This window comes from Paeniglutamicibacter sp. NPDC012692 (assembly GCF_042901625.1).
Taxonomy (GTDB): Bacteria; Actinomycetota; Actinomycetes; order Actinomycetales; family Micrococcaceae; genus Paeniglutamicibacter.
In genome coordinates this window covers 208,358-323,700 of record NZ_JBIBDE010000004.1, presented here as the reverse complement: position 1 = coordinate 323,700, position 115,343 = coordinate 208,358, and the positions used below count along the sequence as shown (strand labels likewise).

Here is a 115,343-nt window from a genome sequence, read left to right as displayed (position 1 = left end):
AGTCACGTTTCAATCTTAGTTCAGGCACCGGGCCGGGCGGACCGGTGGTCGGTGGAAAGCTCCGGGAGAGCGGCATTGGGCAGGAAAGCCCGATGGGCCCCGCAGCTATGCGGGGCCCATCGGTCATTATGGCTTGTGCCGTTGCCGGCAATTGCCCGAGGGCGTGCCATGCGTCGGTTCCTAGCGCAGGCCCAGCTTGCTCGAGCAGGCGGGCCAGTGGCCCCAGCCGCCGTTGGCGCGAAGTTTCTCGGCCGTTGCAACCTGTTCGGCCGGCGTGGCCTGGTGCGGCAGCGGGGCGTATTTGGTGCCACCCGCGCCGGCCCAGCTGCTGGCGGAGAACTGCAGGCCACCGTAGTAGCCGTTGCCGGAGTTGATCGACCAGTTGCCGCCGGATTCGCACTTGGCCAGGGCCTTCCAGGTGGCCGAAACGCTGCCCGGGGTCGAGGTGGTCGCCTTCGGCTTGGGCTTGGCCTTGGTTCCGACGGAGACTTCTTCTTCCACGGGCTTGGTGGTGACCTTGTCGCTGACCAGTTCCTTGTCGGCTTCCTTGCCGTTGCGCAGGGTGACCGCGTAGGTGAGGGTTCGTTCGCCGTCGACGCCCTTGGTCAAGGTCTTCTTGGTGCCTTCAAGCGCCGTGGCATCCTTGACGGTCTTGGTGCCGTGGGCGATCGATTCGGTTTCCTTGACCTTCTTGGTCTCCACGCGAGTGACCTTGATCTTCAGGTTCTCTGTGACCTCGGCGGAAGGCTTGACGTTGAGCTCGTCGTCCTTCCCGAGCTTCACCTTGGCGTCGGCCAGCACATCGGCCACGGTGGTGGCCGTGGTGTCCAGGTTCTTGGTGTCGCCGTCGACCTTGATCGTCACTGCCTTGGGAGTGGAAATGTCGATCGAGGTACGCAGATCAACAAGCTCGAGTGCCGGACGCTGTGCGATCTCCGAGTCGGAATCCACGTCTAGCTGCTCGAGTACATCTGCAACGGTCAGGCCGGTGGTGTGAACCACGCGCTCAACGCCGTCGATGCTGACCTCAACGGTCTTGTTGCGCTTGATGTCGATGGACGCTCCATCGGAAACGGCCGTATCAAGGGCCGGCGAAATCGCATCGAGGCTGGAAACCTCAATCTGCGAGTCCTTCAGGACATCGGCCACTGTTGCGGCACGGGTGGATACGTTTTGGCTCTGACCGTCGATGGCCACGGCGATGGTCTTGTTGCCACCGACAAACGTGACGAGACCGAGGATCAAAGCGGTTAGGACGGCTGCTTGCGCGCCGATTTTCACCCAGCGATTCTTGAAGGCATTCTGCACAGGATTCCAAACTTAGTTCTGGTCCAGGCACGGGGATCCCAACCCTGCGCGGCTTCAGCCAAAAGTTCGATCACGAACCGTGGGTGGAGCCGTTGTTGCGCAGTGTCGGTGTTTTGAGGCACCATCCGATGCCGCAGAAATGGCCGGTACCGAAACGGATCCCGACCAACATCTGCAGCGTCAAACGCACCCGGGAACCTTCCCCGATCCCGGCTACTTTTTATTAACCGTAATCGAATCGTAATAAGGCTGCAAGTGACGCGTGCTTGAGTTGTGGGAAAAATGCGTTAAAAGGACCCGTAGGCGCGCCGGGTGTTGTCGGCGAGCGTCCGGCAGTATTCCTCCAGCTCAACATCCAGGTGGTCGGCCATGAAACGCACGGTTTGCGGGATCAGGTAGCTGGCGTTGGGACGGCCCCGGTACGGATGCGGCGTAAGGAACGGGGCGTCGGTTTCCACCAGCACCAATTCCGGCTTGGCCACCGACAATGCCTCGCGGAGGTCAAGGGAGTTCTTGAACGTCACGGTTCCCGAGAACGATAGGTACCAGCCGTTGGCATTGCAGATTTCAGCCAACGCAGCGTCACCCGAGAAGCAGTGGAAGACCACGTGCTCCGGAAGCTCTTCGCTTTCAAGGACACGGACCACGTCGAGGTGTGCATCACGATCGTGGATCTGGAGCGCTTTCCCGTTTTCCCTGGCAATGCGGATGTGCTCGCGGAAGGACGCCTCCTGGGCGGGACGCCCTTCGGGACCCGTGCGGAAGTAGTCCAGGCCAGTTTCCCCGATGGCACGGACCCGTTCGTGTCCGGCGAGCGCCTCGATCCTGGCGATCGCGGCGTCGAGCTCTCCGCTTGCCCCAAGATCTGCCGCGTCATTGGGGTGGATTGCCACGGCGGCCAAGACCCTGCGATCCTCACTGGCGGCACGAACCGCAAATTCCGAGGACTCGACATCGCAACCGACCTGGATCACACCGGGAACCCCCACGGCATTTGCCGCGTCCAGGGCCTGCGCAATGCTGACGTTGACCAAGCCGTCACGGAAATCCAGGTGGGTGTGGTTGTCCGGAACACCAAACGGCAGGGGTTCCGGTGCGGGCGGGTAATGGAGATTCCGCTTCTTGCCCTGCTCGTTTTCGCCACTTCGGGCCAGGTCCCCGTTCGGGCCATCCTGATTCACCGCTGGCAGGTACGCCTCGGGAACCCCGATGGTGCTTCCGCCCTTAGCGCCGCCACTGCCCTTGGCCATCAATCCAGCTCCCTCAATCCACGGTTGTCGTCCCGGAGCATTTGCCCGCAACGTACCAAGGGTACGCGGCTCACCCGACCAGGCCTCGCCAAATGTGATGCGCAGCACGGCAATGCCGGTATCGTTGAAGTAAGGACTTCACATTTACTTACTGCCGCACATCAGGAGGACATTGCATGTCGCTATCCACCGAGCCCCAGATCCTGTCGGCCGATGAATTTGGCCGCGTCTGTGAAGAGGTTTTGTCCAGCATCGCCACGGTGATCGACGGCAAGGCCGAGGTGGCACGCACTGCACTGATCGTCCTGCTCGCCCAAGGGCACCTGCTTCTGGAGGATGTCCCTGGCGTCGGAAAAACCATGCTCGCCAAGACCCTGGCCAAGACCGTCGACTGCACGGTCCACCGCATCCAGTTCACCCCGGACCTGCTGCCCTCTGATGTCACGGGCGTTTCGATTTTCAACCAGGACACCCACGAGTTCCAGTTCCGTCCCGGGCCGGTTTTCGCCCACATCGTCATCGGCGACGAGATCAACCGGGCCAATGCCAAGACCCAATCCGCGCTTCTCGAGTGCATGGAAGAAGGCCAGGTCACCGTCGATGGAACCACTCATCCATTGGGAAATCCCTTCATGGTGATCGCGACGCAAAACCCCATCGAGTTGGAGGGGACGTTCCCGCTGCCGGAGGCACAGCGCGACCGGTTCATGGCCAAGATCTCCATGGGTTACCCCGATGCCGCGGCGGAAATGTCGATGCTCGAATCGCACCAGTCCACTTCGCCCCTGGATAAGGTCCGTCCCGTGCTGGACCTGGCGACCCTGCACACGCTGATCAACACCGTTGCTGCGGTGTTCGTTTCGGAGCCGGTCAAGGAGTACATCGTTGCCCTGGGCCGGGCCACCCGCGAACACGGGGAAATCCGGTTGGGGGCCTCCCCTCGTTCCCTGTTGCAGCTGCTGCGGGCCGCAAAGGCCGAGGCCGCGCTGAATGCCCGGGACTACGTCCTGCCCGAGGACGTACGGAAGATCGCCACGGACGTCCTGGGGCACCGCCTGATTTTGCACCGCCGTGCCGAGGCCGCCGGCACCAACGCCGAATCGCTGCTGGCATCCATCCTCAACTCCATCCCGGTTCGTGCCGGTGCCCGCGGATAACCCGCGAAAGCCGTCCGGGAACATGAGCCTTTCGGACCCGGGGCCCGCCGAATTCCGCGAGTCCCCGCACAACCTCCGGTGGACGCGCGACGAACCACCGGCGACCCTGCGGGCGCGCGTCCACCTGGGATTCCTCACGGCACGCGGCTGGGGCCTGTTTGCCACGGGCGTCGTGGTGCTGGCGGGTGCCTGGCTGCTGGGCCGCCGCGAGATGATGGCCGTTGCCCTTTTCCTGATCCTCACGCCCCTACTGGCGGCCTTCCTGCTGCGCTACGGGCGGTCGCCGATCACGGTGGCCCGGACGTTCAACCCGAGCGTCGCCGTGACGGACTCCGGCCTCCGGGTCCGGCTCCACATCAGCCACCGGGGCCGCTCCCCCGGCATCCTGCCCCTGAGCGACACCCTGCCGCAGGACTTCGGGCACGGGCCCGAGTTCACGTACCCGTCACGGACCGCGGTGGTCCAGGGCGGGGTTTCCAGCAGCCACTACGAATACCGTCTCCGTCTGGCTTCCCGCGGCATCTACCCCATCGGCCCCATCAAGGCCCAGGTCACCGATCCGTTCGGGCTGGCCACACGCCCCGCGGCGCTGGACAAGCCGAGCGCCCTGGTGGCAATGCCGCAGATCGAGTCCCTGGAACCGGGCGGGCTGCCCGGTGATCGCGGGGCCCACGGCCAGGCAAGCTCCAACCGCCGGCTGACCCCCGATTCCTTCGACGTCATGACGCGGGACTACCGGGACGGGGATTCGGTGCGCCGCATCCACTGGCCGGCCACGGCCAGGCGCGGTTCGGTCATGGTGCGCCAGGAGGACTACCGCGCAACCCCGCGCGCCGTCATCGTGCTTGACCGTTCGCGCGCGGCATTCCTGCCCCACGGCGCCGGCTCCGAAACGGGCCTGGAAATCCCGCAATACACCTCGGCGCCCAAGCAATCCACCCAACGATTCGAGTGGGCCTTGCACGGAGCACTGGGCATCGGCGCGTATCTGTCGCAGTCCGGATTCGGCATCGAAATGATCGACCACGAGGCCCGGCCCATCAACCAGGTCTCGGCTTCGGGATCCGACGACGGCTCCGAGGTCTTCGGCGGTTCCCATGCCGTCGAGGACATGCAGGGCGCACTGGCGGCGCTGGGGCTCGAGGATCCGCCCTCGCGGCACGTCTCCGAGTCAGCGCCGGCGCTGACCACCGCGTTGAAAACCCGGTTGCGGACCCACGGCGACCGGCTCGTGCTGCTGCTCGGCGATGTGTCCCCCGCGACCGCAAACGCCTGGATCGATTCGGTCGGCGGGCGCCGCAAGGTCGTGGTCATGTGCGTTGTGCATCGGCCGGAGCAGGCCCAACCCGTCATCACGCGATTCAGGCAGGCCGGATGGTCCGCCGTGGCGGTCTCCCCCAAGACCTCGCTTGCCGAGGCCTGGAACGAACTAAGCAGGCAGTCATGAGCACCCCAACCCTGGACCAACCGCGATCCACCGAGCATTTCCAGGCCCCGCCCCCGGCCCGCAAGGACCTGCGGGCGGCGGCTCCGCTGCTTTTTGCGGCGTTTGCCACGGTGCTGGCAACGCTTGGCGCTGCGGCCAGTCTCCACGGGGTCGTCAGCGGCTGGGCTTGGCTGACCCAGGTGACGGTGGTGGTGCTGGCGATCGTGCTGGCCACCAACCTGGCCCGCCATCTAGCAGCCCCGCGGGCGCTCGTTCCCGGGATCGGGCTGCTGGCCGCGGTCTTCAGCCTGACCTTCCTGTTCTTCTCGAACACCGCGTTGCTGGGCTTCATCCCCACATCCGCAACTTACCGGGCGCTTCTGCATGTCTGGGCCATGGCCAATGAGCAAATGGGGTCCCAGGTGCCCCCGGTGCAAACCACTGGCGTCATCGTCTTTTCCTTGACGCTGTGGACCGCTGTGGTCGCGCTGGCCGTGGACACGCTTGCCTTTACGATTCGGGCCGCGGCCACGGCCGGAATCCCCCTGTCGTTGCTCCTGCTCATTGCCTCGCTGTTCGAACCCAGCGGTGCCGGCATCGGTTCCGTCGCGGTGACGGCCATCGGATACCTCTTGGTCCTGGCTGCCGCCCGGTGGCTGGAGTCCGGGACGTCGAGTGGCAAGGGCCGGCGCCTGGCGGTCGAGCTGGTCGGGGAACGCGGGAGCGGCCAGACAACGGCCGCCCGCAAGCCGGGAAATTCGTGGATCCAGGGATCGGTGATCATCGCCGGTGCGGTGGCGAGCCTGATGGTGCTGCCCATGGCCGTCCCCGGGTTCACCAAGGGCATGATGGTGGAGGGCACCAGGCCTTCCTGGGGCGGAGTTGCAACCAACATCGATCCGATGATCGCCCTGGGCAACGACCTGCGCAACAACTCCCCCGGAACGGTCCTGCGGTACTACACCAATGACACGGAGCCCCTGTACCTGCGCACCTCGGTGATCGGGAACCTTGAAGGCAGCAAGTGGCAGCCTGACGACGCCCTGCTCCGCGTGCCCGTCAGCGAGCCGCTGGAAATGTCCCCGATTCCGACCATGTACGGCGTCGCGAGGGACTCCGTGACCCGCGTCGTGACCGACAGGTATCGCGGGGTGTGGCTGCCGATGCCGGGAAATCCGGTGGTCGTCAGCGGCCTGCCCGGCAACTGGCGTTGGAGCCCGGACACCGGGACCATGCTCGCCGGGTCGAACGAGCCGATGGCTGCCCAGGACTACACGACGTTGCACCAGATCCCGGAGATCACGGCCAAGGACCTCGTCGGCTGGACCAACGGAAGCCAAGACGAATTCTTCGGCGCGGTGGACCCCGAGTACTCGCGCATGCCGGATGACACTCCCGAATCCCTCTTTACGGCGACGTCGAAGGCCATTGCGGGCCTCGAGGACAAGTCGCCCTTTGAGCAGGCTGCCGCCATTCAGGAACACCTGCGTTCGGCGGCCTTCACCTACTCCGAAAAGACCCCCGTCGAGGACGGCTACGACGGCAGCGGCATGCAGGTCATCGAGGCCTTCCTTGAGCAAAAGGCCGGCTATTGCGTGCATTTTGCCTCGACCATGGCCATGATGGCACGCACGCTGGGCATTCCCAGCCGCATTGTCACCGGGTACTCCCCGGGAAGCGCCACCGGCAACAGCGTTCCGGGCAGCAACGGGACCACGCTGAACGAATTCACCGTCAGTTCCCGCAATGCGCACGCGTGGCCGGAACTGTACTTCCCAGGCGCGGGCTGGGTCGCCTTCGAGCCCACCCCGGGCCGCGGCGTACCGCCGGCCTACGCCCCGGCCGCAACGGCGCCGACCCAGAACCTCGGCCAGGATCCGCGACCGTCGAATCCCACGACCCGGAACTCGGCAAGTGCCAAGCCGAGTTCCAGTTCCAGCGCGCCTGCCGTCGCGGCAAGCAACCAACCGGAAAAGAAGGACCCGCCGCTCTGGCCGTTGGCAGTGCTTGCCGGCATCCTTTTGCTGGCCTCGGTCCCGATGTCGATCAGGCGATTCCAACGTGCGGGGCGTCTGCGCAGAATCTCCGGGACCGGAATCGACGACGCCGGATCCGGCGTGGCCACCGCATGGGCGGAACTGGTCGCGATGGGCTTGGACTACTCAAAACCCATGCGGCAGGATGAATCGGCAGGGGACTATGCCCGGCGTCTGGCGGGGTTCCTGCCCGATGCCAAGACGGAACTGCAAACACTTGCCGGTGCCTATGAAAGGCGGCTCTACGCTCCGGCAATGCCGGCCAAGGCCGGCGGCCAGTCGCTTGCAGGGGCCTTGTCCGCCGTCGAGCAGGCCTTCAAGTCGCGGCTGTCCGCGGGGACTCGGGTCGCCGTTGGCTTGTGGCCGCGGTCCGTCTTCGCCCCGCGACCGCTGGAACCCTTGGGCTACATGTTTTCCAAGTAGCCGGCCAGACGCTCGTGCTGATCCATCGGCCTGAAGCCGGTTTCCTGGATCTTGTCCAAACGCAGGTTGCTGCTGGCCGGCCGCGGGGCGGTATGGGGGCGCCCCTCAAAGTAGTCGGCGGTGCTGATCTCGTTCACACGGTCGGGGTCATGGCCGCAGAGCATGAAAACCCGCTTGGCGATGTCCGCCCATGAGGTTGGTTCACCGTCGTTGGTCAGGTTGTACACGCCGTATGGCGCACCGGAATCGAGCAGGTGCACGATGCCGGCTGAAATGTCCGTGGTGAAGCTCAACCGCCCGTATTGGTCGTTGACCACGGATGGATTCACACCGGTCTGGGCCAGCCGCGACATGGTTGCGACAAAGTTCTTTCCCTCGCCAACCACCCAGCTCGTACGGATGACGTAGTGCCGCGGAACCATCCGCACCAGGGCGTCGCCGGCCGCCTTCGTCTGCCCGTAGACGCCCAAGGGACAAGGTGCGTCCTCCTCGCCGTAGGCGCGTTTGCGTCCGTCGAAGACATAGTCGCTGGAGACATGGACGAGGGTGATTCGGTGCTCGATGCAAATTTGGGCAAGCCGTTCCACCGCCGTGACATTTGTGGCCCAGGCATCGTGTCTTCCGATTTCGCTTTCCGCCAGATCGACCTGGGTATACGCTGCGGCGTTGATCACCGTCCCGTAGTCCGACCAGTTGACCCGGGCCACGTGGGCCGGATTGCAGAGGTCGAATTCCGAGCGCCGCGGAAACTCATGGCGGTCGTCGCCGGATAGGAGCGCCGACAACGCGCGCCCCAGTTGCCCGCTCCCGCCGATGACCAGGGTCTTCAACGGCTGCACCGGAACGACATCGACCAAGGCCGGGTGGGACTTGTCCGCATCCGAGATGGTCGCCTTGTCCAAGGGGATCGGCCACGGGATATTGGCGGTTTCGTCGGCCAGGTTCACGAACGTGTAGTTCTCCTGGGCATGCGGCGACCAGTGTTCCGTCACCAAATAGCTGTATCCGGTGTTCGGTTCCAGCGTCTGGAAACCGTTCCCGACTCCGCGCGGCACAAAGACCGCCTGGCCAGCGGTGAGAATCGTGGTGAAGCTGGTGCCGAAGCCTTCCCCGGCGCGCAAATCCACCCAGGCGCCAAAGACCGACCCGCCGACCACGGCGACGTACTTGTCCCAAGGCTCGGCGTGGATCCCCCGGGTTGTCCCCGGTTCCCGGTTGAAGGATACGTTGTTCTGCACCGGGCGGAAGTCAGGCAGCCCCGCGGCCGTCATCTTCTCGCGCTGCCAATTCTCCTTGAACCAGCCCCGCGCGTCCTCGTGCACGGGCAACTGGACCACCAACAGCCCGGGGATGTCGGTGGTCAGGATTTCGGGCGCCTTCACCGGCCGGGACCTTCCGCTGCGGCCGCGAGTTGGTGGGCCTGTTCCTGAAGCACGTAGCGGTCTTCGGTCTGCCGCTTGCTCGGCTCCCACCACCAGCGGTTCTCCCGGTACCAGGCGATGGTTTGGGCCAGGCCCGCGGCAAGGTCCTGGTGCTGCGGGCGCCAGCCCAGCTCCTTGCGCAGGGTGCCCGCGTCGATCGCGTAGCGCAGGTCGTGGCCGGGCCGATCGGCAACGGAGTCGAAGGCGTCCCTGTCCTCGCCCAGCAGGTCAAGAATCGTTTCCAGGACCTCGCGGTTGTTCTTCTCGCCGTCGGCCCCGATCAGGTAGGTTCGGCCCACCTCGCCCCGCTGCAGGATTTCCCAGACGGCCGACGAATGGTCATCGACGTGGATCCAGTCTCGGACGTTGGCTCCGCTGCCGTACAGCTTGGGCCGCTCTCCGTTGAGGATGTTGGTGATCTGCCGAGGGATGAACTTTTCCACGTGCTGGTACGGCCCGTAGTTGTTCGAGCAATTGCTCAGCGTCGCCCGCACCCCGAATGACCGCACCCACGCCCTGACCAAGAGGTCCGAGGCGGCCTTTGTCGACGAGTAGGGACTCGAGGGGTTGTACGGGGTGGTTTCGGTGAAGCGCGCCGGATCGTCCAGCTCCAGGTCGCCGTAGACCTCGTCCGTCGAGATGTGGTGGAAACGCACGTCGTGGCGCCTGACCGCCTCGAGCAAGGTGTAGGTTCCCACGATGTTGGTGTTCAGGAATGGTGCGGGGTCGTGGAGTGAATTGTCGTTGTGGGATTCCGCGGCAAAATGGACCACGGCGTCGACCTCCCCCACAAGTTCGTCGACCAGCGTGGCATCGGTGATATCCCCGATTCTTAGCTGGACCCGATCGGCGGGAAGGCCCCTGAGCGACTCGGGATTTCCCGCGTAGGTCAGTGCGTCCACAACAACGATGCTTGCTTGGGAGTGCGCAATCACGTAACGAACAAAATTTGCCCCAATGAATCCGGCACCCCCAGTTACCAGGATTCTTTCCATGGTTGCTAGGCTAGCGCCCCTCCCCTTTCGTGGCTAGGTGTGCTTAGTATGTGCCCATGAGGGGGATAATTCTTGCCGGGGGCACGGGTTCACGCTTGCATCCGATCACGCACGGGGTTTCAAAACAGCTGGTACCCGTGTACGACAAGCCGATGATCTACTACCCGTTGAGCACCTTGATGCTCGCGGGAATCAGGGACATCCTGGTGATTACGACCCCGGCGGATGCCCGCCAATTCCGCGAGTTGCTGGGCGATGGTTCGCAATTCGGGATCCGGCTGGACTACGCCGTCCAGGAATCCCCGGACGGCCTGGCCCAGGCGTTCATCATCGGGGAGGAGCACATCGGGGACGGGCCCGTCGCGTTGGTGCTGGGCGACAATATTTTCTACGGCCCGGGCTTCGGCACCCAGCTTGCCGATTTCCATGGCAGCTCGGGTGCCTCCATCTTCGGGTACTGGGTCAAGGATCCCGGCGCCTATGGCGTGGTTGAATTCGACCAGACGGGCAAGGCCATTTCACTCGAGGAAAAACCGGAGAAGCCGAAGAGCAACTACGCGGTGCCCGGCCTGTACTTCTACGACAACACGGTGATCGAGCGAGCCCGACACCTTTCGCCCTCGCCGCGTGGCGAACTTGAGATCACCGACATCAACCGCCAGTACCTGGACGAAGGATCGCTGCGGGTCAACGTGCTGGCACGCGGCACCGCGTGGTTGGACACGGGGACCTTCGATTCGCTCAATGACGCGTCGAACTTCATCCGCACCATCGAGGCCCGCCAGGGACTGAAGATCGGGGTGCCTGAAGAGGTCGCCTGGCGCAGCGGATACATCGACGACGCCTCGCTGGAGTCGTGCGCGCGAAAGCTCGGCAAGAGCGGCTACGGCGCCTACCTGCGCATGCTGCTGTCAAACAAATTCGAGGACCCGTACCACTAACGGCACCGGTGCCCCGTGTCGGCCGTTTCCGGTCCGACCCTGCAAAGACAAAAGCGGTGTTCCGCCTTCCTCCCGGTATGCCGGAAGGAAGGCGGAACACCGCTCTAGACGCCGCGGCGCCATGGCCGCAGGCGGTTTTGGTTAGACGGCGTACGGGTCGGCAATGCCGATGTACTGGGTGGTGGTGTACTCGGCGAGGCCCTCGGCTCCGCCTTCGCGGCCCAGACCGGACTGCTTCACGCCACCGAACGGTGCCGCGGCGTTGGAGATGACGCCGGCGTTGAAGCCAACCAGGCCGAACTCGATCTTCTCGGCCACGCGGAACAGGCGGTTGTGGTCCTTGGTGAAGACGTAGGAAGCCAAACCGTACTCGCTGGCGTTGGCCAGTTCGATGGCGTGTGCCTCGTCGCGGAAGGTGGTGATCGGGGCAACCGGGCCGAAGATTTCCTGGCGGAGGATCTCGGCGTCGTTGGCGACGTTGGTCAGCACGGTCGGCTGGTAGAAGTAGCCCGGGCCGTCGACCGGCGCGCCGCCGGTGATTGCCACGGCGCCTGCCTCGATGGCCTTGACGACCAGTGCGTGCACGTCGTCGCGTGCGTTGCCGTCGATCAGCGGGCCGACGTTGGTGGTCGGCTCGGTGCCGCGGCCGGTCTTCAGGGCGCCCATGGCCGCCGCGAACTTGGCCGTGAATTCCTCGGCCACGGACTCGTGGACCAGGAAGCGGTTGGCTGCGGTGCAGGCCTCGCCCATGTTACGCATCTTGGCTGCCATGGCGCCCTCGACTGCGGCGTCGATGTCTGCGTCCTCGAAGACCAGGAACGGTGCGTTGCCGCCCAGTTCCATGGAGGTGCGCAGCACGTTCTCGGTGGCGTCCTTCATGAGCATCTTGCCCACGGCGGTGGAACCGGTGAAGGACACCTTGCGCAGGCGGGAGTCGGCCATCAACGGGCCGGAGATCTTGGAGGCGCTGGCCGAGGAAACGACGTTCAACACGCCTGCCGGCAGGCCGGCTTCCATCATGACCTGGGCGAAGAGCTGCGAGGTCAGCGGGGTGAGCTTGGCGGGCTTGAGCACCATGGTGCAACCTGCGGCGATGGCCGGGGCGACCTTGCGGGTGGCCATGGCCAGCGGGAAGTTCCACGGGGTGATCAGGAGGCACGGGCCGACGGGCTTGGTCTGCACGATCATCTTGTTCTTGCCCTCGGGGGTGGTGAGGTAGCGGCCGTAGTCGCGTACCGTCTCCTCCGAGAACCAGCGCAGGAACTCGGCGCCGTAGGTGACCTCGCCGCGGGCTTCCGCCACCGGCTTGCCCATTTCCAGGCTCATCAGCAGGGCGAAGTCGTCGGCACGCGCGGTGACCAGGTCGAAGGCGCGGCGCAGGATCTCGGCGCGTTCGCGCGGTGCGGTCAGGGCCCACGAGGCCTGGACGGCGTCGGCTGCGTCGAGTGCTGCCATGGCGTCTTCGCTGGTGGCGCTGGCCAGGGTGGCAAGCTTTTCGCCGGTGGCCGGATCGAACACGTCGAAGGTGCCGCCGTCGGAGGCATCGCGCCATTCGCCGTTGATCAGCAGGCCGGTGGGAACGGAGGCGATCAGCGCGGCTTCACGCTCTGGGGTAATGGTCATCGGGGCGTTCTCCCTTGAACGAAAGGTATCGGGCGGTGGAACATTTCCCTGCCCACGCTAGTGGGGCAGAGTGTGGCTGTAAATTTCTATCTGCACTATGACGCACCCCAAGCGTTGTGCAGGTATCCCAAAGGATCGGGTGCCGGCCCCGGACCGGGCTCCGGACTAGGCGCGTGCTTCGAGCACCGCGGCGTACAACTCGCGCTTGGAGACGCGTTCCGTTTCGGCGACTGCAGCCACCGCTTCCTTCAGGCGCAGGCCCTCCGTGACGAGTTGCTGCACCTGTGCCACGTGGTCGACGGCGCGGGCGGGTTCCCCGGCCGGGGCGCCGCCGATGACCACGGCGATTTCGCCGCGGACCTCGCCCTCGGCCCAGAGCAGCAGCTCGCCGAGGTTGCCGCGGATGACCTCCTCGTACATCTTGGTCAGTTCGCGGGCGATCGCACCGGGGCGGTCTGCCCCGAAGGCGTCGCGCAGCGCACGGATCATCGCATCTAGGCGGTGCGGGGCCTCGAAGAACACCATGGTGCGCTGCTCGGTGGCCAGGTCCTCCAGGCGCTTGGCGCGCTCCCCCGCCTTGCGCGGCAGGAAACCCTCGAAGGTGAAGCGGTCGGTGGGCAGGCCCGAAAGCGCCAGTGCCGTCAGCACGGCCGAGGGACCCGGAACCGCGGTGACGGTGATTCCCGCCGCCACGGCGGCCTCCACCAGCTTGAATCCGGGGTCCGAGACCGCCGGCATGCCCGCATCCGAGACCACCAGGATCGTGGCGCCGCCGGCGACAAGCTCCAGCAGTTCGGCCAGGCGGTGGGTCTCGTTGTGTTCGTGGTAGCTGATCAGGCGTCCCGGGACCCGAACGCCCAGGCCCTGGGCCAGGTGCAGGAAGCGCCGGGTGTCCTCGGCCGCGACGACGTCTGCGCTCTTCATGAGTTCGATCAGCCGCGGGGAGGCGTCGGACAGGTTGCCAATGGGGGTTGCCGCGAGGACAATCTGGCCCGGCTTTTCTTGAGTTTCCACACGCCAAGCCTACTCGCAGCGCCGCCCTCCCCGCGCACGCGGGGGCCCGCCGGTAGAGTAATGACGGTGAACACAGCATCCCCGCAGACCACGCGCCGCTGGGCCATCGACCCCGACCAGGCCTTCAGCGTCCAAGCGCTGCGCGAGAGGCTCATCGGGAGGGTCTTCGTCCCCGGGCTGTGGGGCTGGATCGTTCCGCTGGCCGTGACGGTTCTGGCGGGCATGCTGCGCTTCACCAACCTCAACCACCCCCACCTGCTGATCTTTGACGAGACCTACTACGTCAAGGACGCGTACACCATGATGCACGCGGGCTACGAGCTGGAGTGGGGCGAGAACCCCAACGACGCGTTCATCAACGGGCACCCCGAGCCGAAGAACACGGCGTCCTTCGTGGTGCACCCGCCGCTGGGCAAGTGGCTGATCGCGGGGGGCATGTGGCTCTTCGGCACGGACAACGGCCTGGGCTGGCGCTTCAGTGCCGCGCTCTTCGGCACGTTGTCGGTGCTGCTTATCGCGTTGGTCGCGCAGAAACTGTTGTCCTCGGTGGTCCTGGGCGGTCTGGCCGGCGGGCTGGCAGCCATCGACGGACACCAGATCGTCATGTCCCGCACCGGGCTGCTGGACATCTTCCTGATGTTCTTCATCCTCGCCGGTTTCTGGGCACTGCTCAACGACCGCTTCCACGGCCGCGAGAAACTCGCCAGGGCGCTGGCCACCGTCGACGGGAAACTGCCCGACCCCCGGCTGCTGGCCTACGGCCCCTGGATCCTGTGGCGGCCCTGGCGGCTGCTGGCCGGCGTGATGCTCGGCTGCGCGGCCGGCGTGAAATGGTCGGCGCTGTCCTTCATCGCGATCTTCGGCCTGATGACGGTGCTGTGGGACCTATCGGCACGGCGCCGCGCAGGCATCAGGCACTGGATCGTCGGCGGGGTGCTGCGCGACGGAATCCCAGCGTTCATCACCATCATCCCCACGGCATGCGCCGTGTACCTGGCGACCTGGACCGGCTGGCTTGCCACGTCGGGCGGCCGCTACAGGCAGTGGGCCGCGGAGAACACGTCGGACACCTGGGGCTGGGTCCCGGCCTCGCTGCGCTCGCTGGCCGAGTACCACCGCGCCGCCTATGCCTTCCACCAGGGCCTGAGTTCCCCGCACGGCTGGGAGTCATCCCCGTGGAGCTGGCTTTTCGCGGGCCGACCCGTGCTCTTCTTCTACGAGTCGCGCAGCAACGGCGAGTACGGCTGCCTGGACGCCAATTGCGTCCAGGGCATCACCGACCTGCCCAACCCGATCATGTGGTGGGCGGCAACGCTGAGCCTGCTGTTGCTGATCTTCTACTGGATCGGCGCCCGCGACTGGCGCGCCGGGGCGATCCTCGGGGTGATCGCCGCCGGCTTCCTGCCGTGGTTCGCCTACCCCGAACGAACCATGTTCTTCTTCTACACGCTGCCCTTTGCACCGTTCATGGTGCTGGCGCTGACCTACGTGCTGGGCAGGTTCCTGCCCCCGGACGCGCATTCCCCGTGGCACAGGCGCCGCCTGCTCATGCTGGGCATGTTCGTGGCGCTGGTCGTCGCCGTGTCCGCCTTCTTCTGGCCGATCTGGTCCGGGCAGATGGTCACCTACGACGACTGGCGCATCCACATTTGGATGCCGAGCTGGTCCTAGGCCCGCCCGACCCGAACCGCCGGATCCGGCCGGCGGATCCGAAGCACCGGCGCCGGCCCGCACCCCGACACCTTGACCACCCCGACAAGCAGGAACATTCATGCGCGAAGCAAGCACCGAAAAACTCATCGACCTTCCCCCGGGGTTCAACACCACCCAGCTGCTGGTGGACAGGCTCGCAGCCGGCGGCGGCGCCCCGTTGTTCAGCGTCAAGCGCGACACCGCATGGCACGACGTGTCAACGGCCGACTTCGTCGCCGACGTGCGCTCGCTGGCCAAGGCGCTCATTGCCGACGGCGTGCGGCCCGGGGACCGCGTGGCCATCATGTCCCGCACCCGCTACGAGTGGGCTCTGGCCGAGCAGGCAATCTGGTTTGCCGGCGCCATCTCCGTGCCGATCTACGAGACCAGCTCCCCCTTCCAAGTCGAATGGATCCTGCGTGATTCGGGGGCCAGGCACGTGTTCGCCGAGGACTCCCAGCGCGTCGGGGTGGTCCGCGCGGCGGTGGCCTCGCTGGGCGAAACCGTCACGATCTGGCCCTTCGAATCCGGTGCCGACGACGCCGCCGACTCCCCCATCCCCGCCGGCGGGCTGCGGCGGCTGCTGGAGCGGGGCGCCGCGTCGGTGGTCTCGGAGGCCGATGTGGAGGCCGTCCGCACCATCGCCGGGCTCGCGGACACCGCAACGCTGGTGTACACCTCGGGCACCACGGGCCGCCCCAAGGGCTGCATGATGACCCACGCGAACTTCTCCGAGGTCGCCGTGAACCTCGCCCCGCACATGGCCAAGGTGCTGGGCGACGGTGAACGCACCCTGATGTTCCTGCCGCTGGCCCACGTCTTCGCCCGCGCAGTGCAGCAGGTCTGCCTGCACGCGGGATCCACGATCGCCCACACCCCGTCCGCCGCGACGCTGGTCGAGGACATGGCAGCGGTGAAGCCCGGCTTCCTGCTGGCTGTCCCGCGCATCTTCGAGAAGATCCGCGCCACCGCGTTCGCGACCGCGGAGGCCGCCGGCAAGGGCGCGCTCTTTGCCCAGGCCGAGGCCGTCGCCATCCAGTACTCGAAGGCCGCGGATGCGCGCGGGCGCGGCGAACGCGTCTTCCGCTCCCCCGTGCTGCTGGCCAAGCACGCGCTGTTCAACAAGGTGCTCTACCCGAGGCTGCGCGCGGTGCTCGGCGGGCACGCCCGCTACACGATCTCCGGGGCCAGCGAGCTGAACGCCGACCTGGCGCACTTCTTCCGCGGCGCCGGGCTGGGACTGCTGGAGGGCTACGGGCTGACCGAGACCACGGCCCCGGCCACCGTGAACATGGCCGACGACGTGCGGGTCGGCACCGTGGGCATCCCGATCCCGGGAACCACTATCCGCATCGCCCCGGACGGGGAGGTGCTGGTCAAGGGCATCGGGGTCTTCGCCGGCTACCACAACAACCCCGAGGCCTCGGCGGGCGCCTTCGACGCCGACGGCTTCTTCAAGACCGGCGACACCGGCACCCTGGACGAGGCCGGTTTCCTGAGCATCACGGGGCGCAAGAAGGACATCATCGTCACCGCCGGCGGCAAGAACGTCGCGCCCGGCCCGCTCGAGGAATACGTCCGATCCGACCGGCTGGTCTCCCAGGTGGTCGTCGTCGGCGAGAACCGCCCGTTCGTCGCGGCCCTTGTCACGCTCGACGCCGACGAGCTGGGCCCGTGGTGCAAGGCCAACGGGTTGCCCCCGCTGTCGCCGGCCCTGGCCGCGGTGCACCCGCTGGTGCTGGCCACGGTGCAGCATGCGGTGGATGCGGCGAACACCACGGTGTCGCAGGCGGAAACCATCAGGAAGTTCGTGGTGCTCGAGAACGATTTCACCGAGGAATCGGGGCATTTGACCCCCTCGATGAAGCTCAAGCGCAGCAGCGTGATCGACTCGTTCGCCGCGGAAATCGACAAGCTCTACCAGCGCTAGAACCGGCACCCAGGCCGGCACAAGTCCGGTCGCCGACGCACAGACACAGGCGCACAAGAGGGGCCCTGCCGGGTTCGGGGATTTGGATCCCGAACCCGGCAGGGCCCTCGCTGTTTACCAGGTCGTTGCTACTTCAGCCCGAAGACCCGCGCATCCTGGCGCAGCCGCGAGGCCTCGCGGCGCTTGGCCGTCGGCCAGGTGGCGATGAGCGTGATGACCGAGGTGAGCACGACCAGCAGCGCGATGGCGATCGCCGCGTCGACCCAGAACTGCGGCGGGTAGAGCCGGATCAGCGTGTCGGAGTAGTTGAACGTCCAGGTGCCATTGGCGAAGAAGATCTTGTGGAAGCCGGTGAAGAAGGCCTCCCAGCCCAGCACCGCCAGCGTGCCCAGCACGGCGAACAGCCCCAGCGTGGCGACGGCGCCGGCAAAGAGCCCGCGGCGGATGCCGCCGGCATAGCGCTTGCCCAGGTAGACGAGTGCCACCACCACGAGCGCCGCAAGCAGCAGGCCCGCCAAGTAGGTGGTGGAGATGACGTTCTTGACGTCCAGCATGTGCTGGACCTCGGTGTTCAGGAACAGCGGGTTGCCCAGCGTGTCGCGCAATTCGCCCAGGTAGCGGGAGTCCGCGAAGTTGTTCAGGTAGTCGACGCCGTAGGAACCGTAGAGCATCCGGTCCGAGGTGCTGAAGCCGAAGCCGTCCGCCGGGAAACCGGGGCGCTGGTAGGCGATCCAGAGGAAGACCGGGCTGGCGGTCAGGCGGATGGCCAGGATCAGCAGCACGAACGGGTAGGCGACGGCCAGCAGGACCTGCAGGGTGCGGGCCAGCGGCGGCTTGGCACCGAGGGCGGCCTCGCGGGCGGCACGGCGCTCGCGGGCGGCGCGGGTCGGTTCCGGAACCGGCGTGTACGCGCCGAAGACCCGGTTGCGTGCCTCGGCAACGGCGGAGGCAGTCAGCGCCGCGCTTGCCGCGGCGGGGTCGTCGATGGCGGAGTCGTCCGCGGCGGATCCGGCAGCAGCGGGGGTCGGCAGCGCCCGTGTTTCCGGGGCCTTCGCGGACGGGTCCGCAGGTGTCGCGGCGGTCGGGGTCGGGGCCTGCTTCGGGGCCGGCGCCCTGAGCGGTTCGACGGGGATCCGGGCGATGACGTCGTCGATCTCCTGCGGGTCGCGCGCCGGGGCCGCCTTCGGCGCGGGGCCGGCGGTGGCCGCGATGCTGGACGCCGCGGCGGCCGCGGCGCTGATGGCCGGGTTTGGCGCAGCCGGGGCGGTTGCCGGGAGTTGGTGCTCGACCGGCTCGTCCACTGGTTCCACCAGTGACTCGGCTTCCGGGAGGACCATCGGGGAGGGCGCGGATCCCTTGGCTGCGGCTGCGGCACGGGAGGCGGCGATCGTCGCCTCGATCTTCGCTGCGGCGGCCGCTGCGGCGGCGCTCAGCGGCATTGCCTCGGCCTTGGCCGGGACCTTGACGGGTTCGGCGGCCAGGACCGCGGCGCCGGCACCCGGCTCCGCCGTTTGCGCCGTCCGGGGCTCCGGTTTGCCAGCCTGGGGTTCGTCCTGCTCTGCCATGTTCTCCCTCACAACTAATGACAATTGGCGACGTGCCTGTGCGGGGACTGAGGCATACTTGCCGGGCCCGGAACACACCACTGTGCAAGCCTATCGAGACATGTGCCCAACCGGCTGCTCACCGCGGTGTTCGCGACCCAGCGTGTCGGATGCCGGGCCCCGGTTCCGCCGTCCCCGGCGGCCGCGATCGGGAAGGCAAAACGGCACTCAGTAGCGGTAGGTTTCCGGCTTGTACGGACCCGCGGCATCGAGCCCCAGGTACGCGGCCTGGGCCGGGTCCAGTACCGTCAGTTCAACGCCCAGGGCGTCCAGGTGCAGCCGGGCGACCTTCTCGTCGAGGATCTTGGGCAGCACGTGGACCCCGTTGGCGTAGGCGTCCGTTCCGGCCTTGGTGAACAACTCGATCTGGGCGATCACCTGGTTGGTGAAGGAGCTGGACATCACAAAGGACGGGTGGCCCGTGGCGTTGCCGAGGTTCAGCAGGCGCCCCTCGGAAAGCACGATGATGGAGCGCTCCGCCTCGGTGCCGGTCCCGAAGACCCATTCGTGGACCTGCGGCTTGATCTCGACCTTGCGGACGCCCGGGATGTCGGCGAGCCCCGCCATGTCGATCTCGTCGTCGAAGTGGCCAACGTTGCCCACGATCGCCTTGTTCTTCATGCCCTGCAGGTGGGCGGCGGTGATGATGTCCCGCCCGCCGGTGGTGGTCACGAAGATGTCGCCCCGGGCGAGCACCGTTTCAAGCCTCGCGACCTGGTAGCCGTCCATCGCGGCCTGCAGCGCGCAGATCGGGTCGATCTCGGTGACGACGACCCGGGCGCCCTGCCCGCGCATGGCCTCCGCGGCGCCCTTGCCCACGTCTCCGTAGCCGCAGATGACCACGACCTTTCCGCCGATCAGCACGTCGGTGGCGCGCATGATCCCGTCGGGCAGCGAGTGGCGGATGCCGTACTTGTTGTCGAACTTGGACTTGGTGACCGAGTCGTTGACGTTGATCGCCGGGAAGCGCAGCGTGCCGGCGGCGGACATCTGCTTCAGCCGCAGGACCCCGGTGGTGGTTTCCTCGCTGACACCCAGGATGCGCCCGGCGATGCGGGTGAACTTGGCGGGGTCCTTGGCCAGGGCGGCGCGCAGGGTCGCCAGCACGATGCCGTGCTCGTGGCTTTCTGCGGCCTCGGGGCCCGGCACCGCGCCGGCGGCCTCGTACTGCGCGCCCAGGTGCACCAGCATGGTTGCGTCCCCGCCGTCGTCCAGGATCAGGTTCGGGCCCAGCTCCGGGTCTTCGGCGGCCCCCGGCCAGGTGAGGATCTGCTCGGCCGTCCACCAGTAGTCCTCGAGGGATTCGCCCTTCCAGGCGAACACCGGGACCCCGGCGGGGTTTTCGGGGGTTCCGGTGCCCACCACCACGGCCGCGGCGGCCTCGTCCTGGGTGGAGAAGATGTTGCAGGAGGCCCAGCGCACCTGCGCGCCGAGGGCCACCAGTGTTTCGATGAGCACCGCTGTCTGCACCGTCATGTGCAGGGACCCGGCAATGCGGGCCCCGGCCAGCGGCCGGGAATCGGCGTATTCGGTGCGCAGGGACATGAGCCCCGGCATCTCGTGCTCGGCCAGGCGGATCTGGTGGCGTCCGGCCGCGTGCAGCGAAAGGTCTGCGACCCTGAAATCGATGCCCATCGCCGGTTCACTCCCCCGTGGGTGCGGGGCCCGCCCCGGAATCGGCGGGGATCACCGTGGCTTCCTGGGCCAGCAGCATCGGGATGCCTTCGACGATCGGGTAGCTGTAGCGTTCGCCGTTCTCGCCGGTTCCGGTGGAAACCAGCGCGGCGCCGGACTGCACAAGTTCCGAGCCCGTCAGGGGGCAGCGGAGCAGGGATGAAAGTTCAGTGGAAAGATTCGACATGCAACCCAGTTTAGGGCTCCATGTTCCCCTCGCGCAGTACGCGCAGGTGCCTGCGCGTCAGGTGGGAGCCGGAGCCGGGTTCGATCGCCGGGGGCGAGGTGCGCGGGGCCGGGACTTCGCCCGCAGGTTCGACGGCGACCTGGGCTTCCTGTTCCCGCACGGCCCGCGCCAGCGCATACAGGTCGTCGCTGCTCAACGGCGCTTCGCTGGGCAAGGCCAGGCGCAACACTTCCCACCCCAGCGGCACGGTCAGGCGGGCCGCATGGGTGGCGCACAGGTCATAGCAATGCGGCTCCGCGTACGTGGCCAGCGGGCCCAACACGGCGGTTGAGTCGGCATACACATACGTCAAAGTCGCAATGGCCGATTGACGGCACGCCGAACGTGAACAAAGTCTGGAAGATCCCACGGTTAGACAGACTACCCGGTTCCGCGCCGTTTGCCGCGACGCACCGCCGCGGGCCGGCACAATGCCGCGCCGATGCGGTGCCGGGGCGCGCTGCCTGGCCTAGTCTTGGGTCATGGACAAACACCTGTCGATCGACCTGGATTCCATCGATCCGGAGGAACCCGGGCAGGGCGCCGAACAGGGCGAGTGGCGCGGCTTCAGCAGGCGCAAGCGCAACCGCCACGGGCGCGGGCGGCGCGGGCCGATGCTCGATGCCCGGCTGCCCGGAGCGCGCACCCGCGAGGAGCACTTCGAGGACCTGCTGGTCGAATCCGCCGAACGCCTGGCCGACCGGTGGGGCGACCGGGTGACGGCCATCGACTTCCGCCTGATGCTGGTGCCCAACGCGAAGGTCCTGGCCAAGGTGCAGGCCACCGGCTCGCGCGTGCCGTGGGCCACCAGCCGCCCGGGGCGACCGGGACGTCCCGAGCGCATCACCGTGTACCGGCGCCCCATCGAGCAGGCCTGCCCGGTCCCGGCCGAGCTGGCCGAATTCGTGCACATGGCGGTCGTCGAACAACTGGCTGAGCTGTGGGCCATGGACCCGCAGGACATCGACCCCGGCTACCGCGGATGGGGCAACGGGTTCGGGGACTAGGTCCGCGAACCGCGGCTCCGCGGACCTAGTGGCGCAGCTGCACCTGGACGCCCTCGCGTCCCACCGGGGCGTCGCCCAGCGGAAGCACGGCGATGCCCGCCGAGCCTTCCTCGATGGTCGTTGCCGCGTAGCTCGGGGCGCCGCTGGCCGAGAGCATCACGGCCGCAACGTCTGACCCCAGGTCGCCGGCGGCAAGCACCACCGTCTTGGAGCCCGAGAGTTCGATCTTCCGCTCCGCGCCCAGGGCCCCGTTCCTGCCCAGCGGGCGGACCGTGACCGTGGAAGCGTCCGCCGGCGCGTTGAGCACCAGCTTCGCATTGCCGAACTCCGGCATCACCACCAGGTGCTCGCTGCCGATCCGCGCGGCGCCGGGCGCCCAGGCCTGGTCCATCGGTTCGGCGGCCTTGGTTCCGCGCACCAGCTTGACCGCGGCGCTGACGGCCGAATCCCCCTCGACCACGACCGTGTAGGCGCCGGCCGGGAGGCCAGTCAGCGGAAGTCTGGCCGTCGCGTTGGAGGCCACGACCAGCTCCCCGCCACCGGGGACGGCCACCTCGCCCGCGGCGCCCAGGAGGCGGACTTTGACGGTGGCACCCTCGGCGGAGGTTGCCGCCACGTGGAGCTCGGGAACCGCGTCGGCGGTGGCCGCGGACCCGGCCAGCTCGCCCGCCTGCTTCGGGTCCAGCAGGACCACGCCGGGGATGACCTGGCTGTTGGCGGCCGGGGTGCCCGCGACCAGGTAGTCGACGCCGCCCGGGACCAGCCCGCGCAGGGTGCTTTGCTGGATGGTCGCGTTCACCCGGCCGCCGGATGCCACGACCTTCAGCGAGAGCGATTTCTCGTTCGGGGCGTAGGCGGCAAGGACCAGCGACTTCGATTCGCCAGGTGCGATCGCCACGGATTCCAGGTTCGGCGCGGGGATCATGCCACCGGTGCCGCGCAGGTCGATGCGGACCTGGCTCACCGACGACGAGGAATTCACCAGGTGCAGGATCGAGGTGGTTCCTCCGGTGGTCGAGGCCCCAGTGATCCAGGACTCGGCGGCGGGGGCAGTGCACGGGGCCGCGGCCAGCCCGGCCAGGTCCCCGTCCTTGGCGGTGTAGTAGCGTGCGGCAGCGGACAGGGACTGCACGCCGCCCAACGGCTGGGTGCGCAGGCTCAGCGGTGCGTCGTGGGCGACGCCGCCCGCGACCACGCCCTTGCGCTGCGAGGTTCCGTCCTTGGCCGAGCCGGTGAGCGTGGCGGCCTCGGCCTCGTCGAGCCGCGGGGCCAGTTGCTGCCCGGCCGTTCCGTTGGCTTCCAGCAGCTGCGCGCCGGGGATGCGTCCCGCGGTGTCGGAGAGCGCCGCGGCACGAACCAGCGACCTGGCGTCCTTCGATGCCGGGGCGAACTCGGGGTCGGTTCCGCTTCCGGCGCCCTTGAGCAGGCGCACCGAGGCGGGGCAAGTGGCCAGCGAGTCGCCGGCGGGCAACGTGGTCAGTTCCGTGGTTGCGCCCTGGGCCGGAAGCTCGGGCGGGAACAAGGACCCGGCTGCGATGGCCGCGGCCCCCAGGCAGAGCACGGCAACCGAGCCGACGACGCCCAGGACCTTGCGTCCGGCGGCTGGTTCCTTGGCGGGACGGCCACCGGCTGCGGATTTTGCCCCGCGCGCTGCGGCACGCGCCTTCGGCTCCGACGCACGCGCGGCACCCGCCGGCGCCGCCTCGTTCGTCGTGGCGGCTTCCTTGGCGGGTTCGCCCTTGCCGGAACCGGCTTGGTTCGATCCGGCTTGGTCCGATCCAGCTTGGTCCGATCCAGCTTGGTCCGATTCGGGCTTGACCGATTCGGGCTTGACCGATTCGGGCTTGACCGATTCGGGCTTGTTCGATTCGGTCACGCCGGATTCTGGCTTGATCGATTCAAACTTGGCGGGATCTTCCTTGCCGGCCGGTGCCCGGTCGGCAAGATCCCCGGCGTCCGCCGCGGGGGCGGCAGGAGCCGGAACCCGGGCCTCGGAAACTGGGGCCTCCGCGGCCACTGCCGGCTCCGCGGGCTCCGGCCGGGCGGGCTCCTGTGCACTGGCTTCGGGCCTGCCCAGTGAGATGCGCCGGCGCTTGGAGCCGCGTTCGGCCTCACGTCGTTCGCGACGGGATTCGCTCATGACTTGTTCTCCTTGGCTCGCGTCTCGCGGTGTCCGCGATCGAGCTCGTTGATGCTTTCGGCGTTTCCGCGGGTGCGGTATTCGTCCAGCCGGCGCGTGGCGAACCGGCGGCTGCGCGGAATCGGGATGGCCAGCAGCAATGCCAGCAGCAGCACGGTCCATTGGGCGATGGCCACGGGAATCTCGAACGGACTGCGGTAGCCGACGTTCAAGGTGCCGCCCTGCGGGCCCAGTTCAAAGCCCTGCGCCCAGGCCAGGGACTGCGTTCCGGCGGCCCCGGCCAGCCCCGCGCTGTTGGGCCCGACGGTCGTCCGCTTCAACGGAACCCCGTCAAGGGTGGCCCACCAACCCGCATCGGCGCGCTCGGAAAGCACGACCATCCGGCTGCCCTCCCCCGGCGCCACGGTGGCGTTGGAGACCTCGGCCCGGCGAGACGGCAGCAACGCGGTGGTTTGCCCGTTGGTGGTCACCCGGACCCGGGAAGTGAAATCGGTGGCGTTGTCGGCACCGGCCACCTCGGTCTGCTGTTCGACCCGCCACAGCCAGCCGGCATCGGTCTTGCCCACGGGCACCAACCCCTGTACGGAGTCAAGCTGCGCGACCAGGGCCGAGGCGGTGTCGTCGCTTTCCTGCAGCACCACGAATCCGGTGCCCAGGGAGGCCAGCGCCGCGCGCGGGTCAAGGGCCGAATCGGAGACCAGCATGGCCACCGTCGACTCAATGAGCTTCTCGGCAGCGTCGTCCCCGCGCACCTGCGGGTTCAGCAGGTTCCCCCGGAGGCGTTCCGCGGTTGCGACCTGGGACAGCGCGTCCGCGGTGGTTCCGGAGCCGTTCATCAGGGCCGCCGAAACCGCGCCGTCCGTGCCCTGGGCCAGCACCAGCGTGCGGTCCTCGTAGCGGCCAAGCCCCCTGTCGGCGGCCGTGGCCGGCAACGTGCGCGGGGCAACCGCGCGCAGCGCACTGGTGGTTCCCCAGGAGGTCTGGGCGGCATCGCGTGGGGCGCCCTGGGACAGCACCCAGTTGGCGCCGCCGGCAACGATTGCCAGCGCCATCAGGGAGGATGCCACGGCCAGCGCGCCGGCCGGGGCCTTGCGTGCCGGGTCCACGGTCGATCCCTCGCGGTCCACCAGCGCGGCGGGTGCCGGGTCTTCCTGCTCCCGGCGCAGTGCCGCGAGGCCCAGCGCCGCGGCGAACAGCATCGCCAGGAGGAAACCGGAGACAAACGGGGCGTTGGACGGGCTCACCAACGAGTTGCCGGAAACCGCGGTCGGGACCAGGCCCGCGCCGTAGCCGGCAACAAGCAGCAGCACGCCGAGCAGCCACAGAGCCCGGGGCAGGGCCGACTTCCGGCCGCCCTGGAACAAGGACAGCACGGCAAAAACGATCAGCGGGGCGCCGATGGCCAGTGCCAGGACAAGCGCCCACGGACCCGAGGGCAGGAAACCGAAACCGGCCGGGACGGTCCACGGGTCGAAGTCGACGGGGAAGCCCAGGGCCTGGGCCCACAGCGGCGCCGGGGCGAAGGCCAGCGGCAGGCCGGGATCGGCCAGGGCCGCCCGCGGGTTGCCCAGCGCGGCGATGAGCAGCGGGGCCTGGAAGACGATCGCCGGAAGCGGTACCCACCACAGGGTCTTGGCCCGCGATCCCAACGGGATGGCGCACAGGATAATGAGCACCACCACGGCCAGGCCGAGCGACGGGGAGGCCGCCGCAACGGCGGCCAGCAACAGCGAGGCCGAGGCCGCAGCCGTCCACGACGGGACACCGCCGAATCCGGGGCGGGAAATGTTCTGCGTCTGGGCCCACGGGGCACGCGCCTTGGTGTCCGCCGCGGCACCGACCGTGCGCAGGAGCGCCATCAGCAGCAGCGGAGCCGCAACGTGCACCAGCGCGGCGCCGGCGCGGCCGGAGGCAAGCGACACCTGAAGCACCGGGGACAGGCCCCAGAGCAGTCCGCCGACCATGCGGGCAGCGCGCGAACGGGTCACGGCACCCAACCCCAGCCAGGCGCTGAGCGCCGCAAGCGGCATGGCCAGCAGGGTCAGCACGACCGCCGCGGCGTTTGCGTTGCCGCCGCCGAGCAGCGAGCCCAGCCAGATCAGGAAGTCGAACGGGTCGGCTCCGCCGGGGACGCCGGCACCGAGGTTCTGCCACCAGGTCGTGGCGTTGGTGAAGATCTCGCCCGCGGTGGTCGAGAGCGGGAGCAGTGCCCCGCCGGCGACGGCGGGGGCGCCGATCAAGGCACGCAGTCCGACCAGGGAGACGGCCAGGGTGCCAAGGACCGCCAGGATTGCGCTGACGATGGCCGAGGTGCGGGCCGGGGCGGCGAGCGCCGCGAAGTCGTTGCGGGAATCGCCGCTCGGGGCTTCCGAGGTCAGCGCGCCGGTGCCGTCGCCGTACACCTGCGCATGGTCGATGCTCTCAAGCATGTGCTTGCGGTGCTCTCGCACCTTGGACTGGTCCGTGAGGAGTCGCGCGATCGAGTTTCTCGGCACGCGGCGGGTCTCGGCGGCCGAGGCCCTCGAGCGGGAAAGTTTCAGGGGCGAGCCGACTGCGCGCAGCGTTGCGCCCAGCTGCCCGAATGCGTAGGCCGGGTCCTTGGCCAGGAGGGAATCAAAGAACCTGTAGAGGCCGCCGAGCACGGCGCCGACCACCAGGAACGGAACCTTCCAGGCGGCGGCGTGCTTCAGGCGCATGAAGACCTCGGCACGGCGGGTCTCGTGGGGTCCGGCCAGCGCCCTGACCACTTCGGCCTTGTGGTAGATGCGGGCCTGCGGCACCACCACCACGCGGTGTCCCATGAGGCGGTTGCGCCAGCAAAGGTCCATGTCGTCGCCCAAGCCGGGCAGCGCGGGGTCGAACCCGCCGAGCTCCTCGAAGACGTCGCGGCGGATCAGCATGCCGGCACTGGTCACGGCGAAGGAGTCGGTGCGCGCGTCGTACTGCCCCTGGTCGACCTCGTCGATTTCGATGAGGGTGACCCGCTCGGCGTATTCGTTCACGCCCAGGCCGACGTCCAGCAGGCGGCGCGGGGAATCCAGGTCGAGTTGCTTGCAGCCGGCGATGGTCACCGATTCGGTGGCCTCGACAACCGTGAGCAGCTTCTCCAGCGCATCGAGTTCGGGCACCGAATCATCGTGGATCAGCCACAGCCATTCGGTGCGCCCCGCCTTCGGCTGGCCCAGCGAATCGACGGCTGTTTTCACGGACCGGCCGAAGCTGTGTGGCGCGACGGAAAGGATGCTCGCATCCGAGGGAAGGTGCTTGCGCAGCAGTGCCTCGGAATCGTCGCTGGATGAAGCGTCGACTCCCACGAACCTGTCGATCAGACGTGTCTGATCCCGCAGTGCGGTGAGGGTTCGTGGGAGAAAAGCTGAGCCGTTGCGGGATGCCACAACGGCGGTAACGTGGATCGTAGGGAGAATTAGACTGCTCGTTTCCGTAAACGTCGACGTTCACGCTCTGACAATCCGCCCCAAATACCGAATCGTTCATCATTGGTCAATGCGTATTCCAGGCACTCGGAGCGCACGCTGCATGAGCCGCATACGCGCTTCGCGTCCCTTGTCGATCCGCCCTTTTCGGGGAAGAACGCTTCCGGGTCGGTTTGTGCGCAAAGCGCCTGGGACTGCCAGCCCAGTTCGCCATCTTCGGATTCGGCCCCCAAGCCTATCCAGATGGCCTTTGAAGGATTGCCACCGTCCAACTCCGCGTCGAGGCTTGGCGCCCACGACGGGGTTGGCGCTCCCGCAAGTTCGTTGACCGCGTCGTGGGCCAACAAGAATGCAGCTACTTGTTCTTCGCTGCTCAGAACCTGGGAATCACTGTCGCCATCGGCCAAGGTGGCCCCTGCCGGATCGACAAACCAGTCCGACGGCACGTTTCGCGACCCGAACTGGGCCGGCGCGACGCCCCGTACTGCCGCTTCTTCGAAGCCGCGATCCACGTTCCCCATGGTTCATTAACCTTCCGCTGTAACGAATTCGATTGAAAACTAGACCTTAGGAAAACAGCGACGGCTCCTCAATAAAAAGCCGCCGCGAGACAATTTCGCTCTCCCGGACGGTTCACTATCTAATTACACTGGTGTAACTCCGGATGCGTCAAGTGGAGGCGACGATTTTAGCGAAAGTTATCGTAGATTTAGAGTCACGCCACGCCCGCGACTTCAGTGATAGACACCAGCAAAACAGCAACCCCGTGAATTCCCCGTGAATTTCGGGCATGACAAGGAGCTTCCCCATGGCTTTTGATACCAATTCGTTATCTCCCGTTGAGGCCCTGCTGTCGCCGGTCCGGCACTCCACCCATCCATGGCTCACCTGGTACTCGCAAAACGGCGAGCGCGTCGAGCTCAGCGGCCGGGTCTTCGACAACTGGGTCGCCAAGAGCGCGAACCTTTTGAGCGAAGAATTTGATTTAGCCCCCGGAGACACCGTCGCCACCGACATGCCGGGGCATTGGAAGTCCGCCGCGCTGGCCCTGGCGTGCTGGCATTTGGGTGCCGAATTGCGCTGCGTCGCACCGGGAACGGACCCCGGAAGCGTGGACCTCTTTGTCACGGCTTCCCCCGAAACGCTCAATGTGGGCGGCTCGGTCGAGGTGCTGGTTGTCCCGCTCCCCTCGCTGGCAATGTCCTACGACGGCGAGCTTCCGGTGGGCTCCACCGACTATGCCGCCGAGGTGCGAGCCTACGCGGACTCCTACTCTGCCTCGCCCATCGACACCAGCGCGGTGGCCCTGGCCTCTGCGAACGGCGCGGACGGCGGGCAAAGCTTCAGCGAGCTATTCACCCCGGCGGGCGCGGAGGGAACCACGCTCGCAACCACAGCATGGCCGCTTGAGCGCCTGTTGCCGGCGCTCGTCGGCCTGTGGGCAAACGGCACCCCGGTGGTGCTCGTCGAGGAAGGCGTCGCGGTCACCGACCGCCTGCTGTCGGGTGAACGAGTGGTGAACCGGCTGGACCAGGCCGCCTAGGGACTGCTTCCCGGCGCACTCCCATCCCCCGGATGCAAAAAAGGTTCCCGTCGTTTCCACCCATTGGATGGAAACGACGGGAACCTTTTTGTCTTGCGGCCGGGCGTTGCCCTGCCGCAAGGAAAAGCTACTTGGCTGTTTCGCTCTCGGCCTGTGCCTGCTGCGGTTCTGCCGGGGCGGCGATCTTCGCGGTGCTGCCGGTTTCGGCACCCATGCCGATCAACTCGCGATCGTGCGCGAAGGCTTCTTCCTCGTCCAGCTCGGCGCCGAAGACCCAGAAGCGGTAGGCGAAGAAGCGGAAGATGGTTCCCAGCACCAGGCCCACGACCGAACCCGCAATGAACAGGCTGGTGGTGTCGGTCAACCCGATCCAGTACTTGGTGATCCACACGCAGGCCGCGGCGATTCCCAGGCCGATGGCGTTCATGATGAGGAACATCACCAGTTCGCGCACCACGTTGGCCTGCCGGCGGTGGCGGAACGTCCAGAAGCGGTTTGCAACCCACGAGAACATGGTGGCCACAACGCCCGCGACGATCTTCGCCTTGACCTCGGAGTCGTGCATCGGGCCCTCAAGCATCCACAGGTAGATGCCCGAATCGATGATGAAGGCGACACCGCCGACAACACCGAATTTCGCGACTTCGCGCCACATCATCGACACGAGGCCGTTGAGCCTGCCCCAGATCTTCGTCTGCATGATCCTCCACGGATTGGTTTGATAGCACCGCCCCGAAAACTCGAGATCCGGGTGCAAAGGTGCGGTCGAACCGCGACTTCATGACCCGGTCAACCTAAGTATTCTAATGCGGTTCACTGAAAGTTACCCAAGAATGGTGTCCAAAGTCGCTTCGGCTCCGCTTCGCGCGACCGGCGTTGGGTAGGCTATGTAGGTGACGTTTCCAGTAATTGGCGTTGTTGGCGGAGGCCAACTCGCACGCATGATGGCCCCCGAGGCATTGAACCTCGGATTCGAACTACGCATTCTGGCCGAAGGCCCGGATGTCTCAGCTGCGCGCTCCGTTGCCGACGCACCGGTGGGTGACTACAAAGATTTGGCAACCCTGCGGGAATTCGCACGCGGTGTCGACGTACTCACGTTCGACCACGAGCACGTGCCGAACGAGCACCTGCAGGCGCTGATTTCCGAGGGCGTCAACGTTCAGCCGCGCCCCGCCGCGCTGATCCACGCCCAGGACAAGCTCGTCATGCGTGCCGCGATCGAGGAACTCGGCCTGCCCAACCCGGCGTGGGCCGCGGTCGAAACCGTCGAGGAGCTTGTCGCCTTCGGCGAGAAGATCGGCTGGCCCGTCGTGCTCAAGACCCCGCGCGGCGGCTACGACGGCAAGGGCGTGCGCATGATCGACGACGCCACCGAAGCCCGCGAGGCGGCCGACTGGTTCGGCAACGGCGCCCTGCTGGCCGAGGACAAGGTGGCGTTCACCCGCGAGCTTTCCGCGCTGGTGGCCCGCACCCCGTCCGGCGACTCCAAGGCCTGGGACGTGGTGCACACCATCCAGGTCGACGGCGTCTGCGACGAGGTCATCGCCCCGGCCCAGGACATCTCCCCCGAGGTCGCCCACACGGCAGAGGCCGCGGCCCTGAAGATCGCCAACGCCTTCGGCGTCACCGGCGTCATGGCCGCCGAGCTCTTCGAGACCCCGGGCGTCGGCGCGGGCTTTGTCATCAACGAGCTCGCGATGCGCCCGCACAACACCGGGCACTGGACGATGAACGGTTCGATCACCAGCCAGTTCGAGCAGCACCTGCGCGCGGTCCTTGACCTGCCGCTGGGCGCCACCGACGCGCTGGCCGAAATCACCGTCATGAAGAACTACCTCGGCGGCGAGAACCAGGACCTGTACTCGGCATTCCGCGCGGCCCTGGCCGCCGAACCGCGCGTAAAGGTCCACGCCTACGGCAAGTCGGTGCGTCCCGGACGCAAGATCGGGCACGTCAACGTCGTGTCCGAGCCGGGCGAAAGCGCCGAGTCGCTGCGCGCCCGTGCCAACACCGTCGCCTCATTGATCCGCGACGGCGTCCCGGCGACGACCGCCGCCAGCACCGAAGGACAAGCATAAATGTCGAATGAAACCCCGCTCGTCGGACTGGTCATGGGCTCGGATTCGGACTGGCCTGTCATGCGCCTGGCCGCCGAGGCCCTCGCCGAATTCGGCATCCCCTTCGAGGCAGACGTCGTCTCCGCGCACCGCATGCCCGAGGACATGATCGCCTACGGCAAGGAAGCCCACACCCGCGGCATCCGCGTCATCATCGCCGGCGCCGGCGGCGCCGCGCACCTTCCGGGCATGCTTGCCTCGGTCACCCCGCTGCCGGTCATCGGCGTCCCGGTGCCGCTGAAGACGCTCGACGGCATGGATTCGCTGCTGTCGATCGTGCAGATGCCGGCCGGCGTCCCCGTTGCCACGGTGTCGATCGGCGGGGCGCGCAACGCTGGCCTGCTGGCCGCACGCATGCTGGCCACCGGAACCGACGAGCTTGCCGCATCGCTGCGTACCCAGCTCATCGAGTTCGCCGAGGGTCTGCGCCAGGTCGCCTCGGACAAGGGTGCCGCGTTGCGTGCAGCCGCATCCGCCGAGTTCGGCGAGTAAGGACCCCTATGACATCGACCCGCCCCTCCGCACGCTCGACCGATCTTCTGCCGGATCCGGAGTCGGCCACGGCACCGGTGCGCACCAAGCGCGCCGTGGTGCTGTTGCTGTTGACCCTCGTCTTCCCCGGCAGCGCCCAATGGGTGTCGGGCAAGCGTGGGTTGGGCGGGATCGCCATGCGCGTCACCATGGCCTGCTGGGCCTTGGTCGTCGCGCTGGTCGTGCTGGCCCTGGTCAAGCGGGACTGGCTGCTGAGCTTCTTCGCGCAGTCCTGGGTTCAGCTGCTGGCCAGCATCATCATGTTCTTGCTGGCGGCCGGGTGGCTGCTGATGTTCCTGAACACGTTGGCCATCATTCGCCCCAAGTTGCTGGCCCCCGGGGCCCGGATGATCGTCACCGGCGGCCTGGTCGTCTCGATCCTGGCCACCAGCGGCGCCCTGGGCTACGGCGCGTTCGTGCTCAACAAGGGCCGCGCAACGATCTCCAACGTCTTCAGCGCGGGACCCGCATTCAAGCCGGTCGACGGCCGCTACAACATTGCGGTCTTCGGCTCCGACTCCGCGGGAAACCGCGAGGGCGTGCGCACCGACAGCATGTCGCTGCTCAGCGTCGATGCCAAGACCGGCAAGACCCTGCTGATTTCCATCCCGCGAAACTTCCAGAACGCGCAGTTCTCCGAGGATTCGCCGATGCGCAAGGTGTACCCGAACGGATACAACTGCGGCGACGAGTGCCTCTTCAACGCCATCTACCGCAACGCCACCGACAGCCACGCGGACCTCTACCCAGGCGTGGAGAACCCAGGGGCCCAGGCCACCATGGAGGCCATCGAGGGCACCACCGGGCTGAAGGTCCAGGGCTACGTCATGATCAACATGGCAGGATTCGCGGGGTTCATCGACGCCATGGGCGGGGTCACCGTCAATTCCGGCGGCTGGGTCCCCTACAACGCCAAGAAGTGGCCGAATTCCTCGGTGAACACCCACTGGTTTGAACCCGGCGTCCACAAGTTCACCGGCAAGCAGGCGCTCTGGTTTGCCCGCTCCCGCGAGTTCACCACCGACTACCACCGCATCGCCCGCCAGCAATGCCTGCAGCAGGCGATGATCTCCCAGTTCAGCCCGCAGACCATGCTCACCCGATTCACGTCGATCATGGATGCCGGCGAGGACCTCGTCGAGACGAACATCCCGCAGCAGCAGCTGGGCTCGTTCCTGAACCTGGCGGACAAGGCCCGCTCCACCCCGTTCAAGCACCTCACGCTGGGTGCCCCGGACTTCGGATCGGCCTCCGACAAGTTCTCCACGTACCCCGACTTCGACAAGATCCACGAACGCATCGCGTCGCTGATCTCCACCACGGGAGAATCCGCCAAGCCGAAGAAGGCCGCCACGGACGACAAGCCCGCGACCTCGGGCGGCAGCACCAAGAGCGCCGCCCCGAGCCCGTCCAGCAGCAAGTCCAGCTCCGGCGGACGCAACAGCGAACCGGGCAATGTCAACGAGGGTGTGGCCTCGGTGCCCACCACCAAGCCCGACGGGTCCGCGCTCACGGAAGAGTACCTGGTCACCCTGGAACAGATCGGCCGCACCGACATCCTGTCGAAAATCGCGGCCAACAACAATGAATGCTCCGTTCCGTAGAGAGACGTGCCACCTTGTATCGATTGGAAAATCCCCTTCGCAACTACCCCTGGGGTTCCCGCACTCTGATCGCCGACCTGCTGGGCCGTGAGCCCGGTGCGGAACCGGAAGCCGAAATGTGGATCGGCGCGCACCCCAGTGCCCCGTCCAGGGTCGTCTCCGGTGCCCCGGGAGAGACCCCGGGACTCGACGATCTCATTTCCCGCGATGCCGGGACGCTGCTTGGCACCGGGTTGGCCGGCCAGGACGGCTCGCTGCCGTTCCTGCTCAAGCTCCTGGCCGCGGAGAAGCCGCTGTCGATCCAGGTCCACCCCAATGCTGCCCAGGCCGCTGAGGGGTTCGCCGCGGAGAACGCCGCGGGCATCCCGCTGGACGCCCCGCACCGAAACTACCGCGATGCCGCGCACAAGCCCGAGATGATCTACGCGCTCACCGATTTCGCGGCGCTCAGCGGCTTCCGCGAACCGGCGGAGATCAGCGGGCTTTTCTCCCTGCTGCTCCCGCGGATTTCCGGCGTCGCCGCGGAGGCGTGCGCCGACATCATCGGGCTGCTGGCCGGCGAGGATGCGCTGCGCAACGCCTTCGGGCGGCTGCTCTGCGGCGCCCCGGAACTCACCGAGCTGACGGCAGGGGCCCTGCAGGCGGTCCGGTCCGACGAATCGCTGCGCTCCCACCCCGCGCTGGCCGAACTGCCGTCGCTGGACGCCCACTACCCGAACGACCCGGGCATCCTGGTGTCGCTCATGCTCAACCTGATCCAGCTGGCGCCGGGCCAGGCCATCTACCTGGCCGCCGGCAACGCCCACGCCTACCTGCGCGGGCTCGGCGTGGAGGTCATGGCCAACTCCGACAACGTGCTGCGCGGCGGCCTGACCGCCAAGCACATCGACCTGCCGGAGCTGCTGCGGATCACCGTGTTCGAGCCCCAGGAGGTTCCCCTGTTGTCCCCCGAGACAACGGCCTTCGGCCAGCAAGTCTTCGCGCCGCCGTTCGACGAGTTCCAACTGCAGCACATCGAAATCCCCGCCGCGGGGGACGCGACGGACATGGCGGATGCCGACGTGCCGATCGCGGCCAACGGCCCCGTGCTGATGGTTTGCGTCGACGGGCAGCTTGTCGTGGACACCCCGCGCGGGGACCTGGTCCTGCACCGGGGCGAATCCGTGTTCATCGGCGCCTCCGAGGCCCCTGCCGTGGCCCGGCATTCCGTGGGTTCGGGCGCGCGAGCCTTCGCGGTCACGGTTTCCGCACGGGACTAGCCCGCCGCGGCACCCTCAATACCGCATTAACGACTTGAGGGTCCCGCTCGGTTCATGATGAACCGAGCGGGACCCTCAAGCGTTTGCAGCGGGAGCGGAGCCTAGCGGGTGTAGGCGTCCCACTTGTCGGCCTGGTGCTCGCCCTCGACGAAGCGGATGGTGCCCGACTTGGAGCGCATCACGATCGACTGGGTGTGGATGCGGTTGTTCTTGTAGCGGACGCCGCGCAGCAGGTCGCCGTCGGTGATGCCGGTGGCTGCGAAGTAGCAGTTGTCGCTGGTGACCAGGTCGTTGGTGGTCAACACGCGGTCCAGGTCGTGGCCGGCGTCGATGGCGCGCTGGCGCTCGTCGTCGTCGATCGGCCACAGGCGGCCCTGGATGATGCCGCCCAGCGACTTGATGGCGCAGGCGGTGACGATGCCCTCCGGGGTGCCGCCGATGCCCATCAGCACGTCGACGCCGGTGTCCTCGCGGGTCGCGGCGATTGCGCCTGCAACGTCGCCGTCCATGATGAACTTGGTGCGCGCACCTGCGGCACGGATCTCATCGACCAGTCCGGCGTGGCGCGGGCGGTCAAGGATGCAGACGGTGATCTGGGAGATCTTCTTGCCCTTGGCCTTGGCAATCAGGTGCAGGTTCTGCTTGACCGGCAGGCGCAGGTCGACCAGGTCGGCTGCCTCGGGGCCGGTGACGAGCTTTTCCATGTAGAAGACCGCGGACGGGTCGAACATGGAGCCGCGGTCCGCAACGGCCAGCACGGACAGTGCATTGCCGATGCCCAGCGCGGTCAGGCGGGTGCCGTCGATCGGGTCAACAGCGACGTCGCACTCGGCGCCCGTGCCGTCGCCGACGTGCTCACCGTTGAAGAGCATCGGGGCTTCGTCTTTTTCGCCCTCGCCGATGACGACGACGCCATTGAAGGACACGGTGGACAGCAGCGAGCGCATGGCGTCTACTGCCGCGCCGTCGGCGGCGTTCTTGTCGCCAAAGCCGACCCAGGGGCTCGAGGCAATGGCTGCGGCTTCGGTGGCACGCACCAGCTCAAGGGCCAGGTTGCGGTCCGGTTCGGCGTCGCCGACCGAAAGTCGTGGGGACAGGTGGGCAAAATTCGTGGCTTCAGTCACGGTCTTCCTCGTCGTTGAGATCTGTTCGTTTGCCGGGGGCCAACAAGTTCCATCATATCGTCCGCGGTCAACTCGTTCCGAAGCACCGACTCGGGCCGGTGCGATCCCGCGTTTAGATTCTGCGGCACGGATGCGGGAGAATGGTGTGGTGACCCAGCACCCCGAAGACCGTTCCGCGCACGCATCCGCCCCCGCCGCAGCAACCGAGCCGCCGGCGGCACAGGAAAACCCCGCGGCCGGCGAGTCCCCATTGCCGTTCAAGCCGGTATTGACCCCATCGCAGGCCAAGCGCGCCAACCAGACGCTCAAGGGCATGATCATTTCCGTGGTGCTCACCGTCGCCGTGGCCATCCCGGTGGTCCTGATCAACCCGGGCAACAAGGCCGACACCTACCGCCAGCCCGTCGACGTCACGGCCGTTGCCTCGCAGGCCGCAGCCGACGCCGCATTCACCCCCTGGGCCCCGGCGATGCCGGAGGGCGACTACGTGAACTTCGCGCGCTGGATCACCGGAAACATCGACGGCATCAAGTACTGGGAGCTCGGCGTCGTCACCCACGACGAGAAGTTCGTCTGGGTCCGCCAGAGCGCCGACGCAAACCCGTCATGGCTGGCGACCGTCACGGACAACGCCGCACCGGCCGGCGAGCACGTGGTCGACGGAAACGCCTGGGAGTTGCGCAAGAAAGACAAGGACCAGGTCCTGATCTCCAAGTTCGGTGACTCGACGGTGGTGCTCACCAGCGACAGCGGCATCGAGACCCTCGACGCGCTGGCCCGCCTGGCGCAGCAGCAGATTCCGGGATCCTGACCCCTCCCTCCGGCTAGGGCCGGCGGCCGCACATCGGGTTTTCCGGTGAGACTTTTCCCACACGGCGGTCGCGCTTCATGCTTCGAACAATGTGCAGACGGACGGCACTCCTGGGCTTAAGCTGAAAAACATGAACGAACCCGGCACCTCAGTCGACTCCCTTGACCTCACGCCCGCCGAAGCCTGGCGGAAATTGCGTGAGGGAAACTCCCGGTTTGTTGCAGGCAGCACAGACCACCCCAACCAGGACGCAATGCGCCGCCACTCCCTGGTGGACAAGCAGCACCCCTTCGCCGTGATCTTCGGTTGTTCCGACTCGCGACTTGCCGCCGAGATCATCTTCGACCTGGGTCTGGGCGACGTGTTCGTGGTGCGCACCGCCGGCCACGTCATCGACGCCGCGGCCCTGGGCTCCCTCGAATACTCCGTCGCCATGCTCAACGTCCCGCTGATCGTGGTCCTGGGCCACGACTCGTGCGGCGCGGTGACGGCGACCATCGATTCGGTCAAGAGCGGAAAGATGCCCCCGGGCTTCATCCGCGACCTCGTCGAACACATCACCCCGTCGGTCATCGCCGCACGCCGCAACGGCATCCACGACGTGAACACCACCGTGGTGGAGCACGTGCAGCAGACGACACATCGACTGGTCGAGCAGTCCCGCATCATTTCCGATGCCGTGGAAGAAGGCCGGACGGCCGTCATCGGCGTGACCTACCGGCTGGCCGAGGGCAAGGCCGAGATGGTCTCGGGCTTCGGCGTCCTCTAGCCTGGCGGCGTGTGCGGGCACCGCACGCAGGCACGGCATTCGATGCGTGTGCGGGATCCTTCCCGCACACGCATCGTGCGTTTGGCACGCCGCCGGTCCGGCGGACGGTCTTGATCTATTCCCGGTTTCGCCGATTGCATGATGACCTGCCGTTGGGCGACTTGCGGGCGTACCGTGGGAGCCATGGACAATTCTGCTGACTTCCGCATCGAACACGACACCATGGGCGAGGTCCGGGTTCCGGCCGCCGCCCTCTACCGGGCACAGACCCAGCGCGCCGTGGAGAACTTCCCCATCTCCGGCAAGAGGCTCGAGCCCGCGCACATCCGCGCGCTGGCCCAGGTGAAGAAGGCGGCCGCGCTGGCCAACCTGGAGCTCGGGGTGCTGGATGCCGAGCGCGCGCACGCGATCGTCGCGGCCGCGGACGAGGTTGCGGAAAACAAGTACGACGAGCACTTCCCGATCGACGTGTTCCAGACCGGGTCCGGCACCTCCTCGAACATGAACATGAACGAGGTGCTCGCAGAACTGGCCACCCGCGCGCTCGCGGCGGCCGGCTCCGAGACGGTCGTGCACCCGAACGACCACGTCAACGCGTCGCAATCCTCCAACGACGTCTTCCCGACCTCCGTGCATGTTGCGGCGACGGCGGGCCTGTTGGGCGACCTGGTCCCGGGCCTCGAGATCCTGGCCGCGGCGCTGGAAGCCAAGGCCGCCGAGTTCACGGACGTGGTGAAGTCCGGGCGCACCCACCTGATGGACGCCACCCCGGTGACCTTGGGCCAGGAGTTCGGGGGCTATGCGGCGCAGATGCGCTACGGCGTCGAACGCATCCTGGCCACGCTGCCGCGCGTGGCCGAGGTCCCGCTGGGCGGCACCGCGGTGGGCACCGGCATCAACACCCCGGCGGGCTTCCCGGAGCGCGTCATCGAGCTGCTGGCGCAGGACACCGGGCTGCCGATCACCGAGGCCCGCAACCACTTCGAGGCCCAGGCCAACCGCGACGGCCTGATCGAGGCTTCCGCGCAGCTGCGCAACATCGCGATCTCGCTCATGAAGATCAACAACGACCTGCGCTGGATGGGGTCCGGGCCCAACACCGGGCTGGGCGAAATCGCGATCCCTGACCTGCAGCCGGGCTCCTCGATCATGCCAGGCAAGGTCAACCCGGTGATCTCCGAGGCAGCGATCATGGTTGCCGCCCAGGTGATCGGCAACGACACCGCGATCGCGTGGTCCGGCACCAACGGCGCCTTCGAGCTGAACGTCGGCATCCCGGTGATGGCCTCCAACCTGCTCGAATCGATCCGCCTGCTGGGCAACACCACCCGCGTCATGGCCGAGAAGATGGTCTCCGGCATCACCGCGAACGTCGAGCGCGCGCGGTTCCTCGCCGAGGCCTCCCCCTCAATCGTCACCCCGCTGAACAAGCTGATCGGCTACGAGAACGCCGCGAAGATCGCCAAGAAGGCCGTGGCCGAGCAGCTGACGGTGCGCCAGGCGACCGTCGCGCTTGGCTTTGTGGAGCGCGGGGAAGTCACCGAGGCGCAGCTCGACGAGTTGCTCGATGTCACCACCATGACCGGCAACCACTAGCGGTTGGTTCCGGGGGGTGGCTGTGCGGGCCGGTCCCCGCGGCCGGGTATCCGGTTGCCGGGGCCGGACCGCGAGGTCCGCCCACCACGGACGTCGTTGCTAGTGCGGCGTCGGCCGCTGCGGGCGCCTTGCGAAGTCGGGAGCGTGCTCGGGCCGGGGCCCGAGGCCGATCAGCCGGGGCATGACGGTCCGCGCCACCGGAACGTGCCGGGCCCAAAACAGCATTGCCGGCGGACCGCCGGACCTTTTCCCGGTGAACAGCGGGGCAAACACCTCGTGGTGCATGATCCGTTGGACGCCCTGGATGAGGTTGGTGGGGAACCGGCGCCTGCGTTCGACCGCTGCAAGGTCCTTCACCGTGACGTTGCCGCGCAGCAAGGCCGGCGCCAGCTTTGCCGCCGCGGCCACGGCATCCTGGATGGCAAGGTTGATGCCCACCCCGCCCACGGGCGACATCGCGTGGGCCGCGTCCCCGATGCACAGCAGCCCGTCCACGTACCAGCGCCGCAGCCGGTCCAACCGCACGTCAAGCATGTGCAGGTCATCCATCGAACCAATGGCGTCAAGCCGGTCCGCGAGGTCGGGCCGGGCGGAGGCGATCCGCTGCCGGAAGCGCTCCACCCCCTCGCTGCGGAGGCGCGCGTCCGAGCCCTTGGGCGCGAAGTAGCCCATCTGGTAGTAGTCGTCCCGGAACAGGGCAATCACGCCCTCGCCGTTCCCGAAGGAGGGAACGATCCCGGCCACTTCCCCCGGCTCGGTCGAATAGCGGGGCAGCCGGAACCACCAGGTGTCGAACGGCACCGGAAAGTCCCTTTGCTGCAACCCGGCGGCCCGCCGCAACACGGAGTGCCGTCCGTCCGTGGCGACGACGAGGTCCGCGCGAAGCGTGTCCTCGCTCCCGTCGGATCTCCGATGGCGCACGCCGGTGATGCGCCGGCCGTCGGACACCAAGGACGTCGCGGTGTGCTCCATCAGCAGGGTGAACGTGGGCTCCAGCGCGGCGGCGCGGGCCAGGAAATCCAGGAAGTCCCACTGGGGCATCATGGCCACGTAGTTGTACGGCGGCTTCAGCAACGAGAAGTCACCCAGCGTCACCAGGCGGCCGCCGCGTACGGGGAAAGCGACGTTTTGCAGGCGGCTTTGCGGAAGCCTGCGGAATTCCTCGCCCAGGCCGAGCTCGTCCAGCAGCCGGATGGTGGACGGATGCACCGTGTCGCCGCGGAAGTCCCGCAGGAAATCGCCGTGCTTCTCCAGCACCGTCACCCGCACCCCGGCCCTGGCCAGCAGCAGGCCCAGCATCATGCCCGCCGGGCCGCCTCCGACCACCGCACATCCGGTCGTCTCCATGCCCCCATGCTACGCCTGCACAGGTCAGCGCGGCAGTGGACCGAAGTGCGCAAGCGGCCCCCGGGACACCCCTCCCGGGGGCACGGGAGAACGATCTCAATTCCCCCGTTGCTTCCGGGTTGCCGCCGAGGGTGGCACCGGTGTCATCCGCCCCGTGAGCCGAACCACAAAAGTTGCACCCTGCAACCAATAGTGCAAAACTGCACTATATGAATGAAAGTGCAATTAGCTCATCCGGTGAAACGGGGGCGGCCCCGCCGACCCGCAGCGCGCGCATGCAGAAAACGCGCCTTGCGATCACCCGGTGCTCCCGCGAGCTCACTGCCGAACACGGCTTTTCCGGGTTCACCATCGAGGAGCTGTGCTCACGGGTCGGCATTTCACGCCGAACCTTCTTCAACTACTTCGCCACGAAGTTGGACGCCGTCTTCGGGCACATCGACGACGGCCTCCCCGCCGAGTCCCTGGCACGTTTCATGGACGCCCGGCCGGCCGGGATCGTCGGGATCTCCCCGACGCTGCTCGCGGATCTCGTGGAGCTAATCGTGGCGCAATTGCGCCGCGACGAGGAAGAAATCCTGAGCGCACACGGCTTTTTCGAGGCCGTGCACCGAGAACCGGAGCTGCTGGCCAAGATGGTCGAGGTCGGCCCGGAACGCATGAAGGAGTTCATGGCATTGGTGGCCCGGCGCGAAGGCGTCGCGGCCGACCACCCGGGGCTGGGCCTGCTCGTGCACAACATCAAGTTCGCAACGCACCAGGCGGTCCAGCGCTATGTGGCCTCATCGCGGAAGACCTCGCTCGAGGAAGAATTCCTGAACCTCATGAGGCTCACCCAGGAGCTTTTCGCCCAGCCGCTGTTCCGCGACTGATCCGGCACCGTCCCGCCGGACGCGCCAGGCACTCCCCCGCCCGACGCCCCCACACCAATTCTCCCGACACGATCCCAAGGAAACACTTATGTCCACCGCCACCGCTTCCCGGCCCGCGCCGGGCGCCGCGCCCCTGCTGCTGACGCAGCGGCGCATCTGGATCATCTTCTCGGCGCTGATCGCCGGAATGATGCTCTCCTCCCTGGACCAGACCATCGTCTCCACCGCCATGCCCACCATCGTGGGGCAGCTCGGCGGCGTCGAGCACCAGGCCTGGATCACCACCGCCTACCTGCTGGCCACCACCATCGTGATGCCGATCTACGGCAAGTTCGGCGACGTGCTGGGCCGCCGCAACCTGTTCCTGATCGCCATCGCGCTGTTCACGCTGGCCTCCATCGGCGCGGCCTTCGCGGGCAGCTTCTGGATGTTCGTGATCTTCCGCGCCATGCAGGGCCTGGGCGGCGGCGGTTTGATGATCCTCTCGCAGGCCATCATCGCCGACATCGTCCCGGCCTCCGAGCGCGGCAAGTACATGGGCCCGTTGGGCGCCATCTTCGGTCTCTCCGCGGTTGCCGGCCCGCTGCTCGGCGGCTTCTTCGTCGACCACCTGACCTGGCAGTGGGCGTTCTACATCAACATCCCGATCGGCATCGGCGCCTTCCTGATCGCCTGGTTCGCGTTGACCATCCCGAACAAGAAGTCCACCAAGAAGATCGACATGCTGGGCGTGCTGCTGCTTTCGATCGCCACCACCTGCCTGATCTTCTTCACCGACTTCGGCGGATCGAAGAACCATGGCTGGGGCGCCATCGAGACCTGGGGCTGGGGTCTTGGCCTGCTGGCAGCGGTCGTGCTGTTCGTGATCGCCGAGGCGCGTGCCGAGGACCCGATCATCCCGCTGGCGCTGTTCAAGAACCGCGTCTTCGTCAACGCCACGGCCATCGGCTTCACCCTTGGCCTTGGCATGTTCGCGGCCATCGCGTTCGTCCCGACGTTCCTGCAGATGTCTTCGGGCACCTCCGCCGCGGTCTCCGGCCTGCTGATGCTACCGATGATGGTGGGCCTGATGGGCACCAGCATCTACTCGGGCATCGCGATCACCAAGTCCGGCAAGTACAAGGGCTACCCAATCGCCGGCGCGCTGATCACCGCAGTCGCCATGCTGGCCTTCACCACGCTGTCCGCCACCACCCCGCTGTGGCTGATCTGCGTGTACCTGTTCGTCTTCGGCGCCGGTTTGGGCCTGATCATGCAGGTGATCGTGCTGGTCGTCCAGAACGCCGTCGATCCCTCGATGGTGGGCACCGCGACCTCCACGAACAACTACTTCCGTGAGGTTGGCGCGTCCCTGGGCGTGGCGATCTTCGGTGCGATGTTCACCAACCGCCTCTCCGAGAAGCTCACCGATGTCTTCACCGGAGCCGGGGCCAACGCGGCCGATGCCGGCAGCGCCACGGCAACCCTGGACCCGCAGACCATGTCGCAGCTTCCGGATGCCGTGCGTGAGGGCATCGTGAACGCCTATGCCGACTCGCTGGCACCGGTGTTCTGGTACCTGATCCCGTTCATCCTCATCGCCTTCGTGCTGGCCTTGTTCCTGAAGCAGGTCAAGCTCTCGGACACCGCCGGCATGGTGGCACGCGGCGAGGCCATCGGAGGCAAGGAAGCAGAGGACCTCGAGGCCGAGGCACGCGCCGGCGGTTCCGCCGGGTCGGTCGCTGCTGAGCCCGACGTTGCCGGGTCGAACGCCGACCGGATCTCGGGAAGCGACGCCCGCTAGCCGATCAACCAAAAGCACCCCCTTGCCTCGCGGCCGTACCCGTTTCGGGTCCACAAGGCAGGGGGTGCTTTTGTCATTCGGCGATGAAGTGGCCTTCGTCCCTCGGTTCACGGGCCCATTCGATCGCACGTGCGTGCTTCGGCGGAACATCGGGCATCCCGTCGAGCCCGAACCAGCCGACCTCGAGGTTCTCGTCGTCGTTCACGCGGGCTTCCCCGCCCAAGTAGCTGGCGGCCATGATGACGTCGAGGTACTGCGCACGGTCGCCGTTGGGGTAGACGGCCTGGTCCGTGGTGGCTACGCCGACCAGCCGCGTGACCTTGCAGTGCACGCCGGTTTCCTCGAACACCTCGCGCACCGCGGCGATCGCGGGCTCCTCCCCCGGCTCGAGGATTCCCGCCGGGAGCGTCCACCGACCGTTGTCGGCGCGCCGGACCAGCAGGACGCGGTCCTCGTGGAGCAACACGACCTTGACCCCGGGGAGCCAGAGCGGGCCGGTGCCGATCTTCGTGCGGAGTTCGAGAATGAAGTCAGGGGTGGCCATGCTTTTCATCCTGCCACGCCCCGTACCGTCCCACGAATCCCGCCGGCCACGGAACCTAGCCGGCCACGGCCAGCGAAATCGCCGCACCCAGCAGCATGAATGGGCCGAACGCCACCGAGGAACGCATTGTCACCTTGCGGGTGAGCAACAGCGCGCCGGACCACAGCGCGCCCAGGATGAAGGCCAGCGCGGTGGCCATGAGCAGGTGCGTGTAGGACACGAACCCCAGATAGAGGCCCAGCACGGCCGCGAGCTTCACGTCTCCCAGGCCCATTCCGGCGGGGGCGATCAGGTGCAACACCATGTAGCCTGCGAAGAGGATCACCCCACCCAAGAGCGTCCGCAAGAGCATTGCCGGATCGCCCGCCAGCAGGGCTGCCGCCCCGAGCAGGACGGCGGCGGCCAGGAACCACGGCCAGAGGATCCGGTTGGGCAGCAGGTGCGAGCGGAAGTCGATGGCGGTGAGCCTGACCGCGTTGACGACGAAGAGCAGGACCGCGCACGCGGCCAATATTCCCGCCGCCACCATCATCGGGCTCTGCGTGGTGAGCCAACCCCAAATTTGTACTGGCATAGGCCACACACTATGCGCAAAGCCGTCCCCGCCTCCGCACGACGCGCCCCGATTGTTCATAAAACCAGCGCTCCACCTGCACCGGAACGCCCCGGCCGCATCCGGCTGCAGGCGGGCCCATCCTCGCTAGACTGATCACATGGATCAGCTCAACGGCGCGGCAGTGTTCCCGGACCCGGACCAGGCTCCCAGCAAGGAGCTGATGGGGCATTTCCGGCGGCTTGCCCGCTCCTCCCCGTGGCTTTGGAAGACCATCCAGATCGAGATCAGCGCCCACGATCCCGAGCACCGGGCCGTGGGATTCGCCGCGGAGAACCGGCCGGAAAGCCTCACGGTGCTGATCCGGCGCCCCGATGCGGTGCGCGTGGAGGATCCGACGGGCAAGGTCCTGTTCCGCACCGACACCATCAACGATTCCAAGTCGGCATCGTTTCTCGCCGCAACCCGGAAGTCGTGGTTGCTGCCGCCGCAATTGCTCGCCCCCGTCTACGGGGACGACGGGCTTGTCTCGCGCCGCCCGGAAGCGGCCTACGTCAACGAGCTCATGCCGGTGGGCATGTGGAATGCGTTCCTGGATCCGGTGGAAATCGCCGGATTTGCCCCCGGGCCCGCCGACCTGCCGTTCCCGCACCCCAGCATCGTCCATGCGCTGCGTGAGATGCGCGACGAGGCGGGCCGTCCCTGCCTCGAGGCGGACCTGTCGCGCGGACATTCCTACTCCCCCGTGGTTCCGGATGCCCCGCTGCTTGGCACCGGCGTCACCCGGCTGCGCATCGACAGGGCCACCGGCCTGTGCGTCGAGCGCACCGTCCTCACCGGCGAGGACGCCGGCGCCGAGCACCACGTGAAGATCCAGGCCGTGGACCAGTACATGATCGACGGCCTGTTCACCCAGCCGAAGGCCTCGCTCTCCGACGTGCGTGAGGCGCCGTTGTGGCCGATCCCGTCACCCGGCACACATGCGCCGGGCCGGCACCAGCGCTAGCCGTGCGGCCGGCACGCAGTCCCGCGTGCCGGCCGCGGGCCCCTAGCTGAACTTCTCTTCCAGCAGCTCCGTGACAAGTGCGGCGATCTCCGAACGCTCGGAGCGGGTGAGGGTGACGTGCCCGAAGAGGTGGTGCCCCTTGAGCAGTTCGACCACCGCCGCGACACCGTCGTGGCGCCCGACCCGCAGGTTGTCGCGCTGGGCCACGTCGTGCGTGAGCACGACCTTGGAGTTCTGCCCGATGCGCGAGAGCACCGTGAGCAGCACGTTGCGTTCCAGGGACTGGGCCTCGTCGACGATCACGTAGGCATCATGCAGCGAGCGCCCGCGGATGTGCGTCAACGGCAGGATCTCCAGCATTCCGCGGCTGAGCACCTCGTCGACCACGTTCTTGGAGACCACCGAGCCGAGCGTGTCGAAGACCGCCTGCGCCCAGGGGTTCATCTTCTCGTTCTCGGCACCCGGCAGGTAGCCGAGTTCCTGGCCGCCGACCGCATACAGCGGACGGAACACCATGATCTTGCGGTGCTCGCGGCGTTCCATGACCGCCTCCAGTCCGGCGCACAGCGCCAGCGCCGACTTGCCGGTTCCGGCACGACCGCCGAGCGAGACGATGCCGACTTCCTTGTCCAGCAGCAGGTCCAGGGCCAAACGCTGTTCGGCCGAACGTCCGCGCAGCCCGAAGGCCTCGCGGTCCCCGCGCACCAGGTGGACCAGGTGGTTCCTGTCCACCCTGCCCAATGCGGAACCGCGCGGGGAATGGATGACCAGCCCGGTGTTGCAGGGCTGCTCGGCAACCTCCGGAAGATCGATCGATTCCGAGGCGTAGAGGGCGCTCATCTCCTCTTCGGTGATGTTCAGTTCGGCGACGCCCGTCCATCCGGAGGAGGCAACCAGTTCGTTGCGGTATTCCTCCGCGTTCAGGCCCATCACCGAGGCCTTGACGCGCATCGGCAGGTCCTTGGACACCAGCGTGACATCGACCCCATCGTCGAGCAGGGACTTGGCAACGGCCAGGATCTTGGAGTCGTTGTCCGAGTTGCGGAACCCGACGGGCAGCACCTCGGGCGAAATGTGGTTCACCTCGACACGCAGCGTTCCCCCGACCTTTCCGACCGGCATGGAGTTGGCCATGCCGCCGGCTTTCCGGCCCATCTCATCGAGGGTGCGCAGGGCCTCGCGGGCGAAGAAGCCGATCGTGGGGTCGTTGCGCTTGTGTTCCAGCTCCATGATCACGATCAGCGGAAGCACCACGTGGTGTTCGGCAAAATGCAGCATGGCGTGGGGGTCTGCAATCAGCACCGAGGTGTCCAGCACGAAGGTGCGCGTTGGCTCGATATCGGTTTGGGTCGACTGCTTCTGGTTAGCTACCACTTTTGACTCCCATCGGGGCAAAATCCCCTGCAACGGTTGTAGGTGGGTAGGCATCCGTCGGGGAGCATGGTGACCAGCATCGACGAATGCTTCGCAGTATCGCCCATCCGGCTTCCTCCCCTCGGAACCGCCCTGCCGGACAATGACGGATTCATTGTCCGTCAAGACAAACCTACGCCCTAAGAGTGAACTAGTCACCGGGTATTTTTTGAACGGAAGGGGTCGGGTGCGCAAACATCGGACGCATCCGGACAACGGCCAGGGCGTGGAAGCTCCGGGCGGCCGGAGATCCCCGCCGAGTGTCGGCATGCATTCCGGCGTTTCCGCGGCGGTGGCCGGTGCAGCCGTGCACCCGGTGGATGCCGGAACCGGCGTGGGAGCTTCCCGACGCACCCGTGCCCGGACCGCACCATCGCCCTGGCCTCGTTGGCCGGCTTCGGGCTGTTGACACCCGCCCTCGTCCAGGCGTCCAGGCGCATCATTGGCCCCGGCGGCCGCTCCATGCTTGGGTGCGGTCTGCGTCCGGAGCCCCCAGGGCATGGATTTGACCTAATCAGGGTGCGCTTAGGGAAGCCGGCCGCCCCCGCAGGATCCAAACGATTCCCACTCCGCGGAAATTAAATTCCCAAATAGTGGGAATTTAACGATTCCCGCCATGGAATCTGCCCCTAAGATCGGTGTCATGACTAGAGAATCGACCGCTTCCGTGATAGCGGACAGCGGCGCTTCGCGTTTTGTTGACATCCTGTTGGAGTTCGCCAGGCACCGCACCTTGACGGCGGCGCAGATCACCAAGGTGACAGGCATCCCGGTCAGTGCCGTCTACCGGCACCTGACGGCGCTGGTGCACTCCGGCCTGGTCGCCCCGACCGCACGCCGGGGCCAGTACAGTGCCGGCCCGGAATCGCTCAGGCTCGCGGCAAACTTCCGCCAAGAGGCCGTGATCAAGAGCCATATCAGCGCCCACCTCCAGCTGCTCTCCGACGAGACCCAGGAACTGGCCGCTTACCTCGTGGTCAGCGGCGATCAGGCTCTTTGCGTGGAAGCCATCGAAGGTCCGCAAATGCTGCGCTGCAGCTATTCCGCCGGCCTGGCACACCCGCTGCACCGCGGGGCAAGCGCGTTGGCCCTGCTGGCGCACCTGCCGGAGGAAAGGCAGGCACAGATCATCGCCGGGCTGGACCTGGGCGCTGCCGAGCAGGACGCCTTGCGCCGTGAGCTGCGCATTGTCGTGGCCCGTGGATTCGCCGTGAGCCAGGGCTCCGTGGATGCGGGAGTCTGGGGCGTCAGCTTTCCCGTATTTGACGCCGCCGGGCAGCTCGCCGGTGCCGTCAGCACCATGGCTCCCAGCGCGCGGGCCATTCGCCACGAAAAAACGCTGATTGGGCTGACCCGTTCAGCCGCCCTCACCTTCAATCCCAACGACAAAGGAATTTCATGACCACCGATTTCAGCCCGCTCCCCTGGACCGGACGGGATGACGGACCCGGGCCCCAGCACCGACGCTGGCACCATGCCGTGAACTCCCCGACGACGGGGAAAGCAGGCCTTGCCCTGCTCGGCTTCCGCAGCGACGAGGGTGTCCGACGCAACAACGGGCGAGTGGGCGCGGCGAATGCCCCCGCCGCCATCCGGACGGCATTGTCGTCCCTGTCTGCCGATTCGTCCCTGGTGGCCACGGATCTGGGCGACGTCACCGTGGCGGATGGAGACCTGGAATCCGGACAGCGGCTCTTGGGGTCCGCCATCGCCGCGGCCATCGATTCCGGGAACCTGCCCGTCGTGCTGGGAGGCGGCCATGAAACCGCATACGGCAGCTACCTGGGCCTGCGATCCAGCTCAGCCATGGCCGGAAAGAAGCTGGGCATCCTCAACCTTGATGCGCACTTTGACCTGCGCTCGGATCCCGTTCCGTCATCCGGAACGCCGTTCCTGCAGATCGCCGTCGCCGAGACAGCCGAGGGGCGTGATCTTGAGTATCGGGTTGTCGGCATCAGCGAACCGAACAACACCGCCGAACTTTTTGAAACTGCGGCAGAACTCAACGTCAAGTACCTGCGCGACGAGGAATGCGGTCTCGCGGACGTCGAATCCGTCAAGACGTTCGTCACCGATTTCCTCAACGAGGTCGACGCCGTCTACCTCACCATCGACTTGGACGTGCTTCCCGGGTACCTTGCCCCGGGTGTCAGCGCCCCCGCGGCCCTTGGCGTTCCCTTCGAAGTCGTTCTAGCCGTGTGCAAGCTGGTGGCCAACACTCCCAAGTTGGCCCACGTCGATGTCGTCGAGCTCAACCCCCGCTTTGACATAGACAACAGAACCGCCCGCGCCGCTGCCCGGCTGATCCACACCATTGCAGCAGCACACGCAAACACCCGCCGTACCGTCCCGGCATCACCGAACCATCCCTCGAATTGAGCTCCAATGAAGAAACTATTCACCCGTTCCCGCATGTGGGCCGTTGCGGCGGCCTCCGTGCTGGCCATCGCCGGATTTGCCGCCCAACCGGCAAGTGCCGAAACCACTCCCCCGCCGGCACCGACGTCGACCAAGCTCGCTGACCTTCAGTCGGGCAAGACCACCCTGAAGGTGGGCACCGACGCCACCTTCCCGCCGTTCGAGTTCACCGATGCCAACGGTGGGAAGATGGGCTTTGACATCGATCTGGTCAACCAGCTCGCCGCCAAGGCAGGCATCAAGCACGTCGAGTTCGTGCAGATGCCGTTTGGAAACATCGTTCCGGCACTGCAGGCGAACCAGATCGACGTCGGCGCATCGGCCATCTATATCAGCTCCGAACGGGCCAAGGCCGTCGACTTCTCCGACGTCTACTACCCCGGCGGCCTGGGAATCTTCGTCTCCGACGCGAACACGACGGTGAATTCACTGGCAGACCTGGCCGGCAAGAAGATCGCCGTGCAGGTGGGCACCAAGTCCGTCGAATGGCTGGAACAGAACCAGCCCAAGGCCGAACTGGTCCAGGTCCAGACCAACGACCAGATGTTCATGTCCGTGAAGCTGGGCCAGGCCGACGCCGTTGTCACGGGCCAGCCGGGCGGCCGCTACTTCATCCACGAGCAGGGCGGCCTGAAGCAGGTGGGCGACCGCCTGACGAACGAGAACTACGGGTACGCGTTCCAGAAGAGCGACACCGACATCCGGGATGCCTTCAACGCCGCGCTCAAGGACCTCCACGCCAACGGCGGCTACGACAAGCTCACCTCGCAGTGGTTCGGCGACGTGGTCGACGCTCCGACGGATGGTTCCAAGAAGCACAGCCTGATCAACATCTCATCCATCACCAATTCCGCCGGCCCGTTGTGGGCCGGCCTGCTGACGACGCTCCAGATCATTGGCATGTCGTTGTGCCTGAGCCTGGGCTTCGGCATGCTGGGCGGTTTCGCAAGGCTCTCCAAGATCGCCCCGATCCGCTGGATCGGCACCGTGTATGTCTCCGTCATCCGCGGCACCCCGTTCATCGTCCAGCTCTTCTTCATCTACTTCGGCCTTCCGCAGCTGGGCATCCAGCTTCCGCCGATGGTGGCCGGCGTGCTCGCCCTGGGCCTGTACAGCGGCTCGTACGTCACGGAGATCGTCCGCGGCGCCATCCAGTCCGTCGACAAGGGCCAGATGGAAGCCGCGCGTTCGTGCGGCATGAGCTCCGGTTCCGCGCTGCGCCACGTGATCATTCCGCAGGCGTTCCTGCGCATGCTTCCGCCGCTGGGCAACGAGTTCGTTTCGCTGACCAAGAACTCCGCACTGGTGTCCTTCGTGACCATCAGCGAGCTGTTCCTGGTGGGCCAGACCATCATCTCCCGCACCTTTGACGCCCTGACCGTGTACCTGTTCATCGGCCTGGTCTACTACATCCTCACCAACATCATCGGGCTGGTTGCAAACCGCCTCGAGAAGAAACTGGCGGTTTACATCTAATGGCACTCCTGCAGACCACGGCAATCACCAAGACCTTTGGCAGCCTCAAGGTGCTCAACGGCATCGACTTCACCATCGAACCCGGCGAAGTGGTTGCGGTCATCGGCCCCAGCGGCGGCGGAAAATCCACGTTCCTGCGCTGCCTGAACCTGCTGGAAACCCCCACCTCGGGCCATGTCATCTTCGACGGCGAGGACCTTCTGGCCCCCAACGTCGACCTGGACCGGCTTCGCTCCCGCATGGGAATGGTGTTCCAGCAGTTCAACCTGTTCCACAACATGACGGCGCTGAAAAACATCATGCTCCCGCAGATGAACGTGCTGGGCACCAGCAAGGCCGACGCCGAGAAGCATGCGCTGGAGCTGCTGGAGAAGGTGGGCATGACACACCGCGCCCATGCCTACCCGAGCCAGCTCTCCGGCGGCCAGAAGCAGCGCATCGCCATTGCCCGCGCCGTCGCCATGAGCCCGAAGCTGATGCTCTTCGACGAGCCCACCAGCGCGCTGGACCCCGAGGTCGTCAACGACGTCCTCGGCGTGATGACCGACCTGGCCAAGGACGGCATGACCATGGTGGTGGTGACGCACGAGATGGGCTTCGCCCGCAAGGTGGCCGACCGCGTGGTCTTCGTCGACGGCGGCGTCATCGCAGCCGACATGGCGCCGGAGGATTTCTTCTCCGAGACCAACGACAACCCGCGCGTCCGGGCTTTCCTGGACAAGGTCCTCTAGGGGTCGCTTGGCCAATGCCGTGGAGGGGTCGCTCCGGACTGCTTTCGCGTTCGGGGCGGCCCCTTGCGGCATTTGGTCCGGGCAGGCCATCCCTGCCGCCCGGTAAGGTGCCGCTAGGAACCGAAGCGTCGCTGGCGGTCGGAAAAGTCGCGCAGGGCCCGCAGGAAGTCCACGCGCCTGAAATCTGGCCAGAGGGCCTCGCAGAAGTAGAACTCCGAGTAGGCGCTCTGCCAAGTGAGGAAGCCGGAAAGCCGCTGTTCTCCGGAAGTCCGGATGACCAGCTCCGGGTCTGGCTGGCCGCTGGTGTAGAGGTACTTGGCCAGCTGGTCCGGATCCAGGTCGGCGGCGATTTGCGCGGCATCAAGCCCCTTGGACTGCCCCTCGAGCAGCAACGCCTTGACGGCGTCGACAATCTCCCGACGCCCGCCGTAGCCGACGGCCACGTTGACGTGGAGGCCGGTGATGTGCACCGTGGAGGCCTCCAGCTCGCGGAGCTTGTCCGCGAGGTAGTCCGGAAGCAGTTCCAGGGCGCCAACCGGGTGCACCCGCACGGCCTTGGTTTCCCCGAGCCGGTCAAGGGTGTTGGCGATGATGCCCATGAGGTCGTCCAGCTCCTGGCTGGAACGGCTCATGTTGTCCGTGGAAAGCATGTAGAGGGTGACCATGTTGATGTCGAGTTCGCGGCACCAGCCAAGGAACTCGAGGATCTTGTCGGCACCGGCTTGGTGTCCGGTTGCGGTTGTGGCGCCGGCGAGCTTGGCCCAGCGGCGGTTGCCGTCCACCAGCACGCCGATATGCGTCGGAAGCTTTTCCGGGCTCAGCGAACGTCGGATCTTCCGCTCATAGAGTCGATAAACGAAACCCGGTAATTCCACCGCAATACTCCCGCATTGGATCTGGCCGATGCGGCGATTGCCGCACCTACACCCAACGCTACCTTTTGCGGGCACCGCGTGGTGACATGACGCGGTTCGGGCGGGTGTGAAATTGCTGCGAAAAATTCATTACTTACAAGTAACTTACCAATCCGTAGGTATAGGATGAGGCCATGACCAAGGCACCACGCCCCCAGTCCACAAGCACGCCGGCCGCCACGGATCATCAGGCGGCGACAGCCGCGTATGCACCGGAACCAAAACCGCTGCTGCGCGGCTGGATCCACGCCGCGATGGCACCCATTGCGCTGGCCGCGGGCGTGGTCCTGGTCGTGCTGGCCCCGCCAGGGGGCGGAAAAACCACGAGCGCCATCTACGCCTTCACCGGGGTGTTGCTGTTCACCGTCAGCGCCACCTACCACCTCGGCAACTGGTCACCCACGGTGAAGCGCGTGCTCAAGCGTCTGGACCACACCAACATCATGCTGGTCATTGCCGGCTCCTACACCCCGCTGGCATGGGCGCTGCTCCCGCCCCACAAGGCGACGGCCCTGCTGATTGCCATCTGGATCGGGGCCCTGGCCGGGGTCGCATTCCGGGTCTTTTACACCGACGCCCCTCGCTGGGTCTACACCCCGGTCTACGTCTTGCTGGGTCTGGCCGCGTTGCTGTTCATCGGCGATTTTTACGCCGCGAATCCGGCCGCGGCGATCCTGATCTGCGCCGGTGGCGCCTTCTACATCGCGGGCGCCGTGTTTTACGCACTGAAGCGTCCCAACATCAGCGAACGCTGGTTCGGATTCCACGAACTTTTCCATGCATTCACCGTTGCCGGGTTCACCTGCCATTTCGTCGCCATCGCCATGGCGGTGCTGGGAACCGCCTAGTCGTCTTGGCCGGTGTGGGCCAGACCCGGCGCGAGCATCAAGTCAAGGGACTGCAGGTCGCCGACCGGGGCATGGCAGACTCCGCCGCGACACACGTAGAGCCGCAGCGCGCCGTCGGGCCCCGCCGGATAGGCCGAAGACGCGGCGCCGGACCGTGGCATCTCACCCCATTGCGAAACGCCGGCGAGGATGCCCAACCGCATCGCGGCACGGCGCTCCTCCGGAGTGCCGCCGGCGACGGCCAGCTCCGCGCTTGCGGAATGCGCAAAACGCGCCACGACACCCAGCGCGCTGCCCGCGGCATGCGGGGCCCGTTCGGCAATGGACGGCACGAAACCAACGAGTCGGCGCACCAGCTCCAGGTCTGATTCGATCCGTGCGCCAGCTTCCGCTCCGGGGTCCTCGCCGGCCAGTTGGACCAAGCCCGCCCGGTTCAGCAGCGCCGAAGCCAGCAGCGAGGTCGCGGCCGGCACTGCATCGTCAAGTGCCTCGGCGGTTCGCGCCCCGGCCCTGCTGGCCAACACCCGCGGATCGTCGTCGGGTGCGTCGAAGGGTTGCCCGCCGGGCAGGAACTTCTCGAGGGCGGATTCCAGGACCGCATTCGCCCGCTCGATCCACGCCGGTTCCCCGCCGCAAACGGCCAGGGCCTGGAACCCCAGCGCCACACCCGCGTAGTCCTCAAGCACGCCGGCGATTTCGGTGTTGGCCCGGTCCCGGTAGCTCACCCGGTACAGCGAACCCGCGGCAGCATCCCAGTGGGTGCTCCACAGGTAGTCTGCCGCGCCGCCGGCCAGCCGCAGCAGGGCAGGGTCGTCCAGCAGAACCGATGCCTCGGCAAGAGACTGCACCATGAGCCCGTTCCACCCGGCGACGACCTTTTCATCCCGCCCGGGTTGGATGCGCCGAGCGCGGGCTTCCCCCAACGCGGCGAATGCGGCATCCAGGGCAGCCCACTCCCCCGGCTGCGGGGTGCGCGAAAGCGCGATCGTCAGTTGCGGTTCCTCGCGCCCGGGTTCCTCCGCCGCGCGCCCCTCCCAGAGTGCCCAGAAGACGTTCCCGCGGTCGGGAACCAGCGCCCCGGCCTCGGTGCGGCTGAAGGTGTAGGTGGCCCCCTCTCGGTGGGTGCCGTCGGGCATCACGGTGTCGGCGTCGAGGGAGGAAGCGAAGCCACCCCCGGGAAGCAGCATTTCGCGCTCCAGCCAGGCCCCGATGCCCGCCGATGCCCGGCGCGAGAGTTCGCGGTCCTTCGCCTCGGGCAACTGCACCGCGGCGCGCGCATAGACGCCCAGCAGTTGGGCGTTGTCGTAGAGCATCTTCTCGAAGTGCGGGATTTTCCAGCCGGCGTCGACGCAGTAGCGGGCGAATCCGCCGCCGACGTGGTCGGCCAGTGCGCCGCGGGCCATCGTGCCAAGGGTCCGCGCAACCAGTTCCGTGGCCTGTCCCGCCGCGGGGCCGGAACCGAGCCCTGCTCGCAGCAGGAAATCGAGAACCGCCGAGGGCGGGAATTTGGGTGCGGGGGCAAAGCCGCCGGCGGGGTCCTCCAGCGCGGCGAGCCGGTCCACGGCGGCTTCCACCACCGGGGCAAGCCGCGGCTCGTCGGAGGACCCGGGTAGCGGCAGCGAACGGGAAAACATCCTGGCCTGCCCGGCGGCCACCGAGCCCAGGTGGTCGGCCAGCGCGGCGGCCTGCTCGACCAGCTGGGGCCGCCGGTTCACCCAGGCGTCGTTCACGGCCTCCAGCACCTGGCCGAAGGACGGCGTGCCGGGGCGTGGAGCCGGCGGGAAATAGGTGCCTGCGTGTATCGTCCGCCCGTCGGGCAGCGTGAAGACGCTCATGGGCCAGCCGCCGGCGCCGGTGAGGGTCTGGGTGGCGGCCATGTAGATCTGGTCGACGGCGGGGTGTTCTTCCCTGTCGATCTTGATCGGCACGAAGTGCTCGTTCAGGTAGGCGGCGATCCCCGGGTCGTCGAACGACTCGCGGGCCATCACGTGGCACCAGTGGCAGGCCGCATAGCCGATCGACAGGAAGACCGGGACCTCGCGCGCCGCGGCCTCGGCGAATGCCTCGTCCGAGTACGGCCACCAGTCGACGGGTTGGTGTGCATGCTGGCGCAGGTAGGCCGAGGCGCTGCCGGCGATTCGTTGACCCATGCTCGTGAGCCTACTCCACGCGTGTGTGCGTTGGCACCGGACCCGTCCGGCACCAACGCACGGGGCCTAGCGGGCTGGCTTGTCCCCGGGCTCGTCCGGCTGGATCTTCTTGCCGCGCTCAACGAGGTCCTGCTGACGGGCCTCGGCCTCGCCCTGGTAGCGGACACGGCGGATGCGGCGGGTCATGTCGCGGATGATGAAGATGGTGACGATGACCAGGGCTGCCGTCGCAACGAAGCCGGCGAAACCCGGACCGATGGACTGTGCAGCATCGCCCGGCGGGGCGACTGGAACGGGGGAAGGTGATACGGAGGCTGCATACTGCAGGGACGAATACACGCGCGAGGCTCTTTCTAAAAGTTGGCAGCCGGGAGTACCGGCACGTTATCTATCTTAGACCGGCGAACAAATCGTTCTCCGGCAGCTCAGTGGGAACCGCGGACTTGATCAGGGTGAAGTCTTCCCACGGCCAGGCCTTCTCGTAGATCGCCTCCGGGACGGCGAAGAAGAAGCCCGTGGGGTCGATCTGGGTCCGGTGCGCCAGCAATGCGGCGTCGCGGTGCTTGAAGAACTCCGCGCTGTGGATTTGCGTGGTGGTCTTGTGCGGCGAAACCCACCCGAACATCTGCTGGTCGGGGTGCTTTTCCCACTCGGCGATGCGCTCGGCGTACGGGGAATCCATGCCGGCCTCGAGCATTGCATAGTGCAGCGTCCTGAAGCGCTCCGGGGCGAAGGCGCGGTCGTAGTACAGCTTGGAGGTCTCCCACGCTTCGCCGAGTTCCGGGGAGCTCTCGGCCTTGGCTGCCTCTTCGAACGCGTGCACGGCCACCTTGTGCGCCTGGATGTGGTCCGGGTGCGGGTAACCGCCGTTTTCGTCGTACGCAACGATCACGTGGGGCTTGAATTCGCGGATCAGCTTGATGAGCGGTGCCGCGGCGGTCTCCAGGGGCTGCAGCGCAAAGGCGCCGAAGGGAAGGGCCGGCAGCGGGTCGCCCTCGGGCAGCCCGGAATCGACAAAGCCGATCCAGCGGTGTTCGATGCCCAGCACGGCAGCGGCCTCGGCCATTTCCCGGCGGCGCACCCCCGCGAGATCGCGGTGTGCGTGGGCGAGTTCGCCGACCGCGGCGTTGAGGATGTCCCCGCGCTCGCCGCCGGTGCAGCTGGCGACCATGACGCGCGCTCCCGCGGCGACATAGGCCGCCATTGTCGCGGAGCCCTTGGAGGATTCGTCGTCCGGGTGGGCATGGATTGCCAGCAAACGTAGGCCCTGGGAGGGAGCGATCCGCCCCGCTTTGTGATCTTCCACGTGTGTAACTCCAACTCCATATGCTCGGTAAGGGGATCCCCCTGGCCAAGGCTTAGACTGGTAGGGATGATTTCTCCCCGGCCGCGACGCCCATGAATCCGAAAGAGGCGCCATTGTCCAGCTTAACTAATAGGTACGGTTCGCCCAAGCGACGCCTTGCCAAAAAGACACGCCGGAACCTGATCGTCGGCGGTCTGTCCGTGGGAGTCATCGGTGCGCTTTACCTGACCTGGGCAACGCAGAGCGGCGTGGATTTCAAGGACCAGTCCTTCGTCGTCAGCTCCCCTACGCAGGCAAGTGCCGTGGTGGACATCTCCAAGAACGCCGACCAGACGGCACAATGCGAGGTCAGGGCCATGAACGAGTCCTATGCGATCGTCGGCTGGAAGACGCTGACCGTGGGTCCGAGCGAGGGCAAGGGCAGGGAAACGACGCGTTTCGATGTCAATCTCCGCACCGAATCCCTGGCCACCACCGTCGGCATCGAGGAATGCAAGATCGTCAAGGCTTCCTGACCCCGGGCGAACGGATCCTGCGGCGACTCGCCCAGTACGCCAAAAGCTCAAACTCTTGGGTAAAAGCCCATCGACGGCTAATATCTTTCTAATACGTTATGCCCCGCTACAGAACGTGACGGACGAAGTTCATCACCCATCTGTGCGGGGTCTTTGCTTGCAGGATGTTCGTCGCATCATCGGCAGGGACCGTCTCGGCAGGTTGCCCCCTTGCGGGGACTACCGCCCTGATTACACAAGGAGTACCACCGTGACTACCACCAATCACGAACCAGTCGTCTGGCTGACCAAAGAGGCCTTCGATCGTTTGACCGTCGAGCTCGACCACCTTGCCGGCCCCGGCCGCGCGGAGATCGTCGACCGCATCGAGCAGGCTCGTTCCGAGGGTGACCTCAAGGAAAACGGTGGCTACCACGCGGCCAAGGAAGAACAGGGCAAGGCAGAGGCACGCATCTCCTACCTGAAGGACCTGTTGCGCCGCGCCCACGTCGGCGAGGCTCCGGCCGATGACGGAATCGTCGAACCGGGCATGCTCGTCGAGGCGATCATCGCCGGCGACAAGACCACCTTCCTCTTCGGCAGCCGCGAGGTTGCAGGCGACACGGACCTCGAGGTCTACTCGGAGAAGTCCCCGATCGGTGCGGCAGTGCACGGCGCCAAGTCCGGCGACAAGCTCAGCTACTCGGCCCCTAACGGCAAGGAAATCGCCGTCGAGATCGTTTCCTGCAAGCCTTACAGCGCCTAATTAGACGCCGGGTCGCGCGCAAGCGCGACCGCACGCTGCCGATGGCTGCCCACTACTCCCCCGCCGATGCAGGCGAGTAGCGGGCAGCCATCGCTCGTTAAGCGGCACGCGGGCCCACGCTTCCCGCTGGCCCGCGGCGCACGAATGAGGGCCTGGGTCCCGTCGCATTGGCGTCGGGACCCAGGCCCTCGTGCATTCCCTCCCGGCGCCGTCGGCACCGGGAGGGAAACGCGGTTGGCGGTTAGCCCATCACCATGGGCTGGAAGCCCTCGGCCCGCAGGTTGTTGAGCACCAATTCGGAGTGCGCATGGCCCTTGGTTTCCATGTCGATCGTGATCGCCACGTCACCCATGGACAGCGAACCGCCCACGCGCGTGTGGTCGAGCCGTGTGACGTTTGCGTCGGATTCGGCGATGACCCGCGAGATGGTGGCCAGCTCGCCCGGGCGGTCATCGAGCATCATGCGCACCGTCAGGTAGCGACCGGCGGCTGAGAGGCCGCGCTGGATGACCTTGAGCATGAGCAGCGGGTCGATGTTGCCGCCGGAAAGGATCACGGCCGTCTTGGTCGGGTTGATGCCCAGTTCCTCGAGCTTGCCCTCCAGCAGCGCCGCGACGCCCACGGCGCCGGCCGGCTCGACCACCAGCTTGGAACGCTCCAGCAGGAACACCAGGGCGCGGGCCAGGCCGTCCTCCGAGACCGTCACCACGTCGTCGACGAGTTCGCGGATGATCTGGAACGGGAGCTGTCCCGGGCGTCCCACGGCGATGCCGTCGGCGATGGTGCGCACGGTGTCCAGCGGAACCAGCGCATCGGCGGCAAGCGACGGAGGGTAGGCCGCGGCGTTCTCGGCCTGGACGCCGATGACCTTGATTTCCCGGCCCAGTTCCGCCGCCTTGGCCTTGAGCGCCACGGCAACGCCGGCCAGCAGCCCGCCGCCGCCGACGCCCATGAGCACGGTGTCGACGTCGGGGAGCTGTTCGAGGATTTCCAGCCCGATGGTGCCCTGTCCGGCGATGATGTCCGCGTTGTCGAAGGGGTGGACGAAGACGGCGCCGGTGGCCGTGGCGTAGCGCTCGGCCTCGGCCAGCGCCTCATCGACGTTGTGCCCGTGCAGGACGACCTCCGCGCCGTGGTCGCGGGTCGCGGTGAGTTTGGGCAGCGCCACGCCCAACGGCATGTAGATCCTGGCCTTGATGCCCAGCCGGCGCGCGGCCTGGGCCACGCCCTGTGCGTGGTTGCCTGCCGAGGCCGCCACCACGCCGCGAGCACGCTCCTCCGCGGAAAGCTTGGACATGCGCACGTAGGCGCCGCGCACCTTGAAGGAGCCGGCCCTCTGCAGGTTCTCGCACTTGAGGAACACCTCCGACCCGATGGCCAGGGACAGCGCGCGGGAATGCTCCACCGGGGTCCGTGCAATGACGCCGTCGAGGATTGTCCTGGCGTGTTCGATGTCGGCGAGGCTTACCGGGAGTTTGGTCTGCTGGATCATTGAACGACTTTCTGCTGTGCGTCACGACGCGGGGGTCAGGCTGAATAAGGGGGTTCTGGTCGATCGACGGGGGTTCAGGACCCGCGGGCGGGTTCTTCGCCGTCAAGATCGGCGGGCGCCGGTTCCGGGTTGCGGACCGGCTCGATAATTCGCGCGGGGGTGGCCAGCGCCGGATCGTGTTCCCAGCCGCGATTGGAAATGTACTTCACCACGGTGTTTGCAACGGCCAGCGTCGGCACGGCGAAGAGCGCCCCGGGGATTCCGGCGACCATCGAGCCGCCGGCCACGGCCATGACCACGGCCAGAGGGTGCAGGCTCACGGCCTTGCCCATGATCAAAGGCTGGAGGATGTGGGATTCGGCTTGCTGGACAAAGAGGACGACCAGCAGCATGATGAGCGCGTTGACCGGCCCGTTGGCCACCAACGCCAGCAGCACGGCCACGGCACCCGTCACCATGGCACCGATCACCGGGATGAACGACCCGATAAAGACCAACACGCCCAGCGGCAGGGCCAGCGGAACGCCGAGGATCAACGCGCCGACGCCGATGCCCACCGCGTCGATGAAGGCGACGAAGAGTTGCACGCGCACGTAGATCACCATGGAGGCCCAACCGCGCTTGCCCGCCCCCTCCGCGGCCAGTCGTGCACGCCGGGGCAGCACGTTGATGAAGAACTTGCCGATCCGCGGGCCGTCAAGCAGCAGGAAGATCAGCGAGAAAAGCACCAAAAGCATGCCGGCGGCGAGATGGCTGAGCGTTGTGCCCCACGAGAGCGCCCCGGAGACGATGTCCGAGGAATTGTTCTTCAGCTGGTTGATCGCATCCTGGATCAACGTGTCCAGGTCCTCGTTGCTCATGGCCAGCGGTCCGGACGAGAGCCAGTTCTGGATCTGCGCTATGCCTGTCAGCGCCTGGGCCCAGAGGCTGGAGAATCCGCTTGCCAACCGCTGCCCAACCACGGAGAGGCCGCCGATGACCAGCGTCAGGAAGCCGATCATGGTGATCCCGACGGCCAACCCCTTGGGCAGGCGGGCCTTCTCGTGCAGGAAGTGGACGACGGGGCTGAGCAGCCCTGCGAGCAGTGCGGCGATCATCAGCGGAATGACCAGCAGGGAAACCTGCGAGAGCAGCCAGACGGCAATGCCGACGGCCACCACTATGACGATCAGGCGCCAGCCCCAGGACGCAGCGATGCGCACTCCGTACGGCATGTCTTCGGCCTCGCTGTGGTCCACCGATGGCGCCTCGTTCGAGGCCGCCAGTCCTGCACCTGCCGCACCCGCCACCAGCCCCTGGCCGTTCTGCGGGTTGCGGTTGAAGATCTCCGAGAATCTCACGCCGCGGCCTCGTTTCCGCTGCGCGCTGCGCGACCCTGCGAAGCGGCTTTTTCGGCATTCGGCAGGCCGGTCTTCGACGGCAGTGTTTGGGAAGCCGTGCGCATGCCACATGGCATGGCGTGGCTCCCTGCGGTGGCACTGCCATTGAATCTCATGAACATACGGTATCCCTTGAAAGTTCAGTGCGCGTCATAGATGACGCCCATATTGCAGAAAAACCGCGGGGCAGCACCCAAATAGTGGGTACTGCCCCGCGGTTACACGGCAGAATGACTAGTCGTTGCCACGCAAGATAGCCAGAATGCGCAGAATCTCGACGTACAGCCAGATGAGCGTCACGGTCAGGCCGAAGGCCGCCGTCCAGGCCATCTTCGCCGGGGCGCCCTGGCGGACACCCTCGGAGATCGAGGTGAAGTCCATGACCAAGGCGTAGGTTGCAAGCAAAACGGCAAAAGCGCCGATGGCCAGGCCAAGTCCGCCCGAACGCATGCCGAACTCGCCGCCGACAACGCCGGTGAGCATCAGGACAAAGTTCAGCAGCGAGAACAGGCCGTAGCCGATCAACGCAATCATGAACATCTTGGTCATCTTCGGGGTCGCACGGTACTTGCCCGAGCGGTACAGCACCAGGGTCACCGCGAACACGGAGAAGGTTGCGATGACAGCCTGCATGACGATGCCGTCGAACTTGGCATCAAAGTAGGCAGAGATGCCGCCTAGGAAGAGCCCTTCGAATCCCGCATACAGCAGGATCAGGATTGGCGACGGCTCACGCTTGAACGAGTTCACCAGGCCAAGCACCAGACCAACAAGCGCGCCAACCAGCATCAGCATCGGAACCTGCCAGCCAATGGCGGCGCCGATGACCACCACGCCAAGGCACAGCGCGGTCTTATTGATGACCTCGTTGTAGGTCAGTCGTCCCATCTGCATGCCCGATGCAGATGGCTGCGAGTACAGGTCCTGCAGAGCCTGCGGGCTCATGTTCTGCTGAGCATACGCAGTGGGCGCGGCACCCGCGGGGCCGGCCGCACGGGTCTGCTCGCGATAGTTCTTGGAATTGAAGACCGGGTTTCCGCCCAGGGCCATGATGATTCTCCTTGGTAGGTTGTCAGTTAATAGCCTACGTTGATACAACGACTGAGCACGACCGATAAATCCCGATCCGACCACCTTTCTTCAAGAAATCTAAACAGGGCATGGTTTCCGGTCGTCGGACGCTCCACCGGTCACCTGACCTCACATGCGGCCACGCCTGCATTTCCGACCCGGTCCGCACGCAAAGGTGTTCCCTGGCATCGCAACCCGTCAGGAACGATTGCGGCGCACCAAGGATGCAGCCCCCCAGACTCCGGACCGCATGGACAGTACGGGCGACCATCCGAGGCGCAGAGAGCCACGCCAGGAAACCCCAAGACCCCGCATTTACCAGACCGTTATGGGAATCAGGCACTTCCCGGTCCGAAGCTTGCCGTTTTTGTCCTTCTTGGCACTACGATAATCAAACATATAGTGACCCATGCCACATCAGTCCTCGAATTACTTGTAGTTCGGGCTGAAAGCGACGAGAGGGCTCGCACCGTGCTTCGTCAAGCCAAATCAACAACTGGCCATTTGTTCGTGATCTTTGGGTTGTTCATTGGCGTGCTGTTCGCGTCGCTGCTCCCTCCGTCGGCCGCGGTCGCCGTGGACCGACCGATCGCCGCCCAGGTCCAGCCGCCAATGCAAGCGCAGGAATACACCATCCGCGGAACCTTGCGCGATGGGAAAGAACCTGTCGTGGGCGTGCGCATCACGGCAACCTCCAGCAAAGGATTCAGCGCCGAGGCCGTCACCGACAAGGACGGACGATGGGTCATCGTCGTTCCCGAAAAGGGTACCTACGAGGTCCTGCTTGATGTCACGACCCTGCCCCCGGACAAGCCGTTGGCCAGCGGGGAACCCAATCCCCGGATTGTCGAGTTTGGCACGTCCTCGAACATGGGTGTCATTTTCAAGGTTGGCGAAAACGTTGCCCCGCCCGTCACATCATTCGGATCCATCGTGGCCGAACGCGTCGTCGCGGGACTGAGCTTCGGCTTGTTGCTGGCGCTGACCGCGGTCGGGCTCTCGCTGGTATTCGGAACCACGGGCCTGACCAACTTCGCCCACGGCGAGATGGTGACGTTCGGCGCGGTGGCCGCGTTTGGGCTTTCCGCCTGGGGCTTCCCGTTGTGGGCCGCTCTCATCGTGGCGGTGCTACTCGGCGGCGCACTCGGATGGATCCAGGACTGGGGACTGTGGAAGCCCTTGCGGCGCCGTGGGTCGGCACTCGTGCCGATGATGATTGTTTCCATCGGTCTGGCGCTGGCCATGCGCTACATCATCCTCTTTTTCTTCGGCGGAACCACCGAACAGTTGCCGGGAGCCCAGAGTCCGTTGTTGAAGTTCGCGGGGATTGCGATCTCCCGCAACACCCTGATATCGCTAATGGTTTCGCTGGTGGTGATCATCGCCGTGGCGCTGCTGCTGCTCAAGACGCGGTTCGGCAAGGCAACCCGCGCCGTGGCCGACAATCCCGCACTGGCCGCGGCATCGGGCATCGACGTTGACCGGGTCATCCGGATGGTGTGGGTGGTCGGGAGCATGCTCGCCGCCCTGGGCGGCATCTTGTGGGCGTACTACCGCCCCGGCGTCACCTTCAACATGGGCCAACAAATCCTGCTGCTGATCTTCGCAGGCGTCACCCTCGGCGGTCTGGGAACCGTGTTCGGCGCCCTCATCGGTTCAGTCCTCGTCGGCCTGATGGTCGAGATCTCCACGATCTGGCTCGAGGCTGACCTGAAGTACGTGGGGGCCCTGGCCGTCATGATCTTGGTGCTGCTGTTCAGGCCCCAGGGCATCCTGGGCCGTCGCGAGCGTGTGGGTTAAGGGAGAGCAGACATGGACTTCGCAACGATCTTTACCAACGCGCTGACCCAGATCGTCAGCCCGATCACGGCCTCCTACGCACTGGCGGCCCTCGGGTTGGCCGTGCACTTCGGCTACGCCGGGCTGTTGAACTTCGGCCAGGCAGGATTCATGGCGGTTGGCGCCTACGGGTTTGCCATATCAACGCTGACCTTCGGGGCCCCGCTGCCGATTGCCGTCCTGACGGCAATCGTCGCCTCGGTGCTCTTTGCGCTCCTGCTGGGTATCCCGACGCTGCGCTTGCGCGCCGACTACCTGGCTATCGTGACCATCGCGGCGGCCGAGATCGTCAGGTATGTCGTAACCACCAACTCACTCACCAAGGTCACGGGTTCGGCCAACGGCCTGGCGACCTTTGAACGCGGCTTCTACGGCCTGAACCCGTTCCCGCCGGGGAATTACCAAGTCGGCCCGCTGCAATACAACGACAGGACACTCTGGATATCCATCGTGGCTTGGGCCTTGGTGCTGCTGTGCGCGGGCATCGTCTGGGGTTTGATGCGCAGCCCATGGGGCCGGGTGCTCAAGGGCATCCGGGAGGACGAACACGCCGTTCGTTCACTTGGCAAGAACGTCTTTGTCTACAAGATGGAAGCGCTGATCATCGGTGGAATCTTCGGCTCGCTGGCCGGAATCATCTTCACACTGCCAACGGGAGCCGTTCAACCGGCCAACTACGGAACCGAACTCACGTTCTTCCTGTGGACGGCGCTGTTGCTCGGCGGCATGGCCACCGTGTTCGGCTCCATACTCGGCGCGATGATCTTCTGGGTTGTACTCTCGCTGACCCAGGGCATCCTCCTGGGACTCATCGAATCGGGGGCGATCACGTTCCTGACCAGCATCCAGGCAGGCCAGCTTCGCTACATCCTGGTCGGCGTCGCCCTGATGCTGCTCATGATTTTCCGTCCCCAAGGAATTTTGGGCAACAAGAAAGAACTGGCATTCTCATGACCGATGCGCAACAGTTCGCGGACTCGCCTTCCACGGACGTGTCCCCAGAGCTAGAGAACCCGTACGTCCACGACACCCGACCGATTGCACTTGGCCCGGCCGAGCCCGGCTGCGCCAAACGGGATCCGATCATCGTCGCCGACGGCGTACGACGCACCTTCGGTGCGCTGCACGCCGTCGACGTGGACCACGTGGAGATCCCCAGACACAAAATCACCGCCCTGATCGGACCCAACGGAGCCGGGAAGACGACGCTCTTTAACCTGCTCACGGGCTTCGACTCACCCAACGCCGGCTCCTGGACCTTCGATGGGCACAGCCTCTCCGGGGTGCCTCCCCACAGGGTGGCCCGTCTGGGAATGGTCCGAACCTTCCAACTGACCAAGGTCATGGGCAAGCTCACCGTCATCGAAAACATGCGCCTGGGCGGCAAGGACCAGCCCGGGGAATCCCTGTGGAAGGCAATGTTCCCGTGGCTTTGGAAGGCGCGCGAAGCCGAATTGACCGCAACCGCGGATGAACTGCTGAAGAAATTCAAGCTCGACGAAAAGCGGGAAGACTACGCGGCGTCCCTCTCCGGCGGCCAACGCAAACTCCTGGAAATGGCCCGCGCGCTCATGGCCGACCCGAAGCTGGTCATGCTTGACGAGCCCATGGCAGGCGTGAACCCGGCGCTGACCCAATCGCTTCTGGACCACATCAAGAACCTCAAGGGCACCGGAACAACCGTGCTCTTCGTTGAGCACGACATGCACATGGTCCGGCACATTGCCGACTGGGTCATCGTAATGGCCGAGGGCCGGGTGGTCGCCGAGGGCCCTCCGCAGGCGGTCATGCAGGACCCTGCCGTGATCGACGCATACCTGGGTGCGCACCACGACGTCGACCTCGGCACCGCAGACGGAGCGGCGAAGCTCGAGGATGCGCTCAGCGAGGATGAGGAATCCGTGGTCGGCACGGCCGACGCTGGCGAACTTCTGACGACGAGCGAACCGACCGAACCAACCGACGAAACCCAGGAGAAGCCATGAACGAAACGGAAGGCCAGGCCGTCGTGACCGTCAGTGACCTGGTGGCCGGGTACCTCCCCGGGGTCAACATCCTCAACGGATGCAACATGGAAGCCCGCAAGGGCGAACTCATCGGCATCATCGGCCCCAATGGCGCGGGCAAATCCACGCTTCTCAAGGCGATGTTCGGGCTCGTCAAAGTCCATTCGGGAACCGTGGTGGTGCACGGCGAGGACCTCACCGGGCTGAAGGCCAACAAATTGGTGGCCCGCGGCCTGGGCTTCGTGCCGCAGACCAACAATGTTTTCCAGACCCTGACCATCGAGGAAAACATGCAAATGGGTCTCTTCCAACGCCCCAAGGACTTTGCCGAACGCTTTGACTTCGTCGCGTCCCTGTTCCCGGAGCTTGGCAAGCGCAGAAGCCAGCGTGCAGGATCCCTCTCTGGCGGCGAAAGGCAGATGGTGGCTATGGGCCGGGCCCTGATGATGGACCCGGCAGTGTTGCTGCTCGATGAACCCTCGGCAGGGCTTTCACCTGTGAAGCAGGACGAGACGTTCTTGCGGGTCCATGAGATCAACCGCGCCGGGGTCTGCGTGATCATGGTCGAGCAAAACGCGCGGCGCTGCCTGCAGATCTGCGACCGTGCCTATGTCCTGGACCAGGGCCGCGACGCCCACACGGGTACAGGCAGGGAATTGCTCAACGACCCCAAGGTCATCCAGCTCTACCTCGGCAATCTTGCCGAGACCGTGGAACGCGAGGAAGCGGACCAGCGCCGGGACCCTACACCCGGAAGCTAGACGCAAACGACCAAGCAAAAAACATGCAAAGAGGGGTTGGGTTCCAGATGAACCCAACCCCTCTTCCCGTTCGAGCTAGCGTGCGTTTCCGGCGTTAGACTGCACCGGCCTCTTCACGCAGCGGCTGCGGAACATTGTTGTCGTCGTACTTGTAGATGCCCATGATGCCCTCGGAGATGTCGCCGTTCTTGTCAAAGCTGATCGGACCCGAGATGCCGTCATAGTCGATGTCCTTGCCCTCGTCGAGCAGCTTCTTGCACGAGGCGAAATCGGTGCACTTTTCGCCGTCACGCGAAACCGCCTCGAGCTGAGAGGCAATTGATTTCCCGTCGGCAGCCTTGGCGGCGGTGGCTGCCAGGGCAATGACGGTGGCGGCGTCGTAGGACTCGGCGGCGTAGTTCCAGTTCTTGAGTTTGTCATCGACCGTCGCCAGACGCGCCTTGAAATCGTCCTTCGCGAAGGAACCGGGCTGGGTGCCCTGAGCACCCTTCAGGGTGCCCTTGTCGAAGTCCTTCGAGTAGTCGGTGATATTGCCGTCGACAAAGTACATCTTGCTGGCCGGGACACCCTTCTGGATAAGCAGAGGAATGATTGAGCGGGCCTGGTCGAAACTCAGGATGGCAATGGCATCGGGATTCGCCGCCACCACCTCGTCAATCTGGGATGAGAATTGCGAGTCGCCCTCGTTGAACATGGATTCGGCCACGATCTCGCCACCCGCGCCCTCCACGGCGGACCTGATGTTCTTGGCCAGACCGGTGCCGTAGGCGTCGTTGAGCACGATCATGCCGACGGTCGAAGCGCCGTCGCCCACCATGACGTTGCCCAGGATGCGGCCCTGCATGACGTCGGAGGGTGCGGTGCGCCAGTACAGCCCCTTGTCGTCCCACGTGCTGAAGTCCGGCGACGTGTTGGCCGGCGACATCATGAGCGTGCCCTCGCCGGTGATCTGGTTGATCACCGTCTTTGTCACGCCGGAGGATGCCGCACCGATGATTGCCGAAACGCCTTGTCCCAACATTTCGGTGGTCGACTGGGTGGCAATGTTCGTCGTGGTGTCGCCGGAATCGCGGTTAATGGTGGCCACGTCTTTCCCGTTCACCCCGCCGGCCGCGTTGATCTCCTTGACTGCCAGATTCACGCCCGCTGTCATCGGCGGCCCGAAGAAGTTCAGTGCACCGGTGTTGGGTAGCAGGGTGCCGAGCTTCAGCTGACCGTCCCCCGAAGCCGCCGGCGCACCCGATCCGCCGGGAGATTGGCTGGTTGAACCACCGCCGCCTCCACATGCCGTGGCGGTCAAGGCCACTGCGGCTCCAACCGCGAGTAAACGGCCTCCTCGAGTAAAACGCGATCGTGCATGTGCGACCATGTTGGCTCTCCTCAAAAGTATGCCCCCGGCACAATCGCCCAAGGGGCAGCCGAGGCTCCCCGGCTACTAAGGAACGTAACGTAAATCACACGACAATATAAGGCGTATTTGATTACAGCAACGTAACGGGAGGCTGTGTCCCTCCGCCTCACTTGCGTCTCTGTCAGCATCAATGGGGCGTGGTCCGCTGCAAACGGCCGCAAGCGAATCAACAAGGGCAAGGCGAAACGGGCCCGTTGACTGAAAGAAAGGAAATAATCAAAGACGTCCGAAACATGCGAAAAAGCGGTTGTCGAAGATCCCTTTCGAGACCTCCAACAACCGCTTTTCCTGCTTTGTACCCCCAGTGGGACTCGAACCCACAAGCCTTTCGGCAACTGATTTTAAGTCAGTCGTGTATGCCAATTCCACCATAGGGGCCTACGTGATCAAGCCTACGCGATCACTTACTTTGAAGTGAAACGCGGCGGAGTCCGAATCGAAAATTCGAACTCCGCCGCGTTCACGTCCTCGACGGCGCCGGGCCGAGACCTATCACCGGGCCCGGCACCACGAGCAATCCCTTAGGCGCGCGGCTTCGGGGTTGCTGCCTCCACGAAGGTGGCGCGCGGGTTTTCCAGGTTGTTCAGCTGCAGCGTGTCGCGCTGGAAGAGCAGTGCTGCGAACCAGCCACCCACCACGCGGAACTTGCGCTCGAAGGTCGGCATGGCCATGCCGTGGTAGCCGCGGTGTGCGAACCAGGCCGGGAAGCCCTTGAGCTTGATGCCCATGACCTTGGCGACACCCTTGTGCGCACCGAAGCCGGCGACTGCGCCGAGGTTCTTGTGCTTGTAGTTCTTGACCTGGCCGACGCCGTAGCGGGCGGCGTACAGGTTCTTTGCCAGCAACTTGGCCTGGCGCACGGCGTGCTGTGCGTTGGGCACGCAGGTGCCGTCCGGCAGGCCGCCGGTCACGTCGGGCACTGCCGAAACGTCGCCGGCTGCCCAGGCGCCCTCGATGGCAACGCCGTCTTCGCCGGTGATGCGCAGGTCGGTGCCGGTCATGACACGTCCGCGGGCTTCGATCGGGAAATCGGTGGAGCGAACCATCGGGTTCGCCATGACGCCAGCGGTCCAGATCAGGGTGTCGGTTTCGAAGGTCTCGGCCGGGGACTTGTCGGCCATGTTGATCAGCTGCATGACACCGCCCTCGGCGTTGGCCAGCGACGTGTTGAGCATGACCTCGATGCCGCGGCTGCGCAGGTGGTCGACGACCCATACTGCCTGCTCTTCGGTGACCTCGGGCATGATGCGGCCCATGGCCTCGACGACGACGAAGCGCAGTTCGCCCTTTTCGATGCGGCCGTTGAGCTTGGCCGCGTGGCGGGCCATGTCCTCGATCTCGGCGATGGTTTCGATGCCGGCAAAGCCGCCACCGATGACCACGAAGGTCAGCGCGCGCTTGCGCTCGGCGGCATCGGTCATCAGCGAGGCGGACTCGATGCGCTCAAGGATCTTGTTGCGCAGGGCAACGGCTTCCTCGATCGACTTCAGGCCGATACCGGTGTCTGCAAGGCCCGGGATCGGGAAGGTGCGGGTGATGGCACCGGCGGCCATGACGACGTCGCGGTACTCGATCTCGAACGGCTCGCCGACAACGGGCACGATGACGGCCTTGTTGTTCTTGTGGTCGATGGCCGAGACGCGGCCGTTGATCAGCTCGGCGTGCTTGAGGTGCTGGCGGTGCGAGACCACGGCGTGGCGCGGTTCGATCTGGCCGCCGGCGACCTCCGGAAGGAAGGGCTGGTAGGTCATGTACGGAAGCGGGTCGACGACGGTGACGATGCCGCCGTGGTCCTTGACCTTCTTCTGCAGTTTCATCGCGACGTAGAGTCCGACATAGCCGCCGCCGACTACAAGAATGCGCGGGCGATCGGAAAGTTGTTCAGTGATAGGCATGAGTCCATGCTATCCCGAAAAACACCGTTTGTGAAAATGTTCACTAATGCTCGGCGGGTGCCAAATCAGGCCTTGGGGCCGGACTCCGGAAGGTCGTCGAAGATGTCTCGTTCCCCGCCGGGCTCGTCCAGTTTCAGCGATGCGACAGAGCCGACCGTCGCCGCTTCCGCACGCCGCCGGGTCCGCGAGGAACGCACGTAGTGGGTGGATCCGCCGACGATGGTGAAGAGCAGCAGCGCGCCGAACCCGAGCACCAACACCGGCTGCAGGATCTTGCCGTCCTCCGCGGGCGCCTGGGGCTGGGGGGCCGCGATCGGGGCGATGTCCGAGGTTTCCGTGGAAACCCCGGGGTCGAGGCTCGGAGCGGTGTCCGGCTTCGCGCTGCGGCGGTGCACCCTGATCCATTCGGTGATGGTGTTCATCGGGTTCTCCGCAGCCATCGGCACATCGGCGGTCAACGCCGCGTTGGCGTCGAGGATGCCGTGCCCGTAGAGGTTGTCCACCCCGGGCTTGCCCGCGTCCCGCGCCGTGTACAGGATGCGGTTGATGACCTGCGGCGCCTTCATCTCCGGGTACTTCGCACGGATCATCGCGGCAACCCCGGAAACCAGCGGTGCCGCGCCCGAGGTGCCCGACCAGTCGGCGTAGCCGCCGTCGGGCAGGCCGCCGACCAGGGGCTCGGCCGGGGCCGCAACGCCGATGCTGATGCCCTCGGTCGAGGAATCCACGCTGGCCTTGCCCTCGCGGTCGATGCCCGCAACCGTCAGGACTCCCGGGATCGTCGCCGGCGCGCCGACCTGGTTCATGCCGCCGGCACGGTTGCCCGCGGCGGCCACGACGACCACGTCGTGGTCCTCGGCGTACTTGAACGCCCTGTCCCAGCTGACCGGCCATTCGGGCCGGGTCGATCCCAGGGACATGTTGATGACCCGGGCACCCTTGTCGACTGCCCAGATGACGGCGGCCGGGACCTGGTCCTCGACGCTGATGCCCGCCGGGTTCTCGGTTCCCATCCAGAGGGAGACCGAGAGCAGCTCGGCTTCCGGGGCCACGCCGACGACTCCGTCCGGTCCCGGACCGGGCGCGGGGACCTCGATGGGCTCGGGCTTCACCGGCGGAGTCTCCCCCGCCGCTTCGGCCTCCTGGACGGCCCGGTCATAGGCGATCTGCTGCGCCTCGGCCTCGGCCCGCGCCGCGTCGATCGCCACCGAGTTGTTGCCCCGCCCGGCCAGCAGCGTCGCCACCAGGGTCCCGTGCTCGGGCAGGTTCCCCAGCGGCTTGGAGCCATCGGGGTCGCCAGCGCCGGAGACGTCCTTGCCGCCGACCACGGCGCCGACAAGGTCCGGGTGGGAGGTGTCGATTCCCGTGTCGATGACGGCGACCTTCACGCCCTTGCCCTTGGAAACCTCCCAGGCCTTGGTGATGCCCGATGACTCGAGCCACCATTCGCTGTCCCGCACGGCGTCCGCGTTGGCGCTCGAGGCTCCAAGCAGAGTCATGGCCGCGCAGAGGCCGAGGCTGAGAATCAGGGCACCGGTGCGGTGCAGTCGTCGCTTCAAGGGCTCACCTATCGTTTTCTGTTTCGGGTACAGCTACGTTCTTTATCCGCAGAGGCCCAAGGCAATTCCATCAAGAATATCGTGCTCGGACGCAGTGGCCGTCTCGATGGCCCCGTTGGTCGCCGCGCGCACCCGCTCGAGGATGCACCCGTAGATCAGTGCGCCGGCAGCAATGACATCGACCCTGCCCGGGTGCATGAAGCCAAGCGCGGCGCGGGATTCACGGTCCGCGGACAGCATGGATTCGATGCTCTCGAGCAGCTTTTCGATGTCGAGCTCGGCGCCGTGGATTGCCGCCGAATCGTAGGCCTGCAGCCCCAGGGCAGCGGCGGTGAGCGTGGTGATGGTTCCCGCCACGCCGATGATCCCGTCCACTGCGGAGAAGTCGACGGTGCGTGCCGCCTCGTCGAGAACCCCGTTGACCTCGGCCCGGGCCGCGACGATCTGCGCGGCAGTGGGCTGTTCCTGGCCCCAGAAGCGTTCGGTGAGCCGCACGCACCCCATGTCCATGCTCAGTCCGGCCTGCGGGCCGTCCGCTCCCCCGAGCACGAATTCGGTGGATCCCCCACCCAGGTCCACCACCAGGACGGCGGTTCCCGGGGCCGGGGGCGCCACCGAGATAGCCCCGGTGAAGGACAGCGCGGCTTCCTCGTCCCCGGCAACAACCTCGGGTTCGACGCCGAGGCGTTCCTTCACCGCGTCGATGAATTCACCGCGGTTCTTGGCATCGCGCGTGGCGGAGGTGGCGACAAAGCGGACCTTGGAGGCCCCGTGTTCCTTGATCATTGCCGCATACTCGTCGATCGCCAGGAAGGTGCGCTCCAGGGCCTCGGGCGCGAACGCACCGGTGGCGTCAACGCCCTGGCCCAGGCGCACCACGCGCATCTGGCGCAGCACATCGGTCAGCGCCGGCCCCGCGGGGCCCTGCTCGATGTCTGCGATGAGCAGGCGGATGGAGTTGGTTCCGCAGTCGATTGCTGCAACGCGTGCCATGGAGGGGTACTGCCTACTTCCCGGTTTCGGTTTCGTCGGCGGCCGCTGCCTCGCGGGCCGCGCGTGCAGCTGCGCGCTCGGCCTGCTTGATGGCCGGGTCCACGGACTGGGTCTTCACGTGGCGTGAGCGGTCCTGGCTGGGGGCCGGGCCCTCGGTGTCCCAGGCGCCGGTGCAGTAGCACTTGTCCTTGGTCCACCACTCGCTGATGCCTTCCAGCGCGCGGTCGCCGAGCGGGTTCACGCCCGGGCCGGCCGCCAGCGAGTGGCCGACCAGCACGTGCAGGCACTTCACTCGGGTGGGCATGCCGCCGGCGGAGATGCCCGCGATTTCCGGGACCGGACCGGTGCCGGAGCGTTCGCCGATGGCGTCACGCACGGCCAGGTAGTGCTGGTGGGCCTGCTCGTAGGCCTGTGCCAGATCGGCGTCTTCCCCGAGCTCGGTGTTCATCTCGATCATCAGGCCGGCCGCCTCGAGGCGGGAGACCGCGGAGGTGATCACCGGGTGCGTCAGGTAGTACGTGGTGGGGAACGGGATGCCCGAGGACAGGCGCGGGGCGGTGGTTGCCACCAGCGGGTTGCCGCAGACGCAGCGGGCGCCGATTTCCACCACGTCGCGCACCGGGCGGTTCAGCTGGCGCGAGAGCGTATCCAGGTCTTGCTCGCTGGGCACGCGCGCAGCGGCATCAAGTGCTTCGTGATTTGGGTTTTCGGCGTCCACGGTTGGGACATCTCCTCGTGTCGGGGGGGGGATCAATCCGTGGCGGCGCGCTGGACCGAGTCGAACAGCGCATCGACCCACGGCAGATCCGTACGAATCTCGTTGGGGCTGTGGTTTTCTTCCGCCGGCGGGGCATCGGTTGGCTTGCGGCCAACAACCATGTAGTTTCTCTCGCCGGGCATGACCAAGTTTATCCGGTCTCGTGCCTGCTGCTTGATGTACAGCGGATCGTCCCACCGGGCGATCTGCTCCTTGAGGCCCTCCTGCTCGGCCTGCTTCGCCGTGATCACGGCCTCCAGGGCCGCGATTTCATCGCGCTGCCGTGCATAGGTGCCGATGCTGGGGACCAAAAGCATGGCGAACACGGACAGCGAAATGCTCAACGCCAGGATGCGACCGGAAAAGCTGCGCGCGGGGATCGGCTTGGACGGACCCTCGGGGGCCTTCTTGGGCTGTTTCTTTGCTGCCTTCTCGTCCTGGCGCACCGCGCCGGAGAGCAGGTTCCGGTCCTCGATCCTCCGCTGGGAGTCGATCGACTTGCGGCGCTCGCTCTTGTTCGTCTTGTCCGTGGCGGGCTTGGAGCCCTTGGGCGTCTTGGCGGGCTTTGCCGACTTTGCCGTGGCGTGATCGCCCTTGGGCGCCTTGGCGGGCTTTGCCGACTTTGCCGCGGCGTGATCGCCCTTGGGCTTCGCCTTGGGTTTCGGGGCAGGCTCGGCAACGGGTGCCACGTCGCTGATGCGTCCCAGCGGGATCACCTTGGCTGTTGGGGGTTGCTGGGCAACGCGCCGTTGCACCGGCGGCCTGTCGGGTTCGCGAGTGGTTCGCGGGCGCATGGGCGCGGCGTTGGCCGGACGTGTGCCCGGTGCTGTCGGGCGGTCCGCGGTTCCGGCAGCCGGGGATGCCGGGCCCGGTGCGGCCGCGGGGTTTTGTGCGGCACGGCGCGGATCCTCTGACGAAGACCCGGCCCGTGGCATGGGAGGACGTCGCGTGGCCATCTGACTCCTTGCCCTGTTGTCTTGGGGGCGTGCCTCACGACCCCAAGCGGTGGTTCTTGGGTCCACGCATCCCTGGTTAAACGCAAGAAACCCGTGGGGGAACCAAAAATGGTTCCCCCACGAGCCTACGTGCTTTTGGCGCTAGTTAAGCACCGAAACGCGGGAAGGCGCCGGCGCCGGCGTAAACTGCCGCATCGCCGAGTTCTTCTTCGATGCGCAGCAGCTGGTTGTACTTGGCAACGCGCTCGGAGCGGGCCGGGGCACCGGTCTTGATCTGGCCGGCGTTGGTGGCAACGCAGATGTCGGCGATCGTGGTGTCTTCGGTCTCGCCGGAGCGGTGCGAGGTGATGGTGGTGTAGCCGGCACGCTGGGCCATCGAGATGGCGTCCAGGGTCTCGGTCAGCGAACCGATCTGGTTCACCTTGACCAGCAGCGAGTTTGCGGTACGGGTTTCGATGCCGCGGGCCAGACGCTCCGGGTTGGTGACGAACAGGTCGTCGCCCACCAGCTGGACCTTGTCGCCGATTGCATCGGTGAGGGTCTTCCAGCCTTCCCAGTCGTCTTCGTCCAGCGGATCCTCGATGGAGACCATCGGGAAGTCGGCGACGAGCTGGGCGTAGTAGTCGCTCATTTCCTGGGCGGTGACCGACTTGCCTTCGAACTGGTAGGTGCCGCTCTCGAAGAATTCGGAGGAGGCAACGTCCAGCGCCAGGGCAATGTCTTCGCCCGGGGTGTAGCCGGCGCGGGTGATGGCCTCGATGATCAGCTCAAGGGCCGCGCGGTTGGACGGCAGGTTCGGGGCGAAGCCGCCCTCGTCGCCCAGGCCGGTGGACAGGCCCTTTTCCTTCAGCACGGACTTGAGGTTGTGGTAGACCTCAACGCCCCAGCGAAGACCCTCGGAGAAGGTGGATGCGCCCAGCGGGGCGATCATGAATTCCTGGATGTCGACGTCCGAGTCGGCGTGCGAGCCGCCGTTGAGGATGTTCATCAGCGGAACCGGCAGCACGTGGGCGTTCGGGCCGCCCAGGTACTTGTACAGCGGCAGGTTCGAGGACTCGGCCGCGGCGTTTGCCACTGCCAGCGATACGCCGAGGATGGCGTTGGCGCCGAGCTTGGACTTGTTGGACGTGCCGTCCAGGTCCAGCATGACGGAGTCGATGGCGCGCTGGTCGGAGGCATCCATGCCCTCGACGACCTCGGCGATGTCCTCGATGACTGCTGCAACGGCGCCCAGGACGCCCTTGCCCTGGTAGCGCTTCGGGTCTTCGTCGCGGCGCTCAGCGGCTTCGAAGGCACCGGTGGAGGCGCCGGACGGAACCGCGGCGCGACCCATCGAACCGTCGGAGAGGAGAACCTCTACCTCGACGGTGGGGTTTCCTCGGGAATCGAGGATTTCGCGGGCGTGAATGGCATCGATCAAGGCCATGGGAAGGTGCTCCTTCAAGGTGTGGATGTTAGTCAAACGTGTACTGCATGACGCAGGCGCCGTTGCCTGCCTCTAGCCTAGCTTGGCTGAGGCCCAGTTCACGAAGATGTGTCGTGCGTTCCGGGTTCCGTGCGGGCAACGCGTTGTTGCACCACCGTGCGCAGGGCTCGTTCGGCATCGAGTCCTCGCGCTTGGGCCAGTTCGCAGAGGGAAAGCAGGTGCTCCCCCAATTTCTGTTCATCATCCAGGTCCGCGTTTTCCAACGGGCTCCCGGGGTGGACAGAAGGCTGTGGTTGTTCCCCCGCGACGGCGTCCAACGCGGCGTGGCGTTGCGTGCGGGAGATGAATTTCTGGGCGTAAAGCAGCGCGGGGAGGTTTGCCGGAAGTCCGGCGACCGCCGATTCGTTCTGCGGCTTCTCCGCCCGCTTGGCACGGTCCCAGGATTCGATGATTTCCTCGAGGGATTCCGGGAACGCGTCTTTCAGGCTGCCGTCGGCGTTGAAGATGTGGGTGTTTCGGCGGACCATCTTGGCGCTGAGCCCGGCGGCGATCGAATCGAAGTCGAAGGTGGCACGTTCGGCGCCGAGTGCCGCATGCAGGGTGACCTGGAGCAGGATGTCGCCGAGTTCCTCGGCCAGCGCCGCATCGTCGGCACCCGATTCGATGGCGTGGGCGAGCTCGTAGGATTCCTCGAGCAGGAAGTGCACCAGGGATTCGTGGGTGAGTTCCGCCGTCCAGGCGCAGTGGGCGCGCAACAGGGACATGATTTCAACGAGCCGGTCGACCTGCTCACTCACGCGCGTTCCCTTCCGGGGTGCCGGGGTCCTCAGGTTCCACGCCGCGAACTCGGCGCAGATCCTCTGGGGCATCGTTGCCCGGGTTCAAGTATATGAGAGTGACAAGTGCGTTCCCGACGGACCGCGACCTTGGTGTTGCTCACAGTACGGGTGCGGGAAAACACCGATGCCGGTGTGCCGCGCCTTCCCGAAGGAGGGAACGGCACACCGGCATCATCCGCAGCGGGTGCGGACCCGAAGATGGGCGCGGGTGTTAGTCCTCGTCCTCTTCGTCGTATTCCTCGTCGTCCTCTTCGTCGTATTCCTCGTCGTCTTCATCGGACATGGCCTCGTAGGCCTCGTTGATGAAGTCGACGAGGACCTCGCGCTCCTCCAGCGGCAGGAAGGAGGCCTCTGCGGCGTTGAGCGTGAGGTCCAGCAGGTCATCGAGGTCGTAGTCGAAGGCCTCGACCAGCAGTTCGAACTCGTCCGACAGCGTGGTGCCGCTCATCAGTCGGTTGTCCGGGGAGATGGTGACGTTGAAGCCCGTCTGCACCAGCAGGTCCACCGGGTGGGATTCGATGCCCTCGCCGAATTCGGCGGTGGCTCCGGTCTGCAGGTTGGAGGACGGGCAGATTTCCAGGGCGATGCCGCGGTCGCGGACCCAGTTTGCCACGGGGCCCAGGTTCACCAGACCGGTGTCCTCGCCGACCTCTTCGCCGTCGTCGTCGACGCCGCCGAACTGGATCTCGATGTCCTCGGCGATGCGCACGCCGTGTCCCAGGCGCACCGCACGGCCGGTGATCAGCGCGTCCTTGATGGAATCCAGGCCAGCGGCCTCGCCTGCGTGGACGGTGGTCGGGAAGAAGTTCTCGGCCAGCAGGTCGAAGGCTTCCTTCATGCGCGAGGGCGGGAAACCGTCCTCGGCGCCGGCGATGTCGAAGCCGACGACGCCGCGCGAACGGTGGCGCAGGGCCAGCTCGGCGATTTCCACGCCGCGGTCCGCGTGGCGCATGGCGGTGATGATCTGGCCGACCTGGATCGGGGTCCCGGCCTCGGTCAGTTCCTCGCTGGCATCCTCAAGCCCGCGCTGGACGGCCTCGACGACGTCGTCAAGGCTCAGGCCCTGGCGCTGGTGCTGCTCGGGTGCCCAGCGAACCTCGCCGTAGACAACGCCGTCCTCGACGAGGTCTTCGACGAATTCGCGGGCCACGCGGGTGAGCGCGTCCTTGGTCTGCATCACGGCGATGGTGTGGTCAAAGGTTTCCAGGTAGCGCTCAAGCGAACCGGAGTCCGCCGAGGCACGGAACCAGGCGCCGAGTTCCTCGGCATTGGTGGAGGGAAGTTCGTGTCCCACCTCCGCGGCCAGCTCGATGATGGTCTGCGGGCGCAGTCCCCCATCGAGGTGGTCGTGGAGCGAAACCTTGGGCAGGGCCCGGAAGTCGAAGGATGGGTCGTATGCAATGTGGATCATCTCGTCAGTCACCCGCCCAGCCTATCGGGGCTGCCCGGGTTCCGACAGTGGGCCGTGCTGAAGTCGGGGCAATTGTTCACCGCCCCGTCGCCGCTGGTTCAGGCCGGGGTCTCTCCGGACCCCGTATCCCCCGGGACGCGCAGCGGAGATTGGCGCTTCGTTGGCGCTTCCCCGTCGGCAAGAGGTACGGCCGGGAAGTCGCGTTCGGCACCCAGGCGCCCGAGGCGCTTGAGGACCGCGTGGACGACCTTGTCGATGAGGTAGCCCATGCAGATGGCCAGCGCCACCGAGAGCACGACGCCTAGCAGCTTGTTGTCGTGGAACCAGCCGCCCGCGACGACCCCGATGGCCACCGAGTATCCCGCCCAGGTCAGGCAGCCCATGACATCGAGCAGGGTGAAGCGCTTGAGCGAATAGCCGGTGGCCCCGGCGCTCAGGTTCACCACCACGCGGCCGATCGGGATGTAGCGGGCGGTGAAGATCAGCATGGCCCCGCGCACGGAGAGTTCCTTGCGGGCAAAGGCGAAGAGCTTGGTGGTCCGCTTGCGGCGCATCCACGCGAACCTGTCGGTGCCGATGCGGCGCCCGATCCGGTAGGAGATCTGGTCACCGCTAATCGCGCCGGCAGCCCCGACAAGGATGAGCAGGTAGACGTTCGGCACCCCGGTTCCGGCCGCAACGGCGCCGAGCGCCACCAACAGCGTTTCGCTGGGCAGGATCGGCAGGAATCCGTCGATGAGGCAGAAGACATAGACGGTCGGCAGTATCCACCAGGCGTTGGCCGCGTGGACTATGGCCTCGTTGATGAGATCCACTTTTCTACCGACTTTCCTTGGAAATTACCGAACTGGCTCCTGTTGGCTGTGCGGCGGGAAGAATGCTCCCGCAACCATTCAATACCAATTTTCGCCGATCGGTGATTCCACGTGAATCCGTCCAAGGGATGAACCGGGGCGGGACCAAGGGATGAGTCAGGGACAACCCCGGGTCCCGCCTGCCCCGGAGCTCACGAAGCGGCAATCCGATCCAGGATCAATTCCATGTTCGGGCGGCTGCCGGCGGGCGCGATCACCGCGGCGCCCTCCAGCAACGGGCGGGCCCGCTCGAAGCGCTCCGGGGTGTCGGTGAGCATGGTGGCCAGCGGCTGGCCGCGGCGCACCACGTCCCCGGGCTTGGCGTGCAGGCGCACGCCCGCCCCGGCCTGAATCGGGTCCTCGCGGCGTGCGCGCCCGGCACCCAGGCGCCAGGCGGCGACCCCCACGTCCATCGCGTCCAGGGAGGTGAGCACGCCGTCGGCCTGCGCGTAGACGACGTCCGATTCCTTGGCCACCGGCAGCGGGGCGTCGTTGTCGCCGCCCTGCGCGGCGATCATGGCCCGCCACTTGTCCATGGCGCGGCCGTCCTTCAGAGCGGCGGCCACATCGGCGTCGCGAATTCCGGCGCCGGCGAGCATCTCGGTGGCCAGCGCGATCGTGAGTTCCACGACGTCCGCAGGCCCGCCCCCGGCGAGCACCTCGATCGATTCCTCGACCTCGATGGCGTTCCCGGCGGTCAGCCCCAGCGGGGTGTCCATGTTGGTCAGCAGCGCCACGGCGTGCACGCCCGCGTCGGTGCCCAGGTTCACCATGGTGCGGGCCAGTTCCAGGGCGTTGTCGCGGGTCTTCATGAAAGCTCCGGAGCCGACCTTCACGTCAAGCACCAGCGCACCGGTGCCCTCTGCGATCTTCTTGCTCATGATGGAGGAGGCGATCAGCGGGATGGACTCCACCGTGCCGGTGACGTCGCGCAGCGCGTAGAGCTTCTTGTCCGCCGGGGCCAGGCTCGCGCCCGCGGCGCAGATGACCGCGCCGACCTCGGAGAGCTGCCGCATCATGGCCTCGTTGGTGAGGTCCGCGCGCCAGCCGGCGATCGATTCGAGCTTGTCCAGCGTGCCGCCGGTGTGGCCGAGCCCGCGGCCCGAAAGCTGCGGGACGGCCACGCCGAAAACGGCGACCAGCGGCGCCAGCGGCAGCGTGATCTTGTCCCCCACCCCTCCGGTGGAGTGCTTGTCGGTGGTCCGCATGGCCGAACCGTCGACGTTGCGCAGGGAGGAGAAGTCCATGCGCTCCCCCGACTCGATCATCGCGGTGGTCCAGCGGGAGATCTCCGCGCGGTCCATGCCGTTGAGCAGGATCGCCATGTTCAGCGCGGCCATCTGCTCCTCGGCGATGACGCCGCGGGTGTAGGCGTCGATGGTCCAGTCGATCTGCCCGGCGCTGAGCGTGCCGCGGTCGCGCTTGATGCGGATGATGTCGACCGCGTCGAAGTTCTCGGTGCTCATGAATACTCCCTTGGGTGAAAAGTCTGCCCCGCCCACCTCGTTGAGGTGGGCGGGGCAGGTGGTCTACAGGTTGTGCGGGCCGAACGCGTCGGGCAGCACCTGGTCCATGGTCTGGATGCCGCGCGGGGTCATCAGTTCCAGGTTTTCCCCGCGGTGCTCGGAGAGCAGCTGCCGGCAGCGGCCGCACGGCATCAGCGGCCCGCCGGACGCGTCCACGCAGTAGAAGGCGCGCAGCTTGCCGCCGCCGGTGGCAAAGAGCTCGCCGATCATGGAGCATTCGGCGCACAGGGTGACCCCGTAGGCGGCGTTCTCCACGTTGCAGCCGGAGACGACCCGGCCGTCCTCGGTCAGCGCCGCGGCGCCGACCTTGAACTTCGAGTACGGCGCGTAGGCTCGCTCCATGGCCGCGACCGCGGCCGTCCGGAGCGTTTCCCAGGTGGCCTGGTCGATGGTTGTCGGTCCCATGCTCCCGCTATTCCTTCACGTACGGTTCGCCGTCGGCGGCGGGCGCCTTGGACTTGCCGACCAGGCCGGCCACCGCGAAGATCGTGACGGCGTACGGCAGCATCTGCATGAACTGGCTCGGCACCGGGGTGCCGAGGATCGTCAGCACGAAGGAGAGGTTCAGCGAGAAGCCGAAGAGCAGCGCCGCGAAGAACGCGCCGATCGGGTTCCAGCGGCCGAAGATCAGCGCGGCCAGGGCGATGAAGCCCTGTCCGGCCGTCATTTCCTTGTTGAAGCTCGAGGAGGTGACCAGCGTGAAGAACGCGCCGCCGACGCCGGCGACGACGCCCGCGAGCACCACGTTCCAGAAGCGCAGCGAGTTGACCTTGATGCCCACGGTGTCCGCGGCCTTCGGGTGCTCGCCGACGGCGCGCACGCGCAGGCCCCAGCGGGTCTTGAACAGCCCGAACCAGACGACGAACACGGCAATGTACATGCCGTAGCCCAGGATCGTCTGGTTGAAGAAGATCGGGCCGAAGATCGGGATGTCGGCCAGCAGCGGGATGCGGATCACCGAGAAGGCCGGGGGCGCGTTGTACGTCTCCGGGTCGGTGACCATCACGGTGGAGAACAGGAAGCTGGTCAGGCCCGCGACGAGCACGTTGAGCACCACGCCGACGATGACCTGGTTGACCCGGTACTTGATGGCGAAGACCGCCAGCACCATGGACACCAGCACGGAGCCGACGACCGCAGCGAGCACGCCGGCAAAGAGCGAGCCGGTCATCGAGCCGACGATGGCGGCGCAGAAGGCGCCGGCCAGCAGCTGGCCCTCGATGGCGATGTTCACGACGCCCGCCCGCTCGCACAGCACGCCGGAGAGCGAGCCGAAGATCAGCGGGGTGGCCAGCGTGAAGGATCCGGCGATCAGGCCGGAGAGGTACACGTTGGGGGTATCGGCGCTGCCGATCGCCCAGACCAGGAAGGAGATGACGAAGGCGGCCGCGAAGACCGGCATCATCCAGCGTGCGGGCTTGTGTCCGGCACGCACCAGGACAAACGCGTAGGCGGCGATGCCGAGCATCACCACGGCGCCGGCCCAGCCTACGAACGTGGTGCCGAGCACCAGATCGGGGACGGAGATCTTCTGCGAGCCGTCGGTGATGCGGAAGCGCGCGTCGGCGTTCGGGCTGCCGATGGCGAACCCGAGCAGGGCCAGCAGGCCCAGCACCAGGTAGGTGACCGGGGCGGCCCAGGAACGGATCACCGCGGTGTGGGCCGCTGCGGCCTCGGGAGCCTTGGCGATGGTTGCGTGGCTCATGCTGCACCTCCGGTGGCTGCCTTGGCTGCAGCCTTCTTGTTCTTGGGTTTGGACGTGCCGATCCGGAAGATCGAACGCACCAGCGGCGGGGCCGCGATGAACAGCACGATGAAGGACTGGACCACCAGCACGATGTCGATCGGGATGCCGGTGTTGGCCTGCATGCCGACGCCGCCGGCGCGCAGGGCGCCGAAGAGCAGCCCGGCGAAGAGCGTGCCGATCGGGTTGGAGCGGCCCAGCAGCGCCACGGTGATCGCGTCGAAGCCGAAGCTTGCCGCGATGCCGCCGGAGAGCGAGCGCTCGGTGCCCAGGATTTGGGCGGTGCCGGCCAGGCCGGCCAGGCCGCCGGCGATCAGCATGGACAGCAGGTAGGCGCGGCCCACGTTGATGCCCGCGGTCTTCGCGGCGACCGGGTTGGCGCCCACGGCGCGCATCTCGAAGCCGGTGGTGGAGCGGTTAAGCAGCCACCAGGTGAAGGCCACGGCGGCCAGCGCCACCAGGAAGCCGTAGTGCAGGCGGAAGGCCGAACCGAACATCAGCGGGTAGGCGGCGGACTCGGCCACGGGGTCGCTGAGCGGGTTGTTGGACCCCTCGCGCTGGAACCCCGGGGTGGTGAGCAGGTAGAGCAGCAGGTACACGGCGATGTAGTTGAGCATGATCGTCACGATGACCTCGTGCGCGCCGCGGCGTGCCTTGAGGAAACCGGCGATGCCGCCCCAGAGCGCGCCGCCGACGATGCCGGCCAGCACCGCGACCACCAGGTGGATGCCCACCGGCAGGTCGAGACTGAAGCCGACCCAGCCGGCCAGCGTCGCGCCGAGGATGATCTGCCCCTGGGCGCCGATGTTGAACAGGCCGACGCGGAACGCCAGGGCCACGCCGAGGCCCGCAAGGACCAGCGGGGTGGCGATGGTGAGGGTCTCGGTCAGCGGGTAGATCGCGTCGGAGAAGGTCTCGGCCGAGGTGTTGATGATGCTGGACTGGAACAGCGCGATGTACGCCTCGGAGACCGAGGTCCATACGGCGGAAAGCATGTCGCTCGGACGGCTGAAGAAGTAGCTGGCCGTGGAGGTGACGCGCTCGTCGGTGGCGGCGATCAGGATCGCGCCGACCAGCAGCGACAGCAGGATGGCCAGCACGGAAACCAGGCCGTTGCCGGTCATGATGCGCTTGAGCAAAGGTTCCCCGGGCTCCGGGTGGCGGTGCGTCACGGGCGCCGGCGGCGGCGTCACCAGGACGTCGGTGTGTTCTGCCGGCGGCAGGTCTGGAGTGGTACTCATGCTCGGTCCTTGCCTTCGGTGCCGCTCTGCGATTCGGCTTCTTCGTTGCTTGCCCCGGCCATCATCAGGCCCAGGACGTCTCGCGGGGTGTCCCCGGGGACGATGCCCACCAGCTTGCCCTTGTACAGGACGGCGATCCGGTCGGCGAGTTCGACGACCTCGTCGAGTTCGGTGGAAACGATCAGCACCGGGGTGCCCGAATCCCGCTCGGCGACGATGCGCCGGTGCAGGAATTCGATCGATCCGACGTCCACGCCGCGGGTCGGCTGGGAGGCGATGAACAGCTTCAGCGGGCGGGAAAGTTCCCGGGCCATGACGACCTTCTGCTGGTTGCCGCCCGAGAGCGTCCCGGCCTCGGCGTCCGGACCCTGGGTGCGCACGTCGAACTCGGTGATCTTCTTCAGCGCGTTCTTCAGCATCACCGCGGGCTTCATGTTGAGGCCGCGGGCGTAGGGCGCCTTGTCGTACTGGTTCAGGACCAGGTTCTCGGCAACCGTGAAGGTGCCGATGACGCCGTCGGTGCTGCGGTCTTCGGGGACGAAGCCGACGCCGGAATTGATGATCTGCTTGACCGTGCGTCCGACCAGTTCCTTGCCGCCGAGCTTGATGGAACCGCTCACGTGGTCCACCAGGCCCATGATCGACTCGGTCAGCTCGGTCTGGCCGTTGCCCTGGACGCCCGCCACGGCGAGGATCTCGCCCTGGGAGATGCCGAAGCTGACGGAGTCCAGCAGCAGCTGGCCGGAGGAGGCGAGCACCGAAAGGTCGGTGATCTTGAAGGTTTCCTCGCCGAGCTGCGGCGCGCCCTTGTCCAGGTTCAGCGAGACCGAACGGCCGACCATCAGGGCGGCGAGTTCGGAGGCCGAGGCGCCCGGATCGGCCTTGCCGACGACCTTGCCGCGGCGGATCACCGTGATGGTGTCGGAGATGGCCTTGACCTCACGCAGCTTGTGGGAGATGAAGACGACGGCGGTGCCGGAGTCGCGCAGCTGCCGCATGATGTTGAGCAGTTCGTCGGTTTCCTGCGGGGTCAGCACGGCGGTGGGCTCGTCAAGGATCAGCACCTTGGCGTCGCGGACCAGGGCCTTGATGATTTCCACGCGCTGCTGCACGCCAACGGGCAGGTCCTCGACGAGCGCATCGGGATCGACGCCGAACCCGTAGCGATCGGAGATCTCGCGGATGCGGGCGCGCGTCTTCTCGAGGTTCAGGATCCCGGCCGGGCCGGTGTCCTCGTTGCCCAGGGCGACATTCTCGGCAACTGTGAAGACGGGTACGAGCATGAAGTGCTGGTGCACCATTCCGATCCCGGCGGCCATGGCATCGCCGGGGCCGTTGAACTTCACTGGCTTGTCGTCAATGAGGATCTCGCCCTCGGTGGCCTCGTAGAGGCCAAAAAGAACGTTCATGAGGGTCGATTTACCGGCCCCGTTTTCACCGAGCAGGGAATGGACCTGGCCGGACTCGACGATGACGTCGATGTGGTCGTTGGCAGTGAAGTTGCCGAATCTTTTGGTGATGCCCCGAAGCTCGAGTTTCACGTCTGCTACCCGTTTTCCTTCTCATCCGGCCCAGGGGCCGGGGGGTGTCGTGTTGAAGTGGGTCCCGCGGTCTCTACCCTAGTCAAAACGGGCCAGAGGCGGAATGCCCATAGAAGGGCACAACCAAACGCGCCGTCCTGACTTTTCCCACGGGCGGGAACAGGGCCGGAACGACGCGCTTGGCTGGCTACCTTATTGCTGTGTTACTTGCTCTTCGGGCTGGAAGGCGATTCGACCTTCACGGTGCCCGAGATGATGTCGGCCTTCAGCTGGTCGAGTTCGCTCTTGAGCTCGGCCGGGACCTTGGAATCGAAATCGTGGAACGGAGCGAGGGAGACGCCGCCGTTTTCCAGGGTTCCAACGTACGGGGTGGAGTCGAACTTGCCAGCGACATCCGAGGCGACAACGTCGTGTACCGACTTGCCCATTTCCTTGATGACCGAGGACAGGATGAACTCGTTGCCCGAGGCCAGGGAATCGAAGCCATCGGCGTCGACCCAGATGACCTTGACGGCCTTGCCGCCGGCGTTGAGTTCCTTGACGGCATCCATGGTGCCCAGGCCAACCGGGCCCGCAACCGGCATGATCACGTCGGCGCCTTCGTTGGCGAAGGTCAGGGTGGTGTTCTTGCCGGCACCCTGGTTCTCGAAGTCACCGGTGAAGGTGCCGTTCTGCTCGGCAACGTCCCAGCCCAGAACCTCAACGTTCTTGGACTTCTTCTTGTTGTAGTAGGCAACGCCATCGGCGTAGCCGTCCATGAAGATGGAGACGGTCGGGATGTTCATGCCGCCGTAGGTGGCAACCTTGCCGGTCTCGGACATGCCTGCGGCGAGGTAGCCGGCGAGGAAAGCGGCCTGGGCCGTGTCGTAGATGATCGGCTTGACGTTCTTGGCGTCGATGGCGTTGTCGTCAACGATCGCGAAGTGCTTCTCCGGGTTGGCTGCGGCGACCTTCTTGGTGTCGTCCGAGAGCAGGAAGCCGACGGTGACGGTGAGGTCACAGCCGCCCTTGACCATGGAGTTCAGGTTCGGCGCGAAGTCGGTTGCAGCCTTCGATTCGGCCTTCTTCACCTCGATGCCCAGATCGGTCTTCGCCTGCATCAGGCCCTCGTAGGAGGACTGGTTGAAGGAGCGGTCGTCGAATCCGCCGGAGTCGGAGACGATGCAGCCGGTGAAGTCCGATGCAGCGGCCGAGCCGCCGGCGCTCGGCGCTGCCGAACCTGACGGGGACGCTTCCGGCGCCGCGCCGCAGGCAGTCAAAACGAGTGCAGAAATGCCGACGATGGCCGCGGCCATCCCGGACTTGCGCTTGATGTTGCGCATGTAGGTTCCCTCCATTGGGTTACGAGCTACGTGTCACGATCCAGGAACGCAAAATTCTTGCGTTCCACGCGAAATCGTGTCTGTTGCATTGCCGCTAGGCACCGGGTGGTGAATCGCATCCGTCCCGCAACCCGGAAACGGGGTTTCGGAAACGACGATTTCACATCCACCTAGCCTAACGCCCAATGTGCCCCGTTCGAGACCCCAAATGTTACAAGCGCATAACACTCTAAGCGCTTGACGTTGCCCCTTCGCCCGACCCGTTCAGCTGGGCGATGGCCCTCACCGCGGCCGCGGCCATGACCGTGACACCGACCCCAATTGCCGATTCATCAGGGATGTAATCGCCGCGGTGCAGGTCGTAGGTTTCCCCTCCGGGGGTGCGCGTACCCAGCCGCATCATGGATCCGGGGACCTTGTTGGTCATCCAGGCGAAGTCCTCCCCGCCCATCGACTGCGGGGTCAGCACGATGGCGGCCGAGCCGATCTCGGCGCGGGCGGAATCCTCGATGAGGTCGGTTTCGTCCTCATTGTTGATCACCGGGGGAACGCCGCGGGTGTGCTCGAGCTTCACCTCGACGCCGTACGGGGCCGCCACCTGGCGAACGACCTCGTCCAGCAGGTCGCCGGCGCCCTCCCACGCCTCGCCGTCAAGGCAGCGCATGGTTCCGGCAAGGTAGCCGGTGGCCGGGATGGCGTTGGGGGCGCTGCCCGCGTGGATCTGTCCCCAGACCACCGAAACGGCGGAACGGACGTCGATGCGGCGGCCCAGCACGGCCGGGACGTTGATGGCGATCTGGCTCATCGCGAAGACCAGGTCCTCGGTCAGGTGCGGGCGCGAGGTGTGCCCGCCGCGGCCGGTGAGCTCGATCTTGATGGTGTCGCTGGCGCTGGTGATCGCGCCGATGCGCGTGCCGATCTTGCCCGCGTCGATGCGCGGTTCGCAGTGCAGGGCCAGGATGCGCGGCACGTCGTCGAGCACGCCGGCCTCGATGACGGAGAGCGCACCGCCCGGCATCTTTTCCTCGGCGGGCTGGAAGATCACGCGGATGCGGCCGTTGAGCTTGCCCTCGTCGTCCATGGACTTGAGCACCTTGGCGACGCCCAGCATCACCGTGGTGTGGATGTCGTGGCCGCAGGAGTGCGCCACCCCGTTGACGACCGAGGCGTACTCGAGCCCGGTCTCCTCGAGGATCGGAAGGGCGTCGATGTCGGCCCGCAGGGCCAGCGCGATCGGGCCGGTTCCGATGTCGACGAAGGCACCGGTGTCCTCCAGCGCGACGGGCTCCAGGCCCACGGCACGCAGCTGGGCGAGAATGCGCTCGGTGGTCTTGTATTCCACGAACGAAAGCTCCGGGTTGGCGTGCAATTCGCGGCGGAAGTCCACCAGCTCGCCAAGAAGCGGGGCCACCCAGGGCTTCACCGAGGGAATCTGCAGGTTTTGATCGATACTCATGCGCACAAGAACGACAATACTGGCTGGGGTCTGCAGCGCCCCGCTTTGAGTGCAAATATTGCGGTTTCGTGTTGGGTTAACGCGTGTTGAGGTGCTCGGTTGCCCCGCCCGGGGCATGGCCGGGTGTCCGGGAAAACGGACTGGACCCCGGCAATGCCGAGGTCCAGTCCTGCGTGCGTTGGCGATCCCGGGTTAGAGGACGTCCATGACGCCGTTCTTCTTAAGGGTGTCGACGGTGTTCTTCACGGACTGCGCGTGTTCCTTGGTTGTCACCAGCAGCGCGTCGGGGGTGTCCACGACAACCACGTCGTGGATGCCGATGAGCGCGATCACGCGCTTGGAATCGGTGACCACCACGCCGGTGGCGTTGTCCGAATAGACGCGCTTGACGTCCCCGATCACCGTCACGCCGGTTTCCTCGCTGGCAGGGTTCAGGCGGCCGATCGCGGCGAAGTCCCCCACGTCGTCCCAGTCGAAGACGCCCGGGATGACCGCGACGTCGCCGGCCGCGGCGGCGGGCTCGGCAACCGCATAGTCGATCGCGGTCTTGGGCAGGTTGGGCCAGATGCGGTCCATGGTCTCGTCGCGGGCCGGGGTTTCCCAGGCCGCCGCGATTTCCATCAGGCCCGCATGCAACTCGGGCTCGCTGCGTTCGAGGTGCTCAAGCATGAGCGCCACCGGCGCCACGAACATGCCCGCGTTCCAGAGGTATCCCCCGTCGGCAAGGTACCGGCGGGCGGTGTCCTCGTCGGGCTTCTCGACGAACTCGACAACGTCGCGGGCAGTCGGCGCTCCGGAAACCTCCAGGCGTTCGCCGGCACGGATGTAGCCGAAGGCGGTCGAGGGAAGCGTCGGACGGATGCCGATGGTGACGATCTTGCCCGTGGCGGCCGTGTGGATGGCCTCGAGCACCGCCTCCTGGAACACCTCGACCGGGCCGATGACCTGGTCCGCGGCGAAGGAACCCATGATGGTTTCGGGGTCGCGCCGGTACAGGATCGCGGCGGCCAGTCCGATGGCTGCGGCCGAGTCCTTGGGCTCCGGTTCAAGGACGAGGTCAAGGTCGCTCACTTCGGGGAGCTGGGCGATCACCGCGGTGCGGTGGGCTCGGCCGGTGACGACCATGATGTTCCCGCCGGCGAGCGGGATCAGCCGCTCGTAGGTGGCGCGGATCAGCGTGGATCCGGACCCTGTAAGGTCGTGGAGAAATTTGGGGGCTGCGGCACGCGATAGCGGCCACAGTCGTGTTCCGACCCCACCTGCCGGAATCACACCGTGGAATCGAGCCAAGAGTTCAGCGTTCATCCGACTAACGGTAGTTGATTAAGGCTGGGAATGCGCTGATAGGCCCGCCAGGAATACGGCACCAAAACCTATTCTAATTCGCGCAATTTCGCGGGCATTTGTCAATGTATCACCGTGATCGGTGAGCCTACTCACACAACAATGGGAAACAATGGGCACGCCAGCCCTAGGTGGTCTAAGATCGGGCAAGGAACGCTCGCACTCCGGCGTCAATTTTTTGTGTGGAAGATACACATGCGCCATTGCGAGTCATGGAGGTTAATTCAGTGTCGAAGACTTCGTCAGGCACCCTCTACCGCGGCCGCGAAGGCATGTGGTCTTGGGTGGGGCATCGCATTACAGGTGTCGTTATTTTCTTATTCCTGCTGGTACACGTGCTGGACACGTCTCTGGTCCGGGTTGCCCCGGGCGCGTATGACGCTGTCATGGCCACGTACAAGAACCCGCTCATGGCCCTGGGTGAAACCGCCCTTGTCGCCGCCATCGTCTTCCACGCTTTCAACGGCTTGCGCCTGATCCTGGTGGACTTCTGGAAGCAGGGAACCAAGTACCAGCGTCAGATGCTCTGGGGCGTTTTGGCCCTGTGGATCATCACCATGTTGGCATTCTCCATTCGCCACCTGTCCATCGCCTTTGGAGGTCACTAATCCATGTCGACACAAATTGCTGCCCCGCGCAGCCAGCGTCTTGACCCGAAGTACTCCCGCGCCAACAAGTCGCGCGGCAGCTTCGAAATGGTTGCCTGGCTCTTCATGCGCCTTTCCGGCGTGGCCCTTGTCGTTTTGATCTTCGGCCACCTCTTCACCAACCTGATGGTCGGCGACGGCATCAGCGCCATCGACTTCGGCTTCGTGGCCGGCAAGTGGGCCGACCCGGTATGGCAGTTCTGGGATCTTGCCATGCTCTGGCTCGCAATGCTCCACGGCACCAACGGCGTGCGCACCATCATCAACGACTACGCCGAGAAGCCGGCCACCCGCGTGTGGCTCAAGGGCATCCTCTACGTGGCCACCATCATCATCGTCATTCTCGGCACCCTGGTGATCTTCACCTTCGATCCTTGCATCGCCGGTTCCGAAATCCTGGCTTGCAAGTAACCTTCGGCACTCGTTCGCTGAAGTAAAGAATTCAAGAAAAGAGAGCATCAGGTATGCAGGTACATAAGTACGACGTCGTGATCGTCGGAGCGGGCGGCGCAGGCATGCGCGCAGCCATCGAATCCGGCCAGCGCGCACGTACGGCCGTTCTCACCAAGCTTTACCCAACCCGTTCGCACACCGGTGCGGCGCAGGGTGGCATGTGTGCAGCACTGGCCAACGTAGAAGAAGACAACTGGGAATGGCACACCTTTGACACCATCAAGGGTGGCGACTACCTGGTTGACCAGGACGCTGCGGAGATCATGGCGAAGGAAGCCATTGACGCAGTGCTCGACCTGGAAAAGATGGGCCTGCCGTTCAACCGCACGCCCGAAGGCAAGATCGACCAGCGTCGCTTCGGCGGCCACACCCGCGACCACGGCAAGGCTGCCGTTCGCCGCGCCTGCTACGCAGCGGACCGCACCGGTCACATGATCCTGCAGACCCTCTACCAAAACTGCGTCAAGCACAACGTTGAGTTCTACAACGAGTACTACGTGCTGGACCTGCTGCTGGTTGAAGAGGACGCATTCCGCGAAGACGGAACCGCCTACAAGCAGAAGCGCGTTGCCGGCGTCGTGTCCTACGACCTGGCCACCGGCGAACTGCACGTCTTCCAGGCCAAGTCCGTGATCTTCGCCTCCGGCGGAGCCGGCAAGGTCTTCAAGACCACCTCCAACGCCCACACCCTCACCGGTGACGGCATGGGCATTGCCTTCCGCAATGGCATCCCGCTGGAAGACATGGAGTTCTTCCAGTTCCACCCGACCGGCCTGGCCGGCCTGGGCATCCTCCTCACCGAGGGTGCACGTGGCGAAGGCGCCATCCTGCGCAACTCGGACGGCGAACGCTTCATGGAGCGCTACGCACCGACCATCAAGGACTTGGCACCGCGTGACATCGTCGCCCGCGCCATGGCCAACGAGGTTCGCGAAGGCCGCGGTTGCGGTCCAAACAAGGACTACGTCCTCTTGGACCTGACCCACCTGGAGCCGGCCCACATCGAAGCCAAGCTTCCGGACATCACCGAGTTCGCCCGCACCTACCTGGGTGTCGAGCCGTTCACCGATCCGGTTCCGGTTTACCCGACGGCGCACTACGCCATGGGTGGCATCCCGACCAACATCGACACCGAGGTCCTCCAGGACAACGACACCGTCATCCCGGGTCTCTTCGCCGCCGGCGAAGTTGCCTGTGTTTCGGTCCACGGCTCCAACCGCCTCGGCACCAACTCGCTGCTGGACATCAACGTCTTCGGCAAGCGCGCAGGCATCTCGGCCGCCAAGTACGCACTGGGCGCCGAGTTCGTGGATCTTCCGGAAAACCCGGAGAAGTTCACCACCACGCAGATCGAATCCATGCTCTCCTCCACCGGAACCGAGCGCGTGGCCCCGATCCGCAAGCAGCTGCAGGACATCATGGACGCCAACGTCCAGGTGTTCCGTGACAAGAAGTCGCTCACCGAGGCCCTCGTGGTCATCGAAGAGCTGCGCGAACGCTACAAGAGCGTTTCGGTCCAGGACAAGGGCAAGCGCTTCAACCTCGACCTGCTCGAGGCCATTGAGCTTGGCTTCCTGTTGGACATGGCAGAGGTCATGACCGCTGCGGCCCTGTACCGCAAGGAATCCCGCGGCGGACACTACCGCGAGGACTACCCGGATCGCGACGACGAGAACTTCATGAAGCACTCCATGTGCTACAAGGATGAGGCTGCCGCCACCGAGGGCATTGAAGGTATCCGCATGGAAACCAAGCCCGTTGTCTTTACCCGTTACCAGCCGATGGAGCGTAAGTACTAATGAGCACGGAACTTCCGGAACCAGCATCGAAGATTGAGCTGAAGCCCGGTGTTGGTGGCGGCGGAGAAATCCCGCAGTTCAACATCACCCTGCGCGTTCGCCGGTACCTGCCGGAGACCGGCGCCGAGGCCTACTGGGAAGACTTTGAGCTGACCATGTACGGCACCGACCGCGTGCTGGATGCCCTGCACAAGGTCAAGTGGGACATCGACGGATCGCTCTCGTTCCGCCGCTCCTGCGCCCACGGCATTTGCGGTTCCGATGCCATGCGCATCAACGGCCGCAACCGCCTGGCCTGCAAGACCCTGCTCAAGGACCTGGACCACTCCAAGCCGATCACCGTTGAAGCCATCAAGGGCCTGCCCCTTGAAAAGGACCTCATCGTCGACATGGAGCCGTTCTTCCAGTCCTACCGCGAGATCATGCCGTTCCTGGTCAACAAGGGCCACGAGCCATCGGCCGAGCGCTACCAGTCCGCCGAGGAACACGCGAAGTTCGAGGACACCACCAAGTGCATCCTCTGCGCCGCCTGCACCTCCTCCTGCCCGGTCTTCTGGACCGACGGCCAGTACTTCGGCCCGGCAGCAATCGTGAACGCACACCGCTTCATCTTCGACTCGCGCGACGATGCAGGCGACATGCGTTTGGAGATCCTGAACGACAAGGAAGGCGTGTGGCGTTGCCGCACCACCTTCAACTGCTCCGAAGCATGCCCGCGTGGCATCCAGGTAACCAAGGCAATCGCCGAGGTCAAGCAGGCAATCCTGTCGCGCTCCATCTAGTTTTCAACTAGGTTTGGCCACCGCGGTCCGGTTCCCCTCGGGGAGCCGGACCGCGGTTGTTTAACCCGGAGGTCCTTGCTTGGCTACAACTGCGGAACGCATGCACCGGTGCCAAGCACCGCCAACCCAGCAAGGTCCCCCGGTGCGAAGCTCGTCCGGTAGCTGGGGCCCTCGAACATGAGCTGGTTCGGATCCTCCACGTGGTCAAGCCCCAGCACGTGCCCGAATTCGTGCATGATGACGGCCCGGACATGCTCCGGCCCCTGCGAATGGAGCATCATCGCGGCCACGTCGGGTCCGTCGAGATTGACCTGGCCGGCAACGAAGACCAGGGGTGTGCCCCTGGCCGAAACGTACGAGCTGCCGCCCAGCCCGGCGACGTCCCCCGCCAGCGCCGGGATCTCGGCCGGCGACGACCACGTGACAAGCACGGGCACCCAACGTTTGCCGTAGCGCTCGGGCTGGTACTGGGTACGCTGGCCCGAGGGCCCCTCGGAGGTGGTGCCGTCGTAAATGAATTGGAGGCCGCTGGCCGCGGACACGGCCTGTACCGCCTCGTGGACCAGCCTTTCGGCGTTCGCAGGTGCACCATCCGGACGGATGACGTAGTGGATCGGCCGGCAGGGATCGTAGGCCACGAATTTCTGCTTCTTGTCCGGCGATGGATGCAACCGGTACGCCGTGGAATCCTGCGCGGCCGGCGGGGTGCCCAATGGTTCTGCGGATGCCTCCACGCCGCGGGGCGGAACATCGGACCATGGCAGGTACGACTGCACCAGCGGCATGACGTGGTTTTCCAGGACCATTGTGGATGCGTAGAGCGCCGCCACGATCGCCGTCCCCACAACAAAGTTCCGCCTCGCACCCGGACGGATCCATGCCGCGGCGACCCTCCGGCTCCGATGCTTCTTGCCCGGCGCGGCGGGCCCCGTGGAAACGGGATACTGCCGGCGCAGGGCCTCCTCGACGGCCCACTGCGGGATCCTGCCCGACGCGGAACGCGGGACAGGCAGGTGCCCGCGGGCGCCCTCGACGCCCGGTCCGTGTGCGTTCCCGTGGTTCGAATGATCGCTGGTCTGCTCTGGCATGCAACCCCCAAGGTGCCGACAGCCGGTCCCCCAAGGACCGGTTTTTCGCAGTCTAGCCGAGTTCCGGGTGCTTGGGCAGTGGAATCCCGAAGCCCGTGCGCCCCTGGTTCCGCGGGACCGGTGGCCCCGCCCGCACACTCGGCAAGCCGCACTCGGGGAGGTTCTGCGGCGACCGCCGGCACCCCGCTCCGGGCCCCTCCCCGGATCCTGCCTAGATCACGGTTTTCGCGCGCTCGCGCTTGAGGTCCGCGGCGCGCACCCCGACCAGGGCCGCCGCGATCAGATACACCTGGCTGAGCAGGTTGAACCAGACAAAGAGGCCCAGGATCACCGCAAAGGGCGCCAGCAGGACGTTGTTGGTCAGCGAGGCCAGAAGCATGGCCGAGAAGAAACGCAGCGTCGTGGCTCCGGCACCCGCCAGCATCACGGCGGGCCAGAGGGCGCCCCGGATCATGACGACCCGGGATGCGACACGCAGCAAGACCCAGGCCGTGGCGCAATCCAGCGCGAACATCGCCACCACAAAGCCGATCTTGGTCAGCGCGTTGGTCCACAGGCTGCCGAGGTGAAGCAGGTCGGCCAGCGAATCGATCATTGACGAACTCGCAATGGCCAGCACGCTGGAAGCCACCAGGGCCACGGCCAGCACCATCAGCAGCAACGCATCGCGCAGCTTGGAGACCACGGGGTTGGACCTGTCCCGGTTCAACCCCAGGATGATGCGTATGCCCTCGCGGAGCCCGGCCAGCCACCCCAGGGAGGTGAAGACCAAGGCGGCAAGCGAAATGACAAGGGTCAGCCCGAAGCCGCCCAGCCCCAGGAGGTCCTCGGGCTTGGCCAACCCGCCGTTGCCCGTGTCGATCAGGCCCGGCGTGCTGGCGGCCACCATCTCGATGATGCCGTCACGCAGAACAGGGTTGTCGCTTGCCACCATGCCGAGCACGGCAAAGCCCGCAACCAGCATCGCGGCGATCGAGAAGAACATCCGGTAGGCTCCCCCGGCGGCCAGCAGCGGCCCGCGGCGGCGCACGTACAGGTTCCAGACGCGCATGGGGTAGAGCGAGTAGAACCAGGCCGTGAGCATCTTGAAGAATGCCGCAATGCGCTGGAACGGCGATCCGACGGCGCGCGCGGCATAGAGTTCCTGGGCCTTGAGCCGGGTGAAGGACGCCAGCGCACGCGGATCCAGCGGGCTGGGCGGCGGGACTGGCGGGGCGCCGACGTACCGGCGGGCCGCGACGCCGGGGGCCCTGGTGCCCTTTTCGGGGATCTCGGGGTCGGCTTCCAGCGGATCGGGCACGGGGTCCTGCATGCGGGGATCGTCGGCGTCGGGCGCCGTGATCATCCGCAGGATCTTCTCCCGGTTACTTTCCCAGTCCGCCAAGTTCCAGTTCCTCCCGCAGCGACCACTGCCCGGCTTCGTCGATGCCGAAGAGGCCAATGGAGGAAACCGTGAAGCCCATCGATTCGTCGCGCAGGTCATCCTGCGCCGAATCCATGAGCGCGTCGTCGACCTCGTGGGCGATGGTCAAGTGGGGGTGGTAGGCATGGGCCAGGTCGTGTCCCAGCGGGCCCCGGAGCAGGGATTCGTGCAGGGCGGTGCAGGCTTCGGTCCCCTCGCGCACGTTCAGGAACACGACGGGGGCCACGGGCCGGAAGGTCCCGGTGCCGTGCAGGCGGACCTCGAACGGCGCGGCCAGCGCGGCGATGGTGCGCACGTGCGCGGCGGCGGCGTCCCAATCCGTCGTCGAACCCGAGACCAGGGTGATGTGCGGTTCCACCAGCGAGGCGGCCTCGCCCCCGTAGGTGCGCCGCCATTCGCGCAGGGATTCGCGGAGCGGGGAAGGAATTTCGATCACGACACCCAGCGCCGTGGATTCCACGCCGCTTGTGTCCGTCCCCTCCCCCGCTCCGATGGCCATGGCTAGGAGATCCCGCCCACGGGCGCCATGAAGCCAACGCGCTCGTACACGTCGGCCAGCGTCTTGGAGGCAACCTCGCGCGCCTTGAGCGCACCCTTGGCCAGGATCGAGTCCAGTTCCGCAGGATCCTCGAGCAGTTCGAGGGTCCGCGCGCGCACCGGCGCCAGGGCCTCGACCACGGCATCGGCGACGGCGACCTTCAGGTGGCCGTACATCTTTCCGTCGAACTCGCTGACCAGCGTTGGGATGGGGGTCCCGGTGACGGTGGAGAGGATTTCCAGCAGGTTGGTGACGCCCGGCTTGTTCGCGCGGTCGTGCGCGATCACGGTGTCAGCGTCCGTCACGGCCGACTTGATGCGCTTGGCGACGGTCTTGGCGTCGTCCAGCACGTTGATCAGGCCGTTGGGGCTGGAGGCCGACTTGGACATCTTGGAGGTCGGGTTCTGCAGGTCGTAGATGCGAGCACCCTCCTTCTTGATCATGGCCTCCGGGACGACGAACGTCTCTCCGAAGCGGTGGTTGAAGCGGGTGGCCAGGTCGCGGGCCAGCTCCACGTGCTGGCGCTGGTCGTCGCCCACCGGGACGCCCTGCGGCTGGTAGAGCAGGATGTCCGCGGCCATCAGGATGGGGTAGGTGAACAGGCCCACCGAGGACGCCTCGGCGCCGCCCTTGGAGCTCTTGTCCTTGAACTGGGTCATCCGGCTGGCCTCGCCAAAGCCGGTGATGCAGTTCAGCACCCAGGCAAGCTGTGCGTGCTCGGGGACCTGGGACTGGACGAACAGCGTTGACCTGTCCAGGTCGATGCCGCCGGCAATGTACTGGGCGGCGGTGACCCGGGTGCGGTTGCGCAGGTCGGCCGGGTCCTGCGGCACGGTGATCGCGTGCATGTCAGGGATGAAGAAGAACGAATCGTAGTCGTCCTGGGCTTGGACCCAGTTGACCAGGGCGCCCAGGTAGTTGCCCAGGTGCAGGGAGTCCGCCGAGGGCTGCATGCCCGAAAGCACGCGGGGGCGGGTGGTGGCGAGGGTTTCGCTCATGAGTTGCAAAGTCCTTTAGAACTGGTAGTCGACGACCAACGGTGCGTGGTCGGAGAAGCGCACGTCGTAGCTGGATGCGCGGTCAACGACTGATTTGGTCGCGAGGGAGGCAAGTTCCGGGGTGGCCATGTGGTAATCGATGCGCCATCCGGTGTCGTTGACGAAGGCCTGCCCCCGCCACGACCACCAGGTGAAGGGGCCGTCGACCTCGCCGGCCAGCTCGCGTGCAACGTCCTTGTAGCCGATCTCCTCGCCGAAGAAGCGGTCGAAGTAGGCACGTTCCTCGGGCAGGAAGCCCGAACGCTTCACGTTGCCCTTCCAGTTCTTGATGTCCAGCGTCTTGTGGCCGACGTTCAGGTCGCCGACGACCAGCACGTGGTCCTTCTCGGCCTTCAGAGCCGGCAGGTGCTCGATCATGCGGTCCAGGAAGCGGAACTTGTCCACCTGCTTGGGGGTGTCGACCTCGCCGGAGTGCACGTAGGCGCTGACGATCGTCAGGACCTTGCCGTCGGAGAGCTCGAAGTCCGCCTCGACCCAGCGGCCGGTGGTCTCGAAGTACTCGTCGCCGATGTGGTTGCGCGTGGCGATCGGCTCGGCGCGCGAAAGCACGGCGACACCCGCGCGGCCCTTGTCCTGGGCCTCGGCGTGCAGGATGTGCCAGCCGTCGCCGATGAGTTCGCGCAGGATCGCGTCCGGTGCGCGGACCTCCTGGAGGCACAATACATCGAGGTCACGAGCTGCGATCCAGTCGGCCATGTTGCGCTTGTATGCTGCGCGGATGCCATTGACGTTCACCGAGGCAACACGCAATGCGCCGTCGGACTTGGTCAGGATCTCTTCTGCGGTAGGTATCACGCAATCCACCTTACAGATAGTTGGTGTGGGGTTGTCGGGGGCACGGCCGGGGTGTCGCCCCGGAACACGTGTTAGTCGATGACCTCGCCGGTCATCGGCTCGCCGTTGTTGGCGGGCTTCATCATGTCGCGGGCGTTGGACGCGGTGATCTCGATGGTTTCGAGGGCGCGGTCGACCATGCCCGCGGCTTCCTCGCCGGCCTGGCCACGGTAGTCGTTCACGACCTTGGTCTGGACCTGGATGATCTTGAAGGAGTGGTCAAGCTTCAGGTCGCGGTTGCGGGTGCCTTCGTCGATGACCACGGGCGCCGGCTGGGAACCGTTTCCGCGGGAGGCTGCGGCGGCCGTAGCGGCCTTGAGCTGGTCGGACATCTTCTTGGCGCCGCGCTTGAGTCCGAAGACCAGGAATGCAGAGAGCAAAAGCCAGCCGAGGGAGATCACCACGACAAACCAGCCGATGACGTCGTTCTGGTTCGCGGCAAAGACAACCGCCACCAGGAAGACGGTGACCATGACTGCCAGGGAAAGGGTGGAGGCGTTGATGGTGATTTTCTTGCCCTGCGCTGGGGCCGAGCTGCTACCGAGGGGTTCCATGCATCCATTCTCTCAAACCCGTAGCGGCCGGATCTAATCCGAGTATGAATTACGCTTGTTAGCTTAATTGCTAAAACCCTAGATTGAACCCGATTACGTGTTGTTGGGGCCGTGTGTGCGGGTGACCGCACCTTCACAGTTTTGGGGAAACGCATGAAACACTCGTCGGGGTCGTCACGCAATGTAAGCAAGGGCTTTTCGCGCCCGGGGCACGGGCTTGGGGCCCGGCCGGACGCATACTCGCATTCCCGACGATGGTGGGCGCTGGTGTGTTCGCTGGCGATGGTGGCGGTGACGCTCACCGCCCCGAGTTCGGTTGCCGCGGATCCCTGCGCGCCCGGGGCCAACAAGATCGTCTGCGAAAACAGCAAGCCCGGCACGGACCCCTCCGAATGGGACATCCAGGGTGCGGGTGATGCCAGCATCCAGGGCTTCGCCACGGACATCAGCGTCAACGTGGGCCAGAAGATCGATTTCAAGATCGACACCAGTGCCCGCGCCTACACCATCGACATCTACCGCACGGGCTGGTACCAGGGCCTCGGCGCCCGGAAGGTGGCCTCGGTGTCGCCAAGTGCGACGCTCCCCCAAACCCAACCCGCCTGCCGCAACGACGTGGCCACCGAACTTGTCGACTGCGGCAACTGGGGTGTTTCGGCGAGTTGGAACGTACCTGCGGACGCCGTGTCCGGCGTGTACGTGGCCAAGCTCTATCGGGCAGACAGAGACGATTCGAGCCACATCACCTTTATCGTCCGCGACGATTCCAGCCATTCGGACGTCTTGTTCCAGACGTCCGATCCCACGTGGCATGCGTACAACACGTACGGCGGATCGGATTTCTACCAGGGTGCAGCCAACGGCCGCGCGTACAAGCTCAGCTACAACCGCCCCTTCAACACCCGCGGCGGCATCGAGGCCCGTGACTTCTACTTCGGCAACGAGTACCCCCTGGTGCGTTTCATGGAGCGCAACGGCTACGACGTGAGCTACTTCAGCGGAGTCGATTCCGATCGCCGCGGCAACCTGCTGACAAACCACAAGGTGGCATTGTCTGTCGGACACGACGAGTACTGGTCGGGAAACCAATGGAAGAACTTTGAAAAAGCCCGCGATGCGGGCGTGAACCTGCAGTTCCTGTCCGGCAACGAGGCCTACTGGCGAACTCGCTACGAGGCTTCCACCACGGACGGAACCGCATACCGCACCATGGTCAGCTACAAGGAAACCTGGGCCAACGCCAAGATCGATCCCAGCAGCGAATGGACCGGGACGACCCGCGATCCGCGTTTTGCCTCCGTCGGCGCCGGTGCAGGGCTCCCCGAGAACTCGCTCACCGGAACGCTCTACATGGTCAACAACGGCGATCTTCCAGTGACCGTCAGTTCCCAGGAGGGGAAGAGCCGTTTGTGGCGCAACACCCCGCTGACCAGTTTGGCCGCCGGCACCACCAGGGCACTCGCCCCGCACACCGTGGGTTATGAATCCGACGAAGCGCTGGACAACGGATTCCGGCCGGCGGGCCAGATCTTCCTGTCCACCACGACGGGCGCGGTTCCCGAGTACCTGCAGGACTTCGGCAATACCGTCGCCCCCGGCAACACCAAGCACCACCTGAGCTTGTACAAGGCGGCCAGTGGAGCCCTGGTGTTCTCCGCAGGAACGATCCAATGGACCTGGGGCCTTGACCAAACCCACGACGGCGACGGCGCCGCGGCCGACCCCATCATGCAGCAGGCACAAGTGAACCTGTTCGCGGACATGGATGCCCAACCTGCAACACTCATGAGCGGACTCGTCCCGGCCACGAAGTCTGCCGACACCACCGCTCCAAGCATCAACATTTCAACTCCGCCGCCGGCTTCCCCGAAGAACGGCAAGAAATACACCATCACCGGAACAGCTGTCGATGCGGGCGGCGGAGTCGTGGCGGGCGTGGAATACTCCACCGATGCCGGCGCCCACTGGCGTCCCGCCCAAGGCACCACAAGCTGGACCTTCAGCTACGTGCAGCAGGGCATGGGCACCTCGTCGCTCCTGGTGAGAGCCATTGACGACAGCGCCAACTACCCGTCCACCGCGACGGTTGTCCCGCTGAACGTCGCCGGGTCCTACAGCGTATTCGGCGAAAACACGCCGGCCACCGCGGATTCGGGCGACGGATCCGCAGTGGAGTTGGGGCTCAGGTTCACCCCGTCCGCCAACGGTTTCATTACCGGTGTTCGTTTCTACAAGAGCGCTGCCAACACCGGCACCCATAACGGCTCGTTGTGGTCAAAGAACGGACAGAAGCTGGCAACCGTGACCTTCGCCGGTGAGACGGCAAGCGGCTGGCAGGAAGCGAAATTCAGCACTCCGGTGGAGGTGGCTTCGGGCACCGAATACGTGGTTTCCTACTCGACGTCCAAGGGACACTACGCCGCGCAGAGCTACGCCTGGGCCTACTCAGGCATTGCTGCCGACCCGCTGCGCGTTGCCGGTGGATTCGGTTCCGACCCGGCCGGCGTCTACGACACCAACGGGAACATGCCAACCAGCAGTTTTGAGCAGGGCAACTACTACGTGGACGCGCTCTTTGAAAGCCAAGACTCTTCGGCTCTCAACGCCTACGGCCAGGCGCCGCTCAACACGGCGACCAGCGTTCCCCTGAACACAGCGGTTTCTGCCTCGCTGTCCAAGCCGGTGACGGCCTCCAGTGTCCAGATCACGCTCAAGACCCAGGCCGGCGCTTCGATCGCCGGTACAACCAACTACGTCGATACCACCCGCAAGGCCACGTTCACCCCTGCGGCATCGCTGGCGAGCGGAACAAGCTACACCGCAAAGATCGACGCCACCGATGCGCTCGGCAACCCCATCGCATCGGGATCAACGTGGTCATTCACCACCGCCAAGCCCGACGCAGTTCCGGGTGCATGTCCATGCAGCCTGTATCAGGATTCGACGTTGCCAACCATCGACCTGGTTGACGATGCCACTGACCTGACCGTGGGAATGCGATTTGCAGTCAAGGAAGCCGGCACGGTCGATGGCGTCAAGTTCTACAAGGCGGCCGGCAACAACGGATCACACACGGGGAAGCTTTTCTCCTCGACCGGCACCCTGCTGGCATCTGTCACGTTTGCCAACGAAAGCGCATCCGGATGGCAGTACGCAAAGTTCAGTTCGCCCGTGACCATCGCCGCAAACACCGAGTACACGGTTGCCTACACGACACCCGGTACCTACTCGACCACACCCGGCGGACTTGGCGACGGGCAGAGCGTCGGACCCATCAACACATACTTCAATTCGGGCTCCTATACATATTCCTTGGGATTCCCGACCAACAACACCAGCAGCAGCTACCTGGTGGATATTTCATTCACTCCAAGTGCCGCCACGGCCATCGTTCTCACTTCCCGCACGCCGGCATCCGGCGCAGCGGATGTGAGCACATCGACGACCGTCAGCGCATCGTTCAGCCAACCGCTGGCATCCGGAACCACCTTCACATTGAAGGACGGTGCGACACCTGTTGCCGGCACTGTCAGCACGTCGACTGACGCGAAGACGCTGACGTTTGCGCCGACGGATGCGCTGCCGGCGGGAAAGCCCCTCACAGCAGAGATAAAGGGCATCCGCTCGACACAGGGCGCGGCATTGGCCGACCAGTCCTGGACGTTCAGCACTTTGCGGCTGGACGGGGCCGCTTCAACGTTCCTCGGGAACAGCGTTCCCAGTTCCTTGGACCCATCCGATACTGCCTCGGTTGAGCTTGGGTTGCGTTTGAAGACGACCAAGGACATCGACGTTTCGGCCATCCGCTTCTACAAGGGAAGCCTCAACACCGGCACGCACACGGGATCGCTCTGGAGTGAAACCGGCACGTTGCTGGGCACCGTCACCTTCACCAATGAAAGCGCCACAGGTTGGCAGACGGCTACCCTGGCTGCTCCGATCCGTATCAATGCCAACACGACCTTCATCGTTTCGTATCTGGCGCCGAATGGTGGCTACGGATTCACTTCGGGTGATTTCGCCAGCACACGCACCGTCGGCTCGCTCAGCACGGTGGGCAGCAACGGCTTGTTTGTCTACGGATCAGGAAACGTGGCTCCCTCGAATACCTGGGGAAACACCAACTACTTCGTGGACATGGTCTTCAGCGAAGCAACGACGGATCCGACGCCTACCCCTACTCCGACGCCAACGCCAACGCCGACACCAACGCCGACACCCACACCCACACCCACACCCACACCCACACCCACACCAACCCCTACACCGACACCGACTCCAACACCAACCCCTACACCGACACCGACACCGACACCGACACCAACTCCAACGCCGACCCCAACGAACCTCTTCGGCTCCACTCTGCCGCTGCTCGCGGACTCGTTGGATGGCAGGCCGGTTGAAGTCGGGCTCCGGTTCAGCACCACGGTGCCGATCAAGGCCGTGGGTGTGAGGTTCTACAAGGGAACAGCCAACACGGGAACCCACAAGGGAACCATCTGGAACTCCTCGGGGACGGCAATTGGGACCGTGACATTCACCGGCGAAACGACCCGCGGGTGGCAAAGCATGAACTTCGCGACCCCATTGAATCTGCCAGCCGGCACGTACACGGTTTCCTACCTGGCACCCAAGGGACACGTTTCCACCACGTCATTGTTCTTCCTCACGCCGTTTACCGACGGGGTGGTCACCGCATCCACGAGCAACGGCCGCTACAGGTACGGTTCGGGCGGCACCATGCCGACTTCGACGATGCTGAACACCAACTACTTTGTGGACCTGATTTACACAAAATAGTTGGCGGCCGACAAGGTAGGCCGCCGCACGCGGTTCAATCGCACAAGGCGTTGAACCGCTAGTGAAGATTCACGAGAACTGGCGGTCGTTGCAGCTCCCGAAGGTCTGGGAGTTGCAACGACCGCCAGTTCTTTTTGTCCCGACGCCATGCTCAGCAAAAGCCCCTGTTCCCGCTTCGGCCGAGCTCGGTGGGAAGCCATCGCATTGTTCATGACTCGTAAGCCGGCGGCGCTGTCTCCATGCCAGTCAGCTTGTTGGCCTCCATGAGCCCATGGCCGTGTTTCGAGATGGGGACCGGGGCGGCGAGGACTGCCAACCGTTCACGGTCGCATGCAACCGTGCCATCGCTCACCGGCGCCTGCATCCGCCGGGGGCCGCTTGGCCTTCCCAGGCGTCGGTCCGAGGAATCCGACGCTTCACCATCGGCAGGCAGTCGAGCGCGACACGACACGTCGAATTCACATCGGTGATGGTCAAGAAGCCCCACCGGAAAATCGGCGGCAGGGCTGCGCAATTTCGAGGCTGAAGTGGGTCAGCGCTGAACAGATGGTGACCACGCGTGTTCGATGAACAGCTGCGGGGACGCTCCGGCTTCAAGTTTCATGGAGAAGACGTCGGCATCGCCCGGGTTGTCGGTGCGGGGCTGGCCGAAGAGCAGGGTCGAGGAATCCAGCCATTCCAGCTGGTCGTCAAAACCCGATTCCAGCGGGTAGATCTGTTCGGTACCCTTGGCAAGATCAAGCACTGCGATATCCCAGTGCGCGGGCTTCGAATCGTCGCGGCGCTTCTTGTAGGCGACCTGCTTGCCGTTGGGTGAAATGGACGGGCATTCGGCGTTCTCGCCCACGGCAACCATCGTCCGGCCCGCCAGCGACCCACGCATGAGCCAGGTTTGCTTTCCCGAAGCCGCCGTCGCATAGAACGTGTTGCCGTCCTTGTCGAAGGTGACTCCCCAGACGTTCCGGTCTTCTGCCGTGAGCACCTGGTCGCCGATCTTGATCGTGAAGTCCTGCAAGTTTCCATAGTCCTTGCCACCGGGAGTCGCAATGGTGGTCCGAGTGGAGAAGCCGACTTGTTCGTACGATTCCCCGGTGATGAATGCAGTCACGCCGACCATTCCGGTGGGCGAGACCCGGGTCCTGCTGGGTTCTCCCGGGAGCGCATCGACGGCAAGCCGCTGGCCACCGACGCCGTAGGCGGCGGATCCATAGCTGGTGTTCATGCCCCGGGTCACGCTGAGGCAGGAAAGCATTCCGCCGGTGCGGTACACCCGGTCGCAGGACAGGCCGGTGGTCGTTCGTTGCCCGCGAGGGCCATCCAGCGGCACCCATGCCACCTTGCCGTAATCCGCAGTGGCCCGGGTGTCCCTGAACACCACCGCATCGAGCAGAGGTATTTGCGCGATCCCGGCGGGGTTCTCTTGCGCCGCGGCGGCGGGTTCCTGGTTGCGCTGGGCGAACCCCACAAAAGAGTTCACGGCCAAGACCACGGCTGCGAGAACTGCCGTCAGCACCAAGACAGCCAGGACAATGGGCTGTTTGCGCTTCACCACGTTATTCTCCAACGACGAAGCTGCCGAAGACCGCCACGAACGTCGCACCCGTTGCGGCAGTGCGAACCGTGGCAACTACGGTGTCCTTGCCGTAGCCGATGGTGATGTTCGAGGCTCCGTCAGCCGCGGTGCCACGGGTGGCAAGCCATCCCTGCTTGGCGGACGCGGATTCGTAGAAGGCCAAGACCTTTTCGGGGCTCATGCTGGTCCGGTAATTCGCCGCCGCCTGGACGTTGCGTTTCTGGGTGCCCACGGAGGAATCAACGATGTGCGCACCTTCGGGGATCGGCAATGCGCTGGTGGGGAAGCCCGGAGTGAGCTTGCCGTTGGCGGTGCCTTCCTTGGGTGCCTTCCCCAAAATGGCCGGAGCGCGCTCCACGGATTTGGGCAGGGTGGCGACGCTTGCCTTGGGACTGGCGGGCACCTCGAGCCGTGGCTTTTCGATGGCCGAGGCCGAGGGGCCGCCCGCCGAGGGCTTGTCCGTTTTGGTTGGCGCTGCGGCGGAGCCGTCGGCGGCAGTCGAAGACGACGGCAATGCTCCGGGGTCCGGCGAAACTCCGTCGGCAGCGTTCGCCTCGTTGGCCGCAGGGCCTTGGCTCGCAGCAGCAACGCCGTCGGCCGCCGACACCGGTGACGGCGAGCGCGCGGCGAGGTTGAAGGCGACGGTCGCGCCCACCATGAATACGATGACGCCCAGCGCCCAGAGCAACAGCTTTTTGTTCAGCACTTTATCCCCCAGATCAGCCGCAGATGTTCTGCCACGGCCCCCATGCCTGACGATCACTGGGTTCAGCGTACAACCTGGCTTTGCGGCAGACCATGCTTTCGGGAAAGTGGGGGCCCACCGGGAGGGAATACTGTCGGCATCCGTTTCAAACCGGCGGCAGGCGCCTACGTGAAGGGGTTCCAGCCGGCATCGGGGAAGAGAAAAACCAGTGAGGAGCGCACCATGAGGAATCCAACGATTCCGACGACCCAGGCCAGCGACTCCCCCGAGACTCTTGCCAGCCAGCGGGACGTGGCCTCGAAGATGTGCTGCATCCGCGCCCCCGCGACTGCGCGCAGGCCGATGACCGCCAGCCCCGGGACGATCATGACCAGGCAGTAGGCAACCAGCAGGCCGATCTGGGTCGGAACGGGGTGGCCGCTTTCCGTCAGCAAGCCGATGGCCCCGAGATACGGCAGCATCGTCGGCAGTTCCAGCAGCCCCGCACTGAGCCCAAGCACGACGACGCCCCACCGAGTCGACAGCGCCCGATCGATGCGGCCATACCAACGACCCTCGGCCGGATCCGTGCGACCGGGATCATGGGCAACGACTGCGGGGTGGGAGGTCTCCCCGGCGGCCGGTGCCGAACCGTTGAGCGGCGCCGCCCCGGGCACCGTGGCTCTGGTCGAACCCGTGCCTGCCATGTCGGGTTTGGCCGGCTTGTACAGCAGCGCCCAAGCGAGCATGCCGGCTCCCGCGACCAGTGCCGCCCAGCGAAGGGCCGGCGCATTGAACAGGTCGCCGGCGACCGCCTCCTTGAGCCGGGAGGCTCCACCGAGGATGAACAAGCCCACCAGCAAGTAGAACGTCGCCACGACGCCGAGGTAAAGAACTGCGGCCGAAAGGTTTCTGCGCCCCGTGCTGCGCAGCACCAACCACAGCGGGATCACCAGGGTGCCGATGCTTGTCGCATCGATGAGTGCAAGCAGGCCGAGGGTGAGCAGCAGGCCGGTGGTTCCAAGCATCATGTAGCCAGAATCCCGCACCATGCACGAGGGCGCGTCGGGCATTGGTCGCATGCGGCGTCATACCTTTGGAGGACACCGGTGTGCCGCCCTTGGTTTAAGCGTGGCAAGGCAGCACGATAAAGGGGTGTTAGCCACCACCTTCTTGCGCTCGACCGGCCGGTCGACGCCCTGGGGAAGAATCCGCCTGGAGGACCTGACCCCGGCGCTGAGCTATGCAGGGCTCACCTGGCTGCTGCATGCGCTGGCCCTGGCCGGTTCCAACACCTGGGGGTTGCGCGACTACGCCCAGTGGTGGCCGGTGCCGTTGGCCATCGGATGCCTGGCGATTTTCCTGCGGCGGCTCAACGTTCCGGTCTTCTCGGCGATCATTGCGGTCTCGGGCATTGCACTCCTGTTGCTCGGGAGCACCGGCGGATTCTTCCTGATCTTCGAGGCGGTTTTCACCCTGGTCCTGCTGGCCGGCCCCCGGCTCTCGCGCATCGCCGAACACGGCGCGCTGGTGCTGACCGGCCTGCTGGTGGTGGTGATGTACTTTGTCACGGGGTCCGCCGCCATCAGCGTGACGATCGGCCTGGTGGTGGGCATGACGCTGCTGATGCCCGCCGAGTGGGCCGGGAACGTCCGCAAGGCCCGCGACCTGGCGGCGAGCGAGGCGCAAACAGCCGCGGCTGTTGCCGAGGCCGCTGCCGAGCGCGCCAAGGCCCAGGCCGCCGAACACGACATGGCCCTGGCTGCGGAGCGCACCATGATGGCACGGGAGGTCCACGACGTGCTCTCGGCACGGCTTGCGGCCATCGCCCTGCATAGCGGTGCGGCGCTGAATGCACCCCAAGACGAGGCGCTCAACGCCCGGGCCATGGCGGAGATCCGGGTGCAAAGCGTGAAGGGGATCGAGGAGCTCAACACCATGATCCGGATGCTGCACCGCGGGGCGCCGCTGGCCCCCGTCGGAACGCTGGCCGACGTGCCGTCACTCATCGAGACCTTTACCGGGACCGGGCTGCGCGTGAGGTACCGCAACGAGCTCGCGGACGCCGGATCGGGGCTGGCGGCCACGCTGCAGGCCGCACTATACCGGGCCGTCAACGAATCGCTGATCAACTTCTCCAAGCACGCGCCGCACGGTGAACTGGAACTGGACTTGGCTGCCAGCGACGGGTCGGTGCGGTTCACCGCGGCAAACCCCCTGGCCCACGATACCGGGAACGAACCAGCCGCACAGCACTCCACCGGAACCGGCACGGGGTTGAGAAGCATGCACGCACGCAGCAGCGAGCTGGGCGGCTTCTTCAGGGCGGAGGCCATCGGCGGCCGCTTCACCCTGAACATGCTTCTGCCGCTGGGTGAGCGGTAAACCCGCTTGGTGAAAACCTTGCCCGGGTGATCCCCGGAAGCGGGTGCCAGATAACCACAGCATCGCGGCAAGACCGTCGATTCCCGACAGCAACAAGGAGCGCAACCCCATGGCAGATGGACCGCAGGAGGCTTATGCGCCGGCAAGGGCCAGAGTATTGCTGGTTGACGACCACGCGGCCATCAGGCTGGGCATGCGGATGGTCGTCGAATCCGCCCCCGGTTTCGAGGTCGTGGGCGAGGCCGAAAACGGAGCTGTTGCCGTCGCCATGGCCTCCGCGTTGCGTCCCGACATCGTGCTGATGGATCTGCGCATGCCGATACTCGACGGGGTTGCCGCAACCAGGCAAATCACCGAGCGCCGGTTGTCAAAGGTGCTGGTGCTGACAACCTTCGACCACGACGAGTACCTTTTCGGCGCGCTCGAGGCAGGTGCCCAGGGGTTCCTTCTCAAGACAGCTGCACCTCAAGGCATCATTGCCGCATTGGAGGCGGTGATGAACGGAGACCATGTGATTTCCCCGGAGGTCACGGCAAAGCTGGTGCGCACGGCGCTGGAATCACGCACCGCCGAGCCAATGCCTCCCGCAGGCATCGACCCCCGGAAGGTATTGACCGATCGAGAGCTGGAGGTGTTGCGCGAGTTGGGTGCGGGGCTGAGTAACCACGGCATCGGCCGGAGTCTGGGGATCAGCGAAACGACCGTGAAGACCCATGTCTCGCGGGTAATCGGCAAGCTGGAAGTCACCTCGAGGTTGCAGGCGGCGTTGGTTGCCCAAGCAACATTCGCCGCCCGCGACAGCTAGGGCGCGGCCTGCCACCCGCGTTTGGGTCGTGGGCGCCGTACAACACGTTGGTGCCCGACCCGGAACGCTTACCAGCTGACGAGGCAGAATGGGTGGCGCTGCGGATCCAGGTAGACCCTGTATGTCTTGGATCCGGCCGCCATCGATGTTGCCCCCAATGCCAGGACCTCAGTTTCGGCCAGATCCAGGTCCTTGACCTTCACGTCGATGTGGGCCTGTTGCGGGTGCAGGTGGCCCGGCCATTCTGGGGCCACGTACGGGTCAACACGCTGGAAGGCAATGGCCGGGCGATCCGGCGCATCGCCGATACTCACCCAGTCGTCGTCGTTTGTCACCCGAACCATGCCCAGCAGCTGCTCGTAAAAGCTGGCCAGCGCATCGGGATTTTCGCAATCTATGACCAGTGCTTGCCAAGAGCCAATCATTTTGCACCTTATCGCTTCCTAGGTCCGGTAACGGGTAGCGTCACCACCACACCATTATGCTCCGGCTCGCATACCACTACTAGTGCGCGGTACGTGGAAAGAATGGCGACCCATCTGAGGTCATTGCAAACGTGTTTTCCGCCTTCTGACCTGCACCGGACGAATCTATTTTCAGGAGACTCAGAGGAGGGTCGCCGCTGCCGCCCGATCCAAGCTTCTCCAGTTGCCAGCTTTGGCCGGCTTGCCAGGACCCGGTAGCGGTACTGGTCGATAGCCCCGCGTTTGCATTTGGGACTACCCAAGGATGCGAACAGGCACAAATAAGGAATGCATCTTCATCACAAACGCATCGGCATACATGCCCCGGGCCGGCCATTCGTGGAGTGCTTCGCGACAGGGTGCTGCATTCAGACCGAGGTCTGGGATTGAACCAACGGTTGAGAGCTTCGGTGCAGGTTTCCAAAGGTGCTGGGTTCGACGGGATCGGCCGTACTCGGAATCTGCCCCCGAATGTTGGACTGCAATGGTTGATGGTCATCGGCGGTCACCGACAGCAATGGACGGAAGCCAACACCTCGTCAAGAGGAGGTTCCCGCGAAAGTTCGAACACGCTGTCTTCGCCGCCACGAAACCGCTTCAGGCGAAAACAGGTTCCAAGGTGTGTGCATGTTTCTCATGCACTACTGCCACGCGGTACGGGTCATGGCGAACAACCCGGTAGTCCGTGGTCGCCAACGCATGTTCCAGGACCTGCTGGAGCCTAGGAAAACCCGCATTCGCTGCGGTAAACCCGTTGATGGCGGTTTTCAATTGAACCCCAAGCAGATTGAGTTGCAACCCATCAGCTCCCTTTGCTTGAACATCCTTGCCCAGCTCCCCCACAGTGAATTGCCTGCGGACCGCATCCAGAAGAAATTCGGGAGATGGCCGCTGAATTGGAGCAACATTTTTCGTAGCGAGTAGCACCGCATTCTTGGACTTTGCTTGTTTGGCGACAACTGCAGGTCTTGCAACGGCGAGGGTCGGGATAGAGCAAAGCCCGCAGTGCTTTTTCAGGAATGCGCCCAATGTCTTTGAGCCGCATTTCTTGTAACTCAGCTGCGGCTGTTCCTTGATGAGGATCTGTCCCAGGGCGCCGGTATTCACCCTGTTGGCGATAACAAGCTCCGGATGTTGCTTGATAATCCCGCGGATTGAATCGCGCAATTCGGCAACGCCCACAGCTGTCTTTGGCTGCACAATTAGCTGAGTTTTCTTTGTCTTGGGAGCGAGTTCGACAGTGGCAGCTACATTGCTATTTGCCTTGGGCACAGGCACATGTTGTGTCTGCGGTGCCACTGAAACTTCGGTAATCGCGATCTGGTGGTATTCGTCGGCGACGGATTTGAGCAAGGCGTTGACGATTCCCGAGTTCGGGGTGTTGGTGGATGCGACGATCACGTATTTGTTGAGGGCATGAAGCCGCCGAATGAGCGGGACAAACCCGCCATCACCACTGACAATTACAAACACCTCAACCCATGGAGCTTCGTGGGCAACCGACAAAACACCAACGCACAATTCGATGTCTGCTGCGTTCTTGATGTTGTTGTCAAACGAGAATACTTGGACCGGCTCAATGCCGTGCTCAAGAATCTCCCGCTGGAAATCCGCCATGCTGGGCCGGCCCCAATGCGCATAGGCACGCACTAGTGCGGTTTTCGAATCGGGTCCAGTTTGTCTCACGATGCGCCCGACCTCTGTGACAACTTCGCCCAACTTCAGCTGGCTCTTTCCGCCAGAACAGGTTCCGACAAGGTTTTCCATGTCAAGGAACACCGCGACATTGCGTCGCAGTGGTGTGGCATCCCCCATGCCATTGACTCCTTCTTCACGCTTGACACATGTCAGAACCAATTTCCCAAAGTCCCGCACGTGCGATTTGACGTTCGCTTCATCCTTGCAGAGAATCGCCGAAAAATCCCTCATCTGGATGAACACATTCTCTTGTTCACTCAGGCTTCCTCATAGGCGTTACTTCGAGTACTGACCATGTTCGGGGGCTAGATTCGTGGAATGACAGGAGTCTTCCACGGGCCAAGCTGAGGGAATACCAATTGCAGGCCGGCCCCCTACGAGTGGAAATGCGGTAGACAACTTAGCTGGCGATGGTAATGGATTGGCGCGGCTGCAAGAGGCTCCGCCGTTGAAGGCCAGGAGTTCCGATGCAGGTAACGAAGCGAAACCGCGTTTTCGACACCCAAGAACGAGATGTTCCATTACCGAAGTCTTGGCCTGATGGCCCAAGAGCCCTCGGTCTGGGCCGTAAGGTTTCCAACGGCACTCATCCATCGACGCTTGCAATCAGGCAATAGTGGGGTCTTTTCAATCCGAAAAAAGTGGTCGAAAAAATAAACTCAATCCAACTCTTTACACGCTCGATCTTCCCTCCTAGACTCCAAATCAGATGCCAGCGGTTGGGGAACCGCGGGGGAAGCTGCTAAACGCAGAAGGCATCGAATGGGGTCAAGATTCTGGGGGCCACTTCATTCCTTCATAATTTCTCGTCAAGATAATTTCGCTGGGGGGCGACATTTGTTGCACCTTCTTGATTCGTAGAAAATGGAGTAAGAAAATGAACACCTTGTTCGCAAACATCTACCTTGCACTTCAGACCGTCGGCAGCAAGCTGCGCCGCGAGGAGCAGGGAGCAACCGCCGTTGAGTACGGCATCATGGTGGCTGGCATCGCCGTGGTCGTCATCGTGGCCGTGTTCACGTTGGGCACGTCAATCAATGGAATGTTCGGCGACATCAATGCGTGTATCGCAGCAAATGGAGTCGCTTGCTAGCTGCGACCCGAATCATGTGCTGCTCGATGTGCATTCGCGACAATTTCGCCCGCACATCGAGCAGCACTTTCATTCAGACAAAACCTCTGGGGGGGTGAAGTCATGTCGAAAGAAAGCCAAAGAGGATCCGCAGCGGTTGAATTCGCTATCATCCTGCCACTGCTAATTACATTACTTCTGGGGATAATTGAATTCGGATACCTTTTCAATCAGCAGATATCACTAACCCAGGCTGCTCGTGAAGGTGCCCGCGAGTATGCGATACACCACGGCGAGACGGGCTTCAGCCTTACTGCTGCGGTAGAGAATGCGGCACCAGCGTTGGGGCCCGTGACGACTACCGCCTTGCCAGCGGCAAGTTGCCCAGCCGGCACCACAGCCATAATCACCGTAACGCGGTCATATTCTTCGCTCACCGGCTGGTTCGACTTCCTCAGCACCACAAACCTGCAAGGCAAAGGGGCCATGCGATGTGGCGGGTGATCAAGATTTCCAGGCAACCTCTGCGATCCAATGAGCAGGGAGCATCTAGCATCATCGTCGCCATCATGATGGTGGTTCTACTTGGGTTTGCTGCCATTTCCATTGACGTCGGAAAGCTCTATTGGGAAAAGGCGCAACTTCAAAATGGCGCTGACGCCGGAGCACTAGCACTAGCGTCGATTTGCGCGAAAAGCGAATCCGATCCCGCTTGCAATTCCGGCTCCACACTTCCAGGTGTGCTGGCCAACGATAACTCCAACGACAAGACCTCATTGATTTCGTCGTTTCTTCTGGACACTGCTAACAACAAAGTTACCGTTGCGACCAGTGCGGCCGAAGCCGGGGCTGCGCCAAACGCAGTATCGACTTGGTTTGCCGGTATCCTGAACCCGGCATTTTCAAACGTGGGAGTCGGAGCCACGGCAACGGCAATATGGGGCCCGCCAAAGTCACTCACAGCCAAATTTCCACTGGCCTTTTCCAGCTGCGAAGTCGACTCGTCGCCTACATTCGATGGTTCTCTGCAGTTTCTCATGAGCCACGGCATCAACGACAAAAAGGGGAGTGATGCATGCCACAGCACCTCGTCGGGCCACGAAATTCCCGGCGGATTCGGCTGGCTGGTGGAAGACCCGTCCGGGAGCTGCTCGGCAAAGACAAGCATCGGCACGTGGGAGCCTGCAGACAGCGGAAACAATTTTCCAAAGGGCTGCCCTGGTCAAGTGACTGCTTGGCAGAAAGCTCTGGAAGCCGGCAAACAAGTCATTGTTCTGCTGCCCGTTTTCGACGATAAACGGAAGGTCACGGGCGATGGTGAATACCACATCTACGCATACGCTGCCATCGATGTTCGGGGTTGGACTTTCAACGGCCACACGAATGACTACCTGCCAGCAGAAGCCAAGAAGGTCATGAAGGACGGCGGCTACAAACCCTCCGACCTCGGAATCGTGGGCAAGTTCATCCGCTATGTATTCGACGACGAAGATGCTGAATTCGGCGGTGACGGCGTCGATTATGGGAGCCACATCTACAAACTCTCCGAGTAAGTCAGAACTCAACACCGCGATGGATATCCCGTCGTAAACCAATCACAAATAATGTCTGGGGGCATTTCATGAAAACACGGCTGCTGGGGGGCATTGCCGCACTTGTGCTGGCGATTGTCGGTGCCGTACTTCTATACACGTATGTCAGTGCGGCCGACGCGCGAGCGCAAGCTTCGTTGAATCCGGTTCAGGTACTCGTAGCAACTGAGAACGTACCCGCCGGGACACCAGTCAAGGAATTGGGGAAGTCCTTGACCACCAAACAGCTACCGGCCGCAGCCGTGGCCAGCGACGCTGTCGCTTCTCTCAAGGACCTGGATGGCAAGGTGTTGTCACAAGACATGCTTGTTGGCGAACAACTTTTGTCCGCCAAATTGGTCACCACCGATTCACTACTTACCCCCGGAACCATTGCCGTTCCGAAGGGCATGCAAGAAGTGACTGTCTTGCTCGAACCGGCACGCGTCGTGGGATCCATGCTGAGGGCCGGAGACACCGTCGGCGTTTTCGGCAATTACACGGTCAAGGACAAGAACAACAAGGACGCCGAAGAGGAAAAAGTTACAAAGCTTCTCTACGACAAGGTGTTAGTCACGGCCATCCAGGTGGCCCCTCAGGAACAGACCTCGTCAAGCAAGGACGTGGCGGCATTGCCGTCTGGTTCGGCCTACGTGACATTCGGCGTTGATTCATCGCAGGCAGCAAACATCATTCACAGCCAAGAATTCGGAAGCATTTGGCTGACTAAGCAGGGCGAGGACACACCCGCCGGCAGCAAGACTCCAATCACCATTAACGAGGTACTCAAATGAGCCGCTTTCTGGTACTTACCGATCTTCCGGACTTTGAAAAGGTCGCCCAGCTGGCGATTCACGGCTCGCTGCCAGGCAATCTGCAGCGCATACCAGCAGCCGCGGCCCAGCTAACTCCCGAGGAGCTGCTCACGCGGAGCCTTGGTGAGCCAACCGACGTGTTGTTGCTTGGACCCGATGTCAATAGAAGCACCGCCTTGGACCTGGCCACGGCCATGGATCTGTTGCACCCGGATATTTCCGTGGTGTTGACCGCGCCGGCAGACTCCGAACTGGTAATGGCCGCAATGCGTGCGGGCATCCGTGACATTGCCGATCCGGGTTCCGAACCGGGGCAACTGCGCGTTCTCCTGGAACGAAACTGCCTGACGACCGACAGCCGTCGCCGTCAATCCAGTGACGGCAGGTCGGACCGCCAACGCGGACGCGTCATCGCCGTCATGTCGCCCAAGGGTGGCGTGGGAAAAACCACCGTCGCTACTAACTTGGCCGTAGGATTGTCCAAGTTTGCGCCCATGGGCGTGGTGATCCTGGATCTCGATCTGCAATTCGGGGATGTGGCCAGCGCCCTAAACCTCGAGCCAGAGCACACGATCACCGATGCGGTCTTTGGTGCGGCGGCGCAGGATTCCATGGTCCTCAAGGCGTACCTCAGCGTAGGAGCGTCCGGTGTCTATGCCCTGTGCGGACCAAAGAACCCGGCGGATGCCGACCTCATCACCGCGGAGCAGGTAGCCATCCTCGTAAGCCAACTGGCGGCCGAGTTCCAGTACGTCGTGCTGGATACGGCCCCTGGACTCGGTGAGCACCTACTTGCAGCCCTTGAAATGGCGACCGACGCGGTATGGGTCTGTGGCATGGATGTGCCCAGCATTCGGGGTATGAACAACGGGCTTGCCGTCCTGCACGAGTTGCAACTGGTTCCCGAAGTACGTCACGTGGTGTTGAACTTCGCAGACAAGCGCAATGGCTTGACCGTTCAGGACATCGAGCTCTCGATCGGATTGCCCGTTGATGCCGTCATCCCTGTTTCTCGCTCGGTATCGCTGAGCACCAACAAGGGTGTTCCGCTGCTGTCCGAGAAAACCAGGGGGGCTGCATGGCGCAACCTGGACAAATTCGCGCGACGCTTCGATCCGGCGTCGAAGGACGCCTTGCGTAAGAACATGCACCGTCGGGAGGTACTCCAGTGAACCTCTCCGACCGGCTCAACGCCGTGCGAAACGAAGTCAACCAGCCGGCAGGCCCGGTGCTCCCGGCACAGGAGGAATCCGTCCCGAACAACGACCTTCCAACGGCAGAACGCTCGTGGGACGACTCCGATTCCTTCGCTGACCCGGTGGCCGAACCCGAGCGAACCGATATGCTCAAGCCGAACAGCATGTCGGCTCGGATGAGTGGCTCAACCACCGCGCAGACTCAGCAACGCAACAACGTTGACGGCTTGTCCGCCCTGAAATCGCGCGCGGGGGAAGAACTTTTCAAGCGCCTTGGCTCACGCATCACGGATCCGTCCATGACCGAAGAGTCACTTCGCAAGATGGCCCGCGAGGAACTCAGCCAGGTCATCGACGCGGAAAATGTTCCGCTCTCCCCCGAAGAACGCCGTCGCTTGATTCGGGACATCGGCGACGAAGTCCTGGGCATGGGACCTCTGCAACGACTGTTGGATGACCCGGAAGTCACTGAAATCATGGTGAATCACTTCCAGCAGATCTACGTTGAACGAAAAGGTCAACTGGAATTGGTGGATGCCAGATTCAGTTCCGAAGACCAATTGCGCCGGGTCATTGAGCGCATCGTTTCCCGGGTCGGGCGTCGAATCGACGAGTCCTCGCCGCTCGTTGATGCACGATTGGAGGACGGCAGCCGTGTCAATGCCATCATTCCGCCACTTGCAGTCAACGGGCCCAGCCTGACCATTCGAAAGTTCGGGCAGGTCCCGTTGACGGTCCGCAATCTCATTGATCTGGGAACCCTCAGCACGGATATGGCGCACTTGCTCGATGCATGCGTCAAGGCCCGGCTGAACATCATTGTTTCCGGGGGCACCGGCACCGGAAAGACCACGCTGCTCAATGTGCTCTCCGGGTTCATTCCCGACAACGAACGCATTGTCACCATCGAGGATGCCGTGGAACTCCAACTCCAGCAGGACCATGTGGTTCGTCTGGAAAGCCGTCCCGCGAACATCGAGGGGAAGGGAGCCGTTGCGATT

At 65.3% G+C, this 115,343-nt stretch carries 98 protein-coding genes and 1 tRNA gene (2 of these 99 running past the window's edge); 42 read left to right on the top strand and 57 right to left on the bottom strand.

Translation table 11 applies throughout. The features are described from left to right. From rsmA to ACFY5D_RS15830, 3 genes are all read right to left on the bottom strand, one after another. Nucleotides 1-6 carry the 5' end (the start) of a 16S rRNA (adenine(1518)-N(6)/adenine(1519)-N(6))-dimethyltransferase RsmA gene (gene rsmA, locus ACFY5D_RS15840; RefSeq protein WP_387531826.1) on the bottom strand. Its footprint begins 876 nt before the window's first position, so the window shows 6 of its 882 coding nt (coding positions 1-6); its start codon is at nt 4-6; its stop codon lies beyond the left edge, outside the window. 174 nt (nt 7-180) lie between these two features. Further along, nucleotides 181-1,281 (bottom strand): transglycosylase family protein, encoded by a 1,101-nt coding sequence (locus ACFY5D_RS15835; RefSeq protein ID WP_387531824.1) that lies wholly within the window; start codon nt 1,279-1,281, stop codon nt 181-183. Between the two features lie 314 nt (nt 1,282-1,595). After that, nucleotides 1,596-2,558, bottom strand: coding sequence for a TatD family hydrolase (locus tag ACFY5D_RS15830; RefSeq protein ID WP_387531821.1), 963 nt, complete (start codon nt 2,556-2,558; stop codon nt 1,596-1,598). A gap of 176 nt (nt 2,559-2,734) precedes the next feature. Here ACFY5D_RS15830 and ACFY5D_RS15825 point away from each other — a divergent pair, with 176 nt between their 5' ends. The 3 genes from ACFY5D_RS15825 to ACFY5D_RS15815 are packed head-to-tail and all read left to right on the top strand — an operon-like array spanning nt 2,735 to nt 7,600. Then, complete coding sequence (locus ACFY5D_RS15825) at nt 2,735-3,715, top strand: AAA family ATPase (RefSeq protein ID WP_387531819.1); 981 nt, start codon at nt 2,735-2,737, stop codon at nt 3,713-3,715. A gap of 22 nt (nt 3,716-3,737) precedes the next feature. Next, entirely contained in the window at nt 3,738-5,162 is a 1,425-nt protein-coding gene (locus ACFY5D_RS15820) for a DUF58 domain-containing protein (protein ID WP_387531816.1), read from the top strand. Continuing rightward, a complete protein-coding gene (locus tag ACFY5D_RS15815; RefSeq protein WP_387531815.1) occupies nt 5,159-7,600 on the top strand; it encodes a DUF3488 and DUF4129 domain-containing transglutaminase family protein in 2,442 nt (813 codons plus the stop codon). Before ACFY5D_RS15820 ends, ACFY5D_RS15815 begins: the two co-directional genes overlap by 4 nt. On the opposite strand, the gene ACFY5D_RS15810 is transcribed toward ACFY5D_RS15815, so the two are convergent. Both ACFY5D_RS15810 and rfbB read right to left on the bottom strand, forming a co-directional pair. After that, nucleotides 7,582-8,982, bottom strand: a complete 1,401-nt coding sequence (locus ACFY5D_RS15810) for a sugar nucleotide-binding protein (RefSeq protein ID WP_387531813.1) — start codon at nt 8,980-8,982, stop codon at nt 7,582-7,584. The two genes, ACFY5D_RS15815 and ACFY5D_RS15810, sit on opposite strands and share 19 nt — an antisense overlap. Continuing rightward, the gene (rfbB, locus tag ACFY5D_RS15805; RefSeq protein WP_387531810.1) at nt 8,979-10,016 is read right to left on the bottom strand and encodes a dTDP-glucose 4,6-dehydratase; all 1,038 of its coding nucleotides are present in this window, start codon (nt 10,014-10,016) and stop codon (nt 8,979-8,981) included. The genes ACFY5D_RS15810 and rfbB overlap by 4 nt, the downstream gene beginning before the upstream one ends. Nucleotides 10,017-10,072: 56 nt before the next feature. Between rfbB and rfbA the strand changes: the two genes are divergently transcribed. Beyond that, nucleotides 10,073-10,957 carry a glucose-1-phosphate thymidylyltransferase RfbA gene (rfbA, locus tag ACFY5D_RS15800; protein WP_387531808.1) on the top strand — a complete coding sequence of 295 codons (885 nt, stop codon included), beginning with the start codon at nt 10,073-10,075 and terminating at the stop codon, nt 10,955-10,957. A 141-nt stretch (nt 10,958-11,098) separates the two neighbouring features. Here the strand turns inward: rfbA and ACFY5D_RS15795 are convergent, their stop codons facing one another. Together ACFY5D_RS15795 and rsmI are read right to left on the bottom strand one after the other, a co-directional pair. Continuing rightward, the gene (locus tag ACFY5D_RS15795) at nt 11,099-12,580 is read right to left on the bottom strand and encodes an NAD-dependent succinate-semialdehyde dehydrogenase (RefSeq protein ID WP_387531805.1); all 1,482 of its coding nucleotides are present in this window, start codon (nt 12,578-12,580) and stop codon (nt 11,099-11,101) included. Nucleotides 12,581-12,745: 165 nt separating this feature from the next. Then, a complete protein-coding gene (gene rsmI / locus ACFY5D_RS15790; RefSeq protein ID WP_387531802.1) occupies nt 12,746-13,594 on the bottom strand; it encodes a 16S rRNA (cytidine(1402)-2'-O)-methyltransferase in 849 nt (282 codons plus the stop codon). Nucleotides 13,595-13,654: 60 nt separating this feature from the next. Here rsmI and ACFY5D_RS15785 point away from each other — a divergent pair, with 60 nt between their 5' ends. Further along, a complete protein-coding gene (locus ACFY5D_RS15785; RefSeq protein WP_387531799.1) occupies nt 13,655-15,265 on the top strand; it encodes a dolichyl-phosphate-mannose--protein mannosyltransferase in 1,611 nt (536 codons plus the stop codon). Nucleotides 15,266-15,365: 100 nt separating this feature from the next. Next, nucleotides 15,366-17,216: an AMP-dependent synthetase/ligase gene (locus tag ACFY5D_RS15780; RefSeq protein ID WP_387531796.1), complete on the top strand. Its 1,851-nt coding sequence runs from the start codon at nt 15,366-15,368 to the stop codon at nt 17,214-17,216. A gap of 128 nt (nt 17,217-17,344) precedes the next feature. On the opposite strand, the gene ACFY5D_RS15775 is transcribed toward ACFY5D_RS15780, so the two are convergent. From ACFY5D_RS15775 to ACFY5D_RS15760, 4 genes are all read right to left on the bottom strand, one after another. Further along, the gene (locus ACFY5D_RS15775) at nt 17,345-18,781 is read right to left on the bottom strand and encodes a TIGR01906 family membrane protein (protein ID WP_387531794.1); all 1,437 of its coding nucleotides are present in this window, start codon (nt 18,779-18,781) and stop codon (nt 17,345-17,347) included. A 207-nt stretch (nt 18,782-18,988) separates the two neighbouring features. Then, nucleotides 18,989-20,455 carry an adenosylhomocysteinase gene (gene ahcY, locus ACFY5D_RS15770; RefSeq protein WP_387531791.1) on the bottom strand — a complete coding sequence of 489 codons (1,467 nt, stop codon included), beginning with the start codon at nt 20,453-20,455 and terminating at the stop codon, nt 18,989-18,991. Nucleotides 20,456-20,462: 7 nt separating this feature from the next. Further along, nucleotides 20,463-20,681 carry a Trm112 family protein gene (locus tag ACFY5D_RS15765; RefSeq protein WP_387531789.1) on the bottom strand — a complete coding sequence of 73 codons (219 nt, stop codon included), beginning with the start codon at nt 20,679-20,681 and terminating at the stop codon, nt 20,463-20,465. A gap of 10 nt (nt 20,682-20,691) precedes the next feature. Next, nucleotides 20,692-21,090 carry a DUF3499 domain-containing protein gene (locus tag ACFY5D_RS15760; RefSeq protein WP_387531786.1) on the bottom strand — a complete coding sequence of 133 codons (399 nt, stop codon included), beginning with the start codon at nt 21,088-21,090 and terminating at the stop codon, nt 20,692-20,694. Between the two features lie 112 nt (nt 21,091-21,202). On the opposite strand from ACFY5D_RS15760, the gene ACFY5D_RS15755 reads away from it, so the two are divergent. Beyond that, complete coding sequence (locus tag ACFY5D_RS15755) at nt 21,203-21,727, top strand: metallopeptidase family protein (RefSeq protein WP_387531783.1); 525 nt, start codon at nt 21,203-21,205, stop codon at nt 21,725-21,727. Nucleotides 21,728-21,752: 25 nt separating this feature from the next. Here the strand turns inward: ACFY5D_RS15755 and ACFY5D_RS15750 are convergent, their stop codons facing one another. Genes ACFY5D_RS15750 through ACFY5D_RS15740 form a run of 3 tightly spaced genes read right to left on the bottom strand, consistent with a single transcriptional unit; the run spans nt 21,753 to nt 27,822 of the window. Then, entirely contained in the window at nt 21,753-23,867 is a 2,115-nt protein-coding gene (locus tag ACFY5D_RS15750; protein WP_387531780.1) for a DUF5719 family protein, read from the bottom strand. After that, nucleotides 23,864-27,262: a glycosyltransferase gene (locus ACFY5D_RS15745; RefSeq protein ID WP_387531777.1), complete on the bottom strand. Its 3,399-nt coding sequence runs from the start codon at nt 27,260-27,262 to the stop codon at nt 23,864-23,866. Before ACFY5D_RS15745 ends, ACFY5D_RS15750 begins: the two co-directional genes overlap by 4 nt. A gap of 29 nt (nt 27,263-27,291) precedes the next feature. After that, nucleotides 27,292-27,822, bottom strand: a complete 531-nt coding sequence (locus tag ACFY5D_RS15740) for a WhiB family transcriptional regulator (protein ID WP_387531774.1) — start codon at nt 27,820-27,822, stop codon at nt 27,292-27,294. Nucleotides 27,823-28,109: 287 nt separating this feature from the next. Here ACFY5D_RS15740 and ACFY5D_RS15735 point away from each other — a divergent pair, with 287 nt between their 5' ends. Further along, on the top strand, nt 28,110-28,844 hold the full coding sequence (locus ACFY5D_RS15735; protein ID WP_387531771.1) for a TIGR03089 family protein: 735 nt from the start codon (nt 28,110-28,112) through the stop codon (nt 28,842-28,844). Between the two features lie 127 nt (nt 28,845-28,971). Here ACFY5D_RS15735 and ACFY5D_RS15730 read toward each other — a convergent pair whose 3' ends face one another. After that, the gene (locus tag ACFY5D_RS15730; RefSeq protein ID WP_387531768.1) at nt 28,972-29,544 is read right to left on the bottom strand and encodes a GtrA family protein; all 573 of its coding nucleotides are present in this window, start codon (nt 29,542-29,544) and stop codon (nt 28,972-28,974) included. Between the two features lie 193 nt (nt 29,545-29,737). Here ACFY5D_RS15730 and ACFY5D_RS15725 point away from each other — a divergent pair, with 193 nt between their 5' ends. Genes ACFY5D_RS15725 through manA form a run of 4 tightly spaced genes read left to right on the top strand, consistent with a single transcriptional unit; the run spans nt 29,738 to nt 34,358 of the window. Then, entirely contained in the window at nt 29,738-30,925 is a 1,188-nt protein-coding gene (locus tag ACFY5D_RS15725; RefSeq protein WP_387531765.1) for a 5-(carboxyamino)imidazole ribonucleotide synthase, read from the top strand. Next, nucleotides 30,926-31,456 carry a 5-(carboxyamino)imidazole ribonucleotide mutase gene (purE, locus tag ACFY5D_RS15720; protein ID WP_387531762.1) on the top strand — a complete coding sequence of 177 codons (531 nt, stop codon included), beginning with the start codon at nt 30,926-30,928 and terminating at the stop codon, nt 31,454-31,456. An 8-nt stretch (nt 31,457-31,464) separates the two neighbouring features. Further along, on the top strand, nt 31,465-33,099 hold the full coding sequence (locus tag ACFY5D_RS15715; RefSeq protein ID WP_387531759.1) for an LCP family protein: 1,635 nt from the start codon (nt 31,465-31,467) through the stop codon (nt 33,097-33,099). 23 nt (nt 33,100-33,122) lie between these two features. Next, nucleotides 33,123-34,358, top strand: a complete 1,236-nt coding sequence (manA, locus tag ACFY5D_RS15710; RefSeq protein WP_387531756.1) for a mannose-6-phosphate isomerase, class I — start codon at nt 33,123-33,125, stop codon at nt 34,356-34,358. A 101-nt stretch (nt 34,359-34,459) separates the two neighbouring features. Here manA and glpX read toward each other — a convergent pair whose 3' ends face one another. Continuing rightward, nucleotides 34,460-35,482: a class II fructose-bisphosphatase gene (gene glpX / locus ACFY5D_RS15705; RefSeq protein ID WP_387531753.1), complete on the bottom strand. Its 1,023-nt coding sequence runs from the start codon at nt 35,480-35,482 to the stop codon at nt 34,460-34,462. Between the two features lie 148 nt (nt 35,483-35,630). Between glpX and ACFY5D_RS15700 the strand changes: the two genes are divergently transcribed. From ACFY5D_RS15700 to ACFY5D_RS15690, 3 genes are all read left to right on the top strand, one after another. Then, nucleotides 35,631-36,293, top strand: coding sequence for a DUF4245 domain-containing protein (locus ACFY5D_RS15700; protein WP_387531750.1), 663 nt, complete (start codon nt 35,631-35,633; stop codon nt 36,291-36,293). A gap of 130 nt (nt 36,294-36,423) precedes the next feature. Further along, nucleotides 36,424-37,062 (top strand): carbonic anhydrase, encoded by a 639-nt coding sequence (locus ACFY5D_RS15695; RefSeq protein WP_387531747.1) that lies wholly within the window; start codon nt 36,424-36,426, stop codon nt 37,060-37,062. 183 nt (nt 37,063-37,245) lie between these two features. After that, on the top strand, nt 37,246-38,658 hold the full coding sequence (locus ACFY5D_RS15690) for a class II fumarate hydratase (protein ID WP_387531744.1): 1,413 nt from the start codon (nt 37,246-37,248) through the stop codon (nt 38,656-38,658). Between the two features lie 99 nt (nt 38,659-38,757). On the opposite strand, the gene ACFY5D_RS15685 is transcribed toward ACFY5D_RS15690, so the two are convergent. Further along, a complete protein-coding gene (locus ACFY5D_RS15685) occupies nt 38,758-40,005 on the bottom strand; it encodes an FAD-dependent oxidoreductase (protein WP_387531741.1) in 1,248 nt (415 codons plus the stop codon). A gap of 209 nt (nt 40,006-40,214) precedes the next feature. Between ACFY5D_RS15685 and ACFY5D_RS15680 the strand changes: the two genes are divergently transcribed. Beyond that, a complete protein-coding gene (locus ACFY5D_RS15680; protein WP_387531739.1) occupies nt 40,215-40,877 on the top strand; it encodes a TetR/AcrR family transcriptional regulator in 663 nt (220 codons plus the stop codon). Between the two features lie 88 nt (nt 40,878-40,965). Then, on the top strand, nt 40,966-42,660 hold the full coding sequence (locus ACFY5D_RS15675) for an MDR family MFS transporter (protein WP_387531736.1): 1,695 nt from the start codon (nt 40,966-40,968) through the stop codon (nt 42,658-42,660). A gap of 73 nt (nt 42,661-42,733) precedes the next feature. Here ACFY5D_RS15675 and ACFY5D_RS15670 read toward each other — a convergent pair whose 3' ends face one another. Both ACFY5D_RS15670 and ACFY5D_RS15665 read right to left on the bottom strand, forming a co-directional pair. Beyond that, nucleotides 42,734-43,204, bottom strand: a complete 471-nt coding sequence (locus ACFY5D_RS15670) for an NUDIX domain-containing protein (RefSeq protein WP_387531733.1) — start codon at nt 43,202-43,204, stop codon at nt 42,734-42,736. A gap of 55 nt (nt 43,205-43,259) precedes the next feature. Then, nucleotides 43,260-43,778, bottom strand: a complete 519-nt coding sequence (locus ACFY5D_RS15665; protein WP_387531730.1) for a prepilin peptidase — start codon at nt 43,776-43,778, stop codon at nt 43,260-43,262. 139 nt (nt 43,779-43,917) lie between these two features. Between ACFY5D_RS15665 and ACFY5D_RS15660 the strand changes: the two genes are divergently transcribed. After that, nucleotides 43,918-44,763, top strand: coding sequence for a hypothetical protein (locus tag ACFY5D_RS15660; RefSeq protein ID WP_387531727.1), 846 nt, complete (start codon nt 43,918-43,920; stop codon nt 44,761-44,763). Nucleotides 44,764-44,805: 42 nt separating this feature from the next. On the opposite strand, the gene ACFY5D_RS15655 is transcribed toward ACFY5D_RS15660, so the two are convergent. Further along, entirely contained in the window at nt 44,806-46,191 is a 1,386-nt protein-coding gene (locus ACFY5D_RS15655; protein WP_387531724.1) for a PhoH family protein, read from the bottom strand. 628 nt (nt 46,192-46,819) lie between these two features. Here ACFY5D_RS15655 and ACFY5D_RS15650 point away from each other — a divergent pair. From ACFY5D_RS15650 to ACFY5D_RS15635, 4 genes are read left to right on the top strand one after another with little or no spacing between them, the layout of a single operon-like run. Beyond that, a complete protein-coding gene (locus ACFY5D_RS15650) occupies nt 46,820-47,578 on the top strand; it encodes an IclR family transcriptional regulator (protein WP_387531721.1) in 759 nt (252 codons plus the stop codon). Next, a complete protein-coding gene (gene hutG / locus ACFY5D_RS15645) occupies nt 47,575-48,555 on the top strand; it encodes a formimidoylglutamase (protein ID WP_387531718.1) in 981 nt (326 codons plus the stop codon). The genes ACFY5D_RS15650 and hutG overlap by 4 nt, the downstream gene beginning before the upstream one ends. Nucleotides 48,556-48,561: 6 nt before the next feature. Continuing rightward, entirely contained in the window at nt 48,562-50,070 is a 1,509-nt protein-coding gene (locus tag ACFY5D_RS15640) for an ABC transporter substrate-binding protein/permease (RefSeq protein WP_387531716.1), read from the top strand. Next, nucleotides 50,070-50,801 (top strand): amino acid ABC transporter ATP-binding protein, encoded by a 732-nt coding sequence (locus ACFY5D_RS15635; RefSeq protein ID WP_387531713.1) that lies wholly within the window; start codon nt 50,070-50,072, stop codon nt 50,799-50,801. The genes ACFY5D_RS15640 and ACFY5D_RS15635 overlap by 1 nt, the downstream gene beginning before the upstream one ends. A 113-nt stretch (nt 50,802-50,914) precedes the next feature. On the opposite strand, the gene ACFY5D_RS15630 is transcribed toward ACFY5D_RS15635, so the two are convergent. After that, nucleotides 50,915-51,676 carry an isoprenyl transferase gene (locus ACFY5D_RS15630; RefSeq protein WP_387531710.1) on the bottom strand — a complete coding sequence of 254 codons (762 nt, stop codon included), beginning with the start codon at nt 51,674-51,676 and terminating at the stop codon, nt 50,915-50,917. A gap of 173 nt (nt 51,677-51,849) precedes the next feature. Here ACFY5D_RS15630 and ACFY5D_RS15625 point away from each other — a divergent pair, with 173 nt between their 5' ends. Beyond that, complete coding sequence (locus ACFY5D_RS15625; protein ID WP_387531707.1) at nt 51,850-52,563, top strand: hemolysin III family protein; 714 nt, start codon at nt 51,850-51,852, stop codon at nt 52,561-52,563. On the opposite strand, the gene ACFY5D_RS15620 is transcribed toward ACFY5D_RS15625, so the two are convergent. From ACFY5D_RS15620 to mca, 3 genes are all read right to left on the bottom strand, one after another. Next, nucleotides 52,560-54,713 carry a thioredoxin domain-containing protein gene (locus ACFY5D_RS15620; protein WP_387531704.1) on the bottom strand — a complete coding sequence of 718 codons (2,154 nt, stop codon included), beginning with the start codon at nt 54,711-54,713 and terminating at the stop codon, nt 52,560-52,562. The genes ACFY5D_RS15625 and ACFY5D_RS15620 overlap by 4 nt on opposite strands. Before the next feature lie 66 nt (nt 54,714-54,779). After that, the gene (locus ACFY5D_RS15615; protein ID WP_387531701.1) at nt 54,780-55,052 is read right to left on the bottom strand and encodes a hypothetical protein; all 273 of its coding nucleotides are present in this window, start codon (nt 55,050-55,052) and stop codon (nt 54,780-54,782) included. Nucleotides 55,053-55,101: 49 nt separating this feature from the next. Further along, on the bottom strand, nt 55,102-56,019 hold the full coding sequence (gene mca / locus ACFY5D_RS15610; RefSeq protein ID WP_387531699.1) for a mycothiol conjugate amidase Mca: 918 nt from the start codon (nt 56,017-56,019) through the stop codon (nt 55,102-55,104). A gap of 113 nt (nt 56,020-56,132) precedes the next feature. Here mca and ACFY5D_RS15605 point away from each other — a divergent pair, with 113 nt between their 5' ends. Together ACFY5D_RS15605 and greA are read left to right on the top strand one after the other, a co-directional pair. Next, the gene (locus tag ACFY5D_RS15605) at nt 56,133-56,534 is read left to right on the top strand and encodes a DUF4307 domain-containing protein (RefSeq protein ID WP_387531696.1); all 402 of its coding nucleotides are present in this window, start codon (nt 56,133-56,135) and stop codon (nt 56,532-56,534) included. A gap of 250 nt (nt 56,535-56,784) precedes the next feature. Next, a complete protein-coding gene (gene greA, locus ACFY5D_RS15600; protein WP_387531693.1) occupies nt 56,785-57,279 on the top strand; it encodes a transcription elongation factor GreA in 495 nt (164 codons plus the stop codon). Between the two features lie 241 nt (nt 57,280-57,520). On the opposite strand, the gene ilvA is transcribed toward greA, so the two are convergent. The 3 genes from ilvA to ACFY5D_RS15585 form a co-directional block, all read right to left on the bottom strand. Continuing rightward, the gene (gene ilvA / locus ACFY5D_RS15595; RefSeq protein ID WP_387531690.1) at nt 57,521-58,771 is read right to left on the bottom strand and encodes a threonine ammonia-lyase; all 1,251 of its coding nucleotides are present in this window, start codon (nt 58,769-58,771) and stop codon (nt 57,521-57,523) included. Between the two features lie 74 nt (nt 58,772-58,845). Next, nucleotides 58,846-59,985, bottom strand: coding sequence for an AI-2E family transporter (locus ACFY5D_RS15590; RefSeq protein ID WP_387532090.1), 1,140 nt, complete (start codon nt 59,983-59,985; stop codon nt 58,846-58,848). A 399-nt stretch (nt 59,986-60,384) separates the two neighbouring features. After that, a complete protein-coding gene (locus ACFY5D_RS15585; protein ID WP_387531687.1) occupies nt 60,385-61,200 on the bottom strand; it encodes a Bax inhibitor-1/YccA family protein in 816 nt (271 codons plus the stop codon). A gap of 525 nt (nt 61,201-61,725) precedes the next feature. Between ACFY5D_RS15585 and ACFY5D_RS15580 the strand changes: the two genes are divergently transcribed. Genes ACFY5D_RS15580 through ACFY5D_RS15565 form a run of 4 tightly spaced genes read left to right on the top strand, consistent with a single transcriptional unit; the run spans nt 61,726 to nt 65,827 of the window. Next, nucleotides 61,726-63,021 (top strand): branched-chain amino acid ABC transporter permease, encoded by a 1,296-nt coding sequence (locus ACFY5D_RS15580; protein WP_387531685.1) that lies wholly within the window; start codon nt 61,726-61,728, stop codon nt 63,019-63,021. 12 nt (nt 63,022-63,033) lie between these two features. After that, entirely contained in the window at nt 63,034-64,014 is a 981-nt protein-coding gene (locus tag ACFY5D_RS15575) for a branched-chain amino acid ABC transporter permease (RefSeq protein ID WP_387531682.1), read from the top strand. Then, a complete protein-coding gene (locus tag ACFY5D_RS15570) occupies nt 64,011-65,045 on the top strand; it encodes an ABC transporter ATP-binding protein (RefSeq protein WP_387531680.1) in 1,035 nt (344 codons plus the stop codon). Before ACFY5D_RS15575 ends, ACFY5D_RS15570 begins: the two co-directional genes overlap by 4 nt. Continuing rightward, nucleotides 65,042-65,827: an ABC transporter ATP-binding protein gene (locus ACFY5D_RS15565; RefSeq protein WP_387531678.1), complete on the top strand. Its 786-nt coding sequence runs from the start codon at nt 65,042-65,044 to the stop codon at nt 65,825-65,827. Before ACFY5D_RS15570 ends, ACFY5D_RS15565 begins: the two co-directional genes overlap by 4 nt. Before the next feature lie 94 nt (nt 65,828-65,921). On the opposite strand, the gene ACFY5D_RS15560 is transcribed toward ACFY5D_RS15565, so the two are convergent. The 19 genes from ACFY5D_RS15560 to ACFY5D_RS15470 form a co-directional block, all read right to left on the bottom strand. Then, nucleotides 65,922-67,196: an ABC transporter substrate-binding protein gene (locus tag ACFY5D_RS15560; protein WP_387531675.1), complete on the bottom strand. Its 1,275-nt coding sequence runs from the start codon at nt 67,194-67,196 to the stop codon at nt 65,922-65,924. Between the two features lie 338 nt (nt 67,197-67,534). Then, nucleotides 67,535-67,616 (bottom strand) — tRNA-Leu (locus ACFY5D_RS15555). A gap of 143 nt (nt 67,617-67,759) precedes the next feature. Further along, on the bottom strand, nt 67,760-69,133 hold the full coding sequence (locus ACFY5D_RS15550; protein WP_387531672.1) for an NAD(P)/FAD-dependent oxidoreductase: 1,374 nt from the start codon (nt 69,131-69,133) through the stop codon (nt 67,760-67,762). Nucleotides 69,134-69,198: 65 nt separating this feature from the next. Continuing rightward, entirely contained in the window at nt 69,199-70,632 is a 1,434-nt protein-coding gene (locus tag ACFY5D_RS15545) for a S8 family serine peptidase (protein ID WP_387532087.1), read from the bottom strand. A 102-nt stretch (nt 70,633-70,734) separates the two neighbouring features. Continuing rightward, nucleotides 70,735-71,685, bottom strand: a complete 951-nt coding sequence (locus ACFY5D_RS15540) for an exopolyphosphatase (protein WP_387531669.1) — start codon at nt 71,683-71,685, stop codon at nt 70,735-70,737. Between the two features lie 13 nt (nt 71,686-71,698). Continuing rightward, nucleotides 71,699-72,403, bottom strand: a complete 705-nt coding sequence (locus ACFY5D_RS15535; RefSeq protein ID WP_387531667.1) for a DUF501 domain-containing protein — start codon at nt 72,401-72,403, stop codon at nt 71,699-71,701. Nucleotides 72,404-72,435: 32 nt separating this feature from the next. Next, the gene (locus ACFY5D_RS15530; protein WP_387531664.1) at nt 72,436-73,398 is read right to left on the bottom strand and encodes a septum formation initiator family protein; all 963 of its coding nucleotides are present in this window, start codon (nt 73,396-73,398) and stop codon (nt 72,436-72,438) included. Nucleotides 73,399-73,543: 145 nt separating this feature from the next. Further along, a complete protein-coding gene (gene eno / locus ACFY5D_RS15525; RefSeq protein ID WP_387531661.1) occupies nt 73,544-74,824 on the bottom strand; it encodes a phosphopyruvate hydratase in 1,281 nt (426 codons plus the stop codon). Between the two features lie 98 nt (nt 74,825-74,922). After that, nucleotides 74,923-75,621, bottom strand: coding sequence for a MazG nucleotide pyrophosphohydrolase domain-containing protein (locus ACFY5D_RS15520; RefSeq protein WP_387531658.1), 699 nt, complete (start codon nt 75,619-75,621; stop codon nt 74,923-74,925). 253 nt (nt 75,622-75,874) lie between these two features. Next, complete coding sequence (locus ACFY5D_RS15515; RefSeq protein WP_387532084.1) at nt 75,875-77,074, bottom strand: adenosine deaminase; 1,200 nt, start codon at nt 77,072-77,074, stop codon at nt 75,875-75,877. A 98-nt stretch (nt 77,075-77,172) separates the two neighbouring features. Continuing rightward, on the bottom strand, nt 77,173-77,889 hold the full coding sequence (locus ACFY5D_RS15510; protein ID WP_387531655.1) for a DedA family protein: 717 nt from the start codon (nt 77,887-77,889) through the stop codon (nt 77,173-77,175). Between the two features lie 191 nt (nt 77,890-78,080). After that, complete coding sequence (locus tag ACFY5D_RS15505) at nt 78,081-79,394, bottom strand: thymidine phosphorylase (RefSeq protein ID WP_387531652.1); 1,314 nt, start codon at nt 79,392-79,394, stop codon at nt 78,081-78,083. Nucleotides 79,395-79,457: 63 nt separating this feature from the next. Beyond that, nucleotides 79,458-79,859: a cytidine deaminase gene (locus ACFY5D_RS15500; protein WP_387531649.1), complete on the bottom strand. Its 402-nt coding sequence runs from the start codon at nt 79,857-79,859 to the stop codon at nt 79,458-79,460. 7 nt (nt 79,860-79,866) lie between these two features. Further along, the gene (locus ACFY5D_RS15495) at nt 79,867-81,159 is read right to left on the bottom strand and encodes an ABC transporter permease (protein ID WP_387531647.1); all 1,293 of its coding nucleotides are present in this window, start codon (nt 81,157-81,159) and stop codon (nt 79,867-79,869) included. Continuing rightward, on the bottom strand, nt 81,156-82,439 hold the full coding sequence (locus ACFY5D_RS15490; protein ID WP_387531644.1) for an ABC transporter permease: 1,284 nt from the start codon (nt 82,437-82,439) through the stop codon (nt 81,156-81,158). The genes ACFY5D_RS15495 and ACFY5D_RS15490 overlap by 4 nt, the downstream gene beginning before the upstream one ends. Further along, complete coding sequence (locus ACFY5D_RS15485) at nt 82,436-83,980, bottom strand: ABC transporter ATP-binding protein (protein ID WP_387531641.1); 1,545 nt, start codon at nt 83,978-83,980, stop codon at nt 82,436-82,438. The genes ACFY5D_RS15490 and ACFY5D_RS15485 overlap by 4 nt, the downstream gene beginning before the upstream one ends. Nucleotides 83,981-84,183: 203 nt before the next feature. Then, nucleotides 84,184-85,302, bottom strand: coding sequence for a BMP family protein (locus ACFY5D_RS15480; protein ID WP_387531639.1), 1,119 nt, complete (start codon nt 85,300-85,302; stop codon nt 84,184-84,186). 229 nt (nt 85,303-85,531) lie between these two features. Beyond that, nucleotides 85,532-86,758: an amidohydrolase gene (locus tag ACFY5D_RS15475; protein WP_387531637.1), complete on the bottom strand. Its 1,227-nt coding sequence runs from the start codon at nt 86,756-86,758 to the stop codon at nt 85,532-85,534. Between the two features lie 192 nt (nt 86,759-86,950). Then, on the bottom strand, nt 86,951-88,063 hold the full coding sequence (locus ACFY5D_RS15470) for a mannose-1-phosphate guanylyltransferase (protein ID WP_387531634.1): 1,113 nt from the start codon (nt 88,061-88,063) through the stop codon (nt 86,951-86,953). A 251-nt stretch (nt 88,064-88,314) separates the two neighbouring features. Between ACFY5D_RS15470 and sdhC the strand changes: the two genes are divergently transcribed. Genes sdhC through ACFY5D_RS15450 form a run of 4 tightly spaced genes read left to right on the top strand, consistent with a single transcriptional unit; the run spans nt 88,315 to nt 91,783 of the window. Beyond that, nucleotides 88,315-88,710: a succinate dehydrogenase, cytochrome b556 subunit gene (gene sdhC, locus ACFY5D_RS15465; protein WP_387531631.1), complete on the top strand. Its 396-nt coding sequence runs from the start codon at nt 88,315-88,317 to the stop codon at nt 88,708-88,710. A 3-nt stretch (nt 88,711-88,713) separates the two neighbouring features. After that, nucleotides 88,714-89,160: a succinate dehydrogenase hydrophobic membrane anchor subunit gene (locus tag ACFY5D_RS15460; RefSeq protein ID WP_387531628.1), complete on the top strand. Its 447-nt coding sequence runs from the start codon at nt 88,714-88,716 to the stop codon at nt 89,158-89,160. 53 nt (nt 89,161-89,213) lie between these two features. After that, the gene (gene sdhA, locus ACFY5D_RS15455) at nt 89,214-91,001 is read left to right on the top strand and encodes a succinate dehydrogenase flavoprotein subunit (protein WP_387531625.1); all 1,788 of its coding nucleotides are present in this window, start codon (nt 89,214-89,216) and stop codon (nt 90,999-91,001) included. Further along, nucleotides 91,001-91,783 carry a succinate dehydrogenase iron-sulfur subunit gene (locus ACFY5D_RS15450; protein ID WP_387531622.1) on the top strand — a complete coding sequence of 261 codons (783 nt, stop codon included), beginning with the start codon at nt 91,001-91,003 and terminating at the stop codon, nt 91,781-91,783. Before sdhA ends, ACFY5D_RS15450 begins: the two co-directional genes overlap by 1 nt. An 83-nt stretch (nt 91,784-91,866) precedes the next feature. Here ACFY5D_RS15450 and ACFY5D_RS15445 read toward each other — a convergent pair whose 3' ends face one another. The 6 genes from ACFY5D_RS15445 to ACFY5D_RS15420 all read right to left on the bottom strand — a co-directional run bounded on the left by ACFY5D_RS15445 (nt 91,867) and on the right by ACFY5D_RS15420 (nt 97,278). After that, on the bottom strand, nt 91,867-92,871 hold the full coding sequence (locus ACFY5D_RS15445) for a matrixin family metalloprotease (protein WP_387531619.1): 1,005 nt from the start codon (nt 92,869-92,871) through the stop codon (nt 91,867-91,869). 211 nt (nt 92,872-93,082) lie between these two features. Further along, nucleotides 93,083-94,255 carry a YihY/virulence factor BrkB family protein gene (locus ACFY5D_RS15440; protein ID WP_387531616.1) on the bottom strand — a complete coding sequence of 391 codons (1,173 nt, stop codon included), beginning with the start codon at nt 94,253-94,255 and terminating at the stop codon, nt 93,083-93,085. Next, nucleotides 94,236-94,793 carry a 2'-5' RNA ligase family protein gene (locus ACFY5D_RS15435; RefSeq protein WP_387531613.1) on the bottom strand — a complete coding sequence of 186 codons (558 nt, stop codon included), beginning with the start codon at nt 94,791-94,793 and terminating at the stop codon, nt 94,236-94,238. The genes ACFY5D_RS15440 and ACFY5D_RS15435 overlap by 20 nt, the downstream gene beginning before the upstream one ends. 2 nt (nt 94,794-94,795) lie before the next feature. After that, nucleotides 94,796-95,830: a tryptophan--tRNA ligase gene (gene trpS / locus ACFY5D_RS15430; protein ID WP_387531610.1), complete on the bottom strand. Its 1,035-nt coding sequence runs from the start codon at nt 95,828-95,830 to the stop codon at nt 94,796-94,798. Nucleotides 95,831-95,845: 15 nt separating this feature from the next. Beyond that, the gene (locus tag ACFY5D_RS15425) at nt 95,846-96,685 is read right to left on the bottom strand and encodes an exodeoxyribonuclease III (protein ID WP_387531608.1); all 840 of its coding nucleotides are present in this window, start codon (nt 96,683-96,685) and stop codon (nt 95,846-95,848) included. 71 nt (nt 96,686-96,756) lie between these two features. After that, nucleotides 96,757-97,278, bottom strand: a complete 522-nt coding sequence (locus ACFY5D_RS15420; protein WP_387531605.1) for a hypothetical protein — start codon at nt 97,276-97,278, stop codon at nt 96,757-96,759. 153 nt (nt 97,279-97,431) lie between these two features. Between ACFY5D_RS15420 and ACFY5D_RS15415 the strand changes: the two genes are divergently transcribed. Next, nucleotides 97,432-102,078 (top strand): DUF4082 domain-containing protein, encoded by a 4,647-nt coding sequence (locus tag ACFY5D_RS15415; protein ID WP_387531602.1) that lies wholly within the window; start codon nt 97,432-97,434, stop codon nt 102,076-102,078. 532 nt (nt 102,079-102,610) lie between these two features. On the opposite strand, the gene ACFY5D_RS15410 is transcribed toward ACFY5D_RS15415, so the two are convergent. From ACFY5D_RS15410 to ACFY5D_RS15400, 3 genes are all read right to left on the bottom strand, one after another. Then, entirely contained in the window at nt 102,611-103,627 is a 1,017-nt protein-coding gene (locus ACFY5D_RS15410; RefSeq protein WP_387531599.1) for a hypothetical protein, read from the bottom strand. 4 nt (nt 103,628-103,631) lie between these two features. Beyond that, complete coding sequence (locus ACFY5D_RS15405) at nt 103,632-104,357, bottom strand: hypothetical protein (protein ID WP_387531596.1); 726 nt, start codon at nt 104,355-104,357, stop codon at nt 103,632-103,634. A gap of 164 nt (nt 104,358-104,521) precedes the next feature. After that, the gene (locus ACFY5D_RS15400) at nt 104,522-105,367 is read right to left on the bottom strand and encodes a GAP family protein (RefSeq protein ID WP_387531593.1); all 846 of its coding nucleotides are present in this window, start codon (nt 105,365-105,367) and stop codon (nt 104,522-104,524) included. Between the two features lie 124 nt (nt 105,368-105,491). Here ACFY5D_RS15400 and ACFY5D_RS15395 point away from each other — a divergent pair, with 124 nt between their 5' ends. Then, a complete protein-coding gene (locus ACFY5D_RS15395; RefSeq protein WP_387531590.1) occupies nt 105,492-106,721 on the top strand; it encodes a sensor histidine kinase in 1,230 nt (409 codons plus the stop codon). A gap of 109 nt (nt 106,722-106,830) precedes the next feature. Further along, complete coding sequence (locus tag ACFY5D_RS15390; protein ID WP_387531587.1) at nt 106,831-107,526, top strand: response regulator; 696 nt, start codon at nt 106,831-106,833, stop codon at nt 107,524-107,526. A gap of 68 nt (nt 107,527-107,594) precedes the next feature. Here ACFY5D_RS15390 and ACFY5D_RS15385 read toward each other — a convergent pair whose 3' ends face one another. Together ACFY5D_RS15385 and ACFY5D_RS15380 are read right to left on the bottom strand one after the other, a co-directional pair. After that, nucleotides 107,595-107,951: a VOC family protein gene (locus ACFY5D_RS15385; protein ID WP_210001305.1), complete on the bottom strand. Its 357-nt coding sequence runs from the start codon at nt 107,949-107,951 to the stop codon at nt 107,595-107,597. A gap of 636 nt (nt 107,952-108,587) precedes the next feature. Next, nucleotides 108,588-109,931, bottom strand: coding sequence for an NYN domain-containing protein (locus ACFY5D_RS15380; RefSeq protein ID WP_387531582.1), 1,344 nt, complete (start codon nt 109,929-109,931; stop codon nt 108,588-108,590). A 634-nt stretch (nt 109,932-110,565) separates the two neighbouring features. On the opposite strand from ACFY5D_RS15380, the gene ACFY5D_RS15375 reads away from it, so the two are divergent. The 6 genes from ACFY5D_RS15375 to ACFY5D_RS15350 all read left to right on the top strand — a co-directional run. Next, nucleotides 110,566-110,781, top strand: coding sequence for a Flp family type IVb pilin (locus tag ACFY5D_RS15375; RefSeq protein WP_387531580.1), 216 nt, complete (start codon nt 110,566-110,568; stop codon nt 110,779-110,781). Between the two features lie 102 nt (nt 110,782-110,883). Next, nucleotides 110,884-111,264 carry a TadE/TadG family type IV pilus assembly protein gene (locus tag ACFY5D_RS15370; protein WP_387531577.1) on the top strand — a complete coding sequence of 127 codons (381 nt, stop codon included), beginning with the start codon at nt 110,884-110,886 and terminating at the stop codon, nt 111,262-111,264. Continuing rightward, nucleotides 111,252-112,313 carry a pilus assembly protein TadG-related protein gene (locus ACFY5D_RS15365; protein ID WP_387531574.1) on the top strand — a complete coding sequence of 354 codons (1,062 nt, stop codon included), beginning with the start codon at nt 111,252-111,254 and terminating at the stop codon, nt 112,311-112,313. The genes ACFY5D_RS15370 and ACFY5D_RS15365 overlap by 13 nt, the downstream gene beginning before the upstream one ends. Before the next feature lie 68 nt (nt 112,314-112,381). Beyond that, complete coding sequence (cpaB, locus tag ACFY5D_RS15360) at nt 112,382-113,125, top strand: Flp pilus assembly protein CpaB (protein ID WP_387531571.1); 744 nt, start codon at nt 112,382-112,384, stop codon at nt 113,123-113,125. Then, a complete protein-coding gene (locus ACFY5D_RS15355; protein WP_387531568.1) occupies nt 113,122-114,318 on the top strand; it encodes a CpaE family protein in 1,197 nt (398 codons plus the stop codon). The genes cpaB and ACFY5D_RS15355 overlap by 4 nt, the downstream gene beginning before the upstream one ends. Nucleotides 114,319-114,518: 200 nt before the next feature. Next, on the top strand, nt 114,519-115,343 hold the 5' portion of the coding sequence (locus ACFY5D_RS15350) for a CpaF family protein (protein WP_387532081.1). 522 nt of this gene lie beyond the right edge of the window; only the first 825 of its 1,347 coding nucleotides appear in the window; its start codon is at nt 114,519-114,521; the stop codon falls past the right edge of the window.

Coding starts and splice junctions, on each gene's coding strand:
- ACFY5D_RS15575 (WP_387531682.1), top strand. CDS start 63,034: ATGGACTTCGCAACGATCTTTACCAACGCGCTGACCCAGATCGTCAGC.
- ACFY5D_RS15675 (WP_387531736.1), top strand. CDS start 40,966: ATGTCCACCGCCACCGCTTCCCGGCCCGCGCCGGGCGCCGCGCCCCTG.
- ACFY5D_RS15470 (WP_387531634.1), bottom strand. CDS start 88,063: ATGAACGCTGAACTCTTGGCTCGATTCCACGGTGTGATTCCGGCAGGT.
- ACFY5D_RS15445 (WP_387531619.1), bottom strand. CDS start 92,871: ATGCCAGAGCAGACCAGCGATCATTCGAACCACGGGAACGCACACGGA.
- ACFY5D_RS15495 (WP_387531647.1), bottom strand. CDS start 81,159: ATGAGCCACGCAACCATCGCCAAGGCTCCCGAGGCCGCAGCGGCCCAC.
- hutG (WP_387531718.1), top strand. CDS start 47,575: ATGACCACCGATTTCAGCCCGCTCCCCTGGACCGGACGGGATGACGGA.
- cpaB (WP_387531571.1), top strand. CDS start 112,382: ATGAAAACACGGCTGCTGGGGGGCATTGCCGCACTTGTGCTGGCGATT.
- ACFY5D_RS15625 (WP_387531707.1), top strand. CDS start 51,850: ATGACCAAGGCACCACGCCCCCAGTCCACAAGCACGCCGGCCGCCACG.
- ACFY5D_RS15365 (WP_387531574.1), top strand. CDS start 111,252: ATGTGGCGGGTGATCAAGATTTCCAGGCAACCTCTGCGATCCAATGAG.
- ahcY (WP_387531791.1), bottom strand. CDS start 20,455: ATGGGCATCGATTTCAGGGTCGCAGACCTTTCGCTGCACGCGGCCGGA.
- ACFY5D_RS15740 (WP_387531774.1), bottom strand. CDS start 27,822: ATGGGGAACGTGGATCGCGGCTTCGAAGAAGCGGCAGTACGGGGCGTC.
- ACFY5D_RS15460 (WP_387531628.1), top strand. CDS start 88,714: ATGTCGACACAAATTGCTGCCCCGCGCAGCCAGCGTCTTGACCCGAAG.
- ACFY5D_RS15375 (WP_387531580.1), top strand. CDS start 110,566: ATGAACACCTTGTTCGCAAACATCTACCTTGCACTTCAGACCGTCGGC.
- ACFY5D_RS15480 (WP_387531639.1), bottom strand. CDS start 85,302: ATGCGCAACATCAAGCGCAAGTCCGGGATGGCCGCGGCCATCGTCGGC.
- trpS (WP_387531610.1), bottom strand. CDS start 95,830: ATGAGCGAAACCCTCGCCACCACCCGCCCCCGCGTGCTTTCGGGCATG.
- ACFY5D_RS15815 (WP_387531815.1), top strand. CDS start 5,159: ATGAGCACCCCAACCCTGGACCAACCGCGATCCACCGAGCATTTCCAG.
- ACFY5D_RS15415 (WP_387531602.1), top strand. CDS start 97,432: ATGAAACACTCGTCGGGGTCGTCACGCAATGTAAGCAAGGGCTTTTCG.
- ACFY5D_RS15640 (WP_387531716.1), top strand. CDS start 48,562: ATGAAGAAACTATTCACCCGTTCCCGCATGTGGGCCGTTGCGGCGGCC.
- ACFY5D_RS15780 (WP_387531796.1), top strand. CDS start 15,366: ATGCGCGAAGCAAGCACCGAAAAACTCATCGACCTTCCCCCGGGGTTC.
- ACFY5D_RS15390 (WP_387531587.1), top strand. CDS start 106,831: ATGGCAGATGGACCGCAGGAGGCTTATGCGCCGGCAAGGGCCAGAGTA.
- ACFY5D_RS15420 (WP_387531605.1), bottom strand. CDS start 97,278: ATGGAACCCCTCGGTAGCAGCTCGGCCCCAGCGCAGGGCAAGAAAATC.
- sdhC (WP_387531631.1), top strand. CDS start 88,315: ATGGAGGTTAATTCAGTGTCGAAGACTTCGTCAGGCACCCTCTACCGC.
- ilvA (WP_387531690.1), bottom strand. CDS start 58,771: ATGATCCAGCAGACCAAACTCCCGGTAAGCCTCGCCGACATCGAACAC.
- ACFY5D_RS15560 (WP_387531675.1), bottom strand. CDS start 67,196: ATGGTCGCACATGCACGATCGCGTTTTACTCGAGGAGGCCGTTTACTC.
- ACFY5D_RS15795 (WP_387531805.1), bottom strand. CDS start 12,580: ATGACCATTACCCCAGAGCGTGAAGCCGCGCTGATCGCCTCCGTTCCC.
- ACFY5D_RS15670 (WP_387531733.1), bottom strand. CDS start 43,204: ATGGCCACCCCTGACTTCATTCTCGAACTCCGCACGAAGATCGGCACC.
- ACFY5D_RS15530 (WP_387531664.1), bottom strand. CDS start 73,398: ATGGCCACGCGACGTCCTCCCATGCCACGGGCCGGGTCTTCGTCAGAG.
- eno (WP_387531661.1), bottom strand. CDS start 74,824: ATGGCCTTGATCGATGCCATTCACGCCCGCGAAATCCTCGATTCCCGA.
- ACFY5D_RS15435 (WP_387531613.1), bottom strand. CDS start 94,793: ATGGCCATCGGAGCGGGGGAGGGGACGGACACAAGCGGCGTGGAATCC.
- ACFY5D_RS15540 (WP_387531669.1), bottom strand. CDS start 71,685: ATGGCACGCGTTGCAGCAATCGACTGCGGAACCAACTCCATCCGCCTG.
- sdhA (WP_387531625.1), top strand. CDS start 89,214: ATGCAGGTACATAAGTACGACGTCGTGATCGTCGGAGCGGGCGGCGCA.
- ACFY5D_RS15475 (WP_387531637.1), bottom strand. CDS start 86,758: ATGAGTATCGATCAAAACCTGCAGATTCCCTCGGTGAAGCCCTGGGTG.
- ACFY5D_RS15570 (WP_387531680.1), top strand. CDS start 64,011: ATGACCGATGCGCAACAGTTCGCGGACTCGCCTTCCACGGACGTGTCC.
- ACFY5D_RS15490 (WP_387531644.1), bottom strand. CDS start 82,439: ATGAGTACCACTCCAGACCTGCCGCCGGCAGAACACACCGACGTCCTG.
- ACFY5D_RS15695 (WP_387531747.1), top strand. CDS start 36,424: ATGAACGAACCCGGCACCTCAGTCGACTCCCTTGACCTCACGCCCGCC.
- ACFY5D_RS15665 (WP_387531730.1), bottom strand. CDS start 43,778: ATGCCAGTACAAATTTGGGGTTGGCTCACCACGCAGAGCCCGATGATG.
- ACFY5D_RS15400 (WP_387531593.1), bottom strand. CDS start 105,367: ATGATGCTTGGAACCACCGGCCTGCTGCTCACCCTCGGCCTGCTTGCA.
- ACFY5D_RS15775 (WP_387531794.1), bottom strand. CDS start 18,781: ATGGCAGAGCAGGACGAACCCCAGGCTGGCAAACCGGAGCCCCGGACG.
- ACFY5D_RS15650 (WP_387531721.1), top strand. CDS start 46,820: ATGACTAGAGAATCGACCGCTTCCGTGATAGCGGACAGCGGCGCTTCG.
- ACFY5D_RS15500 (WP_387531649.1), bottom strand. CDS start 79,859: ATGGGACCGACAACCATCGACCAGGCCACCTGGGAAACGCTCCGGACG.
- ACFY5D_RS15655 (WP_387531724.1), bottom strand. CDS start 46,191: ATGCCTACCCACCTACAACCGTTGCAGGGGATTTTGCCCCGATGGGAG.
- rfbB (WP_387531810.1), bottom strand. CDS start 10,016: ATGGAAAGAATCCTGGTAACTGGGGGTGCCGGATTCATTGGGGCAAAT.
- ACFY5D_RS15545 (WP_387532087.1), bottom strand. CDS start 70,632: ATGACTCTGCTTGGAGCCTCGAGCGCCAACGCGGACGCCGTGCGGGAC.
- ACFY5D_RS15550 (WP_387531672.1), bottom strand. CDS start 69,133: ATGCCTATCACTGAACAACTTTCCGATCGCCCGCGCATTCTTGTAGTC.
- ACFY5D_RS15385 (WP_210001305.1), bottom strand. CDS start 107,951: ATGATTGGCTCTTGGCAAGCACTGGTCATAGATTGCGAAAATCCCGAT.
- ACFY5D_RS15660 (WP_387531727.1), top strand. CDS start 43,918: ATGGATCAGCTCAACGGCGCGGCAGTGTTCCCGGACCCGGACCAGGCT.
- ACFY5D_RS15765 (WP_387531789.1), bottom strand. CDS start 20,681: ATGTCGAATCTTTCCACTGAACTTTCATCCCTGCTCCGCTGCCCCCTG.
- ACFY5D_RS15590 (WP_387532090.1), bottom strand. CDS start 59,985: ATGCCGTACGGAGTGCGCATCGCTGCGTCCTGGGGCTGGCGCCTGATC.
- ACFY5D_RS15730 (WP_387531768.1), bottom strand. CDS start 29,544: ATGCAGACGAAGATCTGGGGCAGGCTCAACGGCCTCGTGTCGATGATG.
- purE (WP_387531762.1), top strand. CDS start 30,926: ATGTCGAATGAAACCCCGCTCGTCGGACTGGTCATGGGCTCGGATTCG.
- ACFY5D_RS15750 (WP_387531780.1), bottom strand. CDS start 23,867: ATGAGCGAATCCCGTCGCGAACGACGTGAGGCCGAACGCGGCTCCAAG.
- ACFY5D_RS15565 (WP_387531678.1), top strand. CDS start 65,042: ATGAACGAAACGGAAGGCCAGGCCGTCGTGACCGTCAGTGACCTGGTG.
- ACFY5D_RS15620 (WP_387531704.1), bottom strand. CDS start 54,713: ATGGGTCAACGAATCGCCGGCAGCGCCTCGGCCTACCTGCGCCAGCAT.
- ACFY5D_RS15370 (WP_387531577.1), top strand. CDS start 110,884: ATGTCGAAAGAAAGCCAAAGAGGATCCGCAGCGGTTGAATTCGCTATC.
- ACFY5D_RS15825 (WP_387531819.1), top strand. CDS start 2,735: ATGTCGCTATCCACCGAGCCCCAGATCCTGTCGGCCGATGAATTTGGC.
- ACFY5D_RS15515 (WP_387532084.1), bottom strand. CDS start 77,074: ATGATCCACATTGCATACGACCCATCCTTCGACTTCCGGGCCCTGCCC.
- ACFY5D_RS15690 (WP_387531744.1), top strand. CDS start 37,246: ATGGACAATTCTGCTGACTTCCGCATCGAACACGACACCATGGGCGAG.
- ACFY5D_RS15585 (WP_387531687.1), bottom strand. CDS start 61,200: ATGGCCCTGGGCGGAAACCCGGTCTTCAATTCCAAGAACTATCGCGAG.
- ACFY5D_RS15830 (WP_387531821.1), bottom strand. CDS start 2,558: ATGGCCAAGGGCAGTGGCGGCGCTAAGGGCGGAAGCACCATCGGGGTT.
- ACFY5D_RS15820 (WP_387531816.1), top strand. CDS start 3,738: ATGAGCCTTTCGGACCCGGGGCCCGCCGAATTCCGCGAGTCCCCGCAC.
- rfbA (WP_387531808.1), top strand. CDS start 10,073: ATGAGGGGGATAATTCTTGCCGGGGGCACGGGTTCACGCTTGCATCCG.
- ACFY5D_RS15680 (WP_387531739.1), top strand. CDS start 40,215: ATGAATGAAAGTGCAATTAGCTCATCCGGTGAAACGGGGGCGGCCCCG.
- ACFY5D_RS15505 (WP_387531652.1), bottom strand. CDS start 79,394: ATGAGCACCGAGAACTTCGACGCGGTCGACATCATCCGCATCAAGCGC.
- ACFY5D_RS15715 (WP_387531759.1), top strand. CDS start 31,465: ATGACATCGACCCGCCCCTCCGCACGCTCGACCGATCTTCTGCCGGAT.
- ACFY5D_RS15450 (WP_387531622.1), top strand. CDS start 91,001: ATGAGCACGGAACTTCCGGAACCAGCATCGAAGATTGAGCTGAAGCCC.
- ACFY5D_RS15355 (WP_387531568.1), top strand. CDS start 113,122: ATGAGCCGCTTTCTGGTACTTACCGATCTTCCGGACTTTGAAAAGGTC.
- ACFY5D_RS15755 (WP_387531783.1), top strand. CDS start 21,203: ATGGACAAACACCTGTCGATCGACCTGGATTCCATCGATCCGGAGGAA.
- ACFY5D_RS15785 (WP_387531799.1), top strand. CDS start 13,655: ATGACGGTGAACACAGCATCCCCGCAGACCACGCGCCGCTGGGCCATC.
- ACFY5D_RS15635 (WP_387531713.1), top strand. CDS start 50,070: ATGGCACTCCTGCAGACCACGGCAATCACCAAGACCTTTGGCAGCCTC.
- ACFY5D_RS15685 (WP_387531741.1), bottom strand. CDS start 40,005: ATGGAGACGACCGGATGTGCGGTGGTCGGAGGCGGCCCGGCGGGCATG.
- ACFY5D_RS15735 (WP_387531771.1), top strand. CDS start 28,110: ATGGCTTTTGATACCAATTCGTTATCTCCCGTTGAGGCCCTGCTGTCG.